The following is a 110,008-nucleotide window of genomic DNA, read 5'->3' on the forward strand; positions in this document are numbered from 1 at the left end:
CGTCCTCGGACCCGCGCGCGATATCTCCGAGGTCACATAACCGCTCGTGTAGTCCGTCGGTGCTGATGTCTTGACGTGCATCGATATCTACGGGGTGACTGAATTGCGGGTTTGCGTGCCAACCGAAATAGACCGAGGTCTCGCGCAAGGCACGCGGCGCCAGGGATTGCCCAGCATGCGCTGCGCTTGTGTCTTCAAACGGGACACCCAGTACCGCCAGATCGCCGGACCTGACATCACCGATTGCTTTGGTCTGCGCACGCATGAATGACAGATGCCCTGCCATGCGTGGCAATGGAGCCGACCTTAAAGGCATCAGCCTACTCCTCTCTCAAGGCGCTCAGTCACCGCTTGCAAGATCGACAGTGCCGCGAGGGTTTCAGTTCTGCCACGATTGTCCAATTCCGGGGCAAGCCCGAAAACGGCTGCAGCGATGATTTTGCCGGCGGTGGCGTCGATTCGCGCGATCATCTGTTCCGGCGACAGCCCGGTCAGGCAACGTGGTTTCGATACCCAGTTGGCCGCAAGCTGTTGTAAATCCACAGATAGGATGACCGGTTGAGTATGGGGCAGATCGCCCGCATTTTCCCCTGCGACCGGAATGACAGGAACATCCGTACCCGTGGCATTTTTTGCAGCGCTGCCAAGTGCCTTCAAACCGCTGGAATCACCGCCAACCAGCACCATGCGCGCACCGGTTTCCAGAACCGCCTCGCATTGTGCAATGACTGCGGAAAAGTGCTTGTTCGGCTCAAGCGGAAATACGTTCACATCCCCCAGATCAATCGCGTTTTCCGGGGGCTTTCCGGGACGGGAGGCATATCGCAACTGCCGTGCGAGGTAGCGTTGCCCTGCCGCTGGTCGATCGAGATTGTCACAAAAGTACCCTGCCATCGCAACCTGCCCGGGCACGAGATCTTCCAGATCGCCAACAGATGCGCCCAGAAAACTTGGGATTGTGTCGAACCGTATGTGCGCCGCTTCACCCATCGTGCAACGCCGCGTTTAGGGTTTCGATGGCCGCCAGTTCCGAAATACCCCGGGTATCGAGCGCAGGCGCAAGGCCAGTGATCGCAATCGCCTGCCAGCTACAGGACATTGAGCCGATAACGGACACCAGCGTTTCGGGCTTCATACCGCCGGGGTTAAGGCCGACGCACCCTGCTGCATGCCCCAGATCAATGACCGATATGTCAATCCAGAGAACAGCGCGCTCGGGAATGTCATAAAAGTCGCCGCGCCCTTCATCCAGCTGCCGGGCGGTACACCAGGCCATCGAGCGCTGGTCGATCTGATCCCATACATCGGCAGGCTGCTCGCCGTTCAAACCCACCCAGATCGTGTTTGCAGGCCGCGCCGCAACATCACCCCGGGCGAGCGGCATGGCCGCGACAACCGGCAGGTCAGGCAGGGCCCCCAGCACTGCCGAGGCAACTTCTGATGCGCCACCCAGAACAACTGGCACAACGCCGTGATCCACCATCTGCGTCACAAGCTGCATCAAAGTGACGGACCAATCGCCCGACAGGTTCAGATTTCCAATATCCCGGCCATTTACAGGCAGACCGGTCCCAAGCTGTTGTGACATCCTGCGCAGCGCATCCGGTGCCAGTGAGGCCCCGATACGCGGCCCGCTATCGACTTCGCTTGGAACACCCAAAACCCCGACATTGCCCGCCTCACATTGCGAAAACTCGCCAAAGGGCAGACCGGCATATCCGGTCATTATCCATCGTTTTTGTGCATTATTCATCGTCAGATACCTTCACGAAATGCGATTTCAAATTGCGCCCGAACTCGCTACACATGGGCGCGGAACTGCGTCGAAAGGTCTGCCTATGCCCAACAAACCCCAAGCCCCGGACACAAATGGTGGTGTCGAAGCGGTTGAACGTGCATTGCGTGTTCTGGACAGCTTTGAGCCCGGCGATGCGGGTCTTTCTCTGAAAGAGGTCGCGGACCGCAGTGGTGTCAACAAAGCGACAATCCTGCGTTTGAGCGTCTCGCTGGAAAAGTTTGGCCATATTACGCGAGACGCCGAAGGCCTGTTTCACCTCGGGCCGTCTTTGTGGCGTCTTGGGTCCGTATTTCGTCAGAACCTGCGCATGGGGCCTATTGTGCGCCCGGTGCTGGCGGAACTGGTGAATGCCACGGGGGAAAGCGCGTCGTTTTACGTGCAACGCGGCAATTCCGGTGTCTGCCTCTACCGGGTCAACTCGCCTAGGCTGGCGCGCGATCACATTCAGGAAGGTGAAATCATTCCGCTGAACATGGGCTCGTCGGGCCGGGTGCTGGATGCCTATTCTATCGGGCAGGGCAAACAGGCCGCCAGAATCCGAGAGGCCGGATATTATCTCAGTCTCGGTGAACGTGATCCGGACGTCGCTGGTTTGTCGGTCCCGGTTCTTGGGTCCGAAGGCGAGCTGCTGGGTGCGGTCAGCCTGTCGGGTTTGCGGGTTCGCTTCGACGAAGCCGCCGTCGAGGGCTATCGCACTATGGTGCTTGATGCCGCCCGCCAGATCCGGACCGAGATCGGTGAAAGATAACGAGTCCATCATTTATCAACATTCTTGCTGCGGCCAATCAACTGCACGCCGATGAGCGCCGAGACTGACACGATAATTAGACAGGTAGAGATCGCTGCAATGGTCGGATCAAGCTGGTCACGCAGCGAATTGAACATGCGGCGGGTAATCGTGGCATTTTCCCCGCCCGAGACCAGCATCGAAATCACCACTTCATCCAGTGACGTGATGAAGGCGAGGAAGGCACCGGTCTGTATCGAAAATTTGACTTGCGGAACCGTCACCGTCCACAGGGCATATGCCCGCGATGCCCCGAGGCTACGCGCTGCCAGTTCCTGATCAAAATCATAGTTCTGCAAGCCTGACATCACGGTCACGATCACAAACGGCAATGCCAGCGCGGTATGGGCGATCACAATCCCGGCAAGCGTGTAGTTGAGCCCCAGCTTGGCATAAAGGCTGAACACGCCGACAGCGATCAAGATCACCGGTACGACAATGGGCATGATCACGAGGATCTGTGCCGAGTTTCTGATCCGCGGAGTGCAACAATGCAGGCCATAGGCACAAAGTGAACCCAAAGGTGTCGCAATCGCCGTAGTCAATGCCGCTGCTATCAACGAGGTCTTTGTGGCGCTCATCCATTCCGGCGAGGTGAAATAGGCCTCGTACCAGCGAAACGAAAACGACGTGGGTGGGAACTCCAGAAACGAGGCCCCCGAAAACGACATCGGGATCACGATAAGCGTGGGCAGGATCAGAAAGAACAGCACTGCAATGCCAACCACCGTCAGCCACAGCCCGTCAATTTTGCGTTGTCCGACTTGTTCCATTATTCCGATCCCTAGCGCATGAAGAGTTTGTCGAGGCCGAAGACCCGGTTCATCAACCAGATCATCGCCAGTGCAAGCAGCAGCAGGACAACGCCCAAGGCGGATGCGGCTCCCCAATTGGAATAGACCGTGATGGTGCTTTCGATCCGTTGCGCCAACATCTGAACACGGCCACCGCCCAGCAAAGCAGGTGTGACGAAGAACCCTAGCGACAGGATGAAAACCAGCACGATGCCGGCAAAAAGGCCCGGCAGCGACATCGGAAAAAACACTCGCCAGAATGCCCCGCGCGGGCTGGAACCAAGCCCCACAGCCGCCCGAACCAAGTCGGTATCAATGTTGCGCATGGTGGCGTAAAGCGGCAGAACCAGAAACGGCAGCATGATATGTACCATGCCAATGATTGACCCCGTGAGGTTGTGCGCCAGCTGCAGCGGTTCATCAATTATGCCCATCGACATCAGCGACGAATTGATGATGCCATTGCGCTGCAACAGCACCAGCCAGGCGTAGGTTCGCACCAGAACCGACGTCCAGAACGGGACCAGCACGAAAACCATCAGAATTGCAGCTGTTCTGTCCGGCAGCCGAGTCAGCCAGTAGCACAGCGGATACCCAAGCAGCACACAAATCACCGTCACGGCGATGCTTATCTGAAAGGTGACAACAAAGGTCCGTCGATACAGTGCGCTTTTGAAAATGCGTTCGTAGTTCTCCAAGCTCAACTCGCCGGCCGCATTGTAAAACGACAGCGAAGACAGCCAGAAAATTGGCAGAAACACGACGATCAGAATTGCTAGAACCGCGGGCAGCGAAAGGCCAAAAAATGTCAGGCGCTCACGGCGCTCTTCGGATTTGAGCGTGCTTGCGTTCTGAAGCGTCTGAGCTGTCCCATAAGACTCGGCGACGCTCATGATACATGCTCCGGTACGATGATTGTATCTTCGGGATGCAGGGCAAGGCCGATGCGCTCTCCCTTGGAGGGCAGACCCGTTTGGCCGGCGCGATTGGCAGGGACGCGTACATTGATCTGGCCCGCGCTGTCGTGCTGTACGATGACCAGAACGCTGTCGCCCTGATAAATGATGTCGCTCACCCGGCCAGACAAATCATTAGCAGTTTCAGGCACAGCGCCCGCGGTGACCTCCAACAACTCGGGGCGGATCACCAGGCGATGACCTCCACTGCCCTCGGCAATTGGTAAGCCGGACTTCAACACGCGCCCGCCAAGTTGTGCCGCGTTATTGGCCACGTTCACCGGCGCCGAAATGGATTCACCGATGAAATCCGCCACAAAGAAACTGTGAGGCTGGCGATACAGCCGCTCAGGTGTCTCAACCTGCTCGATCCGCCCATGGTTTACCACCGCGATCCTGTCTGACATCGTCAGTGCTTCGCGCTGATCATGGGTTACATAGACAACGGTCGCATCCAATTTTTCATGGAGCGCTTTCAGTTCAATCTGCATATGTTCGCGCAACTTCTTGTCGAGCGCGGACAGGGGTTCATCCATGAGGATGATCTGCGGCTCGAAAACCATGGCGCGGGCAAGAGCCACACGCTGCCGCTGGCCGCCCGACAATTGAGTGATACGTCGATCTCCATAGCCACCAAGCTGCACGGTATCCAGCGCACGCTCTGCGCGGGTCTTCTGTTCGCTTTTAGAAACCCCGCGGATCTTCAGCGGATAGGCCACGTTTTCAGCCACGGTCATGAATGGGAACAACGCATAGCTTTGGAAAACCATGCCGAGGCCGCGCTTATGGGGCGGCGTCGCAATCATTTCCTGACCGCCAAATCGGAGCGATCCGCCATCTGGACGTACAAAACCGGCCAGTGCCATCAAAAGCGTCGTTTTGCCCGAGCCTGATGGCCCAAGCAGTGTCAGGAATTCACCTGCAGCAATGTTCAGCGATACGTCATCGAGCGCTTTGACCGAACCGTAGGCCTTGCATAGGTTGGAAATGTCGATGGGAAGGGATTGGGCAGCAGGTGACATAGGGGCTCCTAACCTGACGAAAAAGGCGCAGCACGAGATGCACTGCGCCAAATTTGATTATTGCTGGATCAGCGTGTCGAACTCTTCGGTCAACTCACCCAGCTGGCCAATGTAGAAGTTCGGGTCGACCAGAAGCTGCTTGCCGTAGTTGTCGGGATGCGTGTTGACCTTGACCGCCATCTCTTCCGAGATAATGCTGGTATCGAATGCACCCGTATTGACCGGGCCCAGCGGCATTGTCACGGCCAGCCGCGCCTGCGCTTCGGCGCTCAGCAGCTCATTGATCAGGCGCATCGCATTTTCGACGTTCGGCGCGCCTTTGGGCACCAGCAAGCAATCAACATCCATCGTGCCACCATCGAATGCATAAGCAACGTCAATGCCCGATGCGATAACACTCTCCACGCGGTTATGGCCCATGTGGATCACGTCCACTTCTCCATCACGCAGCAATTGTGCGGATTGTGATCCGCCACGATACCAAACGGTGACCTCGGGTGCGATCTCTCCCAGTTTGGCCCAGGCGCGCGCGATGCCCTCGTCCGTAGCCAGAACGTCGTAAACTTCTGCCATAGGCACGCCATCGGCCATAAGGGCTGCCTCAAGGTTGTAGTTCACCTTGCCGTGCATGCCGCGCTTGCCGGGGAAGTTTTCCAGATCCCAGAACTCTGCCCAGTTGGACGGACCATTGTCGCCAAAGGCATCCTTGCGATAGGCAATCACCTTGGTGAAGTTGATGAAGCCGATGTAGTTTTCGTGGATCAGCTCCTCCGGGATACCCGTCGTGTCGACAATCGAATAATCAATCGGCTCAAGAGCACCTTCACGGCTGAGCGTCTCGCACGAGGGCAAGTCCTGCTCGGTCACATCCCAGGCGACGGCACCTGCTGTGATCTGTGCGCGCACGTCCTGGATGCCGTTTGTCGTATCTTCCTTGACCGTGACATTCAATGCGCTGGCTGCGGGATCCAGCATGGCGGAACGCAAGGCATCCTGAAAGGAGCCTCCCCATGATGCAAACACCACTTCGCCTTCGGCGAAGGCAGGTGCCGCCATTACCAAGCCGCCAGCCACAATACTGGCTGCAAGCGACAGTCTTCTCTGTTCTTTCTTCATGTCAGGCTCTCCCTAAAGTTTTGGTTGGTTACATGATCGGATTTTCTCTTCCTGGATATCGCGGCCTACTGGCATTAGGTCTCCAACCCAGTCCGCAATCAGGCGTGGCTGTTCGAGCATCAAGAAATGGCCGGTATCGGGCACCAGCTTGATCGTCGCTTTGGGAATCCGAGCGCGAAAGGCATCCAGCCAAAGCGACGAAGGGTAGGCCGCCACTGGTCGGCGCACTTCGTGCTCATCCAGCGAAGTCGACTGCAATATCGTAACCGGGCAGGTGAGGTGGTCGATGGCTGAACCAAAATGATCGCGATCCCATGCAGCCATCGCATGATAGTACGCGAGCAAAACCTCGGTTGGATATTGCGCAGCGCGGGTCACAAGATCGTGCTTTTGATCCTGGTCGAGATTATCTAGCATCATCGTCGCGAATGTAGCTTCCGCCCATTCTTGCTGCCCAAGCTGCCCAAGCTGTTCCTTCAGGCGCGCAACCGCTTCATCGGGATCTTCAGGCACGTTGCTGCCATCCAGCAAAAGAAGACTAGAGACGCGCGCTTGCCAATTCGCAGCCAGTTCGATTGCAATCCGCGCACCCATGCTATGCCCAACCAGAGCAAAGCGATCAAAACCCAGATCATTTGCATGGGCTATCACATGAGCCGCGCAATCCCTCAGGCTGACTGCCCCTTCCAAGGGCACGGCACCAGGGCTTCCAGGCAGCTTGGCAAGACCATTGTTTACACCATCTGGAAGGAGCGATGCGACGCCACTCCAGTCCTGCCATCCGCACGCCCAGCCATGAACGAAAAGGACGTTCATAGATGCTGCCGGATTGGGTACAGGACTGGAGCACATCGATTTCGCTCTATTGCTGAATCAGCGCGTCAAATCGCTCTTGCAGTTCCGCGAAGTTTTCGACGTAGAAGCTCGCGTCAATGACCACCTGGGTCTCCATGTTGTCAGGGGAGGCATTGTTTTTGGCTGCAAGTTCGGGCGGGATCAGCCCGGTTTCGAATGCCCCGGAATTCGCCGGGCCGTAGGAAATGGCCACTGCCATGCGGGCTTGGGATTCGGCCGACAGCATCTCGTTGAGAACAAGCATAGCGTTTTCGCGATTTGGCGCGCCTTTGGGCACCAACAAGCAATCAGCATCGGTCGTAGCCTGGTTCCAAGTATAGCCAACCGTTACTGCATCTGCATTGAGCGCTTCTGCGCGGCCGTTGCCAATATGAATGAAGTCGATTTCGCCATCAGCCATCAACTGCGCCGCTTGCGAGCCGCCCCTGTACCAGACCGTGATATCGGGAGCGATCTCCTCAAGCTTGGCAAAGGCCCGATCAACCCCGCCTTCACTACGCAGGACGGAATTTACCTCCGCCGGGTCGACACCATCCGCCATTAGAGCCGCTTCCAGTGCATGGGACACCGAGTTAAACATCGCACGCGTGCCGGGATAGGCTTCGGTGTTCCAGAAATCTGCCCAGGACTGTGGACCGTTTTCGCCAAATTTCTCAGCTTGCCAACCGATTACAAGCGAATAGGTCAACAGGCCTACCCATTCGCTGTCCACGAGACTGGTAGGTATGCCATCGGTCGAGACCACGCCATAGTCAATGGATTCCAGCGACCCTTCTTGCTTCAAACGAGCACAGTCGGACAATGCTTGTTCCGTGATGTCCCAGGCTACCGCGCCCGCTGTGATCTGCGCGCGCACATCCTGGATGCCGTTTGTCGTATCTTCCTTGATGGTTAGTCCCAGTTTTTTTGCGGCTGGGTCCAGCATGGAGTCCCGAAGTGCATCTTGAAATGATCCGCCCCAGGACGAAAACACCACTTCGCCTTCGGCAAAGGCAGACGTGGCCATGGCCAGACTACCGGCTACAAGGCCCGCAGTGAGCGTCAATTTCCGGTTATCTTTCATCATGTCGGGCTCCTCCCCTAATGCTGGTTGGCTTGCGGGTCCTCGACATGAGCGCGCCCGTCTTTCACCACCTCAACGTTTCATTCAGCAAAACCACATTTCATTTCTACTAGTTGTGATGCTGGAGCCAGTCAAGAATTCTTTTGACCCCGCCGGTTTCAACCTCCCGTTTTCGGAGCGTCAGAGGCGGGTGAAAAGTCGGGTTACGCCCTTATACTCTGTGTCCATCTCGCTTTGATCTTGCGCAATTTGGTATCGAGTGCGAACTTTTCCGTCCCCAGTTTCATAGCCACCGAGTGACGCATCTTTCGGGATCAGGCCGAACGCAATCTCTCACTCGCATACCGTTGGTCAGCAAATCTGAATGGCAGCTTCACACCATCTACGCCCCTTGATCCTGGCCGCAGCGTTGATCAATTTGGGCTCTTTCCGGCCGTTAGCTGCGTTTTCCACCAATGTCTGGTTCAGTGGTAAGCTCTGAGTTGTGTTGCGCTATAGGCTCGCCGTCATTGTGCAACGCAGCCTGCGTCTCGCCGTTGTCCCAGCGATACAGAAGGCCGATTTCTTCACCTGTTTTGATGCATGAAATACGGCCGATGGCTTCGGCCGTTGTGCGAACACTCGTAATTTCGGGCAATATCAGCCCCTCTTGTTTAATAACTCTTGTGGGTCGATTTCGAGAGCAAGTGCGATCCGCTCCAGAACATCGATTGATGCTGAATTTTTGGCGAGTTCGATCTCGCTGATATAGCTGCGATCTACATCCGCAGCCAAAGCTAGCTGTTCTTGGCTCAATCCTCTGGAACTTCTTAGATTCCGGACATTTAACCCTACTCGTTCCCGTAATTTCATGGCCTCTATTCGGCCAGATCACAAGAACCGCTCTACGGAATATATTCCACAAAACGCGCGCGAGCATCACAAACACTATGCTCGCATATGGTGTAAAGGTCGGGATTCCAGGTAGCCTAACAATAATGCAGTAATGTGGTCGAAAGGCATTTATTGATATGTGGTCCAGACTTATCAGCAATTGGAGCGCCGGAGCTGTCGTGGCTCTTCTTTCAACCGTGGCCCCACAGGCGGCAAAGGCCTATCAGGTCGATTGCGCCATTCTGCTTTGCCTGGCCGGTGGTTGGCCCGCGTCAGCAGAATGTGCCCACGCCCGAGCAGTGTTTATCCGCCGGATCACGCCCTGGCCGATTGAGCCGCCGTTGCAAATCTGGCGTTGTCCGATGGGTGTTTCTGAGCGTGTGCCTTTGCAAAGCACGGCCCCGAAAATCTGGGAGGCCAGCAACCAATCAGGTCAGCAGCTCGCACAAGTCATCCTGGCTCAGGTGGTCGAAGGCAGTGCCGATATCGACATCAGCGGTCTGGAATTCGATTTCGTGCGCTCGATCCGTGTCTGGGATGTTCGACACTACAGTCATCGTGAACGTGGTCGCGATGATGATTGTTCTGAGAGCTACAACATGCGCCTCGGGACCTATGGCACGCAGGGCGAATTCGGCTGGCACCGCACGACACCAGCCGCCGCCCCGCAATGGGTACTGCCGTCGCGGCGTTGTTCGTCATCGAGTTGGCGGCGTGGCGTCGGTGTTGAATGGGAAGATCACGAGGGCAACCACGGATATGAGTGGGTGGCCTACTAGGGTTATTCGCCGATGTCTTTCATGCGTTCCGCGATATCGCCCGCAATGCGTTCATATAGCGCGGCTTGTTTGTCCCTTGGCGTCCCAGGCTTTGGGTTTCTTCGACGGATGCGTTTGGCGAGCCAGAACAGCATACGGGCCGCTGGATCGGATGTCGCATCCGGTTCTGCGGCCGGATACTTCTCCTCTAGGGCGACGACGATTTCCTGAGACAGGCTGCGCCGGTTCAGTGTGGCATGCGTTTCCAGACGCTTCTTGAGCGCGGCAGGAAGCAAGAGTTTGAATTGGACCAAGGCTTCTTCTTTCATGATTGCATGATGGACAATATTTGTCCTCAATGATATGGACATTTTATGTCCTTTTGTTGAGGTGTAAATATGAAGACAACCCAGTTCAAACTTAACCTTCCAGCGGACGTGAAAGCCTGGCTCGAAGAGGAGGCTGTGCGCAACTTACGCTCACAGGGCGCTCAGGTGGTGTCTTGTTTGCGGGCAGCCATGTCGCGGCAAGAAGCCGTGGGTGAGAGGGCTGAAAAATGAGCCCAAGCCATATTCAGCTGATTCCGACCCCAGAGCTTGCGCTTCTCTTCGGCTACAGTGAGCCGAGCGCGTCCTTCTATGACTTCTGCCGTAGGACGGGTATCGCTCCGGTGCCAGGGCGGCGCGGGTGGTATGACCCGAAACTCATTCGCGCGCGATTGGATGCTGTTCAGGGCATCAGCGCGGCAGAACGCGAGGCCACTTCGCAACCGAGCCTCGTTGCACAGCGGAGAGCGCGCCGTGCCCAGAAGTAACCTTCCCAAGGGCGTCCACCGTGTCCGGCGCAAAGTTGTGTCTGGTGTTCGCTACCATTTCTATGCCTGGCGGGGCGGCCCCAAATTTTGGGAGGGGACGGACCCGAACCCCAAAGAGCCCGAATTCTTCCATGCGTTTTCGCAGTGCGGTACGCCCGTGAGCCCGGCTGAATATCTGACGACTCACTTGGTCGACGATTTTCTGTCCAGTGCGTCCTTGCCCAAGGCCGAGCGTTCAAAGGCTGATATCCGCAAATGGCTGGAACTGTTCCGCGAGGAGTTCGGTGCCGATCCTGTCGCGATGTTCGAAGAGCGCGCCTCAAGGGGCGAGGTTAACAATTGGCGCAAGAAGTGGCTTCATTCGCCCAAGCAGCACGATATGGCAGGCACCCATGCGACGCGCGTCCTCAATTGGGCGGTGGAAGAGGGGAAGCTGAAAGAGCACCACTGCCACAAGCTCAAGAAGCTCTACCAATCGAACCGCACAGAAATTATCTGGACTAGCGGCGATATCGCTCAGTTCAATAAGCACGCACCGAAATGGGTGCAGAGGATCCTGACCGCCGGATGCGAAACCGGTTTGCGAGCGGCCGATCTGGTTCAGGTCAAAATGGACCAATTCGAAGACACGCCGCACGGCAAGCGCCTTCGTTTCAGGACCAGTAAGCGCGGCCAGATCGCATATATCCCTGCCACATCGGCACTTGAGAAATTGATCGCAGAGACGCCGGAAGGCCAAGAGGTGTTGCTGGTGTCAGAGCTTGGCAGGCCTTTGACGGCCCGTTGGGCATCGAACCAGATCACCAAGTGGCGGCGCGAAGCTCAGGTCCCGCCTTGGATCGATGGCAGGGAGAAAACTTTGTCCGATACGCGCGGGACAGCGGCGACAAGATTGCTGAATGCCGATCTGTCTTTGCGCCAAATCGCAGTTCTGATGGGTTGGTCTGTTCGCTACGCGGCGCAGGTAATCGAGCATTATGCGCAGGTTAGCCCGGACGAAAGCGATGCGGTTCTGCGCAAGCTCAATCGAGCAAAATCACTGTCTCAAGACACAAAAATGTAAACGCCCCTGTAAACGCGGGGCCTCAAACACGGCAAGGAGTGATGTAAGTGATTGTTTTTAAATGGAGGCGAGTACCGGAATCGAACCGGTGTACACGGATTTGCAATCCGCTGCGTCACCACTCCGCCAACTCGCCTTTTCAAGTAAAATCAAATACTTGCTGTGGTGTGGCAGGCGTTTTAACACCTTTCGTCAGGGGCGTCCAGTGGGTTGATTGCAAAAATCCACCTCCATGTGTTGCGGCATGGCGCGGCGCGACACCAAGTCTCTGCGATCTGGTGAAACTTTCGACGTTGCAGCCGTTGCCGGTTTCTTCTGGATGTGGCAAAAGCCGGGAACACTAGGGAAAAACATGGGCGATCCAATGACAGATTTCGCAACCCGGCGCCGCACGATGGTCGATACGCAGATCCGACCTTCGGATGTAACGAAATTCCCCATCATTGACGCCATGCTGACCGTTCAGAGAGAGAATTTTGTACCTGACGCTCAGCGTGAAGCGGCTTACGCCGAAGGCGTGATCGACCTTGGTGGCGACCGTTGCTTGCCCGAACCGCGGACATTGGCCAAAATGCTGGATGCGCTGAATATCTCGAATGACGAGGCTGTTTTGGATATCGCCCCGGCTCTGGGCTATTCCACTGCGGTTGCCGCGCGTATGGCGCAGTTGGTGGTTGCCGTGGAAGAAGATGAAGATATGGCCGCCGAAGCGCAAACGATCTTGATGGAAGCAGACGCCGACAACGCGATTGTACATGTTGGGCCGCTGGCGCAGGGCGCGACCGAACACGGCCCCTATGACGTCATCATGATACAAGGCGGGGTTGAGCAGGTTCCCGAGGCATTGATCGCCCAGTTGAAGGATCACGGACGCATTGCCTGCCTGTTCGTCGAAGGAGAGCTTGGAACCGTTCGGATCGGGCATAAATCCGGCGGTCGGGTGACGTGGCGTCATGCATTCAACGCCAATGCCCCGGTTTTGCAGGCATTTTCCGCCGAGTGTGCATTTTCGCTATAATTTCATCGCTTATTTTTCTGCGACCTTGATTAGTTGAAAACATCGGCGCAAACTACGCTCAGGGCAGCGTAATTTTGATTTGAGAAGGATTTCGACATGCGTTCAAGGACAGGGGGAAAGCTAACAAAGGCGATGGCGCTGACTGCGGGGCTCGCGCTCAGTGTTGTACCAGGGCGTGCGGTATGGGCTGATAACCTGACCGACGCGTTTATCGGGGCTTACAATACAAGTGGGCTGCTGGAACAGAACCGCGCCTTGTTGCGCGCGGCTGATGAAGACGTCGCAATCGCGCTGTCAGCGCTGCGCCCGATCATCAACTGGGCGGTCGAGGTCAGTCAGAATTACAATCGCAACAGCACGAGCGCTGGTGTTGTGCGGGATGAGCCAGCCAACTTTTTCACCGGCCTCACCCTGAGCCAGCTGATCTATGATGGCGGCTTCTCGGTTCTGGGCAAGCAATCGGCGCAGGAAACGGTGCTGGCCACACGGCAAACCTTGCTGGACGTCGAACAGGACGTCCTGTTTCGCGGCCTGAACGCGTATTTGGGTGTTCTGCTGCAAGAAGAAACCGTTCAGATTCGCCTGAACAACGTGGATGTGTCTGCCGAAGAATTGCGTGCCTCTCAGGACCGCTTTGATGTGGGTGAGGTGACCCGGACGGACGTCGCGCTGTCCGAAGCACAGCTGGCCAGCTCGCAAGCGGATCTAGCGGTTGCGCGCGGTAACCTGAGCATTGCGCAGGCGGAATATGTGAACGCCGTGGGCAAGGCGCCAGGCCGTACTGCCGGTCAACCAAGCCTGCCGAACCTGCCGCGATCCGAAGGTGAAGCCGTTAGTCTTGCACAGCGCAACCATCCGGCTATTCAGTCAGCGCAACATCAGGTGCGGGCACTGGATTTGTTCGTTCAACAGCAGCGTGCCAACCTCGGTCCGAATGTCAGGCTGAATGCTGACGCGGGCCTGCGCGAAAGCTATGACAACGATGACAGCCTCGAAGATGCGACTGTCGCGTTGCGCTTTGAACAGCCGATCTATGCCGGTGGCCGTCTGGCCGCCACGGTCCGTCGGGCAATGGCAACTCGCGACGCATCGCGCGCCAATTTGCTGAACGTCCAAAAGGATATCACCCAGGGGGTCGCGGACGCCTATGCCGCTTACCAGGCCGCCAGTGCCAGCCTAAGGGCGTCTACGGAACGGGTCCGGGCCTCGCAAGTGGCGTTTGACGGTATCCGCGAAGAAGCAACCTTGGGTGCGCGGACCACGCTGGACGTGCTGAACGCGCAGCAGGATCTATTGGACGCGCAATTGGCCGAGGTTGCATCGCGCACCGAACGGTCGCGTGCCGCTTATCAACTGCTGGATGCGCAGGGTTTGCTGACGGCTGAACGTCTGGGTCTGGCTGTCCAGATTTATGATCCAACCCTGTATTACAACTTGGTTAAAAAGGCTCCGGCGCAGATCAGCAGGCAAAGCCGGGACCTGGATCGCGTCCTCAAAGCGTTGCGTCGCGACTAAGGGCCAATACTACCTGTTGTTAGGACCGGTTTGTTTAGCTACACTCGATCCCGAGGATAGAGCGGTAGAGAACAATGACGGATAAAGTCGTAAAAGCGGGAATCGAGGACGTCTTGTCCTCGATTAAGCGTCTGGTCACCGAAGAAGATCGTAAAATTCCGGGTGTTATGGCGTCATCCAACACGCGCAAGCCCGGCAGGCTGGTTCTGACCGACGCATTGCGAGTCGGTGAAGTGGCCGTGAAAGAGAAGCCTCAGCCAGAAAAAGCGGAACCGATTTACAAGGCCGAAGATTCTGTCAAACCGATGCTTCTGCGGGCTTGTGATATCGTGAAACATGCCGAACCCGCGGTCGAACAGCAAACCACGACTGAGCCAGAGGACGGCCTGACCGGCAGTCTGAGCGCTAAGATCGAAGCGCTGGAAACCGCAATTGCGCGAACCGAAGATCAGTGGGAGCCGGACGGCGACAGCGAAGATGCTTATTCCGGCACGCCGACAAAGCCGCTGGAGTGGGCGGCGGAGGTCGAGACACCGGCAAAACCGCTGGAGTGGGCCGCAGAAGATGAGTTCAACATCACCTACTCGGCAAAGATCAGCCAAGCTGAAACGATACACGAAGACGTTGACACAGCCACAAAGGCAACCTTCGTCCGGGACCCTGCGGTCGTGGCGTCTGCGCAGGCGGTGAAATCAGAAGCAAAAGAACTGCACGTGCGGCCAACTGGCAAAAATGCGCAGACTGCAGGCAAAGACTTGCCAGTGATGAACACAGCTCCTCTGGCTACCGGACAAAGCGCGCTGACCTTGGACGAAGACGCAATGCGGGGTCTGATCGCACAGGTCGTTCGGGAAGAGCTGCAGGGCGTTCTAGGCCAGCGTATCACTCGCAACGTTCGCAAGATGGTGCGGCGTGAGATTTACCGCGCACTGGCCGAGCGCGAGGTCGATTAACCCTTAGGGCCGCTTCGGCGGCCGGGCCATACCCAGCAGGCGATCCAGGTCCATATGCTGTTCCAGATGGTCCGCCAGCGCGTCCAGCGTATCCTCGACCCCATCCTCATATGACAGGTCCGATTCTGCGCCCAACTGCTGCAGGTAGCGGGCGCGGAAAGCGTCAGAAGAAAAGATGCCGTGCAGGTAGCTCCCGCGGATGCGGCCTGTGCTGTCAGCAGCACCTTCCGGCCGCTCTTCGATCTCAAGCCAGGCGCGATCGCAATCGGGACCTTCGGTTCGGCCCATGTGAATTTCATACCCGGTGACTGGCTCATGCCCCGGAATGGTGCGTGCCGTGCGCAGTGTGACCTGCTTTTGGCCTGCCATGAGGGTGGTCACGTCCAACAAGCCCAGCCCGTCAACAGTGCCGGGTCGGCCATCGACGCCATCGGGATCGGCGATGGTTTTGCCCAGCATCTGATAGCCACCGCACAGGCCCAGCACATGGCCACCCCGGCGAACATGGGCATATAGGTCGATATCCCAGCCCTGCGCCCGGAAATAGGCCAGATCGCCGATGGTGGATTTGCTGCCGGGTAACAGCACCAGATCGGCATCACCCGGCAAAGGACGCCCGGCTGGGATGATTTCAACGCTGACCCCCGGTTCGGCGGACAGCGGATCAAGATCGTCGAAATTCGCCATGCGTTCCAATTGTGGGACAACCACTTTGCAGGCCCCGCCACTGTGCGAGCGAATGTCCATCATATCCTCAGCGGGTAATTTCCAGGCGTCATGAAACCACGGAACTACGCCCATGCATGGCCATCCTGTACGGGTGGCGATGTCGTCACGTCCCTCATCAAACAGGGAGACGTCGCCTTTGAACCGGTTGACGGCGAAACCTGTGATCATCTCAAGATCACCGGCATCCAAAACCGCCTGCGTGCCGACGATTTGCGCAATGACTCCGCCTCGGTGGATATCGCCCACCAGAACGACCGGTACATCAGCGGCACAGGCAAAGCCCATATTAGCAATATCGCCCTTGCGCAGGTTGGTTTCAGCCGGGCTGCCGGCACCTTCGATCAGCACCAGATCGGCATCGCTGCACAGCCGGTCAAAACTTTCAAGCGCGGCATCCAACAGCTTGGACTTGTCCTTGCGATAGTCGCCCGCCTTCATCGTGCCTGCACGCTGACCCTGAACAATGATCTGAGCGCCGGTGTCCGTTTCCGGTTTCAACAGAATCGGGTTCATATCCGTATGGGTCGGACGCTTGGCAGCACGTGCCTGCAGGGCCTGGGCGCGGCCAATCTCGCCACCATTCTCGGTCACGGCGGCGTTGTTGGACATGTTCTGCGGCTTGAACGGCGCCACTTTCAGCCCGCGCCGCGTATAAGCGCGCGCAAGCCCGGCCACCAAAACTGATTTTCCGACATTGCTGCCGGTGCCCTGAATCATGATGGCGCGAACCATGGTCGTCTCCTATACGTTAGGGCGCAGATGACCTGATTTGACACCAAAGGGAAAGCCCCGGATGAACACGCCCGCGCATCTTTTGATCGGCGCTGCCGCTTTTGCGCGGCCTGCGCGGGGGGCCATTCTGTGGGCTGCGGTGCTGGGCTCGGTTCTGCCCGATCTGTCGCTGTACGTCATGGCTGGGGTGTCCTTGCACGTCTTGAGCATCCCGCCACAGGTCGTCTTTGACGAACTATACTTCTCACCAGCCTGGCAGACGGTGTTTGCCATCGACAACTCATTCATCCTGTGGGGGGTGGCGTTGATGCTTGGGTACTGGCGGGGATGGCGGTTTTTGACGGTCACCGCATCCGCAGGGCTGCTGCATCTGTCGATGGATTTCCTACTGCATGCCGGTGACGGTCGGCCGCAATTCTGGCCGCTGAGCGATTGGGTCTTTCACAGCCCGGTCAGCTATTGGGACAGTGCATATCACGCGCTTTTGGTAGCGCCTGTTTCTGTTGTTATATGTGCTGGTTCTTATGTGGTGCTATGGAACAGGGGGCTGTCAGCGCCCGCCAAGTTATTCTTTACCGCATTGTTGGGGGCCGAGATTTGGGTTGCCCGCCAATGGCTGCTGTTTTTCTGACCCGGAAATAGAAAAACGCGCCCGGAAAGTGGGCGCGCTTTTTCCTGCAGATGTCGCCTTGGTTTAAGCGGCTTCTGCCTGCTGAGCGGCATTACGACGCTCGCTTTCTTCACGCGACAGCGCGACCGAGGTACGCACGCCACGACCAACGAACTCCATCAACCCGCCGACAACCCGCTCGTTGGGGTCGATACCTGCGCAGGACAGCACCTCGCGGCCATCGCGCGAGCGGGCCCAACGGGCGATCTGTTCCGGGCCGTTGCCGTATTTCTTGTCATCGGCAATAGCGTCGTCCAGTGCAGCCAGCACAACGGCTGCGAAAAGTTTGCGTGCACGATTGCCTTGCTCATTGTTAAAGGCAGTGCCGTCAACGAAATCTCTCATCTCGTCTTCCTTGTTGTTCTTGCTCTTGCATTTTCGGCGTGACGGTCCTTATGACCTATTAGATGTGATTCGGATACAGCTAAAATGCATAGTTGCGTTGCGTCATTTGCATAGCTTGCTGCAAGTGCAGCACTAGGTCTCGTTGTCTTGTCAGGTGTGGTTACGCCAGATATAGGGACGGGAACTGACGCATCAACCGTTTGTGAAGGATTTATGTGATGCCCAAGATAAATGGGAACGAAATTCGCCCCGGCAACGTGCTTGAGCATAACGACGGGCTGTGGGCTGCTGTTAAGGTCGACCATGTAAAGCCCGGTAAAGGCGGTGCTTTTGCGCAAGTCGAACTGCGCAACCTGCGCAATGGTTCGAAATTGAACGAACGTTTCCGTTCGGCGGATAAGGTCGAGCGCGTGCGTCTTGAACAGAAAGATCAGCAGTTCCTGTACGAATCTGACGGCATGCTGGTGTTCATGGATTCTGAGACCTATGAGCAGATCGAACTGCCCGCTGAACTGTTGGGTGAACGTCGCCCGTTTCTGCAGGACGGCATGACCATCGTGGTCGAATTCTATGAAAGCGAAGCACTGAACGCCACATTGCCGCAAAAAGTGACCTGCAAGATCGTCGAGACCGAGCCGGTGGTCAAAGGTCAAACTGCTGCAAACTCGTTCAAGCCAGCCATTCTGGATAACGGCGTCAAGGTCATGGTACCGCCCTTCATCGGTCAGGATGAGATGATCGTGGTGAACACCGAAAGCATGGAATATTCCGAACGCGCGTAAATCGGTGCTTTGGCAAAACACGAAAAGACCGCGACGGCAGGGGCCGCGCGGTCTTTTTTTAGTTTAGCTTTCTAGGCCGACGATATCGTTCTGGGTTCGGACCGAACAATTCCAGCATCAGGTCGTATTTGATGCGGTTGGCACTGACTTGTCGGTAAAAGGCGATCAAAAAGGCCGTGGGGCCCTGAATGCGGCCAAGACCGCTGGTGGCGGCGACCACGGTGCCCACATCCGTTTTGCCATTCAGAACCAGGTACCCGCCCAGCATCAGAACACCGACCGTGCCTGCGCCATTAATTACGCTCAGCAGAAATTTGGCGGACAGCTTCCACAGGAACATGCGGCGGCGCGTGTTGTAGATATCGTCGAACTGAGCCTCGATATCGCGCGCCACAGCGTCAATGTCTTCGGTCGTCAGCCTGTCGGTAGAGCTGCGCAATATGCGGACCCTTTCGGCAACGAAGACGTTCACCTTTCGCTGCGAGACCAGCACAATCACGATCTGCGGCACGATCATTGAAAAGGCGATCATGCCCAGCCCGGGTTGCGTTGATGAGATGTAGCCAATGACGCTGATCAGCGTGCCGATCTGCACAACCGGGTCTGAAAAGGCGCCACCGGCGAACTTTCCCAACTCCTCGGCCTCGGCGGAAATAGCCGTGGTCATGGTTCCCGAGCGCATTTTCTCACCGGTTTCACTCAGGTCCGATGAGCGCAACAAAAGCCGCTGGCGGATCATGCGGATCAGATCCTCGCCCAGCGTCCCGGCGCGATAGCCCAGCAGCCACTTTAAGGCGAGGCTCAGCAGGATGACCGACATCATGCCTGCACCCAGATATAGCAATCGCTCGGTGCTGATATCGTTCGAGGTCAGATGGTTAACGATATCGCGCTGAAACTCTAATGGCACCGCAGCAAGGCCTGCGATGGCGATGGACAGGACAATAAGAATGATTTGCCGTCCGGCGCTGGCACGCCAGATCGCAGCGTATAACTTAAGCATATGCGCATCCGTTCAGTGGACTGACCGCAGTGTGGCAGCGCCCCGAAAGGGTTCAAAGGGTACCGGGCCGCGCAACGGTTCAGCCGTGCCGGAATAGCAACATGTTAGGCGTCAAGCGTGACGGTGGCCTCGGCGGCATGCATATCGTCGTTGGCGCGGTCAAACCTCAGATAGGCGATCCCCTGACCGTTCGATTGGGTGAACAAGGTACCGGCCGGTTTGCCGCCAGATGTAATTTCGGTCCCAACGGGCGCGGTGCCATTAACCCGAACGCTACGCAGCCCTTTGCGCAACTCGGTCTTATGCTTCATCCGGGCGGTGACTTCCTGCCCGACATAGCACCCTTTTCTAAAATCGACGCCGTTCAGGCCCTCGAATCCAGATTCAAGGATATAGCTGTCGGGGGTCAGCTCGATACCGGTTTCCGGTATGCAGTGTCGCACGCGGATGGCGTCCCAATCCGTACCATCGTCGCCTTCGGCCTCGACCGTATACGCCCGCCACCCCATATCTGGATGGCGCGGGTCGGGCAGGGCGCCTGCGGGTGCCGGGCCGGTGCCGCGTTGCAGATTCAGGCCGCTATCTTCGATCGAAACATCGGCGCGCAGCTTGTACATGCCCAGCCGCTTGACGAACCCGTCGGCGATATCCTCGGCGACATCCAGTAGCACCGTATCGCCGTCACGTTTCAGAAAGAAATCCGCCAGATACTTGCCCTGCGGGGTCAGCAGTGCGGCATAAACCAGTCCCTGATCCAGCCCGGAAATATCATTGGTGACCAGCCCTTGAAGAAAGCTGTCAGTGTCCGACCCGCTAAGGCGCAGAATACGGCGATTGGGCATGGGGTGGTCCTCGTCTTTTCCCTTGGCCCCGTGATATAGGAGATCGCGTCGCCATGACCAGAGGATATCCGCCTTGCCAGCACCAATCAGCATCGTCATCCCGACCCTGAACGCGGCAGAGGCTTTGTTGGAGTCCTTACCGGCTTTGATGGAGGGTTTGCACACGGGGTTGGTCCGAGAGCTGATCGTTACCGATGGCGGTTCAACCGACCAGACCCTTGAAATTGCGGAAGAGGCAGGGGCTGAGATCGTGACCGGGCCGCCCTCACGCGGGGGGCAGTTGCTGCGGGGCTGCGCGGTAGCCAAAGGTGAATGGCTTTTGGTTTTGCACGCCGATACCGTCCTGCAAGAAGGGTGGAGCAAGGACGTCGGAGAGCATCTGCCCACGGGCAACCCCGCGGCTTTTCGTCTGACCTTTCAGGCCAGCGGGTTTTGGCCAGCCTGGGTTGCGGGCTGGGCCAATCTGCGCAGCCGGGTGTTTAGCCTACCTTATGGTGATCAGGGGTTGCTTGTGCCGCGTCGCGCCTATGACAAAGCCGCAGGTTACCCGGACCAGCCGTTGATGGAGGACGTGGCGCTGGTGCGCGCCTTGCCCCGCATCACCCTGCTGAGCACCCGCGCGGCTACGAGCGCGGACCGCTATGCGCGGGCGGGGTGGGTGCGTCGGGGCGTGCGGAATCTGTGGACTCTGACAAGGTATTTTCTTGGAGCTGATCCGGAACAGCTGGCGCAGGCGTACCGACGCTAAGCGTTGTGCGCAGTTCGACAATGGATTTGCCCAATCGGAAGGGCGCGGCAAAGCTGACCAGACACAGGGCGACGATTTGCAACACCAGTATATGCGCGTTTTCCTGCAGGTATTCCCATTCGTCTTTTAGCTTTCCGACCTGTTCAACCAGGTCATCATAGCTTTGGGCAAGGATCAGATAATCCCCGGCAATGGCGGGCACTTTCCGGCGCATGTTGTCGATCGCAACCTGTGTTGCATCGTCCAGCGTGGTGAAAACAAGGAACTGATCGATGCTGAACGCATCGGCCTTGGCGGCCATAGCGCGAATTTCCTCCTGTTCATCTTTCGCTTGCCCGCCAAGTAGGAAATGCAACCCCTGTAGCGGCGCCACTTCATTGGTCACAGCGATGAACAAAGGCAGGTCAGCATTACTGGCTGTTGAGGCCGAAAGGAATTCAACCTTATCGCACAAAACGGCGGTGTCCGGGTCATAGGCCGGATCGCAGAACCGCAGTCGGAATCGCGCGGCGTCGCGATCAAAAGCAAGCGTCGCGGCATAAGCCACATCGATTTGCCGGTCCAACCGCGAACTGTCCGAGGTGTAGAGTCCGGCCAGAACCGCCACCAGTGCGCCGATCCCGCCCAGAACGACCCAGACAAGGTCGGCCAGCTTCCATGCCCGGTGCCCGGCCGGTTTGCGAAATAGAAACGCGGTGCCAACCGAGCCAATAATAAAGAACAATATCAGCAGGGGCAGTTGATTTTCGGTCACAAATGTCATGACACCAAAGTGACCGCGCGCCAGCGCGCTGGCAACACTCCTCACGTTCAGTTGTAGAGATTTCGCATCAATAGGGCTTGGCCTGCAGGGCAGCTATCTTGCGCTGGTCAACGGCACAATCACCGCTTCCTCCTGCGGTGGAAACCCAAACAGACTCACCGAAAACATTCTCAAAACACTGATCGAAGCTGCGTTGTGATCGGCCTCAACCTGTGCAAATAACTTAGCCGGTCCGATTTGCAGGACAGTTTCTTCCTTTACGAAAGGTTCGGATGTGACCCTGTTTGTCATTGCCATCATTTTGACGGCGGCGGTGTTGCACGCGGTTTGGAATGCGATTGTCAAAACCGCGGCTGATCGGACCACCACTCTGGGTCTGGTGGCGTTGGGGCATGTCATTCCAGCAACGGTAATGATCCTGTTGCTGCCACTGCCCAGTGCCGAAAGCTTTCCATACATCCTGATCTCAACCGTGGTGCATTTCGGCTATTATTTCATGCTCGGCAAAGCCTATCAGCACGGAGACCTAAGCGTCGTATACCCAATTGCCCGCGGTATCGTTCCGGCGCTTGTATCGCTGTGGGCGATGCTGTTGGTGGGCGAGGTGCTGCCGCTGCAAGCGTGGGGTGGGATCGCCCTGATTGCTGTTGGTATCCAGCTCAGCAGTTGGAAGGCATTGCGCTCTGGTGTGGGCCGTTGGGCCCTTGGATTTGCACTGGGCACGGGCTTTTGCATCTCGATATATTCGGTCGTGGACGGTATTGGCGTGCGCTTGTCCGGCAATACGCTTAGCTACTGGGCCTGGGGTGCGTTTCTGCATCTGTTTATCGCGGGGTTTGTTGGTATCCGTCGACGGAAGACCCTGGCTGAATTGCCTGCCAAAGTCTGGATGATCGGCATTCTGGGCGGGCTTGTTTCGATGACAGCCTATGGTCTTGTGCTTTATGCCAAGAACTTCGCACCGCTTGGTGCAGTTTCGGCGCTACGGGAAACCTCGGTTATTTTCGCGGCGCTGATCGGGTTTGTTTTCCTGAAAGAGGGGAACTGGATGCGGCGGCTTGGTGCAGCGGTTCTTATGGCTGTCGGAGTGGCGCTGATAGGCCTGTCCGTCTGATAGGCCTGCGACACAGCCTTGCTGAAGTCGCCCCCGATCTCTCATAGTAGCGAAAGAAAAGGGAGCGTTTTCATGACCAAAGAGATTGTTCTGATCCACGGTGCCTTTGCAGGGCCATGGTGTATGCAGGATTATGCCGGGTTTTTCCGCGACCGGGGCTGGACCGTTCACACCCCCGCGTTGCGCTATCACGGCGGGGACTCAAAGGCCGAACCCGACCCGCGCCTGACCGATACCAGCGTGATGGACTATGCCAACGACATAGCAGAGTTCGTGCAGGGGTTGGACAGCAAACCGGTTCTGTTGGGCCACGCCATCGCCGGAGTTGTGGCGCAGCAGGTGGCTTCACGCGGGTTCGCCAGTGCGCTTGTCCTTATCAACCCGAACGCGCCTTGGGGCACTTTGCCTGAAACCGATGACGAACGCGCCATCCCGCGTGCTTTGATGGAGGGCGGGGCCTTCTGGAGACAACCCATGCGGGTCGAGTTCGACCTGATGGCCCCCTTCGCGCTGAACAAAATGCCCGAGGCGCAACAGCACGCGGTGTTCGACCGTTTGGGCGCCGAAAGCGGGCGGGTGATGTTCGAGATGTTTTTTTGGATGTTCGACGATCACCACGCTATGAAGGTCGATATCGACAAGGTCGACTGCCCGGTGCTGGTCGTATCAGGGACTGAGGACAGGGCGGTGAACCCCAACACCTGCCGCGCCCTGGCCGATTTGTATGGTGACCGAGCGACTTTCATGCCCGTCGAGAACCACGCGCATTTCTTGTTTATGGAGCCCGGCTGGGAAAAGCCCGCCGCGCAGATCGCGGAATGGCTGGAGCAGAAGGTGGGCTAGCCCGCCCACCTTAAGCGTTCAGTTATTGGTCGAGAACGTGCTCTGCGGTTTCCACTTCATCGTGCCGTCGTCCTCACGGTGACAACGCAGCAGGCGTTCCTGGATCGTGCTGACCGTCTGGGTAACGGTGTTGTCGCCGACCAGCAGAACAAAGGCGTCCTGCGAATAGGCCATGCCGTTGTAGTAGCAGAACTTGGTCTCGGCCCCGTCCGGAATGGGGGATGCGGTGGTCAATGTCTGCTGCGCGGACGCTTGACTGGCCAGCAGCGCAACGGCCAGCCCAAGGGTTAGTGTTTTCATGTCGTCCTCCCGTTCGAAAATCTATTGTTGGTTTCATTGCGTCTTGGACGCTCGGAACCTCAATTGTCGTTCTTGAATGACGGTTTGAGAGTAAGTGTGAACGAGATCAACAGGTTAGGCAAGGGGGGTGTTTGGGAGCTGTTTGAGGAGGATCTCACGCCATCCACCCAATGCTTGATGCGACGCATCAAGCACGCGCCCGACTCGCCCCCATAGGCGGGGCACGAGGCTCGTCAGGTTACTATCAGATTTACGACCGTCCGGTTTTTTTTTGATTTCTCTTAAACAGGCCCGCTGGAGGTCAGGGAAACCCTACTTGGCGAAGCCTGTTAGCTAAGCTCAACTTCTTAGAGAACAAATGCGCACCCAAAGTTTTTGCGTGAAATGAAAGATAGTTCAATTACCAAATTTTTGATTCTTGCAGTTGCAATTTTTGCCGCTTCTATGCCTTTGGCGGCGGAAGGGCCTGAGGCTGATGTATGGACGGACTGCAGACCTACGGATACGTGTGAGATCGAATATGATCATCTTTCCAACCAATCCGCCGAGCCATTTTTATTTTTGGGTTACGTTATGGATAGTGAACAGGCGCGATGGAAACAGTTCCGAAAAGCTATTCGTAACTATCCAGATGTACAAAGCTGTTTGATCAAAGAGGAACAGAAGAAAGAAAGCCCAAACTTGCTGAAGCTGGATTGGAAAAGAGTAGGTTACGGGAGTGGCGTAGAGGTTTGCATTTTCCGTATTTCGCGAAGTCTGGGTACTCTAGATAGAATTCAAAGCTGGATGAGTTATCACGACTTCCGAGTGGTGGGATACAGCAGATACAGAAGTGAGAACTTTGTTCCTACTAGAATAAACCAACCTGTCGGGAATGTCGCAGGCTATTGGACCGTAGAACAGTATAGGGAAAGAAATCCTACGCTATTTTGGCGTTTATTTGAGTTTGACCTGATATATAGCTACGAAATTGTTTTGGGCATATCAGATGAGTTCAAAGTAGTGGGAACTCATGTCATCACGCCAACAAAATAGACTCACGCAATAGGCCTAAGCCAAATTGTCGTCCAAAACGTGGAGTGTTGGAGGCTCTTTAGGTCAAACATCCAGCTCCTCCACAAACCGCGCGTTCTCCTGAATGTACTGGACCGCATTTCGGGCTTTTCGCTCATCAGGCGCTTGCTCTTCAGTGTGGTCAATTTTGATCTCACCTATTCGATTTATTGAACTCATACAACGCGTTATGCAGCGACGCAAATGCACTATTGGGCTCAACAGGTGAGGCGTTGAACAACACGACAACAGTCTCTCCGTCCGAAAATCGAAAGACGGTTGTGAAGATGCCTCGGACCCCGCCCCAATGGGTCAGGTGCTGGCCGTTCTCTTCCGGCCAGACATGCCAGCCCGACGCGTAGAAATCACTTTTGTCGTCCTGTGATGCCGTCGCCTCGAAAAACGGTTGGGGCGCTGAGGCCATGGTCCAGACCGCCTCGGCCGTGCCGATTGCCCCACCAGCGATACCCAAGCCTGAAAGCCAGCCTTGATCGTCCTTAGAACTCAGCACACGGGTCCAACCGTCGCTGCGAAGTTCCCAATTGGCCCCGGCGGGCCCCTCCAGATGGATATCGGCAACCTGCTGCAGGGCGTCTTCAGCTTCCGCCCCCAGCAGATCGGTCAGAAGGCAGAAGCCAACATTCGAGTACGCCGTCTTGCTGCCCGGCGTGTGATCCAACGGCATGGTTTGCCACACGGTCCGGGCCACTTTGGCGCAACTGGCCGACCAGTCAAGGCCAAGCCGATCGGGCGCGAAGATCGGATCAAAACTGATAGTTCTATCGAACCCACCCGTATGCGCCAAAAGCTGCCGCGCCGATACTTGTGCGGCCCGCGGGTCATGCGGCGGGGGCAGGTCGGCAAGCTCGGCTATGGGACGATCCAGGTCGATTTGGTCACGTTCCTCGGCTTTGATCAGTGCTCTGGCTGCGATGGGTTTTGTGACCGAGGCCAGGCGAAATGGCTGGTCGGTCGACATGGGCGTGTTCTCAATCGGGTCTGACACGCCAAACGCCACGACTTTGGGCTCTGCATCCGAGGGGCCGTAGGCCAGCACAGCCCCCGGAATATTATGTGTCTGAAGAAAGGACTCGACGATGTCTTCAACAGTGGCCGGTTCGCGGTAGCGACCCGCGAACATCACAATCACACCAGCGAGAACAAGAATACCAGTTGACCAGCACAGTCTTGCCTTACGTGATTTGAACATTTGGCCTCTGCACTGATTGATGTCTTTCGCGTTCGATCGTCTTAGACGTCCAACTCCTCCACAAACCGCGCGTTTTCCTGAATGTACTGGAACCGCAGTTCGGGTTTTTTGCCCATCAGGCGCTCGACCAGATCGCCGGTCTCGCCGGGTTCGTCCTCGTCGATGGTGACGCGGATTAGCTTGCGCGAGGCCGGGTCCATCGTAGTTTCTTTCAGGTCCTTGGCGTCCATTTCGCCCAGACCCTTGAAGCGTGACACGTCGATCTTGCCCTTGCCGCCCAGACCTTTCTCAAGCCATTCGTCGCGCTCGGCCTCGTCCAGACAATAGACGCGTTTTGCGCCTTGGGTCAGGCGGTAGAGGGGCGGGCAGGCCAGATACAGGTGTCCCGCGTCGATCATCGGACGCATCTGGGTGAAGAAGAACGTCATCAGCAGCGAGGCGATATGCGCCCCGTCCACATCTGCGTCGGTCATTATGATGACCTTGTCATAGCGCAGGTCGTCGACGTTGAATTTGGTGCCAAGCCCCACTCCCAAAGCCTGCGTCAAATCGTTGATCTCGGCATTGGTGCCCAGTTTCGAACTGGCCGCGCCCAACACGTTCAGGATTTTGCCGCGCAGGGGCAGCAGGGCCTGTGTTTTGCGGTCCCGGCCCATTTTGGCGGACCCGCCCGCCGAGTCCCCCTCGACGATGAATAATTCCGTGCCGTCACGTGTTGAACTAGAGCAGTCCACCAGCTTGCCGGGAAGACGAAGTTTCTTAGTGGCGGATTTGCGTTGTGTTTCCTTCTCGGCCCGTCGGCGCAGGCGTTCCTCAGCCCGCAGGATGAGGAAGTCCAAGATAGCGCCGGCGGATTTCGTGTCCGCGGCCAGCCAGTTATCGAAATGGTCGCGGACCGAATTCTCGACCAGCCGCTGCGCCTCGACCGTAGCCAGACGGTCCTTGGTCTGGCCGACGAATTCCGGTTCACTGATGAAACACGACACCAGCGCACAGCCGCCGGTAATCAGGTCGTCGCGGGTGATCTGACCGGCTTTCTTGTTGTTGATCAACTCGCCATAGGCTTTGATCCCCTTGAGGACCGCGGCCCAGAACCCCGCCACATGGGTGCCGCCTTCGGGCGTAGGGACGGTGTTACAGTAGGACTGGATGAACCCGTCGCGTGAAGGCGTCCAGTTGATCGCCCATTCGACCTTGCCGGGAGTGCCGAATTTCTCGTTAAAGTCCACGGTACCGGCAAAGGGTTGCTCAGCATAGGTGGACGAGCCATTCATCGTCTCTTTCAGGTAATCGGACAGGCCACCGGGGAAGTGGAAGGTCGCTTCGGTCGGGGTCTCGCCATCGTCGATGGCGGACTTCCAACGGATTTCGACGCCCGAGAACAGATAGGCCTTGGAGCGGATGGATTTGAACAGCCGCGCCGGTTTGAATTTGTGATGGCCAAAGATCTCGGCATCGGCGTGGAAAGTGACTGTGGTGCCGCGTCGGTTCGGGGCCGCGCCGACCCTTTCCACCGGGCCTAAAGGAATGCCGCGTGAGAACCGTTGTTCGAACAGCGTTTTATCTCGCGCCACCTGCACGACCATCGAATCCGACAATGCGTTTACCACAGATGCGCCCACGCCATGCAGACCGCCCGAGGTCTGGTACGCCTTGCCCGAGAATTTGCCGCCCGCGTGCAGGGTGCAGAGGATCACCTCCAACGCTGATTTGTCGGGAAATTTCGGATGCGGGTCGATCGGAATGCCACGCCCGTTGTCGCGTACGGTCAGGGCGTAGTCGGCGTGCAGTTCAACTTCGATCCGGTTGGCATGGCCCGCGACGGCTTCGTCCATCGAGTTGTCGAGGATTTCGGCCACCATATGGTGCAAAGCGCGCTCATCAGTGCCGCCGATATACATACCGGGGCGTTTTCGGACCGGCTCAAGACCTTCCAGTACCTCAATCGAAGAGGCGTCGTAAGTGGTGGTTGCGCTTGGCGTCAACAGATCGTCGGGCATCGGGGCTGCTCTTGTTTTTAGGTTGAGACCCATTATGGCAGGTGATGTGGTCCGGGGGAAGAGGGGCGCGAGGTGTTGTGGGCGATTGGCTGTGATCTTGATGAGTGACACCCCTGCACGAAGCCGAAGTTATTAAGGTTTTTCCGCTGTCAATCGTACCCCGCCGATCCTTCTTTGTTTCACGTCGCTGACAAATTGCGCGTACATTTTTAGGAAAGTATCCCCCTTGGACGGGTTGCCAGCGCGTTCGGCCTCGGCATCCAAGGTTTGATACATGCTAAGCCGACGCGCCAGAATTTCGCCCCAGGACGCCGTTACATCGTTGGCTGAGGCAACCGAAAATCCAGTTTTTTTCAACACAGTTTCGTACTCGGGAATGCTCAGCAGGGACTGGCAGGCAAAACGTTGGTGGTACAATTCCATCTCATCATCGGGCAGGGGCTCATGCATCACCCAATCGGTAAAGGCGAACCGTCCGCCAGTGCGCAGAACGCGGAACACTTCGGATAGGGCTTTGAGCTTGTCGGGGATATGCAAGAAGGATTCCTGACTGACCGCCGCATCGAAATGCGCATCGTCAAAGGGTATATCCATCGCACTGCCCAGAATTGGATGCACCTGATCCTGTAGTCCGACAAGCGCGTTCAGTTCCTTGGCACCGTCGACGCGGTTGGGGCTGATATCGAGGCCAGTGACGTCAACGTCATGCTCAGAGGCGTACCATCGCGCAGGTCCACAAAGCCCGGCACAAACGTCCAGAACGCGATCACCAGATTTCATCCGGACCTTGTCGGCCAGTCGGGCGTTGGCATTCAGGCCGTCATAGTGATCCTGATCATAAGGGTAGAGCTCTTGCGGGGTCACATCCTCAAGCGATCCGCGAAGGCTTGTCAGCTTGGTCAGGATATGCGGCGCGGAAATTGGGTGGTTGGCATAGAACTCAGTGACAGTTTTCTCCGCCATTTCCATGAGATACTCCCTTACTTGCGTTTCGTCAGCTTAGCCTGACATGGTGGGGCGATCCAGTTTTGTCTCAGAAGGATACGAGTGCGAAACTGGGAGGCGAAGACGCGGCACGACAACAGGGCGAGGACCATATGAGCTGGATTAAGACTGTTCCATTTGACGAAGCCACCGGCAAGCTGAGAAAGCTTTACGAGCGGGTCACCGGGCCTGACAAAAACGTGGACAACATAATGATGGTGCATTCTTTACGGCCGCATTCGATGGAAGGTCACATGGCGCTGTACAAGAACGTCCTGCATCACTCGGCCAATAAAGTCCCGAAGTGGTTTCTTGAGGTGCTGGGGGTTTGGGTCAGTTCCCTGAACCAGTGCAGCTATTGCATCGAGCATCACTTTAGCGGGTTGCAGCGGTTGTTGGCAGACGCGGAACGGGGCGATGCCATCCGCTCCGCGATTGAGGCCGGAACGCCGGATTCCGCACCGCTGGACAACGCCCAGATCGCTGCTATGTGCTATGCGCGCAAGCTAACCGAAGCACCTGCGCAGATGGTTCAGGCTGATGTTCGCGCCCTGCGGGACGCCGGGTGGGACGATGGCGAGATCCTCGAGATCAATCAGGTCTGCGCGTATTTCTCATACGCGAACAGAACGGTTCTTGGGCTTGGATGTTCTACCACAGGCGACGTTCTGGGTCTTTCACCCAACAACTCGGATGATCCGGCGGATTGGGGGCATAGCTAGAAATCTGCCGCAGCGTGTTGAACTTCATTAGTGGAAAATTTCCTACGCTACGGCTCAAAAATTTGACCCGTGTCAAAGCGAAAATCTGCGCCTTTTGCTAGACGTTCCTGCGGATAGTGAAAAAGGAAAAATTGAATGGAAGCAGCGGCACAAATTGAACAAAAACAATCCTCTGTCAAAATTGTCCCAACACCCAATCCTGAGCCATCGCAACCCAGCCCCGAGCGAATTCGGCAGGCGTTCGAAAGCGGCAAGTATCCCTACGATCGCAAGATGGCGCGGGGCAAGTACGAGGCGCAAAAGGCGCAATTGCAGGCCGAATTGCTTAAGGTGCAGCTTTGGGCGCAAGAGACGGGGCAACGCTTTGTTCTGCTGTTCGAAGGGCGTGATGCAGCAGGCAAAGGCGGTACGATCAAGCGGTTTATGGAACACCTGAACCCAAGGCAAGCCCGCGTCGTGGCCTTGAACAAGCCGACCTGGGAAGAGAAAGGCCAGTGGTATTATCAGCGCTATGTTCAGAAACTACCTACGGTCGGTGAAATGGTGTTCTACGACCGCTCTTGGTACAACCGTGCGGGCGTTGAGAGGGTCATGGGCTTTTGTTCTCCCAACGAGTACCTTGAGTTCATGCGACAGACGCCCGAGTTGGAGCGGATGTTGGTCCGCTCGGGTATTCAGCTCTATAAATATTGGTTCTCGGTCACGCAGCCGGAACAACAGCGCCGCTTCAAAAGCCGGGAAACCGACCCGTTGAAGCAATGGAAGCTGTCGCCCATCGACAAGGCGAGCCTGGATAAATGGGACGACTATACCGAAGCGAAAGAGGCGATGTTTTTCTATACTGACACCGCCGACGCGCCTTGGACCATCGTCAAGTCGAACGACAAGAAACGTGCGCGTCTGAACTGTATGCGCCACTTTTTGTCGACGCTGGATTACCCGGACAAGGACCACAATATCGTGGGGCAGCCCGATCCCATGATCGTAGGGCAGGCGCATCACGTCATTCATCAGTCCGAGCATATTCTGGGCACTTCCCTGCATCCTGACGCGCGATGAACCAAGCGGCCAATTGCCGGCAGAACTAGTCTCACCTTGAAATTTCACTGATCACCTCTTGTCCCGGCCTCTGGCCGGGCATAAGGCTGGTGAAATGAATAAGGTAATGACATATCGCGCCCACTTCCGGGCCATTGCAGTTCTGGGCCTGCCGCTGGTCGGCGGGCATCTGGCGCAGTTTGCCATTGGTTTGACCGACACGATCATGCTGGGCTGGTACGGGGTCGAGGCATTGGCCGCAGTGACGCTGGCCAGTAGCTTTTATTTTGTGCTGTTCCTGTTTGGCGGCGGTTTCGGACTGGCGGTGATGCCCATGGTGGCGACTGCGGTCGCCGAAGAGGATGAGACCAGCATTCGCCGCTCGACCCGCATGGGGGTGTGGCTGTCCTTGTTATACGCGGTGCTGGTTATGCCTTTGCTGTGGTGGTCCCACCCGATTTTGATTGCTGCAGGGCAGGACCCGCAAGTGGCCGAGACCGCGTCGCAATATCTACGTGTCGCAGGATGGGGCCTGTTCCCGGCGCTGGTGGTTATGGTGCTGAAATCTTATCTGGCCGCTTTGGAGCGCACTCAGATCGTTTTGTGGATCACTGTGACGGCCGCTGTCGTCAACGCACTGACCAACTATGCGCTGATCTTCGGCAATTGGGGTGCGCCTGAACTGGGCGTGATGGGGGCGGCAATTGCCTCGGTGGTGACGCAGATGGTGTCGCTGGTTGCGGTCGTGGTCTACGCCGTGCGCGTATTGCCCGAACATAACCTGTTCCAACGGTTCTGGCGCCCGGATTGGGAGATGCTGTACAGCGTGCTGCGTCTTGGCATTCCCATTGGATTTACATTGCTTGCCGAGGTGTCGCTGTTCGCCATGTCCGCCTTCATGATGGGTTGGATCGGGCCGGTGCCGCTGGCGGCGCATGGGATTGCGCTGAATCTGGCCTCGGCCACGTTCATGGTGCATCTGGGGCTGTCTAACGCGGCCACGATCCGTGCGGGGAACGCCCTTGGGCGCAAGGATCGACCACATCTGGAAAAAGGTGCGAAGGCGGTGACCGTGATGTCTCTGCTGGTGTCTGTTCTGACGATTATCTTGTTTGTGACCTGCGCCGAGCCGCTGATTTCTGTATTTGTCGAACCCGACGATCCGCAGCGCCCGCAAATCCTGGCCATCGGAACGGGCCTGCTGGCCATGGCCGCTTTGTTCCAGTTGGTCGACGGGGCACAGGTGATTGCACTGGGCCTGTTGCGCGGATTGCAAGATGCCAAGGTGCCGATGGTTATGGCCGGGCTCAGCTATTGGGTGGTTGGGATACCGGCGTCCTATTACTTTGGCTTTGTGCAGGGGATGGACGGGATCGGCATCTGGATGGGTCTTGTACTTGGGCTTGCCTGCGCGGCCGTCTTGCTGATGGCCCGTTTCTGGATGCGCTCGGTTCAGACCGTAGGGGTGCCTGCGGAATAGCCGCGGCTTCAGCCTTTGCTTAGGCGATCTGCCTTTTTGCGCACCAGAACGCTACGCAGGTCGTGCATCGCCAGCAACAACCGGTCGGTGACATCCTCAAGCTGTTCGTCCGACGCCTTGGATTGTGCCCATTGCGTGGTCAGATTCAGATAGTCGACCGCGCGGTGTATGTCGTCGATATCCCGTTGCGCCAGCAGGGCTTTGCGCGCGTCCATCCATCGTGCGATTTCCGCCTGATCCGCCGCTGTCAGGGTGCGCTGGCCCTGTGGCTTGACCTCGCCATTGCGGATGTTGATGACCGCGATCTGATCCATCTCGATCCGCCGTTGACGGTTTTCGGTATCGATCCGAAAAACCGCCGCGCCATTCTCGCGGACACGAAAGTAGTATTCAGGCAGTTCTGCGGTCATCAGGGGCCTCCGGATCAGGTCAGGGACGCGCAAAAGCGCTGGATACGGGTGCAGGCCTCGGTCAGGGCTTCGTCCGAGGTCGCATAGCTGACCCGGAAATTCGGTGACAGGCCAAAGGCCGCGCCAAATACAACGGCCACGTCGGCCTCTTCCAGCAGGGCGGTGGCGAAGGCCTCATCCGAGTCAATTCTGGTGCCGGCCGGAGTGGACTTGCCGATCAGGCCCGCGATCGACGGGTAGACATAGAACGCGCCTTCGGGCGTGGGGCAGGTGATACCGTCGATCTGGTTCAGCATTTCGACCACCAAGTTTCGGCGGCGTTTGAACGTCTCGTTGTTCGGGGCCAAAAACGCTTGCGTTCCATTCAGCGCCTCGACCGCCGCCCATTGGCTGACCGAGCAGGGGTTCGAGGTCGACTGTGATTGAATCTTGCGCATGGCCGCGATGATTTCGACCGGACCCGCCGCATAGCCAATGCGCCAGCCCGTCATGGCATAGGCTTTCGATACGCCGTTGCAGGTCAAGGTACGGTCATAGAGGCCCGGTTCGATCTCGGCCGGAGTGCAGAATTCGAACCCGTCATAGGCCAGATGCTCGTACATGTCGTCGGACATGATCCACACATGCGGGTGGCGCATCAGTACATCTGTCAGGGCTTTTAATTCCGAACGGCTATAGCCCGCTCCCGTAGGGTTCGACGGAGAGTTGAAGATGAACCACTTGGTCTTGGGCGTGATCGCCGCCTCAAGCTGTTCGGCGGTCAGTTTGAAGCTGTTTTCCAGCGTCGTCTCGACCACGACTGGCGTACCTCCGGCCAGCAGAACCATGTCCGGGTAGCTGACCCAGTATGGCGCGGGGATAACAACCTCGTCTCCGTCGTTCATTGTCGCCATCAACGCGTTATACAACGTCTGCTTGCCGCCAGTCCCGACCGAGATCTGTGCGGGCGTGTAATCCAGCCCATGATCACGCTTCATCTTGGCGCAGGCGGCTTGTTTCAATTCGGGAATTCCGTCAGGGGCGGTATACTTTGTCTTGCCCGCGGCAATGGCTGCAACAGCCGCGTCCTTGATGTTCTGGGGGGTGTCGAAGTCAGGTTCACCCGCGCTCAGGCCAATCACATCACGCCCCGCCGCCTTCAACTCGGCTGCTTTGGCGGTCATCGCGATGGTTGGTGATGGTTTTACGCGTGACAGTGTCGCAGACAGGAAAGTCATGATGGCCTCAGTTTGTATGTTCAACCTGTCTGTCATAGGGTGCGCCCGAATGACGATCAAGCGATATGAGGCCGAGACATGGAGACCCTGATGACCGACGAAAATGACTGGTATAGCCCAGAGGCAGCGACATTCGGGGACCGGCTGGCAGGCGCGCGCGAGGCCGCTGGTATGACCCAGACCCAACTGGCGCGTCGGCTGGGTGTCAAAAAAGCGACTATTGTGGCCTGGGAAAACGATCTGTCCGAACCGCGTGCCAACCGTTTGTCGATGATGGCGGGTATGATCAACGTTTCGATCATGTGGTTGCTGACCGGCGAAGGCGAAGGTATGGACGCCCCCGTCGAAGACGGCGAGGTCAATATCGAGCTGGCGGATGCGGTGGCCGAGCTACGCGCAATCCGGGGCGAGATGCGCGCCAGTGCCGAACGGGCCGCGCGGCTTGAGAAGAAGCTGCGCTTAATGTCGGAGCAGGGAAAGTGACCGAAACACGGGAAGTCAGGATCAAACGCATGAAAATGCGGTCCATGCGACGCGGGATCAAAGAGATGGATTTGATCCTTTCGGCCTATGCCGAACGTAATCTCGACGCGATGGATACAGCGGGTCTGGATCAGTTCGACGCGCTGCTACACGAAAATGATCAGGATCTGTATCAGTGGGTCACTGGGCAGGCCCAGCCGCCCGAGGGGTTTGTCCATCTGGTTTCGCATATCGCGCAGACCTTTCAAAAATAAAGACAATCCAGCTTAACCGATTCTTGGGGATTTCGATTCATGCTGCCTGAAACAGCGCGACTGAATCGGAGGATCGGATGAGTATGGAAATGCAGGTCTCCGCGCCGGAAACCAAGGGTTTCATGACCAGCTATCTTGAAGCGCTCGCTTTGGTCGAGCGGCTGCACCGTCTACTACTGGACGTTATCAAGGATGAGTTCGAGCGCGTGGGCGTGTTGGAAATCAACGCCGTTCAGGCCCTGCTTCTGTTCAATATCGGCGATCATGAGGTGACGGCGGGTGAGTTGAAAAGCCGTGGCTATTATCAGGGCAGCAACGTCAGTTACAACCTCAAGAAGTTGGTCGAAATGGGCTATATGCACCACCAAAGGTGTGAGATCGACAGACGCTCGGTCCGGGTTCGGTTAACGCCACGAGGACGCGAGATTCGGGATATCGTGACCGAGCTGTTCTCGCGCCATGCCGAGGGGCTGCAAACCCGTGGTGTGCTTGGACTGGAGGGGATAGACGACATCACAACCTCTCTACGCCGGGTGGAACGGTATTGGACGGACCAGATCCGGTATATCTACTGATCAGGGGCGCGCATCGGACAGGATCAGCCCTTCAAGCTCTCGGATCAGCTTTCGGGTCATGGCGTCCTCATAAGCGTCAAACCCCAGGGCAACCTCGACAAAGGCATCTGGCCCCAGGATGACCCAGGCGGTGTAATAGGCAGACAGCTCTCCAACCTGCACATAGCGTTTGTCGCCGTGGCTGGGATCATCCGCGCCGATGACCAGGCCGTTGATGGTGATGCCCGAAGCTTCAAGCGTGCTTTTGGCTTCGCGCGGGTGAGTGCCCAGATTGTGTTTGCCGTCGCCGGACAGATCGAGTGTTCGTTTCCAGCAACTCGTTTGGTCGGACAGCAAGTCAGCCCCAAACAGCATCGCTGAGCCAACAGCCGTACCTTGCGGGGCGGCACTGCGCTTGGTCCGGTTCAGTAATAAGGCGATCCGGTCAAGATCGTTGCCCGAACGTATGGCGATCCAGTCTTGCAACAGACGCTGATGGCCCGGCTCGCTCCACTCGAAAATCGCCAACCGCACAGGGGCAGCAGGGTTTGACAGCAATAGCTGCACCACTTCAGGACGCTGCAAAGCAGCTGCCACACCGTCAAGTTGCAGCCGGTATTCGTGACTGTCCACCGAACCAGAAACATCCAGCCCCAGCGCCAGAGCTTGTCGACACTCTGCCGTGGCCGAACCAGCGATCAAACTAATGACAAATGCCAATAGCCGCGTCATCTGGGCGCGAAGTCCTGCAGCACGCCGATTTGCAAGCTTGTCAGTTCACGTTCCAGCTTCCGCCGCATGGCGCGTTCGAAATCCTCGAACCCCTGTGCGACTTCTAGAAATGCGCCAGGTCCGTACAGAACATTGTTTTCGAAGTAGGGAATCAGATGAACTTCGCCCTCGAAATCGGCAGCATTGATAACCAGCCCGTTGACCACAATGCCCTCGAACGGAAAGTGGCGATAAGCGGATGCAGGTTGGAAACCGTCATTATTTGCGCCGTCCCCAGACAGGTCGATGGTCTGGAACAAACATGGTGGTGCTTGCTGCATCAGGGTCGCACCAAAAGCCAAAGCTTGCCCCATGGCAGTGGCCGAGTCACCGTCAGATCGGACTGAACGCTGTATGGTCTCTGCCGCTGTAAGCAAATCAGCTTGCGTGTTGATCATCGTCCAGTTCAGGATCATGCGCTGGGTCGAGCGGCTGCCCCACTCATACACAGCCAATGCCACGGGCAAAGGAGAGGAAAAGAACGCCTCGGTCACCTCAGGGGCGATCAGGGCAGCGGCCAGGCCCTGCCGCTGCAGGGTATCCTCGGTTGCATCCACCGAGCTTGAGATATCCATAGCCAACGCCAGGGCCAGGCGACAGGTTTCGGCCCGAAGCGGGCTGGCCAGTCCGGCCAGTCCCAGTGCTGTCAGCCAGCGGATCACCAGTGTCCGGTGCTTTCCATGCTGACCCAGGGTTCGGCGGCTTCCAGCGCGTCACCGTTCTGTAGCAACTCGACCGAGATATTGTCGGGCGACCTTACAAACGCCATACGGCCGTCGCGGGGCGGGCGGTTGATCACCACACCATTGTCCTGCAAGTGCTGGCAGACCTCGTAAATATTGTCGACGCCATAGGCCAAATGCCCGAAATGCCGACTGTCGCTGGGCAGCGCATCGTCACCATCCCAATTGTGGGTCAGCTCAATTGGGCGATCCTCTTGCCCCGGGGGCGCCATGAAGATCAGCGAAAACCGCCCCGCCTCGCTGTCATAGCGGCGGGTTTCCTTCAGGCCCAGCAACTCAAAAAACGCCATCGACTTTTCCAGATCCTTCACGCGGATCATGGTGTGAAGATATCTCAGCCCCATTGTGGCTTCCTTTCCGTTCAGGTGATGGGCTGCAGCTTAGCGCGCGGAAAATGCGTGTCGAGGGGCAGGGCGGACACAATTTTGAAAATGCGCCGCTGGGTGTACATGTCGCGGTTCCGGTCGGGGAATTGCCGATATATAGTGGTGGGCGACTCATTGCTGGAAAGGAACTTTTATGCCGCTGTCCTCTGACCAACTGGCCGAGATCGAAGCGCAACGGGCGCAATCGCATCCAACACGCCGCGTTGTGGCTGCGGGTATGGAAGATCACCTTTATACCGCTCATCAGGTGCTGGACCACGGCTTTGTGCGCGTGATCGACTATATGGGTGACGATGCGGCGATCTGTCAGGCGGCGCGGGTGTCGTATGGCAAAGGCACAAAATCGGTGCAGAACGATGAGGGTCTGATCCGCTATCTGATGCGTCACTGGCACTCGACCCCGTTCGAGATGTGCGAGATCAAGCTGCACGTCAAGCTACCTGTCTTTGTCGCCCGGCAGTGGATTCGTCACCGCACGGCAAATGTGAACGAGTATTCCGCGCGCTATTCGATTCTGGACCGCGAGTTCTATATCCCCGCACCCGATCACGTTGCCGCGCAGTCCGAGGTAAACAACCAAGGCCGGGGTGATGCGCTGCAAGGGGAAGAGGCCGCGCGAGTTCTGGATATCCTCAAGGCCGATAGCGCCCGGTGCTATGACAACTATGAATCGATGATCAACCAAGACGGCCAACAGGGTCTGGCGCGTGAACTGGCGCGGATGAACCTGCCCGCGAATATCTATACGCAGTGGTATTGGAAGGTTGATCTGCACAACCTGTTCCACTTCTTGCGCCTGCGTGCCGACCCGCATGCGCAGTACGAGATCCGGGTCTATGCGGATACCATGTGCAAGATCGTCGCCGACTGGGTGCCCTTCGCCTACAAAGCGTTCGAGGATTATCGGCTGGGTGCGGTGAACCTTTCGGCTCAGATGGTCGACAGCCTGCGCCGAATGCTGGTCGGGGAAAATGTCACGCAGGAAAACTCGGGCATGACCGCTCGGGAATGGCGCGAGTTCGAAGCGGTCATTCGCAAAAGCTGATCTCGCGCATTGCGCATTATAGTGATGGAAAAAGCTAATCCTCTCGCGCCTAAGCCGACCCGGCGCGAGGGTAAGGTTTCTAACCTTTGAATATTGGTCAACGGCCGGAAATTGGCCGTTGGCCTGTTTTGATCACCCGCAGCATGCGGGACTGTTTTACAGTGGCTTTAAATCAGATGCCATTTGTCGGCCGTCGCGTCCGTCTTCCAACTCATACGAGACTTTCTGATTGTCAGCGAGCCCGGTCAGACCGGACCGTTCAACGGCCGAGATATGAACAAATACGTCCTTGCCGCCCTCATCAGGGGCAATAAACCCGTAGCCTTTCGTGGTATTAAACCATTTCACGGTGCCAGTTGGCATTTCCCGTGTCTCCTTCTACTTACGCGTTGTCCCACATAATTGGTGGGGGCAGTGATTGACGTCGCCGCAATTGATCACCGTATCGCCGTAACGATACAGCGCGAATTGCGAGTTTCGTCTTTTTCAACATTGCATGGTGAAGTAAAAAATCAAGAATTTCTGAAACGTGCAGGCAAATTTGCTGAAAATTGAACCAGATACAGGAGACACCCGAAATGCGCCTTTATGGTCTGAAAAACTGTGACACGTGCCGCAAGGCTTTGAAATCACTTCCAGATACTGAGTTTGTCGACGTTCGGACCGATGGCGTACCCAAAGCGATGCTGACGCAGGCGCTGGATCGCTTCGGCGAGGCTTTGCTCAATACCCGTTCGACAACCTGGCGTGGATTAGACGATGCACAACGCGCGCGGCCTCCGCTGCAACTGCTGGCAGATCACCCGACCCTGATGAAGCGCCCCCTGATCGAGCAAGACGGAACCCTGTATCTGGGATGGACGGCGGAAACGAAGGCAGGGCTTGGCGTTGCGTGACCTGATGACTATCTGAATTGACGCAAGTTAGAGGATTTTGAATGCGTAACGCTGCTATGATTTTGGGTGTCATCGCCGGTTTGATCGGGATGATCGTGGGCTTTTTCGGCTATGGCTATGTCGAACTGATTGATCGGTTTGGTGAGATCGACGGGCTGGCCGAGCAGGTGGACAACGCGCAACTCATACAGTTCGCGTCGATCATTGCGCCGCTATTGGCGATTGCTGGCGGTGCAATGGCCCATGCACGGGCCCTGATCGGAGGGGTCTTGTTGCTGATCTCAGCGGCCGGGATGTATTACGCCTTTGGTTTTAACGTGTTCACTATGTTCCCGGTGGCATTTGCGGGTGTTGCGGGCCTCCTTGGACTGGCCGCGGGTAAACCGGACGAGCCCAAGGCGCATTTCTAGATCACTTGATGTGCAGGATGCGATCAACGGACAGCGGCCCTGCGCCGTTGATCACGATCACTGCCAGCAGGAAGGACCAGAGTGTCCGATCATCCAGCAGGCTTACGGCGTTGGTGAAGTAGCTGCCCAATTCCGTGCCGTGGCCCGTGACATCTACGATCGTCTGAACCCAGACAAATGCCAGCATACCCAATGCTGCGAACCGCGACAGAAGGCCGATCACGATCAGCGTAGGTAGAAGAAACTCAGCCCAGGTCCCCGCAACAGCAATGGCCCAATGCATGATCCCCAATTGCGAGCTGTCATAGCTGACGGCTTCCATGGCTTTGGGGAAAATCTGCACATAGGCACCGTCGGACGGGAACAGGAACCCAAAGAATCCGCTACCCAGTTTGGTGGTCGCCGAATTCCAATAATACACCAGCAATGTTGCCGCAAAGACCAGCCTGGCCAAGGTCGGTGTCAACCAGCCAGAGGTCATCTCTAACCGTCCCAGGGTGTTGTTGTGCAATGAGATCAGGGCAGTCATGTTGCCAGCCTTTCGATAGTCACAGAGGTTATTGCGCCGCCTTGTAAAAGCAGCGCCAGAGTGGCCCCAAGGTCAAATTCGGGGAAATGGTTTACAGTATCTTCAAACGCGCCACCAATGGTTTGCCCGGCCTGAAGGCCCGCAATCCAGTGCGCGCCGCCTTCGGGCAGCAGATGTGGAACCGGGTCATACTCGGCCCGGGTGATCAGAACGTCTTGGGCGGTGGGATCGGGTTTGGGGGCGTCGACTTCGGTGTTGAAACGCCAGATCGAATAAATCGGCCAGTCCGAGTGCAGAACCCGCATCGACGGGGCAAATCCCAGCTGTGCCCGCATGATGTCTTCGGGCGGAACAGCCAGTGCGTCCGCCGGGGCTGGTTCGCTGTCAGCGGCGTGGTAGGAACGGCGCAAGGCAAGCTCCAATTGCGCCACGTCAGGCAGGTATCCAATATGCGAGAGCTGCTCCATTCCGGCAAGAAATTCGGGGAATTCTTCACCGTAAAACATCATCAACGGCGATGAGGGGGGATGTTTGCGCAGGAAAATACCCGACAGCCCATCCATGTTCTGAGCCCCCAGCAATTTGGTGATGACCGGAAATGCCTGATGCATCGCTTCGGTCAGCGACACCGCCACGTTGTTGCGATACACACTGAACCGCCGCCCGGCAGGTTGTGCGACCGCGTCCAGCAGTCCTTTGGGGATGGCGGCTGACGGGTTCATCAGCGCGGCGTGAAAACTCTCTTGCGAAACGCTCATGCCGGGACGCGGTCCAAGGCCGCCTGCGCACGGTCTGCTTCGGCCCGCAGCACGGGCCATTCTGGAACGTCCGTGTCCCATTCGACCAACACGGGTTTGGGACCAGATCGCTCTAGAACGTAGTCCAGCAGCGCCCAAACCGGATCAACGACTTCGCGCCCATGGCTGTCAATCAGCAGGGGGCGACCATGGTCGTCCTCATCCTCATCATGCCCGCCTAGATGGATTTCCCCCACCTTCTCAAGAGGGTAGGCATCGATATAGCCCTGCGGAGAGAATTCCAGATTGGTGGCTGAGACAAAGACGTTGTTCACATCCAGCAGCAGGCCGCACCCAGTGCGACGTGCAACTTCGCGCAGAAAATCGGGCTCGGACCAGGTGCTTTCTTCGAACGCCAGATAGCTGGACGGATTCTCCAACAACATTTGGCGACCGACGGTTTCCTGTACCTGATCGATATGCTCGCAAATGCGTGCAAGCGAGGCATTAGTATAGGGCAGGGGTAGTAGGTCGTTCAGAAAATGGCTGTCATGGGTCGACCATGCCAGATGTTCCGAGAAACTGGCCGGTTTCAGCCAGCCAACCAGGTGTTTCAATCGTGCCAGATGGTCGGCATCCAGCGGGCCTTCGCTGCCGATGGACAGGCCAACCCCATGGACCGAGATCGGAAACTTTTCCGAGAGATGGCGCAATTGCGCCAGGGGACGACCACCGTCACCCATGTAGTTCTCGGCGTGAATTTCCAGCCAGGCAACTGGCTGTGCGTGTTCAAGGATCTGTGCGAAATGCTGCGGCTTGTACCCGACGCCGGGTGCCAAAGGCAGGCGGTTCGAACGGAGTGTGTCATCCAACATTTGGCAGCTCCTTGTTCTAGAAGTAAGGGGCGGGCGAAGTCGCCCGCCCCCTGACTAGCCTAGGCCAGACTTATGCCGGTAGATCGCGGTCCTGAGCTTCCAGCGAGCCTTTGCGCGGTGTGCCGTCAGCCTCGGCCGGCAGTTCGATATCGGCGCAGGTACCTGCATCGACCAGAGTCCAGGCGTTGCCCTGATAGTCTACGGTCGAGGTGCCCGCGCAGGTTGTGCCGGGGCCCGCGGCGCAGTCGTTCTGACCGGCCAGCGAAATGCCATAGCATTTCTCTTTGGCTTGTGCGGTGGCAGTTGTGGCTGCGCCCGAAACGGCGGCTGCGACTGCGGTTGCGATAACCAGTGATTTTGCGGTGTTCGACATCTCGGTAATCCCTTTTGATGACTGCGTATGTCTGCTTGTGACAATGACAAAGGTAGTGGCTTGCGGCCCAGAGTTGAATTCACGAGCCCGTGTCTCACAAGCCCGTCAGGGCGCACAATGCCCCCTTGTAAGTTAATATACTGTTTTTGAATAAGAAAAGAGGAAATATTTCAATTCGGCCCCAAAAGCGGGGCCGAATTCATGGCAATTCCATGCCGAATGTTACAACAGATCCGGCGGTGTCGCGGCCTGTGAAAGCTCATTTGTTACAGCTTCAAGCGATTGAACCTGCGTTTGTTTTTCGCCCAGCCGGCGAACGCTGACGGTGCGTTCGTCAACTTCGCGATGACCGACGGCCAGAATGACCGGAACCTTGCCGACCGAATGTTCGCGAACCTTGTAGTTGATCTTTTCGTTGCGGATGTCTGCCTCGGCGCGGACACCGGCGGCCTTGAGCGTCTCAACCACTTCGGCCACATAATCATCGGCTTCTGACGTGATCGAGGCGACGACGACCTGACGCGGGGCCAGCCAGAACGGCAGCTTGCCTGCGTGTTCTTCGATAAGAATGCCGATGAAGCGTTCGAACGAGCCCAGCGTAGCCCTGTGCAGCATGAACGGGCGGTGCTTGGCGCCGTCGGCACCGATAAAGCTGGCATCCAGCCGCTCGGGCAGGTTGGGGTCCACCTGCAGGGTCCCGCATTGCCATGTCCTGCCGATCGCGTCGGTCAGAGTGAACTCCAGCTTGGGCCCATAAAACGCGCCTTCGCCTTCTAGCAGCTCATACTCATATCCGGCGGCCTTACAGGCATCGCCCAGCGCCTTTTCGACCAGATCCCAGCTTTCATCCGACCCGATCCGTTTTTCCGGACGAGTAGACAGTTTGATCGTCCAGTCATGGAAGCCCAGATCGGCATATACCTTAGACAGGAAGGCAATGAACTTGGCGGTCTCGGATTCGATCTGATCCTCGGCACAGAAGATGTGACCATCATCCTGTGTGAATCCACGCACGCGCATGATTCCGTGCAGCGCGCCCGAAGGCTCATAACGGGCACAAGACCCGAATTCGGCCATTCGCAACGGCAGATCACGATAGGATTTCAGGCCCTGATTGAACACCTGCACGTGACAGGGGCAGTTCATCGGTTTCAGCGCGTTGATTGCCTTTTCGCGGGCATGTTCCTCGTCGACTTCGACGATGAACATGTTTTCCTGATATTTGTCCCAGTGGCCCGAGGCCTCCCAAAGTTTGCGGTCGACAACCTGAGGCGTGTTCACCTCGACATATCCATCGCGCTCCTGCATCCGGCGCATATAGTCCTGCAGGGTGGTGTAGATTTTCCAGCCGTTCGGATGCCAGAAGATTTGGCCGGGGGCCTCTTCCTGCATGTGGAACAGGTTCATCTCGCGGCCCAGCTTGCGGTGATCGCGCTTGGCGGCCTCTTCCAGCATGTGCAGGTGAGCTTTCAGCTTTTCCTTGCCGGTGAAGGCCACGCCATAGATACGCTGCAGCATCGCGCGGTCGCTGTCACCGCGCCAATAGGCACCGGCGATGGACATCAGCTTGAACGCATCGCCTGGAACCTGACCGGTATGCTGCAGATGCGGGCCGCGGCACAGGTCCTGCCAGTCGCCATGCCAATACATGCGCAGCGGCTCGTCGCCCGGAATGGCGTCGATCAGTTCGACCTTATAGGGCTCGTCATTGGCGGTGTAGAAATCTATCGCACGCTGACGGTCCCAGACTTCGGTGGTCACGGGGTCGCGCTTGTTGATGATTTCCTTCATCTTTTTTTCGATCAGGCCAAGGTCTTCGGGCGTGAAAGGTTCCGCCCGATCAAAGTCATAATACCAGCCATTTTCGATGACGGGGCCGATGGTGACCTTGGTATCGGGCCAGATTTCCTGTACCGCGCGAGCCATGATGTGCGCCAGGTCGTGGCGGATCAGTTCATTGGCCTGAACCTCATCCTTCATGGTGTGAATGGCGATATCGGAATCGGATTCGATGGGCCATTGCAGGTCCCAGTGCTGGCCATTCACCGTGGCCGAGATGGCCTTTTTCGCCAGCGAGGTCGAGATATCGGCAGCCACCTGCGCGGGCGTTACGCCTGCGTCATAAGAACGTGCATTGCCATCGGGAAAGGTGAGTGAGACGGATTTTGCATCCAGGGCCATATCGGCTCTCCTCGTCGGTTTGGCGCCCACTGAACGCCCGGTTGCGGGTTATGGTGTCCGGCTCATGTGGCAGGTGCAGCAAAACCTGTCAAGTGTCGAAGGAAGCAGGACTGACGCTGCGAGACTGCAAAAATCGGGAATTGCGACCACTGGTCTGCCGTGCATGATGTGATGCAAATGGAAAGAGGGTTTCATGGCAGCTACGGAATTTCTGATCACCGCAAAAGACCGGCGGTTGGCCTATCACAAAAGTGAGGGCCATGGCCCGACCGTCGTTTTTCTGGGCGGGCTCAAATCTGACATGGAAGGCACCAAAGCGGTGCACCTGGAAGACTGGGCACAGGCGCGCGGGCAGGCGTTTTTGCGGTTCGACTATTCCGGTCATGGTGAAAGTTCCGAGAAATTCACCGATGGCTGTATCGGCGATTGGCACGAAGATACGATTGAGGCTGTGGCAGCCTTGACCGAAGGGCCGTTAATCGTTGTCGGATCATCCATGGGCGGGTGGCAGGCGCTGTTGCTTGCCAGAACGATACCCGAACGGATCGCTGGTATGGTGACCATTGCCGCCGCGCCTGATTTCACTGAGGACGGCTATTGGGCGTCGTTCAGCGCCGAACAAAAGGCTGCGCTAGATAGTGTTGGGCATGTGGAACTGCCCTCGGATTATATGGAACCCTACATCATCACCAAGCGGATGATCGAAGACGGGCGTCAACGGTTGGTGCTGCGCGACGCGCTAGACCTGCCTTTCCCGGTGCGCTTTCTGCAGGGCACGGCGGATACGGCGGTGTCCACCGAAACGGCTGTGCGGTTGCTGGAACACGCCAGTGGGCCAGATATGCGTTTATTGCTGGTCAAAGACGCAGATCACCGGTTCTCGGACGGCCCCTGTCTGGGGTTGATCGAAAATGCGGTGCTTGAGGTGATGGAGGCCAGCTGATGCAGCGCTTTGGGTGGTTTCTTGGGCGTCTGCTGCTGGCACTGATTGTTGTCGGTGGCCTGATCTATTGGTTCGGGCCGCGTGAACAGGTCGACCTGCATCCCCGCTTTGATCCGCGCAAATTCGGCGAAGGGGTTCAGGTCTACTTTGAAAGCACAGAATCCGCCTATGACGACATCGTGCCCGGAGTGGAAAAGCGCGTGGTCTGGCAAGACGGGTTCAAAGAACAACGCACGCCTGTTTCGGTTCTCTATGTGCATGGCTTTTCGGCCTCGTCCGAGGAAATCCGTCCGGTGCCGGATAAGGTGGCCGACGCACTGGGGGCCAATCTGGTCTATACGCGCCTGAAGGGACATGGTCGCGATGGCCCGGCAATGGCCGGAGGGACGGCTACGGGCTGGATGCAGGATATGGCCGAGGGGTTGGCCGCGGCGCGGGCCGTTGGCGACAAGGTTGTTGTCATCTCAACCTCGACCGGCGGAACGCTGGCCGCAGCAGCAGCGTTAGATGAAGAACTGAGCCAAGACGTGGCGGCTTTGGTCTTTGTGTCTCCGAATTTCGGGGTGAACACACCGGGCGCGTGGATTCCCGGCTTGCCCTGGGCGCGGAAGTGGCTGCCCTTGGTGATGGGGGAGGAACGGAATGTCTCTGGCCCGGACCCGGAGGTAAACACCTATTGGACCTCGGTTTACCCGTGGGAGGCTGTGGTGCCGATGACCCTGTTGGTCGAGGCTGTCTATGCCTTGGACTTCTCGAGCGCGCAGATTCCAGCGCTGTTTTGGTTTTCGGATGACGATCAAGTCGTGCGTCCTGACCTGACGCATAAAATGGCCGAAAGATGGGGTGGACCGAAGACGGTCAATCTGGTGACAATGGGGCCAGGGGATGATCCAGCGTCGCATGTGATCGCGGGTCGGTTGATGTCCCCGGGGCAGACGGACGCGACTGTTGCAGGTATTCTGGACTGGCTGAGTGAGCAGGGGATCGAATAGTGGACCAGCGAGTGAGCTTGATCACAGTTGGGGTGGATGACCCCGAGCTTGCCGCCGGGTTCTATGAGGACATGGGTTGGAAGCGGGTCAGCAGCCCCGACGGGGTAATTGCCTTTGACCTTATCGGTCAGACTTTAGGATTGTACCCGTTGTCTGCATTGGCTGAAGAGATCGGAGTTGACGTAGACTCTTTGGGTCATGGTGCGCTAACGCTCAGCTACAATTGCCGATCAAAGGACGAGGTTGCGCAGGTGTTGGACAAGGCCGGAGAAGCCGGAGCCGAGATATTGAAACCGGCATCTGATGTTTTCTGGGGCGGGCATCATGGGTATTTCCGCGCCCCCGATGGGACGATCTGGGAAGTGGCCTTCAATCCCTTCTCTGCGCTTGCACCGGACGGTGCCTTTTGCTGGAACGGGTATGGGTAATGCGCAAGCCGGGCAGCATGTGGAGCCTTGAAACGCTTGGGCGTGTACGTCTGTCCCGGCATTTCTTCATGCGGGAATTCCTGTATTCTGAGATTGGAAATTTCCATGAAAAGCAAAACCTTCCAGACAATCCTGACCTTGCCATCGAAACGGGGCGCGCCTTTTGCCAGACCCTGCTGGACCCGCTTGAGGAAACCTTTGGACGTATCGCGGTCCGGTCCGGGTATCGGTCACCCTCGTTGAATCAATTCGGGAATGAGAACCGATTGAACTGCGCCCGCAACGACAACCCGTTGGAATGCCATATCTGGGATCGGGGCGAAGGGGATGCCCGGATCGCCGGGGCGTCAATCGTCATCCCTTGGTTCGCCGATCAATACGATGCGGGACGTGATTGGCGTGATTTGGCGTGGTGGATGCACGATCATCTGGACTATTCCGAAATCTGGTTCTTTCCCAAGCTCTGCGCCTTTAATCTGGTGTGGAGGCCACACCCCCATCGCCGGATCGACAGCTATATTGCGCCGCGGGGGTGTATGCTGCGCGCCGGGGCTGAGCCGGGCGAAGACCTGAAAACCCGTCGCAACCGATATGCAGATTTCCCGCCTTTCCGGGACATCAAATATCCCTGAAGTTTAACTTGCCCGAACCTGCAAAACCCCTCATCCTGAGTGCAAAGAGCATTGCTTATAAAGTTGAAGTGTTGCGAGGCCCCGCGTGATCGAGCCGCTGGTTTTACTGCCTGAAATGATGTGCGACGCACGGTTGTTTGAACCCCAGATCAACAGCTTGTCGCGGCAGCGCGCGGTTACGGTTGCACCGATTTCACTGGGCGAACGTATCGAAGAGATTGCGTCGTCCCTTCTGGATCAACTGCCGCGACGATTTGCGCTAGCTGGGTCGGGTATGGGGGGCGTGGTTGCGCTGGAGCTGGTTCGGCGCGCGCCGGATCGGGTGTCGCGTCTTTGCCTGATGGCGACGGATGCGCAGGCCGATACACCTCAGACCGCGGCGGCGCGGGAAGAGTTGTTGGTCGCCACGAAAATGGGTCGGCTGGAAGAGGTGATGCGTCGGATAATCAGCTCGAACACGTTGGCACCGGGACCGCGGCGCATACCCATTCTGAACGATTTGGTCGCAATGGCGCTGGATCTGGGGCCCGAGGTGTTCGAACGTCAGATTCGCGCTTTGCAACGGCGTCCCGATCAGCAAGGTGAGCTGCGGCGCATCAAGGTGCCAACACTGGTTCTGTCCGGCGCGCATGACATCCTTACACCGCTGCGCAAACATACCTTTATGTCCGAACTGATACCGGGTGCCGATTTGAAAGTTATTGACGAGGCCGGGCACCTGCCGACGCTCGAAGCGCCCGATTTCGTGAATGACGCGCTGACACAATGGCTAAGCGCACCCGCTCGCGCAGCTTACGTGTAGAATTTCGCGCGCTCAGTCTTGCAGAGTATCGTCGGTGCGACCACAGGTTTGCCGTCGCCTAGGTCAAAAAATGGCGTGTTTCTCCAGCTTCCGGACAGCCACGATTTGCTGAGGCGCGTCAGCATCCCAACCGCTGCATAGCGCAGTTTTTCATGCGATTGCTTGCCGTTCGGCTGCGGAACAAAGCCACGGGTTGTGATCGGACCAAGCCCGCTTGGATCGGAGATGCGCTTGACGTCGAACCCCGCAAAAGGAAACTTCGCGGTCCGCGCGGTAGTCGCCAGCGGCGCATTGCAGCAACTGGTATACCACCGGAACATCCCTTTGGGGCTTAGCTGCATCAGCGCAAGTTTTTCCGAGCCCCCTTCGAAGCAGATCTCCTCTGGGCTCATCTGTAGGATGTTGACATGGCCGGGAGCTGGATCGGGTTGACCGAAGTACAGCTGTGCTGCGCGGCAGTCGCGGCAAAAGCAACCGACATGGGTGCCCGAATGCACTCCTTCAGCGGTGATATGCCCGTGCAAAGTACCGCATTCGCAGGAGAAGGGCATTGGGTGGGCCGCTCTCCTACGCATTTTTGTCAGGCGATCTTGTTCTTATTGGCGGCCCGGCGTTGTGGTTTGCGGGCGTTGGCGGTCATGAAGTCGATCACCAGTGGCCGGATATTGTCACGCCAGCTGCGTCCGGCGAAAATGCCATAGTGCCCGGCTGCTGGTTCAACATGACTGGCCTTCTTCGATGCGGGCAAACCGGTGCAAAGGTCCAACGCAGCGATACACTGGCCGGGGGCCGAGATATCGTCATTTGCGCCTTCAACCGTCTTGACCGCAACATTGGTGATTTTGCCGATGTCCACCTTGTGGCCCGCGACGACGAATTCGTTCCGCGCAATTTCGCGGTTCTTGAACACACGCTCAACCGTCGACAGATAGAATTCGGCGGTCATGTCCATAACGGCCAGATATTCATCGTAGAAACGGTTATGCGCATCATGGTCCGAAGCTTCGTCTTGCATAACGCGCTGAATCTGCTCTGAGAACGCTTTGGAATGACGCTCTGCGTTCATCGACATAAAGGACGCTAGCTGCAACAAGCCGGGGTAGACCATGCGGCCAACGCCTTTGTACTTGAAGCCGACACGCTGGATCATGGTCTCTTCCAGCTGCCCCATGGTGACGCGGCGGCCAAAATCGGTCACATCGGTCGGGGTGGCATCGGGGTCTACCGGTCCACCTATCAGGGTCAGCGTGCTGGGTTGCGCTTTGGGCTCAACCTCGGCCAGATAGGCCGTGGCGGCCAGAGTCAGCGGTGCAGGTTGACAAATCGCCACCACATGAGTGTCGGGACCAAGTTCTTTCATGAAATCGACAAGATAGAGTGTATAGTCCTCTACATCGAACTTGCCTTCGGAAACAGGAATGTCGCGCGCGTTATGCCAATCAGTGATATAGACTTCGCAATTCACCAGCAGGCTTTTCACCGTCGAGCGCAACAACGTCGCATAATGCCCGGACATCGGCGCCACCAGCAACACCTTGAGGGGCTGTTCCTCGCGCCCATTGACCCGGAAATGCACCAGATCACCAAAGGGACGTTCGACAACGGTCGTGATATCGACCAGATGGTCTTTGCCATCCTCGCATGTAAAAGTGCGTATGCCCCAGTCCGGTTTGACGATCATCCGTTGGAAAGTACGTTCGGTGACATCACCCCAGGCAGCCATCATACTAATTGCGGGGTTGGGAATCATGGAAAACGCGGGGTAGGATGCGATTGCGCTGGCAGTTGCGCCCATCCATTGGTTGGTATTGCGCATCGTTTCCATCAGGTCGTATGTCATCATGTAGCGCATGGAAAAAGGGGCCTCCTAGATGTCAGCCAATAAGATTGGACCATTCGCCGCTTTGCCCCCCGACACCCACGACGTTATTCTGCGTAGCAGCGAGGTTAGGGGGGAATTGTTAAAATGACAACAAGTGAAGATCAGATGCCAGAACTGACCGAAGAAAACGTTGAACGCCTTAAAGAAAATATGGAAAAGGTCGAGGCGCTTTCGAAGCGGCTGATCGAAGTCATGTCGGCCAAAAAGCCTCATACCCCCGCTTTGGACGGCCCGAATCAAGAGCTTTTCGCACGAGCAGCAACAGCTTATTGGGCCGAAGCTTGGCAAAATCCGGCAAAATTGCTGGAACAACAGATAGAATACTGGGGCAAGTCGGTTCTGAACTTCGCCGAAGCCCAAAAAGCAATGACCACGGGCGAGGCTGACGATGACCAGCCCAAACCCCAGGACAAGCGTTTTTCCAACCCCTTATGGGAAACCAACCCCTATTTCCGTCTGATCCGGCAGCAATACCAGACCAACGCAGAAGCCATCGCGCAGGCCGTGGCCTCGGTTGAGGATCTGGATGCCAAGGACAAACGCCGCCTCAAATACTTCTCGCAGCAGATTGTCGACATGATGTCCCCCACGAATTTCCTGGCGACCAATCCAGACGCCCTGCAAAAGGCGGTTGAAACCGAAGGGCAGTCATTGATCAAAGGGCTGGAAAACCTTGTCTCGGATCTTGAGGCCAATGACGGCGAGCTGGTTGTCAAACTGGCCGATGAAAGCGCGTTTGAGGTCGGCGGCAATCTGGCGACCACTCCGGGCGATGTGGTCTATCGCAATCGTATGATGGAACTGATCCAGTACAAACCCGCGACTGAAACGGTGTATGAAACACCGATCGTGCTGTTCCCGCCCTGGATCAACAAGTTCTATATCCTTGACCTTAAGGCCCAGAACAGCCTGATCAAATGGATCACTGAAAAAGGCTATACACTGTTTGTGGTCAGTTGGATCAATCCTGATGAAAGCTATGCGGATGTTGGGATGGAAGATTATATCGAAGATGGCTTTCTGACCGCGATCGAAGAAACTAAGAAAATCTGCAAGGTCAAGCAGGTGAACGCGATTGGTTATTGCATTGCTGGTACTACTCTAAGTTTGACCCTGGCGTTGCAGAAGCAGCGCGGCGACAAGTCGATCAAATCGGCCACCATGTTTACTGCGCTGACGGATTTTTCCGAACAGGGCGAGTTTACGCCATTTCTGCAGAACGACTTCATCGACGGGGTTGAAGCAGAGGTAAACAAAGAAGGCATTCTGCGCTCATGGATCATGGGGCGCACCATGTCCTTCCTACGTTCGCGCGATCTGGTCTACGGTCCAGCCATCCGCAGCTATATGCTGGGCGAGATGCCGCCAGCCTTTGATCTGCTGTACTGGAATGGGGACGGGGCCAACCTGCCTGCCAAGATGACGGTGCAATACCTGCGCGGGCTATGCCAGCGCAATGAGTTCGCCGAAGGCGGGTTCGAACTTCTCGGGCACAAGCTGCATGTCAGTGACGTGGACGTGCCGTTGATGGCGATCACCTGTCAGACGGATCACATTGCTGCTTGGAAAGACTGCTATCGTGGTGTGCAAAAGATGGGGTCACGTTCCAAGACTTTTGTCGTCTCGGAATCCGGTCACATCGCAGGCATCATCAACCCGCCCAGCAAGAAGAAATACGGCCACTACACCAACCCCGATCTGAAGGTGGACGCGGACACCTGGATGAAAGAGGCCGACTTCCACGAAGGTTCGTGGTGGCCCCTGTGGGAGGCCTGGTTGAAGAAGCGATCCGGCAAGCAGGTTCCTGCCCGCGATACCGGCGATTCGGATCACCCACGGCTTGTGCCAGCACCCGGGACCTATGTGGTGGCCGATCCAAACAACTGATTTCATTTTGAAACTTAAAATTTTCTGCAATGCAGCAAGAAAAAACTTGCAATGCTGCATTGCAGCAATCATATTGTCCTCAAGCTGATGAAAGCCGGGGTGGGCCCGGTTCGGCAAAAAGGATTAGGACAATGGCAAAGACTCAAGACTTTACCGCGACCCTGAAAGACATGATGGGTGCATTCCCCGTTGACACCACCGCTCTGGAAGGTGCCTTCAAATCGACCGCTTCGCTGAACGAAAAGCTTTCCGGTGTTGCTCTGGAAGCAGCAGAGAAGTCGGCTGAAATCTCGAACAAATGGACCAAAGACACACTGTCCAAGCTGACCGAGATGTCGAAAGCAAAGGCCGAGCCTGCTGAATACGCAAAAGCCGCAACCGACTTCGCAAGCGCGTCGGCTGAAGTTGCCGCTGAAAACATGGCTGCTTTCGCTGAAATCGCGAAAAAACTGCAGACTGAAACCGTCGAGCTGCTGATGGCTGCTGGTAAAGACGCTGCTGAAGAAGCAACCGTTGCTGTTCAGAAAGCCACCAACGACGTGACTGCTGCTGCCAAAAAAGCTGCAGCCACCAAGTAAAATTTGGGCGCGAGGCGCACCCACTCCTCCCATTTGGTGCAATCGCGCAGGGCAGGTCTTAGGACCTGCCCTTTCTTTTTGTTCTGCGGTCGCATAATCTCTGCTGCAACGCATCATCCTTGGGGAGGGCAAACGGTGCCAGAACAAGAAAAACCGCTGTTGATCAAGCGCTATGCAAGCCGCAGGCTGTATAACACCGAGACCAGCGACTATGTTACGCTCGAAGATATCGCGACCTTCATCCGCGATGGGCGCGAAGTGCAGATCATTGACCTGAAATCTGGCGACGATCTGACCCGGCAATATCTACTGCAAATCATCGCCGAACACGAAAGCCGGGGTGAAAATGTGCTGCCGGTCAACGTGCTGAACGATCTGGTGCGCAGCTACATGATTCCGGGTGGCGGGATGATGCCGCAATTCCTGCAAAGTTCATTTGAAATGCTGCGCGAAAGCCAGAGCAAGATGATGGAGAATATGAATGCCATGAACCCGATGTCGCAGATACCGGGTTTCGAAGCCATGCAGGCGCAGCAACAGGCATTCCTCAAGGCGATGACCGGGGGGCTGTCAGGCAATTGGTCAGGCCCAGAAGAAGGTGAAGATGCCAATTCGGAATCGAAAGAAGATCTGGATGACATCAAAAAGCAGCTGGCTGAGTTGCAGAAAAAGCTCTCCAAGTTGAACTGACGTCTGTTGTGTTGCGCTGGCTGGTCCTGAGTGTTGCGGTGCTTTGGGCCCACCCGGTGTCATCACAGGGCGTTTTTTCAGAAGGCTGGTCTGCGGTTTGCACGATGGGCACCCAATCCGAAGAAGGGTGCGATGCCATTCGTGCGCGCGAGATCCTGGATGCGGATCAGCCCCCATGGCGTGCCATTGGGCGCCTCAATTTCGCCAGCAGGGATCGGCGGTCACATTGTACTGGCGTATTAGTGTCTGACCGGCTGGTCCTGACTGCTGCGCATTGCCTGTACAATTCCCCACGCAAACGCTGGATACCGCCCTCTAGCATCCGGTTTGCCGCTGGCTATCAACGCGGAGAGGTCACGGCCGTTGCGGGTATCGATGGGTATAAGTTGCATCCGGAACAAGGCGCTGACGGGGCGTTCGACGACCGTACCGAATTGGACTGGGCGGTTCTGGAATTGACCGAGCCTATTGGTCAAACGGTTGGTTATCTGCCGTTGGCATCTGCGTTGACGCCTTCGTCGTTTGTTGCGGGGTATTCCGGTCTTCGGCCTCATGTCCTCAGTCGGACTTTGACCTGTGCGCCGCGTCCGCTTGAAGGTGGAATGGTCTTGTCGCTGTGCCCGGTCATGATGGGAGATTCCGGTGCGCCGCTTTTAGTGGACACGCCGACCGGCCCCCAAGTCGCGGCGATCCTGTCGCGTGTGGGTGTAACCCCCGAGGGGATTACAGCCCTGTTTCTGTCGACCGAGTTGTTTGACCTCGATCCGTAAGCCTTATCAAGTTCCGTAGACGGGAACCGGACCGGTCACCTCGCCGACCGAAGCCAGTAGAATATCGGCGATCACGTCTAGTTCTTCCTTGGTCAGCCGTACAGGCAGACGGACGTCGCACGCTTTCATCAGCATGTCCCGTGTCTGCGGCAAGTCGAACTTCTCGGGCAGGAATTGCCAGTTCCAGAAGGCGCGGGCGTTGTCTTCGCTCAGGCCGAAAACCTGAACTTTGACACCGCGTGCCTCTGAAGCCGCCGCAAAGGCGCGGATTTCGGCCTCATTCATTCCGACCAGATTGAACTGGATCGAATCCGGCGCCCGGCGTTCGGGTGTCAGGGGGGCAGGGACGTCGATATGGGACGAGGTGTTCAGCCGTTCGGCCACGTAGTCGTGGTTAGACAGGCCATCCCGCACACGCCGCGCCAGTTCGGGGATCTGCGGTCGGATCACGGCAGCGCTCAGGTTGCTCATCCGCAGGTTATACAGCGGCAACTGGTTCTGCCAGCGGGCAAAGGCCTGCTCCAACTCGGGCGAGTTGTCGCCATGCGGAGTTTTGTGCTTTTTCCAGTTATGCTCATAAGCACCCGACATGATCACGGCCTGGGCCACCAGGTCGGCATCGTCGGTGATCAGGATGCCGCCTTCCCCCGCGTTGATCATCTTGTAGGACTGGAATGAAAAGCACCCCACCTTGCCGATGGTGCCAATGTTCTGCCCATGCCAGGTTGTGCCCAGCGAATGAGCCGCATCCTCGATCACCGGGATGTCGCGTTCGTTGCACAGCGCCATGATGGCATCCATGTCGGACGTGTGGCCGCGCATATGGCTGATGATTACGGCCTGTACGCCGTCCAGCTTGGTGGCGAAATCTTCCATGTCGATGCGATAATTCTCGCCGACCTCACACAGCACCGGAATGCAATCCGCATGCACGACAGACGAGGGCACGGCAGCAAAGGTAAAGCCGGGGATCAGAACCCGTGCATCCCGAGGCAAGCCCAACGCTTTGAGAGACAGGAACAATGCGGCCGAGCACGATGACACGGCCAACGCGTATTTTGTTCCCAGCAAAGCGGCAAATTCCGCCTCGAGCAGAGCCACCGGCGCATCCTGTGGCGCGGTATAGCGAAACAGGTCTCCCGATTGCATCAGAGCGTCGATGGCTTCTTTTGCAGCTGCGGGGATGGGTTCGGCGTCATGAACGTTTGGAGGAAGCGTCATATTTGATTTTCCCAAATTCTAACTTTGGGAAACGTAAAGCTAAACGAAAAGTAATCCAACCCCTCAATCGCCATGTGGGCAAAATTTCACCAATCCGTCACAATCAAAGGGTCACTGGTTGGCTTGCAATATGCCCCAGGTAATTGTTTTGAGCTTGCAACTTTTGAGAAAGTAAGGTGCCAATTACCCAACTTTTGCGTTGCTCTAGGTTGCAAGGTGGGATCACTATTTTGATTATCGGACGGTTCATATTTCTCTTGGCGCTATTAACGTACGCGCCAGTGGCAAATGCTCAGTTTGTTCTGTCAGACGGCGTGGAAGTGGCTCCGCTTGAGATATTTCAGGAATGCTATGTTTGCCCTGAAATGATTGCCTTGCCTTTGGGTGAATTTCTGATGGGTGGCCCTCCGGGTGAATCGAAACTGCATTATAATTTCGATAAAGAGGGCAACTGGATACGTACCACCCCAGAATTGTCCTACAGCTCGATTCACGAAGGGCCGGTTCACAAGGTCACGATAGACTTGCCCGTGGCGATGGGCCGAAACGAAATCACCTACGATCAATGGATGGCTTGCATGGATGATGGTGGTTGCGGAGGGTATGAGCCGGAGGACTTTATTCGGTTACCCAAATCACAGCGCGCAAAGGTCATTGGAAACCATCCAGTTATCATGATTTCTTATCTGGACGCTGTTTCGTACACCGATTGGCTAAACAGTAAAGTGGGGAAGGATGTCTATCGCTTACCGACAGAGGCTGAATGGGAATACGCCGCGCGCGCCGGGACGCAGACCCCTTTTGCACAAGGCGAGGAAGTCACAACCGATCAGGTGAACTTTCTGGGAAGCGCAACAGAGATCATGCTGGGGGAAGAGCGCCCAGACCTCGTGTCCCGCGGAGTCCCAGTACCGGTGGATTTGCTGGACGCGGCCAATGCCTGGGGCCTGCGCCATATGTCCGGCAATGTTGTGGAAGTAACGATGTCCTGCAGGACGGATCAATATGCCGGTTGGGAGACGTCCAGCCTTTACCTGGAAAAGGCACTTGAACCCAATTGTGAAAGACGCGTCACACGGGGTGGAGCGTACTATGCCGCAATGGACGCCTCACGTGTCGCTGGACGAGGGAGTGGTTTGGAAAGCTCTCGGACAGCCGGGGCAGGGTTCCGTGTCCTGAGAGAATTTAAGTAATCAGGTTTGCCTGAGTTCACACCCCTAACCGATCCCTCAGCGCAAACCATGTCATCGCCAACACCAGCAGCGGGCTGCGCAGGGCAGGACCGCCGGGGAAGGGCAGGGCGGGGACGCGGGCCATGGTGTCAAAGCCTTCGGCTTGTCCTTGGAGAGCCATTGCCATCAGCTGACCGGCATGGGTAGCCGTGCCGACACCGTGGCCGGAATAGCCCGAGGCGGACAGGATATTCGGTGCAACCCGCGCCAGATAGGGCATGCGACGCATGGTGATGGCCAAAGTGCCGCCCCAGGCATAGTCGATCTTCACATCCTGCAGATGCGGGAAGATCTCTGTCATCGGTTTGCGCACTTTGGCGGCAATGTCGCTAGGGAAGCGATAGCCATAACTCTCACCACCGCCAAACAGCAGTCGGCCATCCGCGCTGAGGCGGAAGTAATTAACCACGAATTTCGTGTCGGCGACCGCAACGTCCTGCGTCAGGGCGCGGGCGGCGTCGGCCCCCAATGGCTCGGTCGCCGCGATGAAGTTGTTGATCGGCATGACCCTTGACGCCACCCTGCGGTTCAGATCGCCCAGATACCCATTGCAGGCCAGAATAACGTGGTCGGCGGTGACCGTTCCGTTCGCCGTCTGCACCTTGGCAGGTTGGCCTTCCTCAATCCCGGTCACCTCGGTGCTTTCAAAGATGCGCACCCCGGCCTTTGCCGCGGCTTGTGCCAGACCCAAGGCAAAGTTCAACGGGTGCAGGTGTGCCGCGCCCATGTCCAGATACCCGCCTTTGTAAGAGGGCGATGGGCACAGCGCGTGGCCGGCGGCCTCGTCCAATAATTCGATCTGATCGTAACCGTAACGGCCGGATAGATGTGCGGCATGTTCGTGCAGGTCTTGCTGCTCGCCTGCGCTGAGGCCCAGAACGGCAACGCCCGGTTTCAGGTCGCAGTCGATCTGGTGCTTAGCGATGAGCGATTTGACCAGATCTTTTGCGTCCTCTGCCAGATCCCATAGCTTGGCCGCATCATCGTTTCCAACCAACCGCTCGAGGTCTTCCTGGTCCATACGCTGGGCGCTTCCCAACTGACCACCGTTGCGACCGGACGCGCCGAACCCCACACGGTGCGCCTCAAGCAGCACCACGTTGAGCCCGGCTTCGGCCAAATGCAGCGCGGCGGACAGGCCGGTGTAGCCTGCACCAACGACACAGACATCGGCTGTCTCGTCTTTGCGGAGTGCCGGAAACCGATCCACCGGGTTGGCCGTCGCCGCATACCAACTGGCCGGATACTCGGCCTTGCGGTCGTTGGAATAGAGCAGGTTCATCGCGCACCTCAAACGTTCAGCAGCAGATGCTCACGCTCCCACGGAGAGATCACCTGCAGGAATTCCTCGTATTCTGCGCGTTTGACGATGCTGTAGACGCGGGCGAATTCTGGGCCAAGGACCTCATGCAGGGCGTCGGCCTCATCAAACAGGTCAAGCGCGCTGCCCATAACCTGTGGGATATCGCCTTCGCCTTCATAGGCGTCGCCATAGAATTGACGGCGGGGACGTTCCTGCTGTGTCAGGCCGAGATAGCCACAGGCCAGCGACAGCGCGATGCCCAGATAAGGGTTGCAGTCCATCCCGGCGATACGGTTTTCGACCCGCCGCGCCTCAGGCCCGGACAGGGGTACGCGGATACCGGTGGTGCGATTATCACGTGCCCATTCCAGATTGATCGGTGCGGCGTGGTCTTTCACGTAGCGACGGTAGGAGTTCACGTAAGGCGCCATCACGGCCAGCCCGGCGGGCAGGTGGTTCTGCAGCCCGGCAATGAAGTTATAGAACGCGTCCGTCTCACCGCCCTGTGGACCAGAGAATATGTTTTGCCCGGTCTCAGTATCGATGATCGAGTGGTGGATATGCATGGCCGAGCCCGGCTCATCCTCGATTGGCTTGGCCATGAAGGTGGCAAAGCAATCGTGACGCAAAGCGGCTTCGCGGATCAGGCGTTTGAAGTAGAACACCTCATCCGCCAGCTTGACCGGATCGCCATGGCGTAGATTGATTTCCAGCTGACCCGCGCCGCCTTCTTGCGTGATGCCGTCGATCTCAAACCCTTGGTGTTCGGCGAAATCATAGATGTCGTCGATCACCGGGCCGAACTCGTCCACCGCCGTCATCGAATAGGCCTGACGAGCCGCCGCCGGACGCCCCGAACGCCCCATCATCGGCTTGATCCCCTGCGCCGGATCGACATTGCGGGCGACCAGAAAGAACTCCATTTCAGGCGCGACAATCGGCTTCCAGCCCTTGTCGTGATACATCTGCACCACCCTTTTCAGCACGTTGCGGGGACTGAAGGGGATCGGCTCTCCATCCCGGTCATAGGCGTCGTGGATCACTTGCAGTGTCCAGTCGCCCGTCCAGGGCGCGGCTGAGGCGGTCGAAAAGTCAGGCTTGAGGATCATGTCCCGTTCGATAAACCCATCCTCGCCGGCGGCCTCACCCCAATCACCTGTGATGGTCTGGTAGAAAACGCTGTCAGGCAGATGGAAATAGGCCTGCTTTGCAAATTTTGAGGCGGGCACAGCCTTACCACGGGCGATACCGGGTAAGTCCGAGATGATGCATTCAACCTCATCCAGCCGTTGGCCGTCGATATAAGTTCGGGCTGCCTGTGGCAGTTGATCTTTCCAGTCGGCCATCAGGCCCTCTCTTTCTTCAGAAACTCGGCCATCAACTGCCCGATCTTCGGATTGTCATTCTGGGCGGGCAGGCGGTTGGCTGCCGCCTCCATCAGTGCATCGGGCACAACGCCTTTTCCGCGTGTGTTCATGAGGCCCTGAATGAAGGCATCGCCGTATTCCGGATGCGCCTGCACCGTCCAGACGTTGTCGCCATAGGCCACCATCGCGTTATGGCAGAATGTGTTTGTGCCCAACACGCGCGCGTCTTCGGGCAATTCAATCACCTGATCCTGATGCCAGGCGTTCAGCGTTATGGTCTGGCCGTCATATTCATAGTCCGTGCGTCCAACGGCCCAGCCGCCTTGGAATTTCTCGACTTTCCCGCCAAGCGCCTGCGCAATGATCTGGTGGCCGAAACAGACGCCGATCAGGGGGCGTCCGCTTTGGCGAATGGCGCGGATCAGATCTTCAAGAGGCGGTATCCACGGGTGGTTCTCATACGCGCCGTGGCGCGAGCCAGTGATGACCCAGCCATCGGCCTGAAACTCATCTTTTGGGAACTGCCCGTCCACGACAGCGAAGGTTTCATAGGTAAAGCCATTGCCGTCCAGAAGCGCGCGAAACATCGCGTCATATTCGTCGAACTGGTCCTGCAATACGTCAGGAGGGTGGCCGGTCAGTAGGATGCCGATTTTCATGGGTCACCAAATTTGATCAAATTTATTCTAGCCCACCGGGTTCACGCGGGCAAGAGGGTCATACCGCTTCCAGATAGCTTAGCCAGTGTTCTTCCGCCGGGCGGTCGGCAAAGCGGCGCATTTCCTGCCGCTTGGTCATGGCGAAAAAGCGGATCAGATCGGCGGGGAAGATGCGCGCTACGTTCGGGTCGGTTTCGAACGCGGTAATGGCTGTACCCCAATCTGCCGCCAGTTGCGGCAAGCCGTCGATCTCATATGCATTGCCCGAGATTGGGGCGGGGGGTTCGGTCTCGTCCTCGATCCCGTTCAGCGCGGCACCCAGCACGGCCGCCAGCATCAGATAAGGGTTGATGTCGCCGCCCGCGACGCGATGTTCGATCCGCCGCGCGGCAGAGGCACCGCCGGGAATGCGAAGGGCGGCGGTGCGGTTTTCATAGGCCCAACTGGCACCGGTCGGGGCGTGCGCGCCGGGTATAAGGCGCGTGTAGGAATTGCCGTGGGGCGCAAATATCAGCGTGCAGCCCGGCATCGCCGACAGACATCCGGCAACGGCCCAGCGCAGCAGATCAGTGCCCTCAGGCCCGCCATTGTCGAATACGTTTCGGCCTTCCTCATCAACGACCGAAAAATGCACGTGCATCCCGTTGCCCGCGTCATCGGCGTACGGTTTCGACATGAATGTGGCCGTAAACCCATGTTTGCGGGCAAGGCCACGCGTCAAGGTCTTGAAAAGCCACGTATCATCGGCGCAGCGCATGGCCTCCTGATGGTTCAGGTTGATCTCGAACTGGCCGATGCCGCTTTCGGATATCGCTGTTTGGGCTGGGATGCCCATTGCCGCGCACCCGTCGTAGAGATCGGTGAAGAACGCGTCGAACGCGTCCATCTCGGCCATGGACAACACCGCCTCATCCGCCAGCCGCCGATCTGTGACCGGGTTGATTGGAGGCTGCGGCTGGGGGCCGGATGCGTCCAGCAGAGTGAACTCCAGTTCGGTCGCTGCGATGACAGACCATCCGCGCTGAGCATAGCGTTCCAGCACCGCAGTCAGCGCATGGCGGGGATCACCTGTAAAGGGTACACCTGCGTCATCATGCAAGCACATCGGGACCAGCGCGGTGTCTGCTTCCAGCCAAGGCATCGGCACCGGCCCGCGGTCCGTCGGTAGCAGCATTCCATCGGCGTCACCGGATTCAAAGACCAGCGGGCTGCCGTCGATATCCGCGCCCCATAGATCCACATTCAACGCGGAAAAGGGCATCCGCACCGCGCCTTTAGTCAGCTTGTCGGCATATGAGGGCGGCACTCGCTTGCCGCGCATCTGACCGTTTAGGTCACATGCAGCAACGCGAAAACTGTGCAGGGCGCTCAGGTCCATCGGGGTCTCCATCCTTCGAGTTACCCGAGATGTAATGGGTTAAACGCGCCTTGTCACTAAATTTGATCAAATTATTGCCGCGGTGGTTTTGCAGCAAGTTGCTCCGCGCCAGAGGGGGACGGCGCGGAGCAGGGGCTTTAAACGAAGCTGACGCCGTTTTCAGCCATTGGCAGTTCGGCTACGTGCGTGCCTGACAATGCGTTGATTGCATTGGCCAACGCCGGTGCCGAGGGTGGGGTGCCCGGTTCGCCAACACCTGTGGGTGCCTCGGCTGATGGAACGATATGTACGTCAATCGCGGCGATGTCGCCAATCCGCAGCGGCTCATAATCCGGGAAGTTGAATTGATCCACAGTGCCATCTGTCAGCGTGATCTGATCGCGCATGACATGCCCGATGCCGTAACCGATGCCGCCTTCCATCTGCGCGCGCACCACATCAGGGTTCACCGCAATGCCACAATCGACTGCACAGGTGACCTTTTCGATCTTGATGCCGTTTTCCGGATCGCCCGATACCTCGACAACCTGAGCTGCATAGGAACCAAAGGACTTGTGAACTGCGATACCCTGCGCGCGACCTGCAGGCGCGTTGCCCCAGTTGCCTTTTTCAGCCGCCAGTTTCAGAACCGTAGCTTTGCGTGCCTGATCCGGGTTGCTGGCGTCGGCAAGGTGCAACAGTCGGAACTTCACCGGATCGCGCCCTGCGGCCTCGGCAACTGCATCCATCATCGTCTCCATGACATAGCCGGTGTGGGTGTGGCCCACAGAGCGCCACCACAGTACCGTCGTTGCCTTCGGCGTGTCGGTCAGCCCAAGCGCCATTCCGGGGATGGCATAAGGACTGTCGGCGATACCTTCGATCGAGCTGTGGTCGATCCCGTCATGCACCAGAACGGACTCGAACGGCGTGCCCTTGATGACCGATTGGCCAGCCACCTGATGTTGCCAGCCAACGATGTCGCCATTGGCATTCAGGCCCACACGGACCTTGTGACCAAAGGCAGGGCGGTAATAGCCGCTGCGGATGTCATCCTCACGCGTCCAGACCAGCTTAACCGGGCGCGAGCGGTCGGTGACCACAAAGGCCAGCGCTGCCTCGACTTGGTAATCCGCATCAGGTGTCGCGCGACGCCCGAACGACCCGCCTGCCAGCATCGTCTTGATGTGAATCTTTTCGGGCGGCAGTTGGAAGATTTGCTGATACGCCATGTGCGGGCCGGTCGGCATTTGCGCACCGTCATGCAAGACGATGTCGCCCTCGGCGGTTTGTTCGATGGTGCAGTTCAGAGGCTCCATCGGAGCATGCGCCAGCAGCGGGAAGTAAAAGGTCTTTTCGATGACCTTGTCTGCCCCGTCGATTGCTGCTGCGACTGCTGCGAAGTCCGCCTTGTTCACGTTATAAGTTGGTTCGGCATCCAGTGCGGCCATGATCTCGGCCTTGATCTGATCCGAATGGCGGGTTTCCGCGCCCGACATATCCCAATCAACCTCAAGCGCGTCACGCGCCTGGATCGCGTCCCAGGTGTTTTCGGCGTAAACCGCGACCCCTGCCTGATTGGGCAGAACGGCGGCTGAGATATAGCCTTTGACTTCTTTCGACGCGCTGTCGTCAAAGCCGTTGGCGATACCGCCTTTTGACACAGGGCGCTTGATCATGGCGACCATCTGGTTTGGCAGGTGAACGTCCATGGCGTACATGGCCTGACCGTTGCCTTTGATGGCAGAATCCTTGCGGCGCACGGATTCGTTGCCGATCAGACGGAATTCCGATGGGTCTTTCAGGCGCGGCTCGGCGGGCGCGTCTAGCTGAGAGGCCGCAGCCACAAACTCGGCAATCGGGGCGGATTGGTCGCCCGCTTTGACGATGCCCTCGTCGATGGTGATACCTGCGGCATCCACGCCCCAGCTTTGGGCGGCGGCGGCGATCAGCATTTCGCGCGCGGCGGCACCAGCCTGACGATATTGCATCCACGAATTCGCCATCGCGGTCGACCCGCCGGTGCCCTGAAAGGGGCCGAACAGAAGGTTGTTGTAAACCTGCGCGTTAGATGGCGCGAATTCGTAGTTGATCTGATCCATGCGAAGACCGATTTCTTCGGCGATCAACGTCGGCAGGCCGGTTGCGGGACCCTGACCTTTTTCAAAGTGTTTGACGATGGCCGTCACTGTTCCATTCGCATCAATCTTGACGAAGGGGTTGAATTGCGCAGTCTCGGATGAGGTCGCAGCCAGCACGCCATCGGCACGCGCACCAACCAGCAGAACAGCACCGGCAGCGGCGGCCCCTTTCAGAAACCCACGGCGAGAGGTGTTGATGGTCATAGATCAGGCCTCCAGAATTTCGGACGCGCGCTGAATGCCGGCGCGAATGCGTTGATAGGTGGCGCAGCGGCAGGCATTGCCGTGCATGTAATCGTCAATCTCTTCGACGGATGGGGTGGGATTTTCGGACAACAGCCCAACGGCCGACATCACCTGACCCGATTGGCAATAGCCGCACTGAACGACGTCCAACTCAACCCAGGCCTGCTGAACGGCGGCGCCGATCTTGTCATTGCCGACGGCCTCGATTGTGGTGATCTCGGCATCTTCGACGTCTTCGATATAGGTCTGGCACGAGCGTACGGGCTCGCCATTCAGGTGTACGGTGCAGGCACCGCACGAGGCGACGCCGCAGCCGAATTTGGTTCCAGTTAGTTTTAATTCATCCCGGATTACCCACAGCAAGGGCGTGCCGGGTTCGGCGTCAACCGTGTGGGTTTCGCCATTCAGTTTCAATGTCAGTGCCATGAGGGGACCTTCCGTGTTGGGCTGGTTACCTGAGTCGGTAAACTGGCGCGTTTACTAGTGGCACAGAATATCGCCATTGTAAACTCCTGCGTTTACCTAGGATTTGACCGCCCCCTGTCAATAGGTCTATAGCTCTGACATGACCGAATGCAGCGCACCGAATGCGACCAAATACGCGCAGATCATCGAAGCTGCTGTGGCCGAGTTCCAGGACAAGGGCTTTGCCGCAGCCAGCATGGATCGCATCTCGGCGCAGGCCGAGGTGTCTAAGCGTACGCTGTATAAGTATTTCGAAAGCAAGGAAAACCTGTTTCGCTCGATTGTGATCGAGCTGTCCAGCCGCTTTGCCGAAGTGGTCGAAATCCGGTACAAAAAAGGCCGTGATATTCGCGAACAACTGACCGAACTGGCCTGGGCCGAAGGGCGCATCCTGATGATGCCGGATGTGATGGCGATGTCCCGGATGGTGATCAGCGAAACCTTGCGCAGCCCGGCCCTTGCTGCCGAGGCGACGGGCAAACTAGACAAAACTGCCGCCTTCATCGGCATGATGCGGGATGCAGCCGAGGACGGGCAATTGCGGATCGACGATCCGGAACAGGCGGGGCGCGAATTCATCGGCCTGATCAAAGCGCGCGCATTTTGGCCCCTTTTGTTCACCGGGTCTGTGCTGAGCGAGGCCGAAATGGCCGAAACCATCGAAAACAGCGTCGAAATGATGATCAGCCGTTATGCGGTGTGAGGGTCAAAACCCGTCACATATCATCCGCCCTGGCTGAGATTCGTCACGAAACTGACAATTTGGCATTCCGAGTGGCACTCGATCCCGAAATAGTGCTACAGGGCTGTTCTGAAATGATCCCCTGAGGAACAAGGCCAAGACGGGCGCGGAAAGTATGTCGAATTTAGCAGAAAACACAGCCCTGAAAGGGGGTGGACTTAGGCGCGCGGCCCGTCTGTCCGTTGCCCCCATGATGGACTGGACGGATCGGCACTGTCGCTATCTGCACCGGCTGCTCAGTGGGCAGGCGTTGCTTTACACGGAAATGGTGACGGCCCCAGCGCTGGTGCGCGGTGGGGCGATGCATTTGCTGAGATACAGCCCTCAGGAACACCCCGTAGCGCTGCAACTGGGCGGGTCCGACCCAAAAGAATTGGCGCAGGCAGCGCAGCTTGGGACCGAGGCGGGCTATGATGAAGTCAACCTGAACTGCGGCTGCCCTTCGGATCGGGTGCAGTCCGGCACGTTTGGGGCGGTTTTGATGAAGGACCCGGGCCGGGTTGCCGAATGCGTATCTGCTATGTGTGAGGTTGTGGATGTTGACGTGACGGTCAAATGCCGGATCGGCGTGGATGAACAAAACCCCGAAGAGGTTCTGCCAACATTTCTGGACCAAATCCGCGCGGCCGGTTGCGAACGGGTGACAATCCACGCGCGTAAGGCTTGGTTGCAGGGTCTCAGCCCCAAGGAAAACCGCGATATTCCGCCTTTGGATTATGATCTGGTTCACCGGATGAAGGCGGCATTTCCCGATCTGCATATCTCGATCAATGGGGGCATTACCTCTCTGGATCAGGCGCGAACGCATCTTGAGGCAGGGTTGGACGGCGTCATGATCGGGCGCGCGGCCTATCATCAGCCGACCGACATTTTGGCGGAAGCCGACCCGCTGATCTACGGCACCGGGCAGGCCGCTGATCCCGTCGAAGTTGTGCAGAAAATAGTTCCCTATGTCGAGGCTCACCTTGTCGAAGGGGGCCGGTTGCACCAGATCACTCGTCATATGCTGGGCTTGTTTGCCGGTCGCCCCGGTGCGCGGGCCTGGCGGCGGGCCTTGTCCGAAGGCGCGGTGCATGAGGGCGCGGGCCCCGAGGTGATGTTGCAGGCACTGGAGCGCGTGGCGCCTCTGGTCGAGGTTTGAGCGGATCAAGTTACGGCCACAGGCCGCTATGGGGGGAAGATGCCCGAGACGATGTTGCTGGCCCAGATGCTGGGCCTTTTGCTTGTAATCGGGGCGCTGGCCGGTGTGCTGGCCGGATTGCTGGGGGTTGGCGGGGGTATCGTGCTGGTGCCCGCCTTTTTCTATGCCTTCCAGACGCTTGGATATGGCGGCCCGCAGTTGATGCAGCTGTGTCTGGCGACCTCTTTGGCGACGATCATCGTGACCTCTTTACGATCGGTGCTGTCGCACAACAAAAAAGGCGCAGTGGATTGGGATATCCTGCGCGGCTGGGGGCCTGGGATTGCGGTCGGCGCGATCATCGGCGTTCTGGTGGCCTCGGCGCTGCGGACCGAGGTTCTGCAGATTTTGTTTGGCGTGCTGGGGATGGTCATCGGGGCCTATCTTGGGCTAGGCAAATCTGAATGGCGGTTGGGTGACGCCATGCCCAAAGGGATCAAACGTGCCGTACTGTCGCCCCCCGTGGGCTTTCTTTCGGTGTTGATGGGGATCGGAGGCGGCAGTTTCGGCGTGCCACTGATGAGCCTTTACAACACGCCCATTCACCGCGCCGTGGCAACTGCTGCCGGTTTTGGCGTGATCATCGCGGTGCCTTCGGTTCTGGGCTTTCTGTTTCTGGACGTTCCGCCGGAACACCGCCCGCCTCTGACCATCGGGGCGGTCAATCTGGTCGCATTTGGTATCGTTGTCGCCATGACGACAATCACCGCACCGTGGGGGGTAAAGCTGGCTCATGCGATGAACCCAAAACCCCTCAGACGCGTGTTTGCCGTGTTCCTGACGCTGGTCGCCCTGAACATGCTGCGTAAGGCACTGGGGTTATGAGCGATTTTCACGAAAATGGCTGGATCAGGTTCCCCTTCGATCCTGTGCTGGCCGAGTGGGTGGGGCACGCGCTGCCCGCTGCCCGCGCATCTGTCACTGACCCAGCCCATGCCCAATGGCTGGATTGTGAGGGGACATGGTTTATTGGCGTCGACGCGCTGGACAATGACCCGCGGGGCAGGGTTGGGCAATCGGGGGTGTTGTCCGGCCAAGCCATGGATTTCATCACCGATCAGTACGGAGAACTGCCGCTGCACAAGGGGCAGGTCTCGGTCATCTATCCCGGCTATCCACGCCCGCGGCAGGGCGAAGGCACCAGCGCCGGGCAATATCGGTTAAAGCGGGACGCGGCACATGTGGACGGGTTGCGGCCTGCGGGACCGGATCGGCGGCGGCGGGTGGATGAGCCGCATGCGTGGATATTGGGCATTCCTCTGAACGATGCCAGTATTGATGCCGCCCCCATGGTGCTGTGGGAAGGCAGTCATAAAATCCTGCGCGCCGCGTTCAAACACGCGCTGGACGGGCACCCACGCAATAGTCTGCATCAGGTGGATATAACCGAGGCGTATCAGGCTGCGCGCCGCGAAGTATTCGACACTTGCCCACGCATCGAATTGCCCGCCAAACCCGGTGAGGCCTACCTGTTGCACCGTCATTGCCTGCATGGGGTGGCCCCATGGGGCGCCAATGCCTCGGCCGGGGCGGATGGACGCATGATCGCCTATTTCCGCCCCGAGTGCGCCGGGGGAGTAGCCGAATGGATCGAATCCGCCTAACCTCCTGCCATTATTTGGATTTGGAGGTTTTTTGATGATTACGGTCCACAGGAATTCGGACGGAGCATTGCTGGAAGTCGAACTGTCCGGCGAGGTGACCAGCACTGATTACAGCGAGGTTCTGGTGCCCGCTATCGAGGCCGCATTGACCGAACATGACAACGTGCGTCTGCTGGCCGTCGTTCAGCCGGAATTCAAGGGTTACGATCTGAGTGCCGCTTGGGCCGATACAAAGCTGGGGCTGAGCCACTGGCGCGGATTTGATCGCATTGGCGTGGCGGCGGATCAGGGTTGGGTAAAGACCAGTATCCGCCTGGCTGCCCCGATCCTGCCATGCCCGGTGCAAGTCTTTGCCCTTTCCGAACTAGAAGCCGCCCGCCGCTGGATGCGCGAATCTTTGGGGTCGATTCACGTGGTTGATCTGGGTGGGCCGTGCATTCAGATCAGCCTCTTGGGAAAGCTGGACCCCGACGAATTCAGCCGGGCGGAACAGGACCTCGATAACCTGTTGCAAGCCAAGGAGGGGTTCCGGTTGTTGATCGACTTGCGGGAATTTGACGGCTGGCAGGGTCTGTCAGCGCTGGCATCGCATTTCAAACTGGTTCGGAAACATGCCGGGATGCTGGATCGCGCGGCCATCGTTGGGGACAAAACGTGGCAACATATGGCGCAACGGGCGGCCAGTCATGTTCTGGGCACGAGAACTCAGTTCTTTGCATCTGAGGATATCGAAAATGCCAAATCCTGGCTGGCTGCCGGGTAGGCCAAGATTAAACCTGACGCTTACGTCAGGTCATGCTAGGTCAGGCTTTGTTTTTCTTGATTGAATGGTCAAAAAACGATTAGCAATGCCATGTTCTTCCGCGTAACCACTTCGGAGGAACCTGAAAACTGAAGCGCGTCGCTGTGGGTTGCCACTCACTCACCACAAGTGTTCGAACTTGATCCCCCTCGAAGTTCAGACCAACCTGCAGCGGCGCAGATTCAGTCGATCCCCTTGATTTGGATTGGATTAAGTATCTTTCAGGCGTGCCGCACGGCCGCCCCGGCGTTTGGTCAGCTGGGGTTTGCGTGAGGGCAGGTTTTCCATGATCTCAGCACGCTCGTTGCTGTCCATTTTGGACCATCGCGAGATTTCATCAATCGTGCGGTAGCAACCGGTGCAGATACGTTCGGTCGGGTGAACGACACAGATCTGGATACAGGGGCTTTCGACCTCGTTCCTTTTCCAAACCATGTTCGTCATTGCCGTATCCCGTTGCAACTAAAGAAAGCGCAGCCTGTCCAGCGCCCCTTGCAGAATATAACCAGCCGCGACGTGATCGATAACCTGTCCGCGACGTTTTCGTGTCGTATCCGCCTCAAGCAGTGCCTTTTCGGCCGCAACCGTGCTGAGCCGTTCGTCCCAGAACCCGATGGAAACTTCGGTCAGCCGCGACAGGTTTCGGGCAAAGGCGCGGGTGGATTGGCAGCGGGGGCCTTCGGTTCCGTCCATGTTTTTCGGCAGACCCAGAATGACACCGCCAATCTCGCGGTCAGCGATCAGTTCCAGCAATCGCGCGGAATCCAGGGTGAATTTTTTGCGCCGCACCGTCTCCAACGGGCTGGCCACACCGCGCATCCGGTCCGAGACGGCGACCCCGATGGTTTTTTCGCCCAGATCCAGACCCATCAGCGCAGTCATCGGCGGCAGGGCGGCAGCAAATTCTTCGAATGCGTCGTGAATCATTGTGCGATTCCGGCCTGCAATGCGGCGGCGTCGATCAGTTCGATGGCATCGGCATTTCCCGCAAAGACTTCCATAGCCTCGTTTTTAATGTCGATGGCCCGCTGACCTTCGCCCAACACGCCAAGGGCTGCAATCAGACGCGCCCATTCCTCGGGTGAACCGCCCTCAGAGGCCAGACGTTCAGACAGTTGGTTGACCATGCCCTTGATCATTTCTTGCCGTTCTTCCGGTGTCAGTTCGGCTGCGGCGTCGACGTCACCCTGACTGGGGCCGGGGGCAGCAGGTATTTCAGGCGCGTTGAATACCCCGGCGCGGAAAGCCAGCTCGTCCAATTGGGCCCGAATGGCATCGGCCCATGGCGCGCCGGCAGGGGCATCGCGGAGGGCATCGACCCAGACCCGGTATCCAACGTCGGGGCGTCCGATCTGCACCATCATCTGCCCTAGATAGTATTGCGCCGGCCCATGGCGCGGGTCGCGTTTCAGCGCCTGCCTCAATGCCTCTTCGGCCTCGGGCGAGACATAGCCGCCCACGGACAGGATCATCATCTCGGCCAGATGTGAAAAGGCATCGGCGGGGATATCGTCGCCAGACAGCTCGATCACACGTTGCTGGGCTGCGTAAGCAGCGGGAAAATTGCCTGCATTCGCCTCGTGTTGAGCCAGCAGGATATGGCCCTGCAGATCATCGGGGCGTGCTGCAACAGTCTCGCGCAACTGATTCAGAAGATTGGCATAACTCTCATCCAGCTGCGGCAATTGTACGGGCGGGGCGGCTGCTTCGGCTTCGGCCTGGCTGGGGCGTTCGGCACGCAGAGTTTCGGCTTGCTCCAGCCGCAGCGACAAGGGCTGATCCGGCAGCCCTGCGGCACCCATCTGGCGATACATCCAGATCGCACCGCCCACGACGACAAGCGCGATAACAGCAAAGGCGGTTACGCTGGCCCAGCGAGGAGGTCCGGCGCGATCAACCCCGGCCTGCATCTGCGCGTCGGCGGCCAGAATGCGGCGTGAGATTTCCGTGCGGACCCGGTCTGCGTCGGCCTCGCCGATAACGCCACGGGCCAGATCCTTGTCCACGCCCGCCAGCTGCTCGCGATAGACACGCAGATCATATGCCGCCGCAGGCTCACGCGTTTTGCGGCTGCGGAGCAGGGAAAAGCCCAGGAACAGGGCAATCAGCAGTGCGGTTAGAATGGTGACGACCAGGAACGACATGGTTTCTCCGATATGGCTGCCCTGACTTAGACCTCTCGGCGGGGCGACAAAAGGGACAAATGGCCGCGAGAGGACGTCATGTCGCAATAAAAGGGCGGATGTCGCAATAGTTCGATATTGTGGCGCTGTGCGGCAGGGGTAAAGTGTTCGCGCACGGCATATCTGCGCCAATCACCGAACCGGATGGATTCGCTCATGAAACACTACTCAGCCTTTGCTGTGGCGCGGGAGGCCCTGCGCTATCACACCGGATGGGAGCGCGCGTGGCGCTCGCCCGAACCGAAAAAGCGGTACGACGTGATAATCGTCGGCGCAGGGGGGCATGGTCTGGCGACCGCCTATTATCTTGGCAAGAATTACGGCATCCAGAACGTCGCCGTGATCGAAAAAGGCTGGCTGGGCGGCGGCAACACCGGGCGCAACACGACCATCATCCGGTCGAACTATCTGCAGGACCCGTCGGCGGCGATCTATGAAAAGGCGCGTGGTCTGTACGAGGACCTGAGCCAGGACCTGAACTATAACATCATGTTCAGCCCCCGCGGTGTGATGATGCTGGCGCAGACACAGCACGAAATCCGCGGTTATCAGCGCACCGCCCATGCCAATGCGCTGCAGGGCGTGCAGACGGAGTGGATTGGGCCCGAACGTGTCAAACAGCTGGTTCCGATCATCAATATCGACGGTCCGCGTTATCCGGTTTTGGGGGCGCTGTGGCAGGAACGCGGCGGCACCGCGCGGCACGATGCTGTGGCGTGGGGCTATGCCCGCGCGTGTTCGGCCATGGGTATGGACATCATCCAGCAATGCGAAGTCACAGGTGTGCGTTCTCAGGACGGCCGTGTCGTTGGCGTAGATACCACCAAAGGCGCGATTGACTGCGAAAAGCTGGGCATCGTGGTCGCAGGCCATTCAGGTCAGCTGGCGGAGATGGCGGGCTTCCGTCTTCCGCTTGAGGCGATCGCTCTGCAAGCGCTGGTATCTGAACCGATCAAGCCTTGCATGGATGTGGTCGTGATGGCCAACACCGTGCACGGTTACATGTCTCAGTCCGACAAGGGAGAGATGGTGATTGGTGGCGGTACTGATGCCTATAACAACTTCACTCAGCGCGGGTCCTTCCACCATATCGAGGAAACCGTCCGCGCGCTGGTCGAGACCTTCCCGATGATTTCGCGTCTGAAGATGCTGCGCCAGTGGGGTGGTATCGTGGACATGACCGGTGACCGCTCGCCCATCCTGTCGAAGACGCCGCTACAAGGCTGCTTCATCAACGGTGGTTGGGGCACAGGTGGCTTCAAGGCAATCCCGGGGTCCGGCTGGGGGATGGCGCAGTTGATGGCCACCGGCCATTCGCCGCTGACCGAAGCGTTTTCGCTGGACCGTTTCAAAGAGGGCCGCTTCATCGACGAAAGCGTTGCTGCCGGGGTGGCGCACTAGGGGCGCTGCTCGAGGTTGCCCACAAACAGAATTCAGGTCGGCCATTGTGCCGACCGACCGCCAAAAGGATGAACACATGCTGATCCTGAATTGCCCGTATTGCGGCGTCGACGCCGAAGAAACCGAACTGGCCGCTGGTGGCGAGGCGCATCTGAAGCGTTTCGGTCCGGGCTCGTCGGATGACGAGTTCCACGACTACCTGTTCATGCGCGAAAACCCCAAAGGCGTCCATTTGGAACGCTGGCGCCACGCAAATGGCTGTGGCAAGTGGTTCCACGCCGCGCGCTGTACCCAGACGCTTGAGGTGTTTGGCACGTATTCCGCACAGGTCACCGAACCTCCGAAAGAGATTAAGGATGCCATCTCGGCCAAGCGCCCCGGCTGGACTTGGAGAGAGTTCGAATGACCCGCGTCACCACCCGTAATTCCGCCTGCGAAAGGTCCGCAACATGAGCACCCGTCTCGCAAAACAAGGCCGGCTGATTGACCGGTCGAAACAGGTCACCTTTACCTTCAACGGCACCTCGATGCAGGGGTACGAGGGCGATACGCTCGCCTCGGCTCTGCTGGCCAATGATCAGATGATGATGGGCCGGTCGTTCAAGTATCACCGCCCGCGCGGCGTTGTCGCCAGCGGCGCGGAAGAGCCGAACGCACTGGTCGGTCTGGGGCAGGGCAACCGGTTTGAGCCGAACCAGCGCGCCACCACGACCGAGTTGTTTAACGGTCTGACCGCGATTTCACAGAACCACTGGCCGAACCTTGAATTCGACATCGGGGCGGTGAACACGCATCTGTCTCGCTTTCTGCCGGCTGGCTTCTACTACAAGATGTTCATCCACCCCAAGCCGTTCTGGAAACACGTTTATGAGCCGTTCATCCGCCAGTCGGCCGGTCTGGGCAAAGCGCCCGACAAAGACAACCGCGACGCGGACACCTATGAGCATTTTTATGCCTTCACCGATGTTCTGATAATCGGCGGTGGTGTGGCTGGTCTGCAGGCCGCAAAGGCGGCGGCTGCGTCCGGCGCCAAGGTGATGCTGATCGAACAGACAGCCCATTGGGGCGGGCGCGCTCCGGTCGATGGGGGCACCGTTGATGGCGCACCTGTGGATAAGTTCGTGGATCAATTGGTTTCCGAACTGGAAACAATGGACAACGTTACCATGCGATTGCGCTGCATGGGCGCGGGTGTCTATGACCACGGATATGTGCTGGGATATGAGCGTCTGACTGACCATACTCCGGGCATTCAGGGCCCACGCCACCGCCTGTGGCGCATCCGTGCCAAGCAGGTTGTGACCGCAACCGGTGCAATTGAACGTCCGCTGTCTTTCGCGGGCAACGATGTTCCGGGTGTGATGCTCGCTTCGGCCATGCGCGACTATGTGGTGAACTGGGGTGTCACCCCGGGCGAGCGCGTGATCGTTGCCACCAACAATGATGATGGGTATCGCACCGCGATCATCCTGAAACAGGCCGGAGTGGACGTCCTGCGCGTGATAGATGCACGTGCCGCTGCGGGCCCGATGGCCGAAGAGGCGCGTCAGCTCGGTATCCGGGTGGACCCCGGAAAAGCCGTCGCCAAAGTCAAAGGTGGCAAGCGCGTCAAAAAGGTCGCGATCTGCAATCAGGAAGGTATCGGTGGCGCTCGCGAAGAAGTTGAGTGCGATGCCGTTGCCATGTCGGGTGGCTGGTCTCCGGTCGTTCATTTGTGGTCGCATTGCGGTGGCAAACTGATCTGGGACGACGCGAACGCCCATTTCCGTCCTGACCCCGAACGTCCACCGCTGGGCGCGAACGGCGAGGGCTTTGTCGTAGCTGCCGGTTCCGCCAACGGCCCGCTGGCGCTGGGCGATGTTCTGGCTGACGCACAAACCGCAGGTGAGGCCGCAGCCAATGGCGCGGGTTTCAAACCCAAAACAGCCGACGCGCCGAAGGTTGAAACCACGGCCGAGGCCGCGATGGAGCCGGTCTGGCTGATGCCCGCCAATGCCGAGGTTCAACTGCGCATGAAGTCCTGGCTGGATTTCCAGAACGACGTCAAAGTGTCCGACGTCCAACTGGCGGCGCGTGAAGGCTATGAAAGCGTTGAACACACCAAGCGCTACACGACGCTGGGTATGGCAACGGATCAGGGCAAGTTGAGCAATATCAACGGTCTGGCGATCCTTGCTGATGCGTTGGAGTCCGAGATTCCGAAAGTCGGTACCACCACATTCCGCCCGCCTTATACTCCGATCTCGATGGGGTCGATTGGCGGCGAAGCGCGGGGCGACGTGTTCCAACCGATCCGTCAAACCCCGATGCACGACTGGCACGACAAAAACGGTGCCGATTGGGAGCCGGTCGGCCACTGGCGCCGGACCTATGCTTATGTCCGCCCCGGTGAATCCGTACATGACGCGGTGAATCGCGAGGTCAAGAACACGCGCGAAAACCTCGGCCTGCTGGACGCATCGACGCTGGGCAAGCTGATCGTCAAAGGCCCGGACGCAGGCAAGTTCCTGGACATGATGTACACCAACATGATGTCCACGCTGAAGGTCGGCAAATGCCGCTATGGCCTGATGTGCTCGGAAAACGGCTTTCTGATCGACGATGGCGTTGTTGCCCGCATCGATGAGGACACATGGCTGTGCCACACAACCACCGGCGGAGCGGAACGTATCCACGGCCATATGGAAGAATGGCTGCAGACCGAATGGTGGGACTGGAAAGTTTATGTCGCCAACGTGACCGAGCAATACGCTCAGGTGGCCGTTGTCGGCCCCAACGCCCGCAAGGTATTGGAGAAGCTGGGCGGCATGGATGTGTCCAAAGAGGCGCTGCCGTTCATGGAGTGGCGCGATGGCAAGATCGGCGACTTCGACTGCCGTGCCTATCGCATCTCGTTTTCGGGCGAGCTGTCCTATGAGATCGCCGTTCCTGCGTCTCAGGGGCAGGCGTTCTGGGATGCTCTGGTCGAGGCAGGGCAGGAGTTCGGAGTGATGCCTTATGGCACCGAATGTCTGCACATTCTGCGGGCCGAGAAGGGCTTTATCATGATCGGGGATGAGACCGATGGCACCGTGATCCCCCAAGATCTGGGGCTGCACTGGGCACTGTCCAAGAAGAAAGAGGACTACCTCGGCAAACGCGCCCATTCGCGCACCCATATGGCCGATCCGGACCGCTGGAAACTGGTGGGGCTTGAGACTGTGGATGGTTCCGTTATTCCCGACGGTGCTTACGCAGTAGGCGACGGCGTCAACGCCAACGGTCAGCGTAATATGATCGGTCGCGTTACCTCGACCTATTACTCGGCCAATCTGGGCAAAGGCATCGCCATGGGCTTGATCAAGCACGGACCCGACCGGATGGGTGAGATCGTCGAGTTCCCGGGTACCGACGGCAAAACCTATAAAGCCAAGATCGTGGACCCGATCTTCTATGACAAAGACGGGGAGAAGCAGAATGTCTGAACCCATCAGCGCACTGAATCACGCCGGCTATGACGGTATTGTCAAAGTCGAGGAATGTGGCCTGCAGGGTATGATCACCCTGCGGGGCGACCTGTCCGATAAGGTGCTGGTCAAAGCGGTCAAGGATGCCACAGGCCAGAAAGTACCTGGCCAGCGTGAATCTCTGGTCAATGGTGACACCGGCGTTTGCTGGATGTCCATGGACGAATTGCTGGTGCTAGTGCCGTATGCCGAGGTGGAGGCCAAGTTGGCCGCAATGGCAAACGCGCTTAGCGGCACACACGCGTTGGCGGTCAATGTCTCGGACGCGCGGGCTGTTTTCCGCATCTCGGGCGCCAGCGCGCGCGAGGTGGTTGGCAAATTGGCCCCGGTCGATCTGTCGGTCGAGGCGTTCCAACCTGGCCAAATCCGCCGCTCGCGTTTGGCGCAGGTGGCAGGGGCGTTCTGGATGGACGACGCCGAGACCTTCCGTGTTGTCTGTTTCCGGTCGGCTGCGGATTACGTGTTCAAACTGCTCAAGGTTGCGGCGCAGCCAGGCAGTGAGGTTGGGTTTTATTGACCTCATAAACCCCGCAGAAAAGTTACAAATAACAGCCGCCTTTCCCAAAAAAGGCGGCTATTTTCTTTTTCATCTTGCGCAACATTTCGATGCCCTTTTATGAGAGAGGTGCAAAGGCAGTCTCCCCTTAAGATTGTATTGAATTTTAAGTGGGATAAGGCTGCAAGCTATAGTGTTATTGGTAAAACTTGAAAGCTTAAGAAGATGAAGAAAGCGATAGCCGCCTTGGCTTTGACCTTGGCTGCAACCACAGCGAAAGCTGAAGTCGTCACCTATGACTGCAACTTGCACCGGATGGAAGAAGGATGGATCGCCGAGCGTGTGATCCTGAGTGTTGATGCGGAAAACAAGCGTGCGCGGGCTTATGACGCCTACATTCATCACTATGATGACAAGCAGCCCAAAGATGTGAAATTCAAAACAACCCGCACGGGCGAATACAGGCTCATGTGGAAAATGAAAATCCCCGCCAGAAATAGCGGTCTTGTGTATGTAAGTTATACAGCCACACTGAACCCGGAAAAACAGCGTCTGGACATGATCGCAAGATTTCCTCAAGCCAATGTGCTTAACCGGCCATCGGGTTTCGGAGAGTGTTCAATAAACACGATCGAGTCGCTTTACGCTTCCTGAGTTCTGCAAGCTCGCTGGTTTTGTATACTCAAAAAAAGAAAATCCCCGGGAATTCCGGGGATTTTTTTTTTAACTTTCAACGCTGCAAGTGCCAAGACCGTAAGGCTTGTTAGAGGCGTTTGTACTGACGAAAGACATACGAACTTTGAGGCTGTTATCAGCGGTATTTAGGTTTGCCTGATACTTGACACGCAAATTACCACCGGCAGAAGCGCGTCGTGTTTCGGTCCAGACCATCCGAACACCCTTGTTGCCACGGCTTTTGTATTTAGTGTCGATCCATTCAGGTCTGCTCGCTACCTTTGCCCAGCCGTCTTCGGCGTCCACTTGAAAGGCATAGCTCCGCGCGATCCAGCCGTGGCTGTCCTGTTTGGTCATTTTGCAATTGTAGGTAACTGTTTCCGCCATGGCGCCGTGTGCAAAAAATGCGGCCAAAGCAACAATGCTGAGATATTTCATATTTTTCCGATTTCCTTGTATCCGGGTACAGGAAATTTCAAAAACGGGCAGAAAGAACAAGAGGTTCCAGGCAGTTATTCAGAACGTTTTTGGGATACTGTCAATTGCGCAACAACAGTGTTTTGTATTGCGCAAGAGCGTTCGGATTCAATAGTTGTTCCGCTGTAATTGGTTGGGAGTTTTCGTCAGCAACCGCGGAATAGAAACCCAAAAGATCCAACAGGTTTTTCGTCTTCTCCAATCGATTATCCGTTGCCAACAGCGGGGCGTGCAGTGATAGCAGCAGGGCGGGGCGCTGTTTCTTCAACCAGGCAATCAGAGTGGGCAATACGAAATATTCGGCCCCTTCGATATCCATTTTGACCAGAGATACGCCGGACAGGTCATTTGCGGCCTCAAACTGATCCCATGCAATTGTCAGGGCGTCGCTGCCATGCTTGCCGTCATGCAGTAAGGAACTGGTAGAATCGCCCGGCTCGCCGCGTACCGAGGCCATGCGGGCCACGCCGAACTGGTTGGACAGCGCCACCCCAAAGGCCGACACGTTGTGGATGTCGTTCAGGTCCAGATTCCACGCCAGATACCTAAATGCAGTCGGATCGGGCTCAAAACACCACACGTGCCGGGCGCGGCGGGCACCGTAAAGCACGGTGGGGCCGATCCAGGCGCCGATATCCAGATAGTCGCTGTCGGACGAGAGATATTCGTCGAGAATGGCGAAAGTTTCGGGCTCCCACGCACCGGCTGAGGCTTTGCGCCAGAATTTCGAATGATAGGGGTCCAGATGAAACGGCTCGCCATTCAGGCTGCCTGCATAGTACCCGCGGGCGCGGTAAAACATCTTGCGCGCCTGTGTCAGCATCGCGGACCTCCGGGTTTTATTGTCACGGGCCTTGACCTATGGCGACTGTCAAAGCATTTAACCTTGGGAACCGCAACTTACATTTATAACAGGGGGCCGACATGGCTTTTGAACTTCCTGATCTTCCTTATGCACATGACGCGCTGGCAGCCAAGGGAATGTCCGCAGAAACGCTGGAATATCACCACGATCTGCACCACAAGGCATATGTCGACAACGGCAACAAGCTGATCGCCGGAACCGAGTGGGACGGCAAATCGCTGGAAGAGATCATCGTTGGCACCTACGACGCAAACGCAGTCGCGCAGAACGGCATCTTCAACAACATCAGCCAACTGTGGAACCACAACCAGTTCTGGGAAATGATGGGCCCCGGAGGCAACGCCATGCCTGGTGAGTTGGAAAAAGCCCTGACAGAGAGCTTTGGCTCGGTTGACGAATTCAAGTCGCAGTTCAGCGCTGCTGGTGCTGGTCAGTTCGGTTCGGGCTGGGCGTGGCTGGTCAAGAACGCGGACGGTTCGCTGGCTGTAACCAAGACCGAAAACGGCGTGAACCCGCTGTGTTTTGGTCAGACAGCGCTGCTGGGTTGTGACGTCTGGGAGCACTCGTATTACATCGATTTCCGCAACAAACGCCCGGCTTACCTGTCGAACTTCCTCGACAATCTGGTGAACTGGGAAAACGTTGCATCGCGGATGTAATCCTTGAACCGCAGAAGGTTCATAAAGGGCCTGCTGGCGACCACGCTGGCAGGCCTGTTTGTTGCAGCCTATGGGTTTTTTATCGAGCCCTCGCTGCGATTGCGCGTGCGCAAGTGGCGCGTGCGGCGCAAGGATTGGACAGCGCAGCCGCTACGGATCGCGGTTCTGTCCGATCTGCACGTTGGTGAGCCTTATGTCGGCCTTGATCGTGTCCGGCAGGTAGTGCGGCGTACCAATGCACTGGCCCCCGATCTGGTCTTGCTGTTGGGGGATTATGCGGGTCACTACGACGGCATCACCGCTAAAGTCGAAGCTGAAGATCTGGCTCCGGTTCTTGGACAGCTTGAGGCGCGCAGCGGAGTTTATGCTGTTCTCGGAAACCACGACTGGTGGGATGATGAGGATGCCCAACGGCGTGGCGGTGGGCCGAACAAATTCGCCACCGCGTTTCAGGGGCAGGGCATCACAGTGCTGTCCAACGAGGCAATGCGCCTGGACGATTTGGGCATCTGGCTGGCCGGGCTTGAGGATCAACTTGCCTTCAGACGCAATGGCAAGCTTGTGGGTCTGGATGATCTGCCGGGAACCATGGCGCAAGTGACCGACGACGCGCCCGTGGTAATGATGGCGCATGAGCCTGATATCTTCCCCGACATCCCGGAAAATGTGGCGCTGACTTTGTCCGGCCACACGCATGGTGGGCAGGTGCGGCTGTTTGGTTGGTCGCCGGTGGTGCCGTCCAAGTACGGCAATCGTTATGCTTATGGGCATGTACACGAAGACGGGCGCGATTTGGTCGTGTCTGGTGGGATCGGGTGTTCGATCCTGCCCGTGCGCTTTGGGGTAACGCCCGAGATCACGGTGATCGAACTGTCAGCCTGACAGGAGAAAACCCGCCTATGAACAAAGTTTCATACTGAGACGGGTTTGCACGCAACCTCGCAGTGCCTACCTTGGGTGTGGCGGAGGGAGAGAACCGCTAACCATATGAAAATGCACAGGCAACGCGCCGGAAACCTATGGTTGCGTCGGGGTAAACCTATGCCTGTTAATTGAGGGATGGCCGTAGAAACATGACAGGAGATCACGATGGTCGCACTTGAACAGGGAACCTGGGTTGTTATTGCCGATGGGGAAAAGGCGTTGTTCGTCGAGAACATCACCGATGCCGAAGACCCCAATCTGGTGGTTGTTTCGGTGGAAGAACAGGATGGGGTTAGCCGACCCACCGACCGGGCCGGGCGGCGCTTTGATACCGGGCCGAACCAGAAATCGTCGGTTGAAGAGCCGAACTGGAAAACCCACGCCAAATCCCTTTTCGTGCAGGATGTTGCCAATCTTCTAAACCGTAAGGGATTGAAAGGGGCCTTCAATCGGTTGGTTCTGGTTGCCAGCCCGCATGTGCTGGGCCTGCTGCGCCGTCGCCTGCACAGCGAGGTACTTGCCAAGGTCGTGGCTGAGGTGGACAAGACCCTGACCAACCACCCAATGCACAAGGTCGAAAAGCTTCTGACCAGCCGCCTGAACCCGGCAGTTTGACCGATTTGTCCCCCGGTGGGCGGTCTCAGCCGTCCGTCCACCGGTCAGGTCAGGAACCCGCGCAGTGTCGACATCGCCGAGGCCGGATCATCAACCCAAGTGATGTAATCCGCCAACGACTCATCCGCGAACCCCTGACCGATGACGCGCTGCACCAGCTCGTGCAGCGCGTCCCAGTAGCCACCCACATTCATGACCAGAATGGGTTTGTCATGCAGGCCCAGCTGCCGCCATGTCAGCGCCTCGAACAGCTCATCCAGCGACCCCGGGCCGCCCGGAAGCACGACCACAGCATCTGCATTCATGATCATGACCTTTTTGCGCTCGTGCATCGTTTCGGTGACCACAAAGCGGGTCAGGTCGGTTTTGCCGACCTCGCGTTTCAGCAGGTGAACGGGGATCACGCCGAATGTGTCGCCGCCAGCGGATTGCGCAGCACGGGCAACTTCGCCCATCAGGCCGACATCCCCGGCGCCATAGACCAAACGCCAGCCTTCTTGTGCCAGCATCGTTCCGAAGGCCCTTGCGGCTTCGGAATAGGCGGAATTTGCGCCATTGCGTGACCCGCAATACACACAAACAGATTTCTGAGACATCGTGAACGCTCTCCGGGGTTGTGCCTGGGCTTTTGACCCCTGATAGCGGGATTGATAGATTGGCTCAACCGCCGGGCAGAATGTGTTGAAGGCACGGCACTTGCGCTGCGGAGTGAAAGGAAAAGAATGAACGCCGAGTCGGGAAGCGGAAGCTCTGGCACCTTCACCTGGGGGGTGATCGCCGGTATCGCAGTTTTAATCGGAGCGGGTGGATTGTACTGGTCCGGTATGGTCGGGGGGGACTCGGAAGAACCGGCACCAGAGGTTGAAGTCGCAGTTCAGACCCAGGAGGACAGCGCTGAGCCCGCTGAGCAACCTGCCGAAAGTTCCACACCACCTGCCGCAGAAGATGAGCTAAGCGTCGAGGCTGCGACCCCACCTGCTGCCGAAGAGGCGGTGCCTGAAACACCGGCTGAGGAAGAGACAGCCCAAGCTGAGCCGCCTGTGAAACCGCTGTTGGATCAAATTTTTGTTGAATCGGACGGCAATACGGTTCTGTCAGGTTCTGCCGAACCGGGTTCCGAGGTCAACGTGCTGCTGGACGGAGAAGCGGTGCATAGTTTCACGGTCGATCCTAGCGGTCAGTTTGCCGAATTCGTTTCGATTCCATTCGCCGATACAGCGCGCGGTTTGACGTTGGAGACGCAGGGCGATCAACCGGTGCGCTCGGACGACTACGTGATTGCTGCACTGCCCGAACCTGAAGCTGCGGATGACGCTGTTTCTGTCGCGGATACGGCTGAGGATGCAACGCAAGAACCCGAAGTGGCGCAGGCAACCGAAACGGATCAGGCGGCGTCGACCGACACGGATGCCACTGACTTGCCCTCTTCCGACACGGCTGAAACTGACGCGCCGTCGACCGAAGATCAAACGGAACAGGTTGCCGAGGCTCCGGCTGAAGACACGCCGGACCAACAGGTCACTATCCTGCGGTCTGGGGAGGACGGGGTTGAACTGGTGCAAGGTCCAACAAGCCAACCGCAGGAACCGGAACAGATCGCACTCGACACCATTGGGTATTCCGATGCTGGCGAGGTTGAACTGACAGGCCGGGTACCGGATGGATCGGCTGTGCGCCTGTATTTGGACAACCGGCTGGTCGATGATCTGTCCCCGGCCAATGACGGCAAATGGCGCAGCGAGTTGGACGGGGTCGAACCCGGCGTCTACACCCTGCGCGCTGACGAGGTTGCACCGGATGGTACCGTCGTTAGCCGTATTGAAACGCCATTCAAACGTGAGGCCACCGAAGTGCTGCGCGCCGCCGAGGCGACGGATAGCCCCGAGGCAGCAGAGGATGCCCCACCGATCCGGTCGGTCACTGTGCAGAAGGGTGACACGCTCTGGGCCATTTCCCGCGAACGGTTTGGCGACGGTGTTCTTTATGTGAAGCTGTTCGAGGCCAACCGGGCTGCTATACGTGATCCGGACCTGATCTACCCCGGACAGATCTTCACGATCCCCGAATAAGCTTTAGCCTCTGGCCCCTGCGGGGGCGGGGGGCTATCTCTGACCGCAGACCAGGAACGTGATGAGACGATCAGCCCCGATGCATTCAGACGATACGCCAGAAACGAACGAGCGCCGCTCAGGTTGGCGCACGATCCGCAAGGTATCACCATACCTCTGGCCCGAGGACGAACCTTGGGTCAAACGCCGTGTTGTGTTGGCAATGGGAATGTTGGTTCTGGCCAAGCTAATCGCGGTGTACACGCCAATTTTGTACAAGGGCGCGGTCGACGGTCTGGCGGGCGAAGGCGTGCCGCCACTGGCGCTGGGTGCGGTAGGATTAACCGTAGCCTACGGTGTTGCACGGATGATGACCGTGGGATTTCAGCAGCTCCGCGACGCGTCTTTTGCCCCGGTCGGGCAACGGGCGTTGCGGGCGCTGGCGCTGGAAACCTTCCAGCACATCCACCAACTGTCGATGCGCTATCACGTAACCCGCCGAACCGGCGGTCTCAGCCGGATCATTGAGCGCGGGGTGAAGGGCGTGGAATTCCTGTTGCGGTTCCTGCTGTTTTCCATCGGGCCGCTGATCCTGGAATTGCTACTGGTCGCGATCATCCTTATGTGGCTGTTCGATGTCTGGTATCTGGTCGTCGTCGCGGTGACCATTGCGCTTTATATCTGGTTCACCTTCGCGGTGACTGAGTGGCGCGTTAAATTGCGGCGCGAGATGAACGATCAAGATACTGAGGCCAACCAGCGCGCTATCGATAGTCTACTGAACTTTGAAACTGTCAAATATTTCAACGCTGAACAGCGCGAAGCTGAACGCTATGATGTCTCGATGAAAGCCTATGCTGGCGCGGCGCTGAAAACGGCTTATTCGCTGGCCTTCCTGAATTTCGGGCAGTCTTTTCTGATCACCTGCGGACTGATCGGCGTGATGGTTTTGGCCGCCATCGGTGTGCAGAATGGTACGCTGACCGTGGGTGATTTTGTCATGGTCAACGCCTACATGATCCAAATCACCGTGCCGTTGAACTTTCTGGGCACGGTGTATCGTGAAATCCGTCAATCGCTGGTCGATATGGGGCAGATGTTTGATCTGCTGGAACAACCTACCGAGGTAACAGACAAGCCCTGCGCGCCGAACCTTGCGATCAATGGCGGTGAGGTGACGCTGGACAACGTGCGGTTTGGTTATGATGCGGATCGTGAAATCCTCAAAGGCATCTCACTGACCGTTCCGGCGGGGCAGACCGTGGCTATTGTCGGGGCCACCGGTTCGGGTAAATCCACCATCGGGCGGCTGCTGTTCCGGTTCTATGATGTGACTGGCGGAGCGCTGAGGATCGACGGGCAGGATGTGCGCGACGTGACCCTGAACAGTCTGCATGCCGCCATCGGTGTGGTGCCACAGGATACGGTGCTGTTCAACGACACGATCCGCTACAACATCGCCTATGGCCGCGATGGCGCCACTCAAGAAGAGGTCGAAGCCGCAGCCAAGGCAGCCCAGATTCACGAATTCATTGTAATGCTGCCCGAAGGGTATGACACCAAGGTTGGTGAGCGTGGGCTGAAACTGTCCGGCGGTGAAAAACAGCGTGTCGGCATTGCGCGCACGCTGTTGAAAAATCCCCCGATCCTGTTGCTGGATGAGGCGACCTCGGCACTGGATACTGACACCGAGCAGGACATCAAGGATGCTTTGGCGCGGGCCGGAGAGGGGCGTACGGTTCTGACCATCGCGCATCGTCTCAGCACCATCGCCGAGGCCGACCGTATCGTTGTTTTGGAGCAAGGCGAGATATTGGAGCAGGGCACCCATGATGAGCTGCTGCAACGCGAGGGTCGTTATGCGCAGCTGTGGAGCCGTCAGCAATCGGATGCGCAGGCTGCCTGAACCGAAACCGGCCTCCGACTGGACTATGTGATATACTGAATGGGTTTTTGGAGGAGTTGTTTTGATGCGCAGATTGAAAAGAACCTCTGTTGTTCTGGTCGTTATTGCCGTGCTCATGCCAGTGATGGCGGCGGCTGATCCCATTGTCGGTGTCTGGAAAACCGAACCGGATCGCAAGAACCTGATTTCGCATATCCAGATATCTGCCTGCGGAGACAAGTTCTGTGGTCAGATTCAATCGGCCTATGACAAATCTGGGAAAGAGGTGCAGACCCCCAACATCGGCAAAAAGTTATTCTGGGATGTGGCCAGCGAAGGGGGCGGCAAATATGGCGGTGGTGATTTCTGGATTCCCATGGTCAATGTGGATGTGGTGCCGCAAATGACGCTGAGCGGAGACACTCTGACCGTGCGCGGATGCGAGCATGTTGTGTGCGGGCACCAGAAATGGACACGTCTGTCCAAGTGATCCGCTCCTTCTGACAAGATTTGTTGCAACTAAGTCTTGCGCTACGACCAGCACTCTGACTGTGGGTGATTGCCGATTGACCGATGATATTGCTCCGTTATGACGGGCAGTACCAACCGAGTGGTGTTGGGCAATAAATCAGGGAAACACTAATGAAGAAGTTCTTTGCTGCGCCGATCGTTCTGGCGTCGCTGTTCGCGTCGACCGCCTCCGCCGAGGATCTGGTATTTTTGCTGGGTAATGAAAGCAGCGTCGATCTGGTCGAATTCAATGCCTCGGCAAGTGCGTCCAATGAATGGGAAGCAAACTTGCTGCAAGGCGATTACATCGCGCCGGGATACGAAGCAGACGTGTTGATTGCTGACGGTCTGACCACCTGCGTCTATGATATTCGCGGCGCGTTTTCCGATGGTTCTAGCGCCGAAGATTACGGCGTAGACCTGTGCGATCTGGGTGAATACGTCTTTACTGACTAAGCCTGTCTGAAACGAATAATGGCGAACCGTTGGGTTCGCCATTCTTTTATTCTGCCGCTTTCAGGGGTGATCCCGGCGGATGTTCGGGCGCCTGGGCATCTTTGGACGCAGGGGGCGTTTCGTCGCCCCAGACCACCTCGGTCGCTTGTGCCTGACGGACGGCTTTGCCAATCGCCATATCCTGCGCCAATTGGCTGGATCGACCGGATGTCGCGCGCGCCAGTGCCCGGCCCAGCCATATCGTGTAGGTCGAAACCCAAACGCGCAACGCCAACAGTGAAGGCGTCACGATCAGCGTCAGAACCGTCGCAATGCCCAATCCGAAGACCACCGCCGTGGCCAGCTGCTTCCACCACAACGCGGTGGGGCTGTTGATCGAATAACCACCATTGATGAAGTCCAGCGACAGGCCGAACATCATGGGTGTCAGACCAGCCATCGTGGTCAATGTGGTCAGCAGAACCGGACGGATACGCGCCTCAGCCGTGCGGATGATGGCTTCGATCCGGGGCATGTAGCGGCTGTATTCCTGATAGGTGTCGATCAGAACGATGTTGTTGTTCACCACGATCCCTGCCAGCGCCACGATGCCCGTGCCGGTCATGATGATCGAGAACGGTTGCCCCATAACGATCATTCCGATCAGAACCCCGGTGGTCGACAGAACAACCGCCAGCAGCACCAGTACCGAGTTGTAGAACGAGTTGAACTGCGCCAGCAGGATCACGAACATCAGGCCCAAAGCACCCAGGAAAGCACTTTGCAGGAAGGCCCCGGATTCCTCTTGATCCTCCTGATCGCCGGTCCACTCCCAGGCTATCGTGTTCGAGAAGGGGCTGGTGTTCAGCCATTCCGTCAGCACAGCGATCCGTTCATTCGGGTTGACCAGCGCGAACCGCGCTCCTTCTTCCGCAATAGCTGTGCGCAGGTCCTCGACGGTTTCGGCACCGGTTAGTTGGAACAGCTCAAATACCGTGCCATCGGAGCTGGTGATGGTTGTCCCGTTGGCGTCCGCGCCTTCTTCGACCGCACGCACAACGGCCAGTCTCTGTTCGGTTCCGTCAGGGCCGTCGACTACCACCTTGGACAGGCCCGGCTCGACATCTGCTTTGACGTCATAGTAACGCTGCTGGTCGATCCGGTTGATCTCGGCAAGCTTGGCCACCGGTTGGCGGGCGACAAAGTTGGACAGCGGCACTAGCCCGTCAGGAGTGCGGACCTTGAGCGAATCCAATGTGGACAAAACTCGGTCCTGTTCGGGCAGGCGCACGCGAATCTCGACTTCTTCATCGGTGTTGTCCGGACGCATCTCGCCGAGAAGAATGCCACGGGTGACCAACTGTACCATTGCGCCAACCGTGGCGACATCAGCCCCGAAACGTCCGGCCTTGGCGACGTCCACGTCGATCTGCCAGTCGATACCGGGCAGGGGCATGGTGTCTTCGATCTTGATCAGACCGGGCGTTTCGTCAAACACAGCCCGCGCGGCTTCGGTCGCTGTGGTCAATTCCTCCCAACCGTCGCCTTTGATACGCAGATGCACGGGCTTGGCCGAGGCCGGACCCTGTTCCAGCGGCAGGATTTCCACGATGAAACCGGGCAGTTTGGCAAGTTCTGCATTCAACTCATCCAGAACGAAATCACCGTCGTATTCCGGGGCGATGATTTCACGTTCGAACAGTCCGAAAAACGCCGGTTCGGTCAGCGTTGGTCGGTCCTCCCACGGAGTGATTTCGAACTGCACACGACCGACGGTATCGGCCGGCGCTTCGGCACCGCCGTTGTTCTGGTTCAGGCCGCCTTCACCGGCAAAAGCGAACACGTTGGTTACGGCTGGGTGTGCCCCGATCACCTCTTCGGCGGCCAGCACCATCGCGTCTTTTTCCTGCAATGACAGGTTGCCCCGTGCCCGGACATAGGCGGTGGCCTGTTCCGGTTCGGTTTCGACAAAGAACTCAACGCCCTTGGATTCATTGGGGTACCAGATGAAGGCCACAAAGAATACAGATGCAAACACGACCATCAGCGAGACAACAGGCATGATCGGGTTGCCGACCAGGAACTTGACCAAGTAGCCGAACACAGAGTGTTCACGCGCTGTGTGGACGCGTTCTTCCTTTTGCCGCTCGATTTTGGCGGCGCTCAGGGTCACCGACCCTGCAAAGCCACCGAAGACGAACAGCAAGGCACCCGACAGCACGCCCCCGGGCAGCAGATAGTCAGGATTCAGCATCTGCATCGCGCCCAAGAAGATCATGTACAGCGATGGGGGGACCATAATTGCGCGAACCCACCACGGGGCCACACTGCGCAGCCAATTCGAAGTTCGATCGAACGTGCGGCTCATTCGTCCGGATACGCCGCCGACGACCGGCAGGTAGATCAGCGCCACGATCAGCGAAGAGGACAGAACGAAGATCAACGTGATCGGCAGCATCTTCATGAATTCGCCGGGCACGCCGGGCCAGAACAGCATCGGCAGGAAGGCACACAGTGTCGTCGCGGTCGAGGACACGATGGGCCAGAACATCCGCTGCGCCGCCTCGACATAGGCGTGCATCGGGCCGATGCCTTCTTTGATGCGCTTGTCGGCGTATTCAACCACAACAATGGCACCGTCGACCAGCATCCCCACCGCAAGGATCAGCCCGAACATCACCATGTTCGAGATGGTGACGCCCATGACCGCAAGAAAAGCAAAGCTCAGCAGGAACGAGGTTGGGATTGCAAACCCGACCAACAGCGCAGCGCGCGTACCCAGCGAGGCCAGAACGACGATCATCACCAGCGCGATCGCGGTTAGGACCGAACCTTCAAGCTGACGCACCATCGAATCGACAATGCGGCTTTGGTCGTTCGAGGTGCCAACATCTACGGCGGCCTGCAATTCGGCGGGCCATTTCTCTTGCGCTGCTGCAAGAGTCGCTTTGACGTCGTCCACTGTGTCGATCAGGTTGTAGCCTTTGCGTTTGACCACCTGAAGTGCCACCGTGGACTGGTTGTCAAACCGCGCGGTGCCTTCACGGTCTTCGAAAGTATAGTTGATCTGCGCAAGCTCACCCATCGTCACCACGCGGTCGCCATTGACCTTGACGGGTAGGCTGTAGACATCTTCAGCGGTTTTGAATGAAGACGGGATTTTGACCGAGAAGGTGCCTTGTGCTGAATCCACCTCACCAGCAGCGATCAGCTGGTTGTTGTTTTGGACAACTGTGATCAATTCGTCGGCCGAGACGTTGTAAGCCTCCAGCCGGAGTGGATCGATAATCACCTCGAGCAATTCGTCTCGGTTGCCCGCAATCCCGGCTTCCAGAACGGAATCCAGCGATTCAAGATCGTCCTGCAAGTCTTTGGCGATACGCGCCATTGTTCGCTCGGGGACTGCGCCAGTTAGGTTGACGATGACGATAGGGAATTCTGAAAAGTTAATCTCGAAAAGCGAATACTGCTCAGCCCCTTCAGGGAAATCGGCCTGAGCGCTGTTCATCGCGTCGCGTACATCCGCCATGATCGCGGTCTTATCCCAGCCGAATTCGAACTCCAGCGCGATACCGGCATACCCTTCGGCAGCAGTGGCGGTCATTTCCTTGAGACCGTCCAGATCTGCCAGTTCAGTCTCCATCGGCTTGATCAGAAGGTTCTCAGAATCCTCGGCGGAAATGCCGGGAAATTGGACCGAGACGAAAAGCGCCGGGATTTCGATATCCGGTTCACCCTCTTTAGGCAGGCTGACATATGCAAACCCGCCGACAATCAGCGAGATAGCGATGAAGGCCAACACCATACGGGCCCTGTGGGCGGCCCATGCAACCAATCCTGTCATTGTGCAGCTTCCTGGTAGGTTGGTTCGACCTTAACGCCTTGCGTCACGAATTCCTGGCCGATCACAATGACATCAGAGGTTTCCGGTAGCCCATCAACCCAGACGCCTTCTGCGGTGTCGCGCAATAGCAGAATCGGCATGAATTCCACGATCTGGTCAGCGCCGACCGTGCGCACACCGATCTGCCCTTCGTTGTTCAAGGTCAGGGCGGATTGCGGCAGCAGATGGGCCTTTGCCCCGTCGGCGGCTATACGGATATTGGCCGTCTGACCATCGCGAATGGCCAGTTCCGGGTTTGGAACGGTGATTTCAACTTCGAAGGTGCGGGTCGTTTCATCCGCCGACCTGCTCAGAAAAGTCACGCGGCCTTTGACCTCAAGACCCGTGATCAGGCGCGCCGATGCTTCCGAACCGACGATGATCTTGTTTACATCCGTTTCGGGCACGAACCCCACCAGCTTGATCGGGTTCAATTGAATCACGGTCGCACACAGCGATCCGGGCTGCATCAGGCTGCCCAGTTCGGCGGTATCGCTTTCCAGCAGGCCCTTGAATGGGGCTTCGATGGTCTGACGGTCAATCTCGCGCTGGGCGGCTTTGACCTCGGCAGTGGCGGCTTCGATCCCGGCGCGGGTGGCCTCCAGTCCGGCCTCGGCGGTTTTGACGCCCGCTTCGGCAGAGCGCATCGCGGCTTCGCTGGAAATCCGTCGCGTTTCCGACCCAAACCCGGTTTCCGACAGTTTCTGTGCGGCCGTCAGGTTGATTTGCGCCTCAGCAACCAGGGCATGCGCCTCTTCCAGGCGAGCTTCGGCCTCGGGGATGCGGCTTTCGGCTTCAAGTTTGGCGGCCATAGCCTCGGCCAGGCTGGCGGGGCGGGTGCCTGGGTCAAGCTCGCACAGCAGGTCGCCCGCTTCGACGAACGCACCCTTGCGCTTGGGTTCCGAAATCACGGTCGATGTTGTTTCGGCCAGAACTTCGACCTGGCGATTGGCTCTGGTCTGGCCGCGCAACAACACGGCGCTGTCAATTTCCCTTGCGGAAGAGCGCAAGACGACCACACCGATTGTATTCTGCGCCGTCTGGGGATCGGATACAGATTCTACTTCGGATGACGTATCTGTTTCAGAGTCGCCGCGACCGGCAAATGCAAACAATGCGTCGCGTTCAAAGACCAAAAGGAATAACGCGGCAATCACCAGAATCGCATTCACGAATGAAATCAATCGCATACGGGGCCTCTCTAAAAATTCTTTGCCGATTGTCCTTCGGCGTGCATGTTTAAAAGTGGGGGCAGGCACGCGCGTTTTCTACACTAAACTGAATAGTTCGGTTCACTTTTTTTCGCAAGGGCAGCGTGACGCCGCGAAAATGTGCGAATTCCGGCCCTTGGCTTGGCAAGGTCGCCGGGGTATGACATGGCGCCATAGAAAATGTGACAGCCCAGGGAGCAGGGATGAGCGACGTCGACAGTTTTATTGATGAGGTGACCGAAGAGGTTCGCCGTGATCGCCTGTATCTGCTGCTGCGTCGTTGGGGCTGGATCGGCGTTCTGGCCGTGGTTCTCATCGTTGGCGGGGCCGCGTTTAACGAGGTTCGCAAGGCCCGTACCACCGGTCAGGCTGAAAAGCTGGGTGACGAGATTCTCAGCGCGCTTGCGCAGAATGACTCGGCCGAACGTGCAAGCAGCCTGGCCAGCATTGATGCGGTAACACCCGGCGGTGATGCGGTTCTGAACATGTTGTTGTCTTCGTCGCAGGTTGAGGCCGGGTCGCGGCAAGAGGCTGTGGACAGCCTGAACGCCATCGCTGTTCAGGGTGATCTGCCGGAAATTTATCGTGCGATTGCTACATTCAAGGCTCTGCTGCTGCAAAGTGACACTTTGCCCGTGGCGGATCGCCGTCAGCAGTTCGAAGCGCTGTCTGCGCCGGGCGCACCGCTGCGCTTGTTGGCCGAAGAACAACTTGCACTGATTGATGTCGCCGAGGGGAATGCGGACGCAGCAATCGAGCGTCTACAGGCGATGCGGCAGGACGCCGAGATTGGCGTGGACCTTCAGCAACGCGCCGCGCAACTGATTGTCGCGCTTGGCGGCGAACCGGAACCACTGGTGGCCCAGCAGGGCTGAACCGGCGGCAATTAGAATGACAGGCGAGTTCGGAGTATCATGGTGACAAGTCTTTTCTCCCGCATTGGATTGACGGCTGCGGCCCTATCGCTGAGTGTTCTTGCCGCATGTGAGGAACCCGAGGTCATCCTGCCAGGTGCCCGTGAAGACATTCGGCCCACCTCTGACAACGTGACTTTGGTAACCCAGGGTTCGAAACCGATCAGCCTGCCTGCGCAAAAAGCCAACGCCAATTGGTCGCAAAGCGCCGGGACGCCCGCATTTCGCACCGGCAACGCGGCACTGCGCGCGACGCCTCAGCGTGTGTGGTCGACCTCGATCGGGGATGGGGATTCGCGCAAGCGTCGCATCACCGCAGAAGCTGTTGTGGCCGGTGGCCTGATTTATACGCTGGATGCAGGCGCGACCGTTTCCGCGGTTACACCGCAGGGACAGGTGGCCTGGAGCAAGAATCTTATCCCGGCCAATGATGGCGACGCGGACGCGACCGGCGGCGGATTGGCCTATGCCAATGGTGTGCTTTACGTGTCGTCCGGGTTTGGGCGTCTGACGGCGTTGGATGCGAAAACTGGGGCGATCAAATGGCAAAAACGCCTGAATGCCCCAGGAAACGGCGCACCTTTGGTCAATGATGGTTTGTTGTATCTGGTAGCAGGTGATGAAACCGGCTGGGCCGTGAACACCAAGGACGGCCGCATCGCGTGGCAAGTTCAGGGTACGCCAAGCGTGGGCAATGTTCTGGGGGCTCCGGCCCCTGTGATTGCACAGGAGTTTGCCGTCTTTGCCTTTGGTTCGGGCGATATTTCCGCGTCTTTCCGCAAGGGTGGTATCGGGCGCTGGAACGCTTCGGTCGCGGGCGGGCGTCGGGGGCGTGCGGCCGCACAGATCGTGGATGTGACCGGTGGACCCATGGTAGTAGGCGATACGATTTATATCGGTAATCACTCGGGCCGCACCGTGGCATTTAACGCCACCTCGGGCGAACGAATCTGGACGGCGGATGAGGGGGCTGTGGATACGGCATGGCCTGCGGGTGATAGCCTGTTTCTGATCAGTGACCGCAGTCAGTTGGTCCGGTTGAACAGGGCAGACGGTTCGATCATCTGGGCGCAGGATTTGCCCGGTTTTGTCAAGGACAAGCCCAAGCGCCGTGGTCCAATCGTTGCGCACTATGGCCCGATCCTGGCCGGTGGGCGCATCGTTGTCGCGTCGAATGACGGTTTCCTGCGATTCTTTAACCCGGTCGACGGCACGCTGGTCAACAGCGTCGAGGTTCCCGGCGGCGCCACCACGGCCCCGGTAGTGGCCGGGCAGACGTTGTATGTCGTTTCGACCAAAGGTGATCTACACGCTTTCCGTTGATCGCAAGATGCGCTAAAGGGCGCGTCTGAGTCTTGAAAGTTGAGTATCATGTCGCTGACCCTCGCCATCGTGGGGCGCCCGAATGTGGGCAAATCCACTCTGTTCAACCGCCTTGTGGGCAAACGCTTGGCCCTGGTCGACGACCAGCCCGGCGTGACGCGCGACCTGCGCGAGGGCGAAGGGCGTCTGGGCGATCTGCGCTTTACCGTAATCGACACAGCGGGTCTTGAGGACGCGACCGATGACAGCCTACAGGGGCGGATGCGTCGCCTGACCGAGCGCGCGGTGGATATGGCCGATGTCTGCCTGTTCATGATCGACGCGCGGGTGGGGTTAACCCCAACGGACGAGATGTTCGCCGAGATCCTGCGCAAACGCTCGAAACATGTGATCCTTGCCGCCAACAAGGCCGAAGGAAGCGCGGCGGATGCGGGTGTGCTTGAGGCGTATAATCTGGGTCTGGGTGAGCCCGTGCGCCTGTCGGGTGAACACGGCGAGGGGATGACAGACCTTTATGCGCAACTCATGCCGCTGGCAGATGCCGCGGCTGAGCAGGCCGAGGATGATGCCCCGCAAACCGATATCGAACTGGACGAAGACGGCGAGGGCGAGGCGCCGCTGATCACAGCCGCCAAGCCGCTGCAGGTTGCGGTAGTCGGGCGGCCAAATGCCGGAAAGTCCACACTGATCAATAAGATCATCGGCGAAGATCGCCTGTTGACCGGCCCCGAGGCTGGTATCACCCGCGATGCGATCAGCCTGCGGATTGACTGGGCCGATCCCGATGGCGACAGCACCCCGATGCGGATTTTCGACACGGCGGGCATGCGCAAGAAGGCTAAGGTGCAGGAAAAGCTGGAAAAGCTTTCGGTGTCCGACGGTCTGCGCGCCGTAAAATTTGCCGAGGTCGTGGTGGTGTTGTTGGACGCAGCCATTCCGTTTGAACAGCAGGACCTGCGCATCGCTGATCTGGCCGAGCGCGAAGGCCGCGCCGTCGTTGTCGCAGTTAACAAATGGGATATCGAAGAGAACAAGCAGGAAAAGCTGCGCGATCTGAAAGAGTCCTTTGATCGTCTGTTGCCGCAATTGCGTGGCGCACCGCTGATCACCGTATCTGCCAAGACTGGTCGGGGGCTGGAACGTCTGCGCGCTGCCATCCTGCGTGCGCATGACGTTTGGAACCGTCGTGTACCCACAGCAGCACTGAACCGCTGGTTGACGGCCATGCTGGAGCAGCACCCGCCGCCAGCCCCGCAGGGCCGCCGGATCAAGCTGCGCTATATGACTCAGGCCAAGACCCGTCCCCCTGGATTTGTGGTGATGTGTTCACATCCCGACAAGATGCCAGACAGCTACACCCGCTATTTGGTGAATGGCCTGCGCGAGGATTTCGATATGCCCGGGTCGCCTATCCGCCTGACATTGCGTGGGCAGGGTGACAAAAATCCCTATAAGGGGCGACGCAAGAAAAACGCGGGCGCTCTGGCCAAACATCTCAAAGGTCGCGCGTAACTGCGCCAATCTTCAGCACTTTCGGCTGAAAGGCGTGACAGTCCCGCTGCCGCAGGCTAGCATTCGCCTGTGTGCATCTGTTTTTTGTGCGCGCTGCTTGATTACAAGCAAAACGCAAATAGTTTCGTGGTGATATTAGTTGGGCCAAACGTGGGGACAGGCTGAATGAATTTGCGGGAATATACGCGACAATATGCGGTACAGGACAATCGGCTGGCCGCGCTAAGCTATTTTGGGACCTTCGCCGTTTATTTCGCGTCGCTGACGCTGGCAATTATCTTTGTCGACCGCTGGTACATCATGATCCCTGCTGGGATCGTGTTCGCCTTTTCAGCTGTGCGTCTTTACGTTTTGCAACATGATTGCGGCCACCATTCCCTGTTTGAGACCCGCGAGCAGAATGAATGGGCCGGGCACGGTTTGTCGCCCTTCACCTTTGCGCCGTTCGAAGTGATGAAGCAGAACCACAACCTGCACCATTCGGGGATCGGTAATTTGGAACACCGCGAAACGGGTGAGATTCACACGATGACCCTGCGGGAATGGAACGCTGCAGACTGGAAAAAGCGTTTGTTCTACCGGCTTTACCGCAACCCGTTCATTCTGGTTCCGGTTGGTGCGCTTTTCACCTACTTCATTCGCTACCGCTGGCCCAAAAACACGGTACGGTTTGGTGTGACCGGAGTTCTGCTGCACAATCTGTCGATCGTGATCTTCCTGGGGCTGCTTTATCTGATCGCGGGCACGACCGGTATTCTGGTCTGGCTGGTGTTCTCGTTGCTGGGGGGGATGCTGGGTGTGTTCCTGGTCTACCTGCAGCATAATTTCGAAGATACGTATTGGGACCGCCGTCCGGACCTTGATCCGCAATTGGCAGCCTTGCAGGGGTCTTCTGCTTTGGATTTTGGTTGGTGGTTCGACAATGCGGTGGCGTGTATCACGCTGCACGACATCCACCATTTCAACGCCCGTATTCCATCCTATCGGCTGCGGGCGTGCCACTATAACCTGCCGCCTGAATTCACCCCGCGTCGGATCAAGTTCCCCGAGGCGGTGGCGGCGCTGAATTTGAAACTCTGGGACGAAGATGCCAAGCGTCTCGTGCCATTCCCCAAAGAGGATAGACCCGGCACTCTGGCTCACGGCAATTGACGCAAAGACGTCGCCGAAACTGCTCGCCGATTAGCAGGCGCCTGTGCCCAGCGTGCATTCAATTGAAAATGTAGGGAGAGAAAGGAAGGCTTAGTAATGACCGCAGTGACCGATGTTAAAGGTGTAGGAAAGGCGCTTGGGCAGGCGCTGATCGCCAATGGGTACAAAACCGCTGAAGCCCTTGCCAAAGCCAACCCTGCCGACCTGGTCAAGGTTCCCCGAATTGGTGCCTCTAGCGCGCCTCTGTTGATCGCCGCGGCGAAAGAGGCGATTGCAACCAAGCCCGCAGCGAAAGCGGCTGCGGCAAAACCTGCAGCCAAAAAGCCAACTGCGGCCAAGACTGCCAGACGCGCGCCCGCGCGCAAACCTGTGACGCGCAGGCCTGCCGCCCGGAAAACCGTTGCAGCCGCCGCTGCCGAGAAACGTGCCGAAGAGGCCGCGCGCAAAGCTGCCGAGGAAAAAGCCGCCGCGGAAGCCAAGGCGCGCAAGAAGGCGAAAGCCAAGGCCAAGGCCGAAAAGGCCGCCAAAAAGCTGCAAGAGATGGAAGCCGCGATCTCAAAGGCCAAGGACAAGGTGAAGGCCAAGGCCAAGAAAGACAAAAAGTCCAAAAAGGACGGTAAGAAAAAAGATCAGTCCAAGAAGGGCGGTAAGAAAAAAGACCAGCCCAAGAAAGACAAAAAGAAGAAGGGTAAGAAAAAGACGAAGAAGTAATCCTCCTTCGCCTTACGTTCTGCAAGACCGGCTCTACGCAATGCGGGTGCCGGTTTTTTTATGCCAGCGTGCCGTCCAGCTGCAGTGTTCGTTTGCCGCCCAGGTATGGCGCCAGCACTTCGGGCAGGGTCACGGTGCCATCCTCGTTCTGTCCATTTTCCAGAACCGCAATCAGGCAGCGTCCAACCGCCAGCCCAGAACCGTTCAGGGTGTGGACATATTCCGGCTTACCGCCACCTTCGGGGCGGAAACGTGCGTTCATGCGGCGGGCTTGGAAAGCACCGGTTGTCGAGACCGAGCTGATCTCACGGTACGTGTCCTGCCCGGGCAGCCAAGCCTCGATATCAAAGGTGCGGCGCGCGCCAAAACCCATGTCGCCCGTACACAGAACGACGGTGCGGTAGGGGATGCCCATTTGCTCCAACAGGTCCTCGGCGCAGCGCAGCATGCGTTTCTGTTCCTCATCCGACTTGTCGGGATGCGTGATCGAAACCATTTCGACCTTTTCAAACTGGTGCTGGCGTAGCATCCCGGCGGTGTCCTTGCCCGCGCTGCCGGCCTCGGACCGGAAACAGGCCGTGTGGGCGGTCATGCGGATGGGCAGGGCGGCTTCGTCCAGAATGTCACCGGCCACTGAATAGGTCAGCGTCACTTCGGATGTGGGGATCAGCCACCAGCCATTGGTGGTCTGATAGCTGTCATCGCCGAATTTCGGCAGTTTATCAGTGCCGTACATCGCCTCATCGCGGACCAGAACCGGAGTCTGCATCTCGGTCAGACCGTTCTTGTCGATATGGGTGTTCAGCATGAATTGGGCCAACGCACGGTGGATACGCGCGACACCCTTCGACAGGTTTACAAAACGGCTGCCGCTGGTCTTGGCGGCGGTTTCAAAGTCCATCGCAGCGGCAACGGCGGGAATGTCGAAGTGTTCTTTCGGAGCAAAATCGAGTTCGCGCGGGGTGCCCCAACGGTTCACCTCGACATTGTCGTTCTCATCCACACCTTGCGGCACATCCTCGGCGGGCAGGTTGGCGATGCGTGCCAGTTGGTCGGTTAGCAGCGCGTCCAGATCCTTGGCCTCGTTCTGCATGCGGGCGATTTCGGTCTTTTTCTCAGACACCAATGCGCGCAGACGCTGGAATTCATCCTCGTCCCCGCGCGCTTTGGCGGCACCGACCTCCTTGCTGGCCTTGTTCTGCTCCGCCTGAGCGGTTTCGGCGGCCAGAATCTTGGCCCGGCGGCTTTCGTCCAGCCGCAGCACATCTGACGACACCGGCGCATCCCCACGGCGCGCAAGGGCGGCGTCGAAGGCGTCAGGGTTTTCGCGAATGGCGCGGATGTCGTGCATGGTTCAGATCCTTAATGCGTGAATCACTAGGATCGCTTATGCACCATCTGAAAGGCAGGGTGTAGCACCGGTTACGACTTATTGGTGTCCTCGTGTGTTTCATGCGCCAGATGCCCGTCCCATTCTTCGACGGGTATCTTCGGTTCGGGCGGATCGGCCATGTAAGACGGCGTCATGATCTGCACGTTGTTTTCGTTGAATACCGCCACGATGTTGCGGTGCAGATCCGAGCGGATTTTGGGGATGATACTGCCCCGCGTCGTATAGCCATTGATCTGATAATTTATCGCGTAGTCGGCCAGTGCAGTCCACAACACGAACGGCTCGGGCTTGGCTTTGATCCCCTTGGTGCGCTTGGCGGCTTCGATCAGCATGGCCTCGACCTTCTCAGGTGGCTCCTCGTATCCGATGCCGACTGTGGTGTGCAGTAAAAGCCCACTACCATCTGTTTTCTTTGAAAAATTCACGACATCCGAATTCATCAATTGCGCATTGGGAATCGATATAAGCTCATTCTTGATGGATTTCAGGTGGGTTTCCATTAGCTTGATCTGCACCACATCGCCAATGTGGTCCCCGATCTGAATACGGTCCCCGATCGAGGTTGAGCGGCGGTAGATAACGAATAATCCAGCCAGCATGTTGGACACGACCGAATTCGCCCCCAGCGATAGCATAGCGCCAACCAATATGGTCAGGCCCTGAAACGCGGCCGAGTCCGACCCCGGAATGTAAGGAACGGCGAAAACCAGCGCAATGAGGATGACGACGACGCGGGCGATATTGAAGGTCGGGTTGACCCAGTGCTTCTCGAAATCGCCCATATCGAACGACCCGGCCTCAACGGCATCAAAGAACACGCGCATGCCCTTGATGATGTACATAGTGACCCAGGCGATCAGGGCCAGCATGATCATGTTGGGGATGTAAGAGAGAATGCCTTTGAAAATCAGCAGAACCGGTTCGGTCAGGTAGGTCAGTAGCAATTGCGCAAAATAGCGGGTTTCGGCAAAGGCGAGCAGAACAAAGGACAGGTAGTAGTAGAAGCCCAGGAAGAAGATAATGAGCAGAACGAAATTCAGACCATACCTGACCAGTGCGGCAATCGCCTCGGCCTGAACACTTTTGGCAGTGGCGGTTTCCACATCCCGCAAGTGGCGTTTGACAAATTTTAGCGTGCGCCGCCTGATCCTGCGATGCATCCACAGGATCGCAACGATGAAAACGGCAAACCCAAGGGTCCACGCGGCGGCTTCGATCGCGCCGGATACGCGGGCCTGTTCCGTGCGATTAGCCCGATAGCCAAGGATGGCTTCTTCGATGGCCTGACCGTGTAGGAAGCTGAGAACATCCAACTCCATCTGGTCCAGATCAGCATCTGCCACGGTCACAATGGACACGATCACACCATCTGCGCGAATTCGGATGCCAAGCTCGGTCTCTTCGAATGAAATGTCGACCGAGGGGTCTTCTGAGGCCTCGGCAACCTCGATGATCTTGTTCTGGACACTTTCCGCCCGTTCCGGCGCGGGCAGGGCGCTAGAGCCGCGCAGGAAGAACAGCATATCGCCGTCCACGATGACGGGGGCTTTGAAACTGTCTGTTTCCTCGGCCTCTGGTTCAACGATATCGGCGGGCGTTTCCTGTGCCCCAAGCGGTGCTGCAAGACACAATATCAAGGTCAGCAATGACAGCAAAAGCGTCAACGATTGGAATGGTTTGTAACGAGCTGTCATTGTCCCTCCTCAGGTTTGACTATAGCTGAGTTCAGGCCTCTGGCTAGGACATATCTGCAACGCTTTGACGCGAGTTCATGCGTTGGGATCAGGTTCAGGTGGGTCACAGCACCGCCTTTGCTTGCAAAGGCGCATCTCAGGGCATAGGTTCCCGCCAAATTTGCGGAACCGTGCCGCAATCCAAAGCAAAAGGAATATCCCATGGAAGGTGGCGCATTCGCCCAGTTTCTCCCGCTGATCCTGATCTTCGCGATCATGTATTTCCTGCTGATCCGTCCGCAGCAGAAGAAGATGAAGCAACATCAGGCCATGGTCGAGGCCGTGCGCCGGGGTGATCAAGTTGTCACCCAGGGCGGTCTGATCGGCAAGGTGTCGAAAGTCAAGGAAGGCGAGAACGAAGTCGAGGTTGAACTGGCCGAAAACGTCAAGGTTCGTGTGGTCAAGTCGACTATTGCGCAGGTTCTGAACAAGACCGAACCGGCGAAGTAACTTCGCGCGACAATTCCTTGAAAAGGCAGGGTAATGCTGCAAATTAATACCTGGAAGCGGGTTCTGATCTGGTCGGTCTGTGTGATCGGTCTGCTGATGGCCCTGCCGAATGCGTTTTACACGCGCGTCGAGCAATCCAACGATGCCAAAGCCGCGATTGAGCTTGGCATCGACACCCCCGAGATGCAGGCCCAGGCCGCACAATGGCCCAGCTGGTTGCCGTCGTCGCTGGTCAATCTGGGTCTTGATCTGCGGGGTGGTGCGCATCTGCTGGCCGAAGTGAAGGTCGAAGATGTTTACGAATCCCGGATGGAGGCGATGTGGCCGGAAATCCGTGACGCGCTACGCGATGAACGCGCGACTGTTGGTACGATCCGCCGGCAGGATTCGGCACCGGATGAGATTCGCGTTCGCATCAGCCAGCCCGAGGGCATGTCCCGCGCGCTGGAGGTTGTGCGTGGTCTGGCCCGTCAAGTGCAAACGCTGACCGGTGTTGGTGCCACTGATATCGAAGCTCGCGCAGACGGTGACACCATCGTCGTGCAGTTGTCTGAGGCCGAAAAGCTGGCCTCGGATGATCGCACCGTGCGGCAGGCTCTGGAAATCATCCGCCGCCGGATTGACGAGGTCGGAACGCGAGAGCCTACAATTCAGCGTCAGGGTGCAGACCGCATCCTGATTCAGGTGCCGGGCATTGGCAGTGCAGGTGAACTGAAAGAGATCATCGGCACCACCGCTCAACTGACTTTCAACTCGGTCGTCAGTCGCGGCACCGACCCGGACGCTGTTCCGGGGATAGGGCAAGAGGTCGTCCCGTCCATTGACGAAGATGGCGTTTATTACATCATCGAATCCGCCCCGGTTGTGACGGGTGAGGAACTGGTCGACGCGCAGCCTTCGTTCGACCAGAACGGTCGCCCGGCAGTCAGCTTCCGGTTCAACACGTCCGGCGCACGCAAGTTTGGCGACTACACGCTGGAAAACATCGGCGCGCCCTTTGCGATTGTATTGGATGACGAGGTGATCTCGGCCCCGGTGATCCAAAGCCATATTCCGGGCGGGTCGGGTATCATCACCGGTAACTTCACCGTTGAAGAAAGCACCAATCTGGCGGTTCTGTTGCGAGCGGGTGCATTGCCTGCGGGGCTGGAGTTCCTTGAAGAACGCACCATCGGTCCTGAACTGGGGCAGGACAGCATCGATGCTGGTAAGGTGGCAACCATCGTGGCCTTTGTCGCGGTGCTGACCTTCATGGCGCTTAGCTATGGTTTGTTTGGCGTGTTTGCCAACATTGCGCTGATCATCAACGTCGGGCTGCTGTTCGGCCTGCTGTCGCTGATCGGGGCCACGCTGACCCTGCCGGGTATTGCGGGGATTGTCCTGACGGTCGGTATGGCGGTGGACGCCAACGTGCTGATTTTTGAGCGTATCCGCGAAGAACTGAAATCCGCCAGAGGCCCGGCGCGTGCCATTGAGCTGGGTTATGAAAAAGCCCTGTCGGCTATTCTGGACGCAAACGTTACCACTTTCATCACCGCCGTGATTCTTTTTGCCATGGGCAGCGGGCCGGTGCGCGGGTTCGCGATTACGCTGGGCTTGGGTATTCTGACCTCGGTCTTTACCGCGATCTTCGTGACGCGTTTGATGATCGTGATGTGGTTCGAACGCCGTCGTCCGAAAATGATCGAGGTTTGACATGAGACTGAAACTCGTACCCCAGAACACCTCGTTCGATTTCTTCAGCCGCTGGAAGGTCTGGCTGGGTATCTCGGCCCTGATGATGGTCGTGGCGTTTACGTCTTTCATGCTGCAGGGGCTGAACTTCGGTATCGATTTCCGTGGCGGGACCACGATCCGGACCCAATCCGCACAGGAAATCGACGTCGGCGCCTATCGCGACGCGATCTCTCCGCTGGAGCTGGGCGACGTGAGCATCACCGAGATTTTCGACCCTACCTTTGGGCCGGATGAAAACGTCGCCATGATCCGCATTCAGGCGCAAGCCGATGCCGAGGCCGTCTCGGCCGCGACGGTTACCGCCGTGGAAGAGGCGCTGAAGGTGGCAGCGCCGGATATAGAATTTGTGTCCGTCGAATCCGTCGGCCCGAAGGTCTCCGGTGAGTTGATCCAGACCGCCGTGATCGCGGTGGTTTTGGCGATTGGCGCCGTGCTGGTCTACATCTGGCTGCGCTTCGAATGGCAATTCGCTTTGGGAGCAGTTGCCGCGTTGGTCCATGACGTGATTCTGACCATCGGTATTTTCTCGGAACTACAGATCCGGTTCGATCTGGCCATTATCGCGGCGCTTCTGACCATCGTGGGTTATTCGCTGAACGACACTGTGGTCGTGTTCGACCGCGTGCGTGAGAACCTGCGGAAGTACAAGAAGAAAGATCTCAAAGAGGTTCTGAACATCTCGATCAACGAAACGCTCAGCCGGACGGTGATGACCTCAGTGACCACGCTACTGGCGCTGATTTCGCTTTACGTGTTGGGTGGGGATGTGATCCGAGGTTTCGTCTTTGCGATGATCTGGGGTGTGATCGTGGGAACCTATTCTTCGGTCTTTGTGGCTTCGACCATCTTGCTGTGGCTGGGGGTCAAACGCGACTGGTCCAAGCCGTCCAATACGGCGGGCAATCAGTTTGCCAACATCGACGCCTGATATATTCGGCCAGTCCCCAATGGGGCTGGCCGTTATCATTTTAGCGGCTTTCCTCGGCGGCGTTGTTCGCGGGTTTTCCGGATTCGGCACCGCACTGATTTTCCTTCCTCTTTCCACACCATTCCTTGGTCCATTCGGAGCCATCATCGGCCTGACCATAATGGACATCTTCGGCCCATTGCCGAACCTGCGTCGTGCTTGGCATGTTGTGCATCGCAAGGATCTGTTGCGGCTGTTGGTGGGCTGTGCGCTGTTGCTTCCTGTAGGGTTATGGGTGCTGACCAAGGTTGAACCCGAGGTTTTCCGCTATGCCGTCAGTCTGCTGGCGTTGTTTATGCTGGCCGTGCTGATCCTTGGCTTGCGGTATCACGGCCATGTTGGCCGGGGGATGGTTGCGGGAATTGGTGCAGCGGCCGGGTTTCTGGGCGGCGTGGCGGGCTTGCCCGGCCCGGCGGTAATCCTGTTTTACATGTCGCGCCCCATACCGGTCGAAGTTATCCGCGCCACGATTTTATTGTTCCTCTTCGGGTTCGATTTCCTCCTCCTTGGGTTCCTGACCGGGATGGAGCGGATCACTTGGGCGGCGGCGGCATTGGGTCTTGCATTGGCCGTGCCCAATTTGCTGGGCAACTGGCTGGGCGGTTGGTTGTTCCGGCCCGCGTATGAAAAGCTGTATCGCGCTGCGGCTTACCTGGCGATTGCGGTTGCGGCCTTGTCGGGCCTACCGCTTTGGGGCTAGAACACGGCCATGCGCCTGAATGAGATTTCCTATACCAACGCAGTCCCGGTTGACGGGTATGGCCCGGGCTTTTTTCGGATCGGTGGGCAGGTTTATGAGGGAGCCGTTCTGACAGGCCCCGCCGGAACAATGACCTGGGACGGGTATGAGGACAACGCGCCGCTGCTGGAACTTTCCGATACCGTGGACGTTTTGTTCGTCGGCACAGGGGCTGAACTGAATCACATTCCTGCTGATCTGCGCACGGCCCTGGAAAATGCCGGGATCGGAGTTGAGATCATGAACTCTCCGGCTGCGTGCCGCACGTATAACGTGTTGTTGTCCGAAGGGCGGCGCGTTGCGCTGGCCTTATTGCCGGTCTGATCTGTCGGCAGGGCCTGCGTCAAATCTCACCTTTTGCGCCTGACGGCAATGAGATAAGCGGGACCCATGACATTGACTGTGACCGATCTGGCCATCGCCCGTGGCGGCGTTCCTGTGCTTGAAGGGCTGAGCTTTGCTCTGCCGCCGGGCAAGGCGTTGATTCTGCGCGGGCCGAACGGGATCGGTAAGACGACCTTGCTGCGCACACTGGCCGGGTTGCAGCCGCCGCTGGCGGGGCGGATTGACGGGGCCGAGGATCAGATCGCATATGCCTCGCATTCCGACGGGTTGAAGCCGACATTGACGGTGGTTGAGAATTTGACCTTCTGGGCCTCGGTCTTTGGCACTTATGAAATTCAGCCCGCGCTAGACGCCTTTGCGCTGAACGAGCTGTCCGACCGTCATGCAGGCAACCTGTCGGCGGGGCAGAAACGGCGGTTGGGTCTGGCGCGCATGCTGGTCACGGGGCGGCCAATCTGGATGCTGGATGAGCCCACCGTATCACTGGACCGTAATGCAGTGCAGATGTTCGCTGATGCCGTTCGCGCGCATCTGGGGCAGGGCGGTTCTGCCCTGATCGCCACTCATATCGACCTTGGCCTGGACGGAGAAGTTCTGGATGTCGGCCGCAACAAGGCGAAACCCAAACCCATAGAAGATTTCGACGGAGGCTTCCTGTGATCGCCCTGTTGCTGCGTGACCTGAAACTGGCCTTCCGCGCGGGCGGGGGGTTTGGTCTCGGTCTGGCTTTTTTTCTGATCGTGACTGTTTTGGTGCCATTTTCAGTAGGGCCGCAATCCTCGCTGCTGTCGACCATCGCGCCGGGTGTTCTGTGGTTGGGCGCGCTGCTGGCCTGTCTGTTGTCGCTGGACCGCCTGCTTGCACTGGATTGGGAGGACGGCTCGCTTGACCTATTGGCCACCGCGCCGCTGCCGTTGGAGGCGGTAGTGACCATCAAGGCGCTGGCCCATTGGCTAACCACTGGCCTGCCACTGGTTCTGGCCGCTCCGTTTCTGGGCGTGTTGCTGAACCTGCCGGTGCCGGGGTTTTTCTGGCTGGTCGTATCGCTGTTGATCGGCACCCCGGCAATGAGTGTCATCGGCACTTTTGGCGCGGCCCTGACCGTGGGCCTGAAACGTGGCGGATTGCTGCTATCCCTGCTGGTCCTGCCGCTGTACGTGCCGACCCTGATCTTTGGGGCCGAAGTCGCGCGCCGTGGGGCGACGGGGATGGAAACCCAGACCCCGCTGTTGATGCTAGCGGGGATCACCGCCGCGACAATCGCCCTTTTGCCCTTTGCCAGCGCAGCGGTGCTGCGCATTAACCTTCGCTGACGTGGTCAAACTTTGACTGATGTCAATTGAGAACGAACCCGACTCGGACTAGATAAGGCCCATGTCTATCGCAGCCAAAGCCAACGCCCTCTGGGAATACGCCAATCCGCGCAAGTTCCTTGCCACCAGTGAACGGGTGATGCCGTTTTTCTGGGCATCATCGCTTGCCTGCATCGTGGTAGGGCTGGTGTGGGGGTTCTTCTTCACACCGGATGACTACAAGCAGGGATCGACGGTCAAGATTATCTATCTGCATGTGCCTGCTGCGCTGATGGCAATCAATTGCTGGCTGATGATGCTGGCGACCTCGCTGGTGTGGCTTGTGCGGCGCCACCATGTCAGCGCGCTGGCGGCGCGTGCAGCGGCCCCTGTGGGTATTGTGATGACCCTGATCGCGCTGGCGACCGGGGCGATCTGGGGGCAGCCAATGTGGGGCACCTGGTGGGCCTGGGATCCGCGCCTGACCTCGTTCCTGATCCTGTTCCTGTTCTATCTGGGCTATGTCGCACTGTGGGAAGCTATCGAAGACCCTGATACGGCGGCCGATCTGACCTCGGTCCTGTGTCTGGTCGGGTCTGTCTTTGCGCTGCTCAGCCGCTATGCCGTGAATTTTTGGAATCAGGGGCTGCATCAGGGCGCATCCGTGATGCGGGCCGCCGCCGTGACCGGGGCGGATACCGAAGAGAAGGTCAGCAATATCTATTTCTACCCACTTTTGCTGTGCATCATCGGGTTTGTACTGCTGTTCATTGCTCTTGTTTTGTACCGCACGGGCACGGAAATTCGCGCGCGCCGGGTCAAGGTGCTGTTGGCGCGGGAAAGGGTAAGCGGATGATCCCTGATCTCGGAAAATATGCCGATACGGTTCTCTGGTCCTATGCGGCCTCGATCGGATTGCTGGCGCTGCTGATTGTGTTCAGCATCGTACGTGGCCGCAAGGTCCGGGCCGAGATGGAAAAGGTCGAACAAAGGATGACGCGCAATGGCTAAAATCTCACCCCTGATGATTGCGCCACCGCTGATTTTTGGCGCTTTCGCCGTTCTAGCGGGCATCGGCATGTTCCGCGATGACCCCAACGCGCTGCCCTCGGCCCGCGAAGGACAACCCGCGCCGCCGGTGGTCCTGACGGAATTCGCGGGCAAGACAGGGTTTGATGATGCCACGCTGCGGGACGGAGAAGTCAAGCTGGTCAACTATTGGGCCAGCTGGTGCGCGCCGTGCCGGGTTGAACATCCCAACCTGCAGGCCCTGTCAGATGAGGGCATCCCCGTTTACGGCATCAATTACAAAGATCAACTGGCCAACGCCGAAGCCTTCCTGACCGAACTGGGCGATCCCTATGCCGGGATCGGACGGGACGAGCAGGGGCGTATGGGATTGGACTGGGGCGTTTATGGCGTGCCCGAGACCTATGTGATCGATGGTGAGGGCACGATCATCCTGCGCTTTGCCGGGCCGATAACTCAGCGCGTGATCGAAAGCACAATCCGTCCGGCGTTGGAAAAAGCGGCAGGCAACTAAAGCCGCGATGGTTTAACCAAATGAGAAATGAAAAAAGGCGTCCAATCGGACGCCCTTAATTTTATAGCGCGCAGATTTAACCAGCTTTCGCCAAGTTCCGCAGCACATATTGAAGCACACCGCCGTTTTCGACGTATTCGATCTCGGGCGCGGTATCTATGCGGCACTTGAGGGTGATGGTCTTTGTGGTGCCGTCGCCATAGGTGATAGTGCAGGGCACCTCTTGCAATGGTTCAACCTTATCCAGACCATCAATCGAGACCGTCTCATCCCCCTTTAGCCCTAGAGATTTCCGGGTGTCGCCGCCGGTAAATTCGAAGGGGATCACGCCCATGCCAACCAGGTTAGACCGGTGGATGCGTTCAAAGCTTTCGGCGATCACGGCCTTGATGCCCAGCAACGCGGTACCCTTTGCCGCCCAATCGCGTGAGGACCCGGCGCCGTATTGCTGCCCCCCAAACACCACAAGCGGAACGCCCTGTTCCTGATAGGCCATCGACGCGTCGTAGATCGAGGTCTGCTGACCGTCCAGACCTTTGGTATAGCCGCCCTCGACGCCATCCAGCATCTCGTTCTTGATGCGGATATTGGCGAACGTGCCGCGCATCATGACCTCGTGATTGCCCCGGCGCGAACCATACGAGTTGAACTCGCGCGGCTGGACCTGACGCTCTGTCAGGTACTTACCCGCAGGCGAGGTTGCCGCAAAGGACCCCGCAGGTGAGATGTGGTCGGTGGTGACCATGTCGCCCAGAATGGCCAGAACCTTGGCGCCGTCGATGTTCGAGATGGTGCCCGGTTCGGGGCTCATACCCTGAAAATATGGCGGGTTCTGGATGTAGGTCGATGTCGGCGGCCAGTCATAGGTTTCCTGTTGCGGAACTTCGACCGCCTGCCATTTGTCGTCGCCTTTGAACACGTCGGCATATTTCGACTGAAATGCCTCGCGGGTGACGGTTTCCTGCACCAGATCGGCGATTTCCTTCTGGTCGGGCCAGATATCTTTCATGAACACATCATTGCCGTCTTTGTCCTGACCGATCGGTTCCGAGGTCAGGTCGATATCCATGGTGCCCGCCAGCGCATAGACCACCACCAGCGGAGGGGAAGCCAGATAGTTGGCGCGCACATCCGGCGAAATCCGACCCTCGAAGTTGCGGTTGCCCGACAGAACCGAGGTGGCGACCAGATCGCCCTCGGCAATCGCTTCGCTGATTTCCTTCTGGATCGGACCCGAGTTACCGATGCAGGTGGTGCAGCCATAGCCCACAAGGTTGAACCCGATGGCGTCCAGATGCTGTTGCAGCCCGGCGGCCTCAAGATATTCGGTCACAACCTGCGATCCGGGGGCCAGCGAGGTCTTGACCCAAGGCTGACGGTTCAATCCCAGCTCATGCGCCTTTTTCGCCACCAGACCGGCCCCGATCATCACATAGGGGTTCGATGTGTTGGTGCATGAGGTGATCGAGGCGATAACCACCTTGCCCGATTCCATAGTGTAGTCTTCGCCTTTGACCGCGACTTCCTTGGCCATCGGGCGTTTGAAGGTCTCAGCCATTTCCTTGGTGAAAGCGGCTTTGGCGCCAGTCAGCGCGACATAGTCCTGTGGACGTTTCGGACCCGATATGGCTGGAACGATAGTGCCCATGTTGAGCGACAGGGTGTCCGTGTAGATCGGGGCGTAGTTTTCATCCCGCCACAGGCCGTTCTCTTTGGCGTAAGCCTCAACCAGCGCCAGGCGATCCTCGTCGCGTCCGGTATTGCGCATATAGCGCAGGGTTTCGCCATCAATCGGGAAGAAACCGCAGGTCGCGCCGTATTCCGGTGCCATGTTGGCAATGGTCGCGCGGTCAGCCAATGGCAGGCGATCCAGACCGCTGCCGTAGAATTCGACGAATTTGCCAACCACGCCTTTTTCGCGCAGCATCTCGACTACTTTCAGAACCAGATCGGTGCCGGTAGTGCCCTCGACCATCGCACCGGTCAGCTCAAAGCCAACAACCTCGGGGATCAGCATCGAAATCGGCTGGCCCAGCATCGCGGCCTCGGCCTCGATCCCGCCAACGCCCCAGCCCAGAACGGCCATGCCGTTGACCATGGTGGTGTGGCTGTCGGTGCCGACCAGAGTATCGGGATAGGCAACTTCCTCTCCGTTCTGGTCTTTGTCGCTCCAGACGGTTTGGGCCAGATATTCAAGGTTTACCTGATGGCAGATGCCGGTGCCGGGTGGCACAACGCGGAAATTGTCAAACGCCGACTGCCCCCATTTCAGAAACTGATAGCGTTCCATGTTTCGTTCATATTCGCGATCCACGTTCATCTGGAACGCGCGCGGATTGCCAAACGCATCAATCATGACTGAGTGGTCGATGACCAGATCCACCGGGTTCAACGGATTGATCTTTTGCGCGTCACCACCCAGCGCCTTGATCCCGTCACGCATTGCGGCCAAATCGACGACGGCCGGGACGCCCGTGAAGTCCTGCATCAATACGCGGGCAGGGCGATAGGCAATCTCGCGCGGGTTTTTACCACCATTTGCGCCCCATTCGGCAAAGGCTTTGATGTCATCAACCGAGACAGAAAACCCGTCATCCTCAAACCGCAGGATGTTTTCCAACACTACTTTCAGTGCCGCAGGGAGTCTGGAAAAATCACCTAGACCGGCCTCTTGCGCGGCGCGAATCGAGTAATAGGCAATGGACTTGCCGTTCACGCTCAGGCTGCGGCGTGTCTTGGCGCTATCCTTTCCAACGGAAATGGGCATTGTTGGCCTCCCTTTCAAAATATTGGGTTTGGGGATTTGCTGATTGTTTTCTGGAGCATCATTGCCGGGCATTCAAGGCTTAGATACCTTGACTTCTAAGTTGTATGCTAAGGTATACAATTCAAGGGCGATTGTTTTAAATCTCAAGAAACCTTGATTGGCGGTTGAGCGTCGATCCGTTTAAACCGGATAAGCACCCCAAAAGCCCGAGATTTCATATGTTCAGAATTACTCCTGTCACTGTGTTTGTTTCCCTGTTTCTGGCCACCTCAGCCCTAGCCGAGAATGACCCGGTTGTGGTCGAACTGTTCACATCACAAGGGTGTTCGTCCTGCCCGCCAGCCGATGAGTTGATGCATGATCTGGCACAACGTGACGATGTGATCGGACTGGCCCTGCATGTGGATTATTGGGACTATATTGGTTGGAAGGACGAATATGCCGATCCCAATCACACCTTGCGTCAGCGCGCCTATGCGCGTCAGGGCGGGCGGTCGATGATCTACACGCCGCAGATGGTTATCAACGGTCAGCAGGATGTGGTCGGTGCAAAGTCGCAGGAGTTGGAGTATCTGATCGATGCCCATCTCAAAGCTGCGCCCGAGGCCGAAGTGGTGGCGACCCGTTCGGGCAACGATGTCACGGTCGATGTGACGCCGGTCGAACTGCCAGAGGGTGAGCTTTTTGACGTGCGCGTGGTGCAGTATGCGCCGATGCGCCATGCCTCGATCCGCAGAGGAGAGCTGGCAGGGCATGAGCTGGACTATGCAAATGTTGTAGATACCTGGCAGGTCGCCGGGCAGTGGGACGGGGTGGCGCCGCAGAAGTTTTCGGCGGTGTTGACCTCGGACCTGCCAGCAGTCGTACTTGTGCAGAAGGTTGGGCATGGCCCAATCGTTGCCGCCACCAAGGTCAAGTGATCAGGGCATATCCTCGGGCTGAACGCCAAGTCCGTTCCAGGCTTTCCAACGTCGGTGAATCCAGAACCATTGTCCCATGTGCTGCCGTACCATGGCCTCAAGATCATCATTGGTGAACTGGGTCATGGTCTTGGCGTCAGTATGCGGAACCGGGTCATGCAGGACGATTTCGAAATCAATGCCATTAGGCTGGCGGATCGCATAGCA

At 57.7% G+C, this 110,008-nt stretch carries 118 protein-coding genes and 1 tRNA gene (2 of these 119 only partly in view); 65 read left to right on the plus strand and 54 right to left on the minus strand.

Going from position 1 to position 110,008, the window contains the following annotated elements; genetic code table 11:
- The 3 genes in view from ACR0LY_RS00565 to ACR0LY_RS00575 are tightly spaced (each overlapping or abutting the next) and all read right to left on the minus strand, a layout consistent with a single transcriptional unit that may run on beyond the window.
- Nucleotides 1-316, minus strand: the 5' portion of a protein-coding gene (locus ACR0LY_RS00565; protein ID WP_170349206.1) for an arginase family protein. Its footprint begins 560 nt before the window's first position; the window shows 316 of its 876 coding nt (coding positions 1-316); its start codon is at nt 314-316; the stop codon falls past the left edge of the window.
- Nucleotides 316-990 carry an arginase family protein gene (locus ACR0LY_RS00570; protein ID WP_170349205.1) on the minus strand — a complete coding sequence of 225 codons (675 nt, stop codon included), beginning with the start codon at nt 988-990 and terminating at the stop codon, nt 316-318. The genes ACR0LY_RS00565 and ACR0LY_RS00570 overlap by 1 nt, the downstream gene beginning before the upstream one ends.
- Entirely contained in the window at nt 983-1,726 is a 744-nt protein-coding gene (locus ACR0LY_RS00575) for an arginase family protein (RefSeq protein ID WP_170349204.1), read from the minus strand. The genes ACR0LY_RS00570 and ACR0LY_RS00575 overlap by 8 nt, the downstream gene beginning before the upstream one ends.
- 112 nt (nt 1,727-1,838) lie before the next feature.
- Between ACR0LY_RS00575 and ACR0LY_RS00580 the strand changes: the two genes are divergently transcribed.
- Nucleotides 1,839-2,546 (plus strand): IclR family transcriptional regulator, encoded by a 708-nt coding sequence (locus ACR0LY_RS00580; protein ID WP_170349203.1) that lies wholly within the window; start codon nt 1,839-1,841, stop codon nt 2,544-2,546.
- A gap of 8 nt (nt 2,547-2,554) precedes the next feature.
- Here ACR0LY_RS00580 and ACR0LY_RS00585 read toward each other — a convergent pair whose 3' ends face one another.
- From ACR0LY_RS00585 to ACR0LY_RS00620, 8 genes are all read right to left on the minus strand, one after another.
- Nucleotides 2,555-3,358, minus strand: coding sequence for an ABC transporter permease (locus ACR0LY_RS00585; RefSeq protein WP_170349202.1), 804 nt, complete (start codon nt 3,356-3,358; stop codon nt 2,555-2,557).
- 11 nt (nt 3,359-3,369) lie between these two features.
- Nucleotides 3,370-4,272, minus strand: coding sequence for an ABC transporter permease (locus ACR0LY_RS00590; protein WP_170349201.1), 903 nt, complete (start codon nt 4,270-4,272; stop codon nt 3,370-3,372).
- The gene (locus ACR0LY_RS00595; protein ID WP_170349200.1) at nt 4,269-5,357 is read right to left on the minus strand and encodes an ABC transporter ATP-binding protein; all 1,089 of its coding nucleotides are present in this window, start codon (nt 5,355-5,357) and stop codon (nt 4,269-4,271) included. Before ACR0LY_RS00595 ends, ACR0LY_RS00590 begins: the two co-directional genes overlap by 4 nt.
- A gap of 57 nt (nt 5,358-5,414) precedes the next feature.
- On the minus strand, nt 5,415-6,473 hold the full coding sequence (locus ACR0LY_RS00600) for an ABC transporter substrate-binding protein (protein WP_170349199.1): 1,059 nt from the start codon (nt 6,471-6,473) through the stop codon (nt 5,415-5,417).
- A 12-nt stretch (nt 6,474-6,485) separates the two neighbouring features.
- Nucleotides 6,486-7,289 (minus strand): alpha/beta fold hydrolase, encoded by an 804-nt coding sequence (locus ACR0LY_RS00605; protein WP_170349198.1) that lies wholly within the window; start codon nt 7,287-7,289, stop codon nt 6,486-6,488.
- A gap of 46 nt (nt 7,290-7,335) precedes the next feature.
- On the minus strand, nt 7,336-8,394 hold the full coding sequence (locus tag ACR0LY_RS00610; protein WP_170349197.1) for an ABC transporter substrate-binding protein: 1,059 nt from the start codon (nt 8,392-8,394) through the stop codon (nt 7,336-7,338).
- Between the two features lie 433 nt (nt 8,395-8,827).
- Nucleotides 8,828-9,028: a hypothetical protein gene (locus ACR0LY_RS00615; protein ID WP_058260737.1), complete on the minus strand. Its 201-nt coding sequence runs from the start codon at nt 9,026-9,028 to the stop codon at nt 8,828-8,830.
- A gap of 2 nt (nt 9,029-9,030) precedes the next feature.
- The gene (locus ACR0LY_RS00620; protein ID WP_170349196.1) at nt 9,031-9,243 is read right to left on the minus strand and encodes a helix-turn-helix domain-containing protein; all 213 of its coding nucleotides are present in this window, start codon (nt 9,241-9,243) and stop codon (nt 9,031-9,033) included.
- Nucleotides 9,244-9,443: 200 nt separating this feature from the next.
- Here ACR0LY_RS00620 and ACR0LY_RS00625 point away from each other — a divergent pair, with 200 nt between their 5' ends.
- On the plus strand, nt 9,444-10,043 hold the full coding sequence (locus tag ACR0LY_RS00625) for a hypothetical protein (RefSeq protein ID WP_368040134.1): 600 nt from the start codon (nt 9,444-9,446) through the stop codon (nt 10,041-10,043).
- Between the two features lie 2 nt (nt 10,044-10,045).
- On the opposite strand, the gene ACR0LY_RS00630 is transcribed toward ACR0LY_RS00625, so the two are convergent.
- Complete coding sequence (locus ACR0LY_RS00630) at nt 10,046-10,351, minus strand: hypothetical protein (protein WP_050673817.1); 306 nt, start codon at nt 10,349-10,351, stop codon at nt 10,046-10,048.
- A gap of 471 nt (nt 10,352-10,822) precedes the next feature.
- Between ACR0LY_RS00630 and ACR0LY_RS00635 the strand changes: the two genes are divergently transcribed.
- Nucleotides 10,823-11,899 carry a tyrosine-type recombinase/integrase gene (locus tag ACR0LY_RS00635; protein WP_170349193.1) on the plus strand — a complete coding sequence of 359 codons (1,077 nt, stop codon included), beginning with the start codon at nt 10,823-10,825 and terminating at the stop codon, nt 11,897-11,899.
- Between the two features lie 62 nt (nt 11,900-11,961).
- Here ACR0LY_RS00635 and ACR0LY_RS00640 read toward each other — a convergent pair.
- Nucleotides 11,962-12,035: transfer RNA gene (locus ACR0LY_RS00640), tRNA-Cys, on the minus strand.
- Nucleotides 12,036-12,263: 228 nt separating this feature from the next.
- Between ACR0LY_RS00640 and ACR0LY_RS00645 the strand changes: the two genes are divergently transcribed.
- The 3 genes from ACR0LY_RS00645 to ACR0LY_RS00655 all read left to right on the plus strand — a co-directional run bounded on the left by ACR0LY_RS00645 (nt 12,264) and on the right by ACR0LY_RS00655 (nt 15,385).
- Nucleotides 12,264-12,917: a protein-L-isoaspartate O-methyltransferase family protein gene (locus tag ACR0LY_RS00645; RefSeq protein WP_170349438.1), complete on the plus strand. Its 654-nt coding sequence runs from the start codon at nt 12,264-12,266 to the stop codon at nt 12,915-12,917.
- Between the two features lie 96 nt (nt 12,918-13,013).
- Entirely contained in the window at nt 13,014-14,432 is a 1,419-nt protein-coding gene (locus ACR0LY_RS00650) for a TolC family outer membrane protein (RefSeq protein WP_170349192.1), read from the plus strand.
- Nucleotides 14,433-14,506: 74 nt separating this feature from the next.
- The gene (locus ACR0LY_RS00655; RefSeq protein ID WP_170347761.1) at nt 14,507-15,385 is read left to right on the plus strand and encodes a hypothetical protein; all 879 of its coding nucleotides are present in this window, start codon (nt 14,507-14,509) and stop codon (nt 15,383-15,385) included.
- Between the two features lie 3 nt (nt 15,386-15,388).
- Here ACR0LY_RS00655 and ACR0LY_RS00660 read toward each other — a convergent pair whose 3' ends face one another.
- Entirely contained in the window at nt 15,389-16,846 is a 1,458-nt protein-coding gene (locus tag ACR0LY_RS00660; protein WP_170349191.1) for a cobyric acid synthase, read from the minus strand.
- Between the two features lie 61 nt (nt 16,847-16,907).
- On the opposite strand from ACR0LY_RS00660, the gene ACR0LY_RS00665 reads away from it, so the two are divergent.
- Nucleotides 16,908-17,477, plus strand: a complete 570-nt coding sequence (locus ACR0LY_RS00665) for a cobalamin biosynthesis protein CobQ (RefSeq protein ID WP_170349190.1) — start codon at nt 16,908-16,910, stop codon at nt 17,475-17,477.
- A 63-nt stretch (nt 17,478-17,540) separates the two neighbouring features.
- Here ACR0LY_RS00665 and ACR0LY_RS00670 read toward each other — a convergent pair whose 3' ends face one another.
- Nucleotides 17,541-17,861, minus strand: coding sequence for a DUF6280 family protein (locus ACR0LY_RS00670; protein WP_008757056.1), 321 nt, complete (start codon nt 17,859-17,861; stop codon nt 17,541-17,543).
- 218 nt (nt 17,862-18,079) lie between these two features.
- On the opposite strand from ACR0LY_RS00670, the gene efp reads away from it, so the two are divergent.
- The gene (efp, locus tag ACR0LY_RS00675) at nt 18,080-18,643 is read left to right on the plus strand and encodes an elongation factor P (RefSeq protein ID WP_170349189.1); all 564 of its coding nucleotides are present in this window, start codon (nt 18,080-18,082) and stop codon (nt 18,641-18,643) included.
- A 58-nt stretch (nt 18,644-18,701) separates the two neighbouring features.
- On the opposite strand, the gene ACR0LY_RS00680 is transcribed toward efp, so the two are convergent.
- Nucleotides 18,702-19,646, minus strand: a complete 945-nt coding sequence (locus tag ACR0LY_RS00680) for an ABC transporter transmembrane domain-containing protein (RefSeq protein ID WP_170349188.1) — start codon at nt 19,644-19,646, stop codon at nt 18,702-18,704.
- A gap of 104 nt (nt 19,647-19,750) precedes the next feature.
- Nucleotides 19,751-20,488, minus strand: a complete 738-nt coding sequence (gene ygfZ, locus ACR0LY_RS00685; protein WP_170349187.1) for a CAF17-like 4Fe-4S cluster assembly/insertion protein YgfZ — start codon at nt 20,486-20,488, stop codon at nt 19,751-19,753.
- A gap of 73 nt (nt 20,489-20,561) precedes the next feature.
- On the opposite strand from ygfZ, the gene ACR0LY_RS00690 reads away from it, so the two are divergent.
- The 3 genes from ACR0LY_RS00690 to ACR0LY_RS00700 all read left to right on the plus strand — a co-directional run bounded on the left by ACR0LY_RS00690 (nt 20,562) and on the right by ACR0LY_RS00700 (nt 23,956).
- Entirely contained in the window at nt 20,562-21,236 is a 675-nt protein-coding gene (locus ACR0LY_RS00690; protein ID WP_170349186.1) for a TIGR04283 family arsenosugar biosynthesis glycosyltransferase, read from the plus strand.
- Nucleotides 21,237-22,273: 1,037 nt separating this feature from the next.
- Nucleotides 22,274-23,113: an EamA family transporter gene (locus tag ACR0LY_RS00695; RefSeq protein WP_170349185.1), complete on the plus strand. Its 840-nt coding sequence runs from the start codon at nt 22,274-22,276 to the stop codon at nt 23,111-23,113.
- Nucleotides 23,114-23,185: 72 nt separating this feature from the next.
- Nucleotides 23,186-23,956, plus strand: a complete 771-nt coding sequence (locus ACR0LY_RS00700) for an alpha/beta hydrolase (RefSeq protein WP_170349184.1) — start codon at nt 23,186-23,188, stop codon at nt 23,954-23,956.
- An 18-nt stretch (nt 23,957-23,974) separates the two neighbouring features.
- On the opposite strand, the gene ACR0LY_RS00705 is transcribed toward ACR0LY_RS00700, so the two are convergent.
- Nucleotides 23,975-24,256 (minus strand): hypothetical protein, encoded by a 282-nt coding sequence (locus ACR0LY_RS00705; protein ID WP_170349183.1) that lies wholly within the window; start codon nt 24,254-24,256, stop codon nt 23,975-23,977.
- Nucleotides 24,257-24,640: 384 nt separating this feature from the next.
- On the opposite strand from ACR0LY_RS00705, the gene ACR0LY_RS00710 reads away from it, so the two are divergent.
- Nucleotides 24,641-25,291 carry a hypothetical protein gene (locus ACR0LY_RS00710; protein WP_170349182.1) on the plus strand — a complete coding sequence of 217 codons (651 nt, stop codon included), beginning with the start codon at nt 24,641-24,643 and terminating at the stop codon, nt 25,289-25,291.
- A 172-nt stretch (nt 25,292-25,463) separates the two neighbouring features.
- On the opposite strand, the gene ACR0LY_RS00715 is transcribed toward ACR0LY_RS00710, so the two are convergent.
- From ACR0LY_RS00715 to ACR0LY_RS00725, 3 genes are all read right to left on the minus strand, one after another.
- Nucleotides 25,464-26,519, minus strand: a complete 1,056-nt coding sequence (locus tag ACR0LY_RS00715; protein WP_170349181.1) for a serine hydrolase domain-containing protein — start codon at nt 26,517-26,519, stop codon at nt 25,464-25,466.
- A 41-nt stretch (nt 26,520-26,560) separates the two neighbouring features.
- On the minus strand, nt 26,561-28,519 hold the full coding sequence (parE, locus tag ACR0LY_RS00720; RefSeq protein WP_170349180.1) for a DNA topoisomerase IV subunit B: 1,959 nt from the start codon (nt 28,517-28,519) through the stop codon (nt 26,561-26,563).
- Nucleotides 28,520-28,651: 132 nt separating this feature from the next.
- Complete coding sequence (locus ACR0LY_RS00725; protein ID WP_170349179.1) at nt 28,652-29,482, minus strand: class I SAM-dependent methyltransferase; 831 nt, start codon at nt 29,480-29,482, stop codon at nt 28,652-28,654.
- Nucleotides 29,483-29,616: 134 nt separating this feature from the next.
- Between ACR0LY_RS00725 and ACR0LY_RS00730 the strand changes: the two genes are divergently transcribed.
- The 3 genes from ACR0LY_RS00730 to ACR0LY_RS00740 all read left to right on the plus strand — a co-directional run bounded on the left by ACR0LY_RS00730 (nt 29,617) and on the right by ACR0LY_RS00740 (nt 32,743).
- On the plus strand, nt 29,617-30,225 hold the full coding sequence (locus ACR0LY_RS00730; RefSeq protein WP_170349178.1) for a peroxidase-related enzyme: 609 nt from the start codon (nt 29,617-29,619) through the stop codon (nt 30,223-30,225).
- A 135-nt stretch (nt 30,226-30,360) separates the two neighbouring features.
- On the plus strand, nt 30,361-31,284 hold the full coding sequence (gene ppk2 / locus ACR0LY_RS00735) for a polyphosphate kinase 2 (protein ID WP_170349177.1): 924 nt from the start codon (nt 30,361-30,363) through the stop codon (nt 31,282-31,284).
- A gap of 106 nt (nt 31,285-31,390) precedes the next feature.
- The gene (locus ACR0LY_RS00740; protein WP_254440178.1) at nt 31,391-32,743 is read left to right on the plus strand and encodes an MATE family efflux transporter; all 1,353 of its coding nucleotides are present in this window, start codon (nt 31,391-31,393) and stop codon (nt 32,741-32,743) included.
- A gap of 8 nt (nt 32,744-32,751) precedes the next feature.
- On the opposite strand, the gene ACR0LY_RS00745 is transcribed toward ACR0LY_RS00740, so the two are convergent.
- Both ACR0LY_RS00745 and ACR0LY_RS00750 read right to left on the minus strand, forming a co-directional pair.
- Nucleotides 32,752-33,153, minus strand: coding sequence for a hypothetical protein (locus ACR0LY_RS00745; RefSeq protein WP_170349175.1), 402 nt, complete (start codon nt 33,151-33,153; stop codon nt 32,752-32,754).
- A gap of 14 nt (nt 33,154-33,167) precedes the next feature.
- The gene (locus ACR0LY_RS00750) at nt 33,168-34,370 is read right to left on the minus strand and encodes a pyridoxal phosphate-dependent aminotransferase (RefSeq protein ID WP_170349174.1); all 1,203 of its coding nucleotides are present in this window, start codon (nt 34,368-34,370) and stop codon (nt 33,168-33,170) included.
- Nucleotides 34,371-34,460: 90 nt separating this feature from the next.
- Here ACR0LY_RS00750 and ACR0LY_RS00755 point away from each other — a divergent pair, with 90 nt between their 5' ends.
- From ACR0LY_RS00755 to ACR0LY_RS00765, 3 genes are all read left to right on the plus strand, one after another.
- Complete coding sequence (locus ACR0LY_RS00755) at nt 34,461-34,853, plus strand: helix-turn-helix domain-containing protein (protein ID WP_170349173.1); 393 nt, start codon at nt 34,461-34,463, stop codon at nt 34,851-34,853.
- Nucleotides 34,850-35,107, plus strand: a complete 258-nt coding sequence (locus tag ACR0LY_RS00760; protein ID WP_170349172.1) for a succinate dehydrogenase assembly factor 2 — start codon at nt 34,850-34,852, stop codon at nt 35,105-35,107. The genes ACR0LY_RS00755 and ACR0LY_RS00760 overlap by 4 nt, the downstream gene beginning before the upstream one ends.
- Nucleotides 35,108-35,184: 77 nt before the next feature.
- Entirely contained in the window at nt 35,185-35,682 is a 498-nt protein-coding gene (locus tag ACR0LY_RS00765; RefSeq protein WP_413247476.1) for a MarR family winged helix-turn-helix transcriptional regulator, read from the plus strand.
- Here ACR0LY_RS00765 and ACR0LY_RS00770 read toward each other — a convergent pair whose 3' ends face one another.
- From ACR0LY_RS00770 to ACR0LY_RS00780, 3 genes are read right to left on the minus strand one after another with little or no spacing between them, the layout of a single operon-like run.
- The gene (locus ACR0LY_RS00770; RefSeq protein ID WP_170349171.1) at nt 35,683-36,393 is read right to left on the minus strand and encodes a DUF1194 domain-containing protein; all 711 of its coding nucleotides are present in this window, start codon (nt 36,391-36,393) and stop codon (nt 35,683-35,685) included. It abuts the gene before it with no gap.
- Nucleotides 36,390-37,094 (minus strand): DUF1194 domain-containing protein, encoded by a 705-nt coding sequence (locus tag ACR0LY_RS00775; protein ID WP_170349170.1) that lies wholly within the window; start codon nt 37,092-37,094, stop codon nt 36,390-36,392. The genes ACR0LY_RS00770 and ACR0LY_RS00775 overlap by 4 nt, the downstream gene beginning before the upstream one ends.
- The gene (locus ACR0LY_RS00780) at nt 37,091-37,519 is read right to left on the minus strand and encodes a VOC family protein (RefSeq protein WP_170349169.1); all 429 of its coding nucleotides are present in this window, start codon (nt 37,517-37,519) and stop codon (nt 37,091-37,093) included. The genes ACR0LY_RS00775 and ACR0LY_RS00780 overlap by 4 nt, the downstream gene beginning before the upstream one ends.
- 175 nt (nt 37,520-37,694) lie before the next feature.
- Between ACR0LY_RS00780 and thyX the strand changes: the two genes are divergently transcribed.
- The gene (thyX, locus tag ACR0LY_RS00785) at nt 37,695-38,606 is read left to right on the plus strand and encodes an FAD-dependent thymidylate synthase (protein ID WP_170349168.1); all 912 of its coding nucleotides are present in this window, start codon (nt 37,695-37,697) and stop codon (nt 38,604-38,606) included.
- A gap of 156 nt (nt 38,607-38,762) precedes the next feature.
- On the opposite strand, the gene ACR0LY_RS00790 is transcribed toward thyX, so the two are convergent.
- Entirely contained in the window at nt 38,763-38,969 is a 207-nt protein-coding gene (locus tag ACR0LY_RS00790; protein ID WP_010439113.1) for a cold-shock protein, read from the minus strand.
- Nucleotides 38,970-39,020: 51 nt separating this feature from the next.
- Here ACR0LY_RS00790 and ACR0LY_RS00795 point away from each other — a divergent pair, with 51 nt between their 5' ends.
- The 3 genes from ACR0LY_RS00795 to ACR0LY_RS00805 are packed head-to-tail and all read left to right on the plus strand — an operon-like array spanning nt 39,021 to nt 39,912.
- The gene (locus ACR0LY_RS00795) at nt 39,021-39,161 is read left to right on the plus strand and encodes a hypothetical protein (RefSeq protein WP_170349167.1); all 141 of its coding nucleotides are present in this window, start codon (nt 39,021-39,023) and stop codon (nt 39,159-39,161) included.
- Nucleotides 39,162-39,184: 23 nt separating this feature from the next.
- Nucleotides 39,185-39,502: an ArsC/Spx/MgsR family protein gene (locus tag ACR0LY_RS00800; protein WP_170349166.1), complete on the plus strand. Its 318-nt coding sequence runs from the start codon at nt 39,185-39,187 to the stop codon at nt 39,500-39,502.
- A gap of 41 nt (nt 39,503-39,543) precedes the next feature.
- Nucleotides 39,544-39,912: a hypothetical protein gene (locus ACR0LY_RS00805; protein WP_170349165.1), complete on the plus strand. Its 369-nt coding sequence runs from the start codon at nt 39,544-39,546 to the stop codon at nt 39,910-39,912.
- A 1-nt stretch (nt 39,913) separates the two neighbouring features.
- On the opposite strand, the gene ACR0LY_RS00810 is transcribed toward ACR0LY_RS00805, so the two are convergent.
- The 5 genes from ACR0LY_RS00810 to thrS all read right to left on the minus strand — a co-directional run bounded on the left by ACR0LY_RS00810 (nt 39,914) and on the right by thrS (nt 44,607).
- Entirely contained in the window at nt 39,914-40,441 is a 528-nt protein-coding gene (locus ACR0LY_RS00810) for a DoxX family protein (RefSeq protein ID WP_170349164.1), read from the minus strand.
- Nucleotides 40,438-41,199, minus strand: coding sequence for an HvfC/BufC N-terminal domain-containing protein (locus ACR0LY_RS00815; protein WP_170349163.1), 762 nt, complete (start codon nt 41,197-41,199; stop codon nt 40,438-40,440). The genes ACR0LY_RS00810 and ACR0LY_RS00815 overlap by 4 nt, the downstream gene beginning before the upstream one ends.
- Nucleotides 41,196-42,053: an MNIO family bufferin maturase gene (gene bufB / locus ACR0LY_RS00820; RefSeq protein WP_170349162.1), complete on the minus strand. Its 858-nt coding sequence runs from the start codon at nt 42,051-42,053 to the stop codon at nt 41,196-41,198. Before bufB ends, ACR0LY_RS00815 begins: the two co-directional genes overlap by 4 nt.
- Before the next feature lie 70 nt (nt 42,054-42,123).
- On the minus strand, nt 42,124-42,426 hold the full coding sequence (locus tag ACR0LY_RS00825; RefSeq protein ID WP_170349161.1) for a BufA1 family periplasmic bufferin-type metallophore: 303 nt from the start codon (nt 42,424-42,426) through the stop codon (nt 42,124-42,126).
- 222 nt (nt 42,427-42,648) lie between these two features.
- Complete coding sequence (thrS, locus tag ACR0LY_RS00830; protein WP_170349160.1) at nt 42,649-44,607, minus strand: threonine--tRNA ligase; 1,959 nt, start codon at nt 44,605-44,607, stop codon at nt 42,649-42,651.
- Nucleotides 44,608-44,800: 193 nt separating this feature from the next.
- On the opposite strand from thrS, the gene ACR0LY_RS00835 reads away from it, so the two are divergent.
- From ACR0LY_RS00835 to ACR0LY_RS00855, 5 genes are all read left to right on the plus strand, one after another.
- Nucleotides 44,801-45,550 (plus strand): alpha/beta hydrolase, encoded by a 750-nt coding sequence (locus ACR0LY_RS00835; RefSeq protein ID WP_170349159.1) that lies wholly within the window; start codon nt 44,801-44,803, stop codon nt 45,548-45,550.
- Nucleotides 45,550-46,542, plus strand: coding sequence for an alpha/beta hydrolase (locus tag ACR0LY_RS00840; RefSeq protein WP_170349158.1), 993 nt, complete (start codon nt 45,550-45,552; stop codon nt 46,540-46,542). The genes ACR0LY_RS00835 and ACR0LY_RS00840 overlap by 1 nt, the downstream gene beginning before the upstream one ends.
- Complete coding sequence (locus ACR0LY_RS00845) at nt 46,542-46,970, plus strand: VOC family protein (protein ID WP_170349157.1); 429 nt, start codon at nt 46,542-46,544, stop codon at nt 46,968-46,970. Before ACR0LY_RS00840 ends, ACR0LY_RS00845 begins: the two co-directional genes overlap by 1 nt.
- Nucleotides 46,971-46,987: 17 nt before the next feature.
- Nucleotides 46,988-47,602, plus strand: coding sequence for a hypothetical protein (locus ACR0LY_RS00850; RefSeq protein ID WP_170349434.1), 615 nt, complete (start codon nt 46,988-46,990; stop codon nt 47,600-47,602).
- A gap of 85 nt (nt 47,603-47,687) precedes the next feature.
- Nucleotides 47,688-48,404, plus strand: a complete 717-nt coding sequence (locus ACR0LY_RS00855) for an alpha/beta fold hydrolase (protein WP_170349156.1) — start codon at nt 47,688-47,690, stop codon at nt 48,402-48,404.
- Here the strand turns inward: ACR0LY_RS00855 and ACR0LY_RS00860 are convergent.
- Together ACR0LY_RS00860 and phaZ are read right to left on the minus strand one after the other, a co-directional pair.
- Nucleotides 48,395-48,955: a DUF6151 family protein gene (locus ACR0LY_RS00860; RefSeq protein WP_254440177.1), complete on the minus strand. Its 561-nt coding sequence runs from the start codon at nt 48,953-48,955 to the stop codon at nt 48,395-48,397. The genes ACR0LY_RS00855 and ACR0LY_RS00860 overlap by 10 nt on opposite strands.
- A gap of 29 nt (nt 48,956-48,984) precedes the next feature.
- Nucleotides 48,985-50,256 (minus strand): polyhydroxyalkanoate depolymerase, encoded by a 1,272-nt coding sequence (gene phaZ, locus ACR0LY_RS00865; protein WP_170349154.1) that lies wholly within the window; start codon nt 50,254-50,256, stop codon nt 48,985-48,987.
- A 114-nt stretch (nt 50,257-50,370) separates the two neighbouring features.
- On the opposite strand from phaZ, the gene ACR0LY_RS00870 reads away from it, so the two are divergent.
- The 4 genes from ACR0LY_RS00870 to ACR0LY_RS00885 all read left to right on the plus strand — a co-directional run bounded on the left by ACR0LY_RS00870 (nt 50,371) and on the right by ACR0LY_RS00885 (nt 54,211).
- Nucleotides 50,371-52,173 carry a PHA/PHB synthase family protein gene (locus ACR0LY_RS00870; RefSeq protein ID WP_170349153.1) on the plus strand — a complete coding sequence of 601 codons (1,803 nt, stop codon included), beginning with the start codon at nt 50,371-50,373 and terminating at the stop codon, nt 52,171-52,173.
- Nucleotides 52,174-52,304: 131 nt separating this feature from the next.
- Nucleotides 52,305-52,751, plus strand: a complete 447-nt coding sequence (locus ACR0LY_RS00875) for a phasin family protein (protein ID WP_170349152.1) — start codon at nt 52,305-52,307, stop codon at nt 52,749-52,751.
- A 135-nt stretch (nt 52,752-52,886) separates the two neighbouring features.
- Complete coding sequence (gene phaR, locus ACR0LY_RS00880) at nt 52,887-53,441, plus strand: polyhydroxyalkanoate synthesis repressor PhaR (RefSeq protein WP_170349151.1); 555 nt, start codon at nt 52,887-52,889, stop codon at nt 53,439-53,441.
- Nucleotides 53,442-53,545: 104 nt separating this feature from the next.
- A complete protein-coding gene (locus ACR0LY_RS00885; RefSeq protein WP_254437179.1) occupies nt 53,546-54,211 on the plus strand; it encodes a trypsin-like serine peptidase in 666 nt (221 codons plus the stop codon).
- 6 nt (nt 54,212-54,217) lie between these two features.
- Here ACR0LY_RS00885 and ACR0LY_RS00890 read toward each other — a convergent pair whose 3' ends face one another.
- Nucleotides 54,218-55,432 carry a DegT/DnrJ/EryC1/StrS family aminotransferase gene (locus tag ACR0LY_RS00890; RefSeq protein ID WP_170349150.1) on the minus strand — a complete coding sequence of 405 codons (1,215 nt, stop codon included), beginning with the start codon at nt 55,430-55,432 and terminating at the stop codon, nt 54,218-54,220.
- 257 nt (nt 55,433-55,689) lie between these two features.
- Between ACR0LY_RS00890 and ACR0LY_RS00895 the strand changes: the two genes are divergently transcribed.
- Nucleotides 55,690-56,625 carry a formylglycine-generating enzyme family protein gene (locus ACR0LY_RS00895; protein WP_480640443.1) on the plus strand — a complete coding sequence of 312 codons (936 nt, stop codon included), beginning with the start codon at nt 55,690-55,692 and terminating at the stop codon, nt 56,623-56,625.
- A gap of 16 nt (nt 56,626-56,641) precedes the next feature.
- Here ACR0LY_RS00895 and ACR0LY_RS00900 read toward each other — a convergent pair whose 3' ends face one another.
- The 6 genes from ACR0LY_RS00900 to ACR0LY_RS00925 form a co-directional block, all read right to left on the minus strand.
- Nucleotides 56,642-57,946, minus strand: a complete 1,305-nt coding sequence (locus tag ACR0LY_RS00900) for an NAD(P)/FAD-dependent oxidoreductase (protein WP_170349148.1) — start codon at nt 57,944-57,946, stop codon at nt 56,642-56,644.
- An 8-nt stretch (nt 57,947-57,954) separates the two neighbouring features.
- Nucleotides 57,955-59,313 carry a glutamine synthetase family protein gene (locus ACR0LY_RS00905; RefSeq protein WP_170349147.1) on the minus strand — a complete coding sequence of 453 codons (1,359 nt, stop codon included), beginning with the start codon at nt 59,311-59,313 and terminating at the stop codon, nt 57,955-57,957.
- Nucleotides 59,313-59,993, minus strand: a complete 681-nt coding sequence (locus tag ACR0LY_RS00910) for a type 1 glutamine amidotransferase (protein WP_170349146.1) — start codon at nt 59,991-59,993, stop codon at nt 59,313-59,315. The genes ACR0LY_RS00905 and ACR0LY_RS00910 overlap by 1 nt, the downstream gene beginning before the upstream one ends.
- A gap of 58 nt (nt 59,994-60,051) precedes the next feature.
- Complete coding sequence (locus ACR0LY_RS00915) at nt 60,052-61,371, minus strand: glutamine synthetase family protein (protein ID WP_170349145.1); 1,320 nt, start codon at nt 61,369-61,371, stop codon at nt 60,052-60,054.
- Between the two features lie 137 nt (nt 61,372-61,508).
- Nucleotides 61,509-63,695: a xanthine dehydrogenase family protein molybdopterin-binding subunit gene (locus tag ACR0LY_RS00920; RefSeq protein WP_170349144.1), complete on the minus strand. Its 2,187-nt coding sequence runs from the start codon at nt 63,693-63,695 to the stop codon at nt 61,509-61,511.
- Nucleotides 63,696-63,698: 3 nt separating this feature from the next.
- On the minus strand, nt 63,699-64,163 hold the full coding sequence (locus tag ACR0LY_RS00925) for a (2Fe-2S)-binding protein (RefSeq protein WP_170349143.1): 465 nt from the start codon (nt 64,161-64,163) through the stop codon (nt 63,699-63,701).
- Nucleotides 64,164-64,302: 139 nt separating this feature from the next.
- Here ACR0LY_RS00925 and ACR0LY_RS00930 point away from each other — a divergent pair, with 139 nt between their 5' ends.
- The 5 genes from ACR0LY_RS00930 (at nt 64,303) to ACR0LY_RS00950 (ending at nt 68,491) form a co-directional block, all read left to right on the plus strand.
- Complete coding sequence (locus ACR0LY_RS00930; RefSeq protein WP_170349142.1) at nt 64,303-64,905, plus strand: TetR/AcrR family transcriptional regulator; 603 nt, start codon at nt 64,303-64,305, stop codon at nt 64,903-64,905.
- Nucleotides 64,906-65,059: 154 nt separating this feature from the next.
- The gene (gene dusA / locus ACR0LY_RS00935) at nt 65,060-66,085 is read left to right on the plus strand and encodes a tRNA dihydrouridine(20/20a) synthase DusA (RefSeq protein ID WP_170349141.1); all 1,026 of its coding nucleotides are present in this window, start codon (nt 65,060-65,062) and stop codon (nt 66,083-66,085) included.
- A 39-nt stretch (nt 66,086-66,124) separates the two neighbouring features.
- Nucleotides 66,125-66,949, plus strand: coding sequence for a sulfite exporter TauE/SafE family protein (locus ACR0LY_RS00940; protein WP_170349140.1), 825 nt, complete (start codon nt 66,125-66,127; stop codon nt 66,947-66,949).
- Complete coding sequence (locus ACR0LY_RS00945; RefSeq protein WP_170349139.1) at nt 66,946-67,728, plus strand: hypothetical protein; 783 nt, start codon at nt 66,946-66,948, stop codon at nt 67,726-67,728. Before ACR0LY_RS00940 ends, ACR0LY_RS00945 begins: the two co-directional genes overlap by 4 nt.
- Before the next feature lie 34 nt (nt 67,729-67,762).
- Complete coding sequence (locus ACR0LY_RS00950; protein WP_170349138.1) at nt 67,763-68,491, plus strand: SpoIIAA family protein; 729 nt, start codon at nt 67,763-67,765, stop codon at nt 68,489-68,491.
- Between the two features lie 249 nt (nt 68,492-68,740).
- On the opposite strand, the gene ACR0LY_RS00955 is transcribed toward ACR0LY_RS00950, so the two are convergent.
- Genes ACR0LY_RS00955 through ACR0LY_RS00970 form a run of 4 tightly spaced genes read right to left on the minus strand, consistent with a single transcriptional unit; the run spans nt 68,741 to nt 70,871 of the window.
- A complete protein-coding gene (locus ACR0LY_RS00955; protein WP_170349137.1) occupies nt 68,741-68,974 on the minus strand; it encodes a DUF1289 domain-containing protein in 234 nt (77 codons plus the stop codon).
- Between the two features lie 18 nt (nt 68,975-68,992).
- Nucleotides 68,993-69,457 carry a Holliday junction resolvase RuvX gene (gene ruvX / locus ACR0LY_RS00960; RefSeq protein ID WP_170349136.1) on the minus strand — a complete coding sequence of 155 codons (465 nt, stop codon included), beginning with the start codon at nt 69,455-69,457 and terminating at the stop codon, nt 68,993-68,995.
- Complete coding sequence (gene ccmI, locus ACR0LY_RS00965) at nt 69,454-70,674, minus strand: c-type cytochrome biogenesis protein CcmI (protein ID WP_170349135.1); 1,221 nt, start codon at nt 70,672-70,674, stop codon at nt 69,454-69,456. Before ccmI ends, ruvX begins: the two co-directional genes overlap by 4 nt.
- Before the next feature lie 26 nt (nt 70,675-70,700).
- Nucleotides 70,701-70,871: a hypothetical protein gene (locus ACR0LY_RS00970; RefSeq protein WP_170349134.1), complete on the minus strand. Its 171-nt coding sequence runs from the start codon at nt 70,869-70,871 to the stop codon at nt 70,701-70,703.
- On the opposite strand from ACR0LY_RS00970, the gene ACR0LY_RS00975 reads away from it, so the two are divergent.
- From ACR0LY_RS00975 to ACR0LY_RS00995, 5 genes are all read left to right on the plus strand, one after another.
- Complete coding sequence (locus tag ACR0LY_RS00975) at nt 70,870-72,114, plus strand: sarcosine oxidase subunit beta family protein (RefSeq protein WP_170349133.1); 1,245 nt, start codon at nt 70,870-70,872, stop codon at nt 72,112-72,114. The two genes, ACR0LY_RS00970 and ACR0LY_RS00975, sit on opposite strands and share 2 nt — an antisense overlap.
- A 76-nt stretch (nt 72,115-72,190) precedes the next feature.
- Nucleotides 72,191-72,520: a sarcosine oxidase subunit delta gene (locus ACR0LY_RS00980; RefSeq protein WP_170349132.1), complete on the plus strand. Its 330-nt coding sequence runs from the start codon at nt 72,191-72,193 to the stop codon at nt 72,518-72,520.
- A gap of 43 nt (nt 72,521-72,563) precedes the next feature.
- Complete coding sequence (locus tag ACR0LY_RS00985) at nt 72,564-75,578, plus strand: sarcosine oxidase subunit alpha family protein (RefSeq protein ID WP_170349131.1); 3,015 nt, start codon at nt 72,564-72,566, stop codon at nt 75,576-75,578.
- A complete protein-coding gene (locus ACR0LY_RS00990) occupies nt 75,571-76,137 on the plus strand; it encodes a sarcosine oxidase subunit gamma (protein ID WP_170349130.1) in 567 nt (188 codons plus the stop codon). The genes ACR0LY_RS00985 and ACR0LY_RS00990 overlap by 8 nt, the downstream gene beginning before the upstream one ends.
- Before the next feature lie 204 nt (nt 76,138-76,341).
- On the plus strand, nt 76,342-76,770 hold the full coding sequence (locus ACR0LY_RS00995) for a hypothetical protein (RefSeq protein ID WP_170375888.1): 429 nt from the start codon (nt 76,342-76,344) through the stop codon (nt 76,768-76,770).
- Between the two features lie 69 nt (nt 76,771-76,839).
- Here the strand turns inward: ACR0LY_RS00995 and ACR0LY_RS01000 are convergent, their stop codons facing one another.
- Both ACR0LY_RS01000 and ACR0LY_RS01005 read right to left on the minus strand, forming a co-directional pair.
- Nucleotides 76,840-77,229, minus strand: a complete 390-nt coding sequence (locus ACR0LY_RS01000; RefSeq protein WP_170349128.1) for a hypothetical protein — start codon at nt 77,227-77,229, stop codon at nt 76,840-76,842.
- Nucleotides 77,230-77,329: 100 nt separating this feature from the next.
- Nucleotides 77,330-78,091: an FkbM family methyltransferase gene (locus ACR0LY_RS01005; RefSeq protein ID WP_170349127.1), complete on the minus strand. Its 762-nt coding sequence runs from the start codon at nt 78,089-78,091 to the stop codon at nt 77,330-77,332.
- Nucleotides 78,092-78,192: 101 nt separating this feature from the next.
- On the opposite strand from ACR0LY_RS01005, the gene ACR0LY_RS01010 reads away from it, so the two are divergent.
- The 3 genes from ACR0LY_RS01010 (at nt 78,193) to ACR0LY_RS01020 (ending at nt 80,331) form a co-directional block, all read left to right on the plus strand.
- Nucleotides 78,193-78,792 carry a superoxide dismutase gene (locus ACR0LY_RS01010; RefSeq protein WP_113789565.1) on the plus strand — a complete coding sequence of 200 codons (600 nt, stop codon included), beginning with the start codon at nt 78,193-78,195 and terminating at the stop codon, nt 78,790-78,792.
- A 3-nt stretch (nt 78,793-78,795) separates the two neighbouring features.
- On the plus strand, nt 78,796-79,674 hold the full coding sequence (locus tag ACR0LY_RS01015) for a metallophosphoesterase (protein ID WP_170349126.1): 879 nt from the start codon (nt 78,796-78,798) through the stop codon (nt 79,672-79,674).
- A gap of 207 nt (nt 79,675-79,881) precedes the next feature.
- Complete coding sequence (locus tag ACR0LY_RS01020; RefSeq protein ID WP_170349125.1) at nt 79,882-80,331, plus strand: host attachment family protein; 450 nt, start codon at nt 79,882-79,884, stop codon at nt 80,329-80,331.
- A 44-nt stretch (nt 80,332-80,375) separates the two neighbouring features.
- On the opposite strand, the gene ACR0LY_RS01025 is transcribed toward ACR0LY_RS01020, so the two are convergent.
- Nucleotides 80,376-80,927: an LOG family protein gene (locus ACR0LY_RS01025; RefSeq protein ID WP_170349124.1), complete on the minus strand. Its 552-nt coding sequence runs from the start codon at nt 80,925-80,927 to the stop codon at nt 80,376-80,378.
- Between the two features lie 126 nt (nt 80,928-81,053).
- On the opposite strand from ACR0LY_RS01025, the gene ACR0LY_RS01030 reads away from it, so the two are divergent.
- The 4 genes from ACR0LY_RS01030 (at nt 81,054) to ACR0LY_RS01045 (ending at nt 85,230) form a co-directional block, all read left to right on the plus strand.
- On the plus strand, nt 81,054-82,400 hold the full coding sequence (locus ACR0LY_RS01030) for a LysM peptidoglycan-binding domain-containing protein (protein ID WP_170349123.1): 1,347 nt from the start codon (nt 81,054-81,056) through the stop codon (nt 82,398-82,400).
- Between the two features lie 79 nt (nt 82,401-82,479).
- Nucleotides 82,480-84,285 (plus strand): ABCB family ABC transporter ATP-binding protein/permease, encoded by a 1,806-nt coding sequence (locus ACR0LY_RS01035; protein WP_438826481.1) that lies wholly within the window; start codon nt 82,480-82,482, stop codon nt 84,283-84,285.
- A gap of 64 nt (nt 84,286-84,349) precedes the next feature.
- Nucleotides 84,350-84,754 carry a DUF2147 domain-containing protein gene (locus ACR0LY_RS01040; RefSeq protein WP_170349121.1) on the plus strand — a complete coding sequence of 135 codons (405 nt, stop codon included), beginning with the start codon at nt 84,350-84,352 and terminating at the stop codon, nt 84,752-84,754.
- Nucleotides 84,755-84,906: 152 nt separating this feature from the next.
- Nucleotides 84,907-85,230, plus strand: coding sequence for a hypothetical protein (locus ACR0LY_RS01045; protein ID WP_170349120.1), 324 nt, complete (start codon nt 84,907-84,909; stop codon nt 85,228-85,230).
- Nucleotides 85,231-85,276: 46 nt separating this feature from the next.
- Here ACR0LY_RS01045 and ACR0LY_RS01050 read toward each other — a convergent pair whose 3' ends face one another.
- Together ACR0LY_RS01050 and ACR0LY_RS01055 are read right to left on the minus strand one after the other, a co-directional pair.
- Nucleotides 85,277-89,053: an efflux RND transporter permease subunit gene (locus ACR0LY_RS01050; protein WP_170349119.1), complete on the minus strand. Its 3,777-nt coding sequence runs from the start codon at nt 89,051-89,053 to the stop codon at nt 85,277-85,279.
- Nucleotides 89,050-90,282 (minus strand): efflux RND transporter periplasmic adaptor subunit, encoded by a 1,233-nt coding sequence (locus ACR0LY_RS01055; RefSeq protein ID WP_170349118.1) that lies wholly within the window; start codon nt 90,280-90,282, stop codon nt 89,050-89,052. The genes ACR0LY_RS01050 and ACR0LY_RS01055 overlap by 4 nt, the downstream gene beginning before the upstream one ends.
- A 224-nt stretch (nt 90,283-90,506) precedes the next feature.
- Here ACR0LY_RS01055 and ACR0LY_RS01060 point away from each other — a divergent pair, with 224 nt between their 5' ends.
- The 5 genes from ACR0LY_RS01060 (at nt 90,507) to ACR0LY_RS01080 (ending at nt 95,915) form a co-directional block, all read left to right on the plus strand.
- On the plus strand, nt 90,507-91,178 hold the full coding sequence (locus ACR0LY_RS01060; RefSeq protein WP_170349117.1) for a hypothetical protein: 672 nt from the start codon (nt 90,507-90,509) through the stop codon (nt 91,176-91,178).
- Nucleotides 91,179-91,217: 39 nt separating this feature from the next.
- Nucleotides 91,218-92,540, plus strand: a complete 1,323-nt coding sequence (locus ACR0LY_RS01065) for a PQQ-like beta-propeller repeat protein (protein WP_170349116.1) — start codon at nt 91,218-91,220, stop codon at nt 92,538-92,540.
- 48 nt (nt 92,541-92,588) lie between these two features.
- Nucleotides 92,589-94,052, plus strand: a complete 1,464-nt coding sequence (gene der, locus ACR0LY_RS01070) for a ribosome biogenesis GTPase Der (RefSeq protein ID WP_170349115.1) — start codon at nt 92,589-92,591, stop codon at nt 94,050-94,052.
- Between the two features lie 165 nt (nt 94,053-94,217).
- Nucleotides 94,218-95,204 carry a fatty acid desaturase gene (locus ACR0LY_RS01075; protein WP_170349114.1) on the plus strand — a complete coding sequence of 329 codons (987 nt, stop codon included), beginning with the start codon at nt 94,218-94,220 and terminating at the stop codon, nt 95,202-95,204.
- 96 nt (nt 95,205-95,300) lie between these two features.
- Nucleotides 95,301-95,915 carry a helix-hairpin-helix domain-containing protein gene (locus ACR0LY_RS01080; protein ID WP_170349113.1) on the plus strand — a complete coding sequence of 205 codons (615 nt, stop codon included), beginning with the start codon at nt 95,301-95,303 and terminating at the stop codon, nt 95,913-95,915.
- A 58-nt stretch (nt 95,916-95,973) separates the two neighbouring features.
- On the opposite strand, the gene serS is transcribed toward ACR0LY_RS01080, so the two are convergent.
- Both serS and ACR0LY_RS01090 read right to left on the minus strand, forming a co-directional pair.
- On the minus strand, nt 95,974-97,266 hold the full coding sequence (gene serS, locus ACR0LY_RS01085) for a serine--tRNA ligase (protein WP_170349112.1): 1,293 nt from the start codon (nt 97,264-97,266) through the stop codon (nt 95,974-95,976).
- Between the two features lie 71 nt (nt 97,267-97,337).
- Nucleotides 97,338-99,002 (minus strand): mechanosensitive ion channel family protein, encoded by a 1,665-nt coding sequence (locus ACR0LY_RS01090; RefSeq protein WP_170349111.1) that lies wholly within the window; start codon nt 99,000-99,002, stop codon nt 97,338-97,340.
- A 201-nt stretch (nt 99,003-99,203) separates the two neighbouring features.
- Between ACR0LY_RS01090 and yajC the strand changes: the two genes are divergently transcribed.
- The 10 genes from yajC (at nt 99,204) to ACR0LY_RS01140 (ending at nt 106,114) form a co-directional block, all read left to right on the plus strand.
- Nucleotides 99,204-99,491: a preprotein translocase subunit YajC gene (gene yajC, locus ACR0LY_RS01095; protein ID WP_058280646.1), complete on the plus strand. Its 288-nt coding sequence runs from the start codon at nt 99,204-99,206 to the stop codon at nt 99,489-99,491.
- Between the two features lie 33 nt (nt 99,492-99,524).
- Nucleotides 99,525-101,186, plus strand: a complete 1,662-nt coding sequence (secD, locus tag ACR0LY_RS01100) for a protein translocase subunit SecD (protein ID WP_170349110.1) — start codon at nt 99,525-99,527, stop codon at nt 101,184-101,186.
- 1 nt (nt 101,187) lies between these two features.
- Nucleotides 101,188-102,156 carry a protein translocase subunit SecF gene (gene secF, locus ACR0LY_RS01105; protein WP_170349109.1) on the plus strand — a complete coding sequence of 323 codons (969 nt, stop codon included), beginning with the start codon at nt 101,188-101,190 and terminating at the stop codon, nt 102,154-102,156.
- A gap of 19 nt (nt 102,157-102,175) precedes the next feature.
- Nucleotides 102,176-102,895, plus strand: coding sequence for a TSUP family transporter (locus ACR0LY_RS01110; RefSeq protein WP_170349431.1), 720 nt, complete (start codon nt 102,176-102,178; stop codon nt 102,893-102,895).
- 9 nt (nt 102,896-102,904) lie between these two features.
- Complete coding sequence (locus ACR0LY_RS01115) at nt 102,905-103,258, plus strand: Mth938-like domain-containing protein (RefSeq protein ID WP_170349108.1); 354 nt, start codon at nt 102,905-102,907, stop codon at nt 103,256-103,258.
- A 66-nt stretch (nt 103,259-103,324) separates the two neighbouring features.
- Complete coding sequence (gene ccmA / locus ACR0LY_RS01120) at nt 103,325-103,939, plus strand: heme ABC exporter ATP-binding protein CcmA (protein WP_170349107.1); 615 nt, start codon at nt 103,325-103,327, stop codon at nt 103,937-103,939.
- Nucleotides 103,936-104,592, plus strand: a complete 657-nt coding sequence (gene ccmB, locus ACR0LY_RS01125) for a heme exporter protein CcmB (RefSeq protein ID WP_170349106.1) — start codon at nt 103,936-103,938, stop codon at nt 104,590-104,592. The genes ccmA and ccmB overlap by 4 nt, the downstream gene beginning before the upstream one ends.
- Before the next feature lie 61 nt (nt 104,593-104,653).
- Nucleotides 104,654-105,427 carry a heme ABC transporter permease gene (locus ACR0LY_RS01130; protein ID WP_170349105.1) on the plus strand — a complete coding sequence of 258 codons (774 nt, stop codon included), beginning with the start codon at nt 104,654-104,656 and terminating at the stop codon, nt 105,425-105,427.
- The gene (gene ccmD, locus ACR0LY_RS01135) at nt 105,424-105,582 is read left to right on the plus strand and encodes a heme exporter protein CcmD (protein WP_170349104.1); all 159 of its coding nucleotides are present in this window, start codon (nt 105,424-105,426) and stop codon (nt 105,580-105,582) included. The genes ACR0LY_RS01130 and ccmD overlap by 4 nt, the downstream gene beginning before the upstream one ends.
- Nucleotides 105,575-106,114 (plus strand): DsbE family thiol:disulfide interchange protein, encoded by a 540-nt coding sequence (locus ACR0LY_RS01140; RefSeq protein WP_170349103.1) that lies wholly within the window; start codon nt 105,575-105,577, stop codon nt 106,112-106,114. The genes ccmD and ACR0LY_RS01140 overlap by 8 nt, the downstream gene beginning before the upstream one ends.
- Nucleotides 106,115-106,190: 76 nt before the next feature.
- Here the strand turns inward: ACR0LY_RS01140 and acnA are convergent, their stop codons facing one another.
- A complete protein-coding gene (acnA, locus tag ACR0LY_RS01145) occupies nt 106,191-108,881 on the minus strand; it encodes an aconitate hydratase AcnA (RefSeq protein ID WP_170349102.1) in 2,691 nt (896 codons plus the stop codon).
- Nucleotides 108,882-109,099: 218 nt separating this feature from the next.
- On the opposite strand from acnA, the gene ACR0LY_RS01150 reads away from it, so the two are divergent.
- Nucleotides 109,100-109,801, plus strand: a complete 702-nt coding sequence (locus ACR0LY_RS01150) for a DUF1223 domain-containing protein (RefSeq protein WP_170349101.1) — start codon at nt 109,100-109,102, stop codon at nt 109,799-109,801.
- Here ACR0LY_RS01150 and ACR0LY_RS01155 read toward each other — a convergent pair whose 3' ends face one another.
- Nucleotides 109,802-110,008: the end of a lysophospholipid acyltransferase family protein gene (locus tag ACR0LY_RS01155; RefSeq protein ID WP_170349100.1), read on the minus strand. 717 nt of this gene lie beyond the right edge of the window; 207 of the gene's 924 nt are visible here — the last part of the coding sequence; the start codon falls outside the window, past its right edge; its stop codon occupies nt 109,802-109,804.

The sequence above is a fragment of the Ruegeria sp. BC5 genome (assembly GCF_056539205.1).

Excerpts from the sequence above, each read along its gene's own strand:
- ACR0LY_RS00700 (WP_170349184.1), top strand. The coding sequence starts at position 23,186 with ATGACCAAAGAGATTGTTCTGATCCACGGTGCCTTTGCAGGGCCATGG.
- ACR0LY_RS00670 (WP_008757056.1), bottom strand. The coding sequence starts at position 17,861 with ATGAGAGATTTCGTTGACGGCACTGCCTTTAACAATGAGCAAGGCAAT.
- ACR0LY_RS00660 (WP_170349191.1), bottom strand. The coding sequence starts at position 16,846 with ATGGTTCGCGCCATCATGATTCAGGGCACCGGCAGCAATGTCGGAAAA.
- ACR0LY_RS00945 (WP_170349139.1), top strand. The coding sequence starts at position 66,946 with ATGAGCGATTTTCACGAAAATGGCTGGATCAGGTTCCCCTTCGATCCT.
- ACR0LY_RS00835 (WP_170349159.1), top strand. The coding sequence starts at position 44,801 with ATGGCAGCTACGGAATTTCTGATCACCGCAAAAGACCGGCGGTTGGCC.
- ACR0LY_RS00920 (WP_170349144.1), bottom strand. The coding sequence starts at position 63,695 with ATGACCATCAACACCTCTCGCCGTGGGTTTCTGAAAGGGGCCGCCGCT.
- ACR0LY_RS01150 (WP_170349101.1), top strand. The coding sequence starts at position 109,100 with ATGTTCAGAATTACTCCTGTCACTGTGTTTGTTTCCCTGTTTCTGGCC.
- ACR0LY_RS00930 (WP_170349142.1), top strand. The coding sequence starts at position 64,303 with ATGACCGAATGCAGCGCACCGAATGCGACCAAATACGCGCAGATCATC.
- ACR0LY_RS00610 (WP_170349197.1), bottom strand. The coding sequence starts at position 8,394 with ATGATGAAAGATAACCGGAAATTGACGCTCACTGCGGGCCTTGTAGCC.
- ACR0LY_RS00580 (WP_170349203.1), top strand. The coding sequence starts at position 1,839 with ATGCCCAACAAACCCCAAGCCCCGGACACAAATGGTGGTGTCGAAGCG.
- ACR0LY_RS00590 (WP_170349201.1), bottom strand. The coding sequence starts at position 4,272 with ATGAGCGTCGCCGAGTCTTATGGGACAGCTCAGACGCTTCAGAACGCA.
- ACR0LY_RS00575 (WP_170349204.1), bottom strand. The coding sequence starts at position 1,726 with ATGACCGGATATGCCGGTCTGCCCTTTGGCGAGTTTTCGCAATGTGAG.
- ACR0LY_RS00875 (WP_170349152.1), top strand. The coding sequence starts at position 52,305 with ATGGCAAAGACTCAAGACTTTACCGCGACCCTGAAAGACATGATGGGT.
- ACR0LY_RS00990 (WP_170349130.1), top strand. The coding sequence starts at position 75,571 with ATGTCTGAACCCATCAGCGCACTGAATCACGCCGGCTATGACGGTATT.
- ACR0LY_RS01080 (WP_170349113.1), top strand. The coding sequence starts at position 95,301 with ATGACCGCAGTGACCGATGTTAAAGGTGTAGGAAAGGCGCTTGGGCAG.
- ACR0LY_RS01060 (WP_170349117.1), top strand. The coding sequence starts at position 90,507 with ATGAGCGACGTCGACAGTTTTATTGATGAGGTGACCGAAGAGGTTCGC.
- ACR0LY_RS01055 (WP_170349118.1), bottom strand. The coding sequence starts at position 90,282 with ATGCGATTGATTTCATTCGTGAATGCGATTCTGGTGATTGCCGCGTTA.
- ACR0LY_RS00815 (WP_170349163.1), bottom strand. The coding sequence starts at position 41,199 with ATGAGCGTTTCGCAAGAGAGTTTTCACGCCGCGCTGATGAACCCGTCA.
- ACR0LY_RS00755 (WP_170349173.1), top strand. The coding sequence starts at position 34,461 with ATGACCGACGAAAATGACTGGTATAGCCCAGAGGCAGCGACATTCGGG.
- acnA (WP_170349102.1), bottom strand. The coding sequence starts at position 108,881 with ATGCCCATTTCCGTTGGAAAGGATAGCGCCAAGACACGCCGCAGCCTG.
- ACR0LY_RS00890 (WP_170349150.1), bottom strand. The coding sequence starts at position 55,432 with ATGACGCTTCCTCCAAACGTTCATGACGCCGAACCCATCCCCGCAGCT.
- ACR0LY_RS00910 (WP_170349146.1), bottom strand. The coding sequence starts at position 59,993 with ATGAAAATCGGCATCCTACTGACCGGCCACCCTCCTGACGTATTGCAG.
- dusA (WP_170349141.1), top strand. The coding sequence starts at position 65,060 with ATGTCGAATTTAGCAGAAAACACAGCCCTGAAAGGGGGTGGACTTAGG.
- ccmD (WP_170349104.1), top strand. The coding sequence starts at position 105,424 with ATGATCCCTGATCTCGGAAAATATGCCGATACGGTTCTCTGGTCCTAT.
- ACR0LY_RS01075 (WP_170349114.1), top strand. The coding sequence starts at position 94,218 with ATGAATTTGCGGGAATATACGCGACAATATGCGGTACAGGACAATCGG.
- ACR0LY_RS00955 (WP_170349137.1), bottom strand. The coding sequence starts at position 68,974 with ATGACGAACATGGTTTGGAAAAGGAACGAGGTCGAAAGCCCCTGTATC.
- ACR0LY_RS01025 (WP_170349124.1), bottom strand. The coding sequence starts at position 80,927 with ATGTCTCAGAAATCTGTTTGTGTGTATTGCGGGTCACGCAATGGCGCA.
- ACR0LY_RS00680 (WP_170349188.1), bottom strand. The coding sequence starts at position 19,646 with ATGCTTAAGTTATACGCTGCGATCTGGCGTGCCAGCGCCGGACGGCAA.
- ACR0LY_RS00705 (WP_170349183.1), bottom strand. The coding sequence starts at position 24,256 with ATGAAAACACTAACCCTTGGGCTGGCCGTTGCGCTGCTGGCCAGTCAA.
- der (WP_170349115.1), top strand. The coding sequence starts at position 92,589 with ATGTCGCTGACCCTCGCCATCGTGGGGCGCCCGAATGTGGGCAAATCC.
- ACR0LY_RS01130 (WP_170349105.1), top strand. The coding sequence starts at position 104,654 with ATGTCTATCGCAGCCAAAGCCAACGCCCTCTGGGAATACGCCAATCCG.
- ACR0LY_RS00605 (WP_170349198.1), bottom strand. The coding sequence starts at position 7,289 with ATGAACGTCCTTTTCGTTCATGGCTGGGCGTGCGGATGGCAGGACTGG.
- ACR0LY_RS00730 (WP_170349178.1), top strand. The coding sequence starts at position 29,617 with ATGAGCTGGATTAAGACTGTTCCATTTGACGAAGCCACCGGCAAGCTG.
- ACR0LY_RS01065 (WP_170349116.1), top strand. The coding sequence starts at position 91,218 with ATGGTGACAAGTCTTTTCTCCCGCATTGGATTGACGGCTGCGGCCCTA.
- ACR0LY_RS01050 (WP_170349119.1), bottom strand. The coding sequence starts at position 89,053 with ATGACAGGATTGGTTGCATGGGCCGCCCACAGGGCCCGTATGGTGTTG.
- ACR0LY_RS01040 (WP_170349121.1), top strand. The coding sequence starts at position 84,350 with ATGCGCAGATTGAAAAGAACCTCTGTTGTTCTGGTCGTTATTGCCGTG.
- thyX (WP_170349168.1), top strand. The coding sequence starts at position 37,695 with ATGCCGCTGTCCTCTGACCAACTGGCCGAGATCGAAGCGCAACGGGCG.
- bufB (WP_170349162.1), bottom strand. The coding sequence starts at position 42,053 with ATGTTGGATGACACACTCCGTTCGAACCGCCTGCCTTTGGCACCCGGC.
- yajC (WP_058280646.1), top strand. The coding sequence starts at position 99,204 with ATGGAAGGTGGCGCATTCGCCCAGTTTCTCCCGCTGATCCTGATCTTC.
- ACR0LY_RS01020 (WP_170349125.1), top strand. The coding sequence starts at position 79,882 with ATGGTCGCACTTGAACAGGGAACCTGGGTTGTTATTGCCGATGGGGAA.
- ACR0LY_RS00870 (WP_170349153.1), top strand. The coding sequence starts at position 50,371 with ATGACAACAAGTGAAGATCAGATGCCAGAACTGACCGAAGAAAACGTT.
- secF (WP_170349109.1), top strand. The coding sequence starts at position 101,188 with ATGAGACTGAAACTCGTACCCCAGAACACCTCGTTCGATTTCTTCAGC.
- ACR0LY_RS00970 (WP_170349134.1), bottom strand. The coding sequence starts at position 70,871 with ATGAGCGAATCCATCCGGTTCGGTGATTGGCGCAGATATGCCGTGCGC.
- ACR0LY_RS00750 (WP_170349174.1), bottom strand. The coding sequence starts at position 34,370 with ATGACTTTCCTGTCTGCGACACTGTCACGCGTAAAACCATCACCAACC.
- ACR0LY_RS00585 (WP_170349202.1), bottom strand. The coding sequence starts at position 3,358 with ATGGAACAAGTCGGACAACGCAAAATTGACGGGCTGTGGCTGACGGTG.
- ACR0LY_RS00800 (WP_170349166.1), top strand. The coding sequence starts at position 39,185 with ATGCGCCTTTATGGTCTGAAAAACTGTGACACGTGCCGCAAGGCTTTG.
- ACR0LY_RS00645 (WP_170349438.1), top strand. The coding sequence starts at position 12,264 with ATGACAGATTTCGCAACCCGGCGCCGCACGATGGTCGATACGCAGATC.
- ACR0LY_RS01035 (WP_438826481.1), top strand. The coding sequence starts at position 82,480 with ATGCATTCAGACGATACGCCAGAAACGAACGAGCGCCGCTCAGGTTGG.
- ACR0LY_RS00710 (WP_170349182.1), top strand. The coding sequence starts at position 24,641 with ATGAAAGATAGTTCAATTACCAAATTTTTGATTCTTGCAGTTGCAATT.
- ACR0LY_RS00860 (WP_254440177.1), bottom strand. The coding sequence starts at position 48,955 with ATGCCCTTCTCCTGCGAATGCGGTACTTTGCACGGGCATATCACCGCT.
- ACR0LY_RS00840 (WP_170349158.1), top strand. The coding sequence starts at position 45,550 with ATGCAGCGCTTTGGGTGGTTTCTTGGGCGTCTGCTGCTGGCACTGATT.
- ccmA (WP_170349107.1), top strand. The coding sequence starts at position 103,325 with ATGACATTGACTGTGACCGATCTGGCCATCGCCCGTGGCGGCGTTCCT.
- ACR0LY_RS00665 (WP_170349190.1), top strand. The coding sequence starts at position 16,908 with ATGAACACGCCCGCGCATCTTTTGATCGGCGCTGCCGCTTTTGCGCGG.
- ACR0LY_RS00790 (WP_010439113.1), bottom strand. The coding sequence starts at position 38,969 with ATGCCAACTGGCACCGTGAAATGGTTTAATACCACGAAAGGCTACGGG.
- ACR0LY_RS00850 (WP_170349434.1), top strand. The coding sequence starts at position 46,988 with ATGTGGAGCCTTGAAACGCTTGGGCGTGTACGTCTGTCCCGGCATTTC.
- ACR0LY_RS01005 (WP_170349127.1), bottom strand. The coding sequence starts at position 78,091 with ATGCTGACACAGGCGCGCAAGATGTTTTACCGCGCCCGCGGGTACTAT.
- efp (WP_170349189.1), top strand. The coding sequence starts at position 18,080 with ATGCCCAAGATAAATGGGAACGAAATTCGCCCCGGCAACGTGCTTGAG.
- ACR0LY_RS00805 (WP_170349165.1), top strand. The coding sequence starts at position 39,544 with ATGCGTAACGCTGCTATGATTTTGGGTGTCATCGCCGGTTTGATCGGG.
- ACR0LY_RS00950 (WP_170349138.1), top strand. The coding sequence starts at position 67,763 with ATGATTACGGTCCACAGGAATTCGGACGGAGCATTGCTGGAAGTCGAA.
- ygfZ (WP_170349187.1), bottom strand. The coding sequence starts at position 20,488 with ATGCCCAATCGCCGTATTCTGCGCCTTAGCGGGTCGGACACTGACAGC.
- ACR0LY_RS00940 (WP_170349140.1), top strand. The coding sequence starts at position 66,125 with ATGCCCGAGACGATGTTGCTGGCCCAGATGCTGGGCCTTTTGCTTGTA.
- ACR0LY_RS01090 (WP_170349111.1), bottom strand. The coding sequence starts at position 99,002 with ATGACAGCTCGTTACAAACCATTCCAATCGTTGACGCTTTTGCTGTCA.
- ACR0LY_RS00780 (WP_170349169.1), bottom strand. The coding sequence starts at position 37,519 with ATGGGGCTGAGATATCTTCACACCATGATCCGCGTGAAGGATCTGGAA.
- ACR0LY_RS00985 (WP_170349131.1), top strand. The coding sequence starts at position 72,564 with ATGAGCACCCGTCTCGCAAAACAAGGCCGGCTGATTGACCGGTCGAAA.
- ACR0LY_RS00600 (WP_170349199.1), bottom strand. The coding sequence starts at position 6,473 with ATGAAGAAAGAACAGAGAAGACTGTCGCTTGCAGCCAGTATTGTGGCT.
- serS (WP_170349112.1), bottom strand. The coding sequence starts at position 97,266 with ATGCACGACATCCGCGCCATTCGCGAAAACCCTGACGCCTTCGACGCC.
- ACR0LY_RS00980 (WP_170349132.1), top strand. The coding sequence starts at position 72,191 with ATGCTGATCCTGAATTGCCCGTATTGCGGCGTCGACGCCGAAGAAACC.
- ACR0LY_RS01110 (WP_170349431.1), top strand. The coding sequence starts at position 102,176 with ATGGGGCTGGCCGTTATCATTTTAGCGGCTTTCCTCGGCGGCGTTGTT.
- ACR0LY_RS00770 (WP_170349171.1), bottom strand. The coding sequence starts at position 36,393 with ATGACGCGGCTATTGGCATTTGTCATTAGTTTGATCGCTGGTTCGGCC.
- ACR0LY_RS00900 (WP_170349148.1), bottom strand. The coding sequence starts at position 57,946 with ATGAACCTGCTCTATTCCAACGACCGCAAGGCCGAGTATCCGGCCAGT.
- thrS (WP_170349160.1), bottom strand. The coding sequence starts at position 44,607 with ATGGCCCTGGATGCAAAATCCGTCTCACTCACCTTTCCCGATGGCAAT.
- ACR0LY_RS00905 (WP_170349147.1), bottom strand. The coding sequence starts at position 59,313 with ATGGCCGACTGGAAAGATCAACTGCCACAGGCAGCCCGAACTTATATC.
- ACR0LY_RS01030 (WP_170349123.1), top strand. The coding sequence starts at position 81,054 with ATGAACGCCGAGTCGGGAAGCGGAAGCTCTGGCACCTTCACCTGGGGG.
- ACR0LY_RS00570 (WP_170349205.1), bottom strand. The coding sequence starts at position 990 with ATGGGTGAAGCGGCGCACATACGGTTCGACACAATCCCAAGTTTTCTG.
- ACR0LY_RS00655 (WP_170347761.1), top strand. The coding sequence starts at position 14,507 with ATGACGGATAAAGTCGTAAAAGCGGGAATCGAGGACGTCTTGTCCTCG.
- ACR0LY_RS01000 (WP_170349128.1), bottom strand. The coding sequence starts at position 77,229 with ATGAAATATCTCAGCATTGTTGCTTTGGCCGCATTTTTTGCACACGGC.
- ACR0LY_RS00765 (WP_413247476.1), top strand. The coding sequence starts at position 35,185 with ATGAGTATGGAAATGCAGGTCTCCGCGCCGGAAACCAAGGGTTTCATG.
- ACR0LY_RS00620 (WP_170349196.1), bottom strand. The coding sequence starts at position 9,243 with ATGAAATTACGGGAACGAGTAGGGTTAAATGTCCGGAATCTAAGAAGT.
- ACR0LY_RS01115 (WP_170349108.1), top strand. The coding sequence starts at position 102,905 with ATGCGCCTGAATGAGATTTCCTATACCAACGCAGTCCCGGTTGACGGG.
- ACR0LY_RS00595 (WP_170349200.1), bottom strand. The coding sequence starts at position 5,357 with ATGTCACCTGCTGCCCAATCCCTTCCCATCGACATTTCCAACCTATGC.
- ACR0LY_RS00825 (WP_170349161.1), bottom strand. The coding sequence starts at position 42,426 with ATGTCGAACACCGCAAAATCACTGGTTATCGCAACCGCAGTCGCAGCC.
- phaZ (WP_170349154.1), bottom strand. The coding sequence starts at position 50,256 with ATGCGCTACATGATGACATACGACCTGATGGAAACGATGCGCAATACC.
- ACR0LY_RS00925 (WP_170349143.1), bottom strand. The coding sequence starts at position 64,163 with ATGGCACTGACATTGAAACTGAATGGCGAAACCCACACGGTTGACGCC.
- ACR0LY_RS00725 (WP_170349179.1), bottom strand. The coding sequence starts at position 29,482 with ATGGCGGAGAAAACTGTCACTGAGTTCTATGCCAACCACCCAATTTCC.
- ACR0LY_RS00715 (WP_170349181.1), bottom strand. The coding sequence starts at position 26,519 with ATGTTCAAATCACGTAAGGCAAGACTGTGCTGGTCAACTGGTATTCTT.
- parE (WP_170349180.1), bottom strand. The coding sequence starts at position 28,519 with ATGCCCGACGATCTGTTGACGCCAAGCGCAACCACCACTTACGACGCC.
- ACR0LY_RS00740 (WP_254440178.1), top strand. The coding sequence starts at position 31,391 with ATGACATATCGCGCCCACTTCCGGGCCATTGCAGTTCTGGGCCTGCCG.
- ACR0LY_RS00995 (WP_170375888.1), top strand. The coding sequence starts at position 76,342 with ATGAAGAAAGCGATAGCCGCCTTGGCTTTGACCTTGGCTGCAACCACA.
- ACR0LY_RS00630 (WP_050673817.1), bottom strand. The coding sequence starts at position 10,351 with ATGAAAGAAGAAGCCTTGGTCCAATTCAAACTCTTGCTTCCTGCCGCG.
- ACR0LY_RS01010 (WP_113789565.1), top strand. The coding sequence starts at position 78,193 with ATGGCTTTTGAACTTCCTGATCTTCCTTATGCACATGACGCGCTGGCA.
- ACR0LY_RS01140 (WP_170349103.1), top strand. The coding sequence starts at position 105,575 with ATGGCTAAAATCTCACCCCTGATGATTGCGCCACCGCTGATTTTTGGC.
- ACR0LY_RS00885 (WP_254437179.1), top strand. The coding sequence starts at position 53,546 with ATGGGCACCCAATCCGAAGAAGGGTGCGATGCCATTCGTGCGCGCGAG.
- ACR0LY_RS00975 (WP_170349133.1), top strand. The coding sequence starts at position 70,870 with ATGAAACACTACTCAGCCTTTGCTGTGGCGCGGGAGGCCCTGCGCTAT.
- ACR0LY_RS00650 (WP_170349192.1), top strand. The coding sequence starts at position 13,014 with ATGCGTTCAAGGACAGGGGGAAAGCTAACAAAGGCGATGGCGCTGACT.
- ruvX (WP_170349136.1), bottom strand. The coding sequence starts at position 69,457 with ATGATTCACGACGCATTCGAAGAATTTGCTGCCGCCCTGCCGCCGATG.
- ACR0LY_RS00745 (WP_170349175.1), bottom strand. The coding sequence starts at position 33,153 with ATGACCGCAGAACTGCCTGAATACTACTTTCGTGTCCGCGAGAATGGC.
- ACR0LY_RS00915 (WP_170349145.1), bottom strand. The coding sequence starts at position 61,371 with ATGGACCTGAGCGCCCTGCACAGTTTTCGCGTTGCTGCATGTGACCTA.
- secD (WP_170349110.1), top strand. The coding sequence starts at position 99,525 with ATGCTGCAAATTAATACCTGGAAGCGGGTTCTGATCTGGTCGGTCTGT.
- ccmI (WP_170349135.1), bottom strand. The coding sequence starts at position 70,674 with ATGTCGTTCCTGGTCGTCACCATTCTAACCGCACTGCTGATTGCCCTG.
- ACR0LY_RS01045 (WP_170349120.1), top strand. The coding sequence starts at position 84,907 with ATGAAGAAGTTCTTTGCTGCGCCGATCGTTCTGGCGTCGCTGTTCGCG.
- ppk2 (WP_170349177.1), top strand. The coding sequence starts at position 30,361 with ATGGAAGCAGCGGCACAAATTGAACAAAAACAATCCTCTGTCAAAATT.
- ACR0LY_RS00810 (WP_170349164.1), bottom strand. The coding sequence starts at position 40,441 with ATGACTGCCCTGATCTCATTGCACAACAACACCCTGGGACGGTTAGAG.